The organism is Prauserella muralis (assembly GCF_003202285.1).
Classification (GTDB): Bacteria; Actinomycetota; Actinomycetes; order Mycobacteriales; family Pseudonocardiaceae; genus Prauserella_B; species Prauserella_B muralis.
Window position 1 is genome coordinate 56,491 of record NZ_MASW01000004.1, and the last position, 81,204, is coordinate 137,694.

74 protein-coding genes and 1 pseudogene (1 of these 75 only partly in view) are annotated in these 81,204 nt (G+C 69.1%); 25 read left to right on the top strand and 50 right to left on the bottom strand.

Going from position 1 to position 81,204, the window contains the following annotated elements; all coding sequences use genetic code 11:
- From BAY60_RS20270 to BAY60_RS20295, 6 genes are all read left to right on the top strand, one after another.
- Positions 1 to 375 carry the 3' portion of an SRPBCC family protein gene (locus BAY60_RS20270; protein ID WP_112282632.1) on the top strand. It extends 252 nt beyond the left edge of the window, so the window shows 375 of its 627 coding nt (coding positions 253-627); the start codon falls outside the window, past its left edge; it ends in the stop codon at positions 373 to 375.
- A 20-nt stretch (positions 376 to 395) separates the two neighbouring features.
- Entirely contained in the window at positions 396 to 1,280 is an 885-nt protein-coding gene (locus BAY60_RS20275; RefSeq protein WP_112282633.1) for an alpha/beta fold hydrolase, read from the top strand.
- Positions 1,277 to 1,966 carry an enoyl-CoA hydratase/isomerase family protein gene (locus BAY60_RS37995; RefSeq protein WP_170160486.1) on the top strand — a complete coding sequence of 230 codons (690 nt, stop codon included), beginning with the start codon at positions 1,277 to 1,279 and terminating at the stop codon, positions 1,964 to 1,966. The genes BAY60_RS20275 and BAY60_RS37995 overlap by 4 nt, the downstream gene beginning before the upstream one ends.
- Entirely contained in the window at positions 1,942 to 4,665 is a 2,724-nt protein-coding gene (locus BAY60_RS38000; RefSeq protein ID WP_245992712.1) for an amidase family protein, read from the top strand. Before BAY60_RS37995 ends, BAY60_RS38000 begins: the two co-directional genes overlap by 25 nt.
- Positions 4,662 to 5,828: an acyl-CoA dehydrogenase family protein gene (locus tag BAY60_RS20290; protein WP_112282635.1), complete on the top strand. Its 1,167-nt coding sequence runs from the start codon at positions 4,662 to 4,664 to the stop codon at positions 5,826 to 5,828. Before BAY60_RS38000 ends, BAY60_RS20290 begins: the two co-directional genes overlap by 4 nt.
- 108 nt (positions 5,829 to 5,936) lie before the next feature.
- Entirely contained in the window at positions 5,937 to 6,839 is a 903-nt protein-coding gene (locus BAY60_RS20295; protein ID WP_112282636.1) for a bile acid:sodium symporter family protein, read from the top strand.
- Positions 6,840 to 6,852: 13 nt separating this feature from the next.
- On the opposite strand, the gene BAY60_RS20300 is transcribed toward BAY60_RS20295, so the two are convergent.
- From BAY60_RS20300 to BAY60_RS20345, 10 genes are read right to left on the bottom strand one after another with little or no spacing between them, the layout of a single operon-like run.
- On the bottom strand, positions 6,853 to 8,349 hold the full coding sequence (locus tag BAY60_RS20300; RefSeq protein ID WP_112282709.1) for an NAD-dependent succinate-semialdehyde dehydrogenase: 1,497 nt from the start codon (positions 8,347 to 8,349) through the stop codon (positions 6,853 to 6,855).
- Positions 8,350 to 8,378: 29 nt separating this feature from the next.
- Entirely contained in the window at positions 8,379 to 9,554 is a 1,176-nt protein-coding gene (locus BAY60_RS20305; protein WP_112282637.1) for an iron-containing alcohol dehydrogenase family protein, read from the bottom strand.
- A gap of 1 nt (position 9,555) precedes the next feature.
- The gene (locus BAY60_RS20310) at positions 9,556 to 10,458 is read right to left on the bottom strand and encodes an NAD(P)-dependent oxidoreductase (protein ID WP_112282638.1); all 903 of its coding nucleotides are present in this window, start codon (positions 10,456 to 10,458) and stop codon (positions 9,556 to 9,558) included.
- A gap of 40 nt (positions 10,459 to 10,498) precedes the next feature.
- Positions 10,499 to 12,013, bottom strand: coding sequence for an aldehyde dehydrogenase (locus BAY60_RS20315; RefSeq protein ID WP_112282639.1), 1,515 nt, complete (start codon positions 12,011 to 12,013; stop codon positions 10,499 to 10,501).
- Complete coding sequence (locus BAY60_RS20320) at positions 11,998 to 13,107, bottom strand: mandelate racemase/muconate lactonizing enzyme family protein (protein ID WP_112282640.1); 1,110 nt, start codon at positions 13,105 to 13,107, stop codon at positions 11,998 to 12,000. Before BAY60_RS20320 ends, BAY60_RS20315 begins: the two co-directional genes overlap by 16 nt.
- A 2-nt stretch (positions 13,108 to 13,109) precedes the next feature.
- Positions 13,110 to 13,625, bottom strand: coding sequence for a formaldehyde-activating enzyme (gene fae, locus BAY60_RS20325; protein WP_211330404.1), 516 nt, complete (start codon positions 13,623 to 13,625; stop codon positions 13,110 to 13,112).
- Positions 13,622 to 14,554 carry a glycine betaine ABC transporter substrate-binding protein gene (locus tag BAY60_RS20330; RefSeq protein WP_112282642.1) on the bottom strand — a complete coding sequence of 311 codons (933 nt, stop codon included), beginning with the start codon at positions 14,552 to 14,554 and terminating at the stop codon, positions 13,622 to 13,624. The genes fae and BAY60_RS20330 overlap by 4 nt, the downstream gene beginning before the upstream one ends.
- Before the next feature lie 45 nt (positions 14,555 to 14,599).
- On the bottom strand, positions 14,600 to 15,379 hold the full coding sequence (locus BAY60_RS20335) for an ABC transporter permease (protein ID WP_112282643.1): 780 nt from the start codon (positions 15,377 to 15,379) through the stop codon (positions 14,600 to 14,602).
- Positions 15,369 to 16,430: an ABC transporter ATP-binding protein gene (locus tag BAY60_RS20340; protein WP_281272746.1), complete on the bottom strand. Its 1,062-nt coding sequence runs from the start codon at positions 16,428 to 16,430 to the stop codon at positions 15,369 to 15,371. The genes BAY60_RS20335 and BAY60_RS20340 overlap by 11 nt, the downstream gene beginning before the upstream one ends.
- Entirely contained in the window at positions 16,423 to 17,070 is a 648-nt protein-coding gene (locus BAY60_RS20345) for an ABC transporter permease (protein WP_245992713.1), read from the bottom strand. Before BAY60_RS20345 ends, BAY60_RS20340 begins: the two co-directional genes overlap by 8 nt.
- Before the next feature lie 108 nt (positions 17,071 to 17,178).
- Between BAY60_RS20345 and BAY60_RS20350 the strand changes: the two genes are divergently transcribed.
- A complete protein-coding gene (locus tag BAY60_RS20350; protein WP_112282711.1) occupies positions 17,179 to 17,955 on the top strand; it encodes an IclR family transcriptional regulator in 777 nt (258 codons plus the stop codon).
- Between the two features lie 37 nt (positions 17,956 to 17,992).
- On the opposite strand, the gene BAY60_RS20355 is transcribed toward BAY60_RS20350, so the two are convergent.
- Complete coding sequence (locus BAY60_RS20355; RefSeq protein ID WP_112282645.1) at positions 17,993 to 18,559, bottom strand: dihydrofolate reductase family protein; 567 nt, start codon at positions 18,557 to 18,559, stop codon at positions 17,993 to 17,995.
- 176 nt (positions 18,560 to 18,735) lie between these two features.
- Here BAY60_RS20355 and BAY60_RS20360 point away from each other — a divergent pair, with 176 nt between their 5' ends.
- A complete protein-coding gene (locus BAY60_RS20360) occupies positions 18,736 to 19,596 on the top strand; it encodes a LysR family transcriptional regulator (protein ID WP_112282646.1) in 861 nt (286 codons plus the stop codon).
- 52 nt (positions 19,597 to 19,648) lie between these two features.
- On the opposite strand, the gene BAY60_RS20365 is transcribed toward BAY60_RS20360, so the two are convergent.
- The gene (locus tag BAY60_RS20365) at positions 19,649 to 21,247 is read right to left on the bottom strand and encodes an MFS transporter (RefSeq protein WP_112282647.1); all 1,599 of its coding nucleotides are present in this window, start codon (positions 21,245 to 21,247) and stop codon (positions 19,649 to 19,651) included.
- Positions 21,248 to 21,645: 398 nt separating this feature from the next.
- On the opposite strand from BAY60_RS20365, the gene BAY60_RS20370 reads away from it, so the two are divergent.
- Positions 21,646 to 22,512 (top strand): class I SAM-dependent methyltransferase, encoded by an 867-nt coding sequence (locus BAY60_RS20370; protein WP_112282648.1) that lies wholly within the window; start codon positions 21,646 to 21,648, stop codon positions 22,510 to 22,512.
- Positions 22,513 to 22,637: 125 nt separating this feature from the next.
- On the opposite strand, the gene BAY60_RS20375 is transcribed toward BAY60_RS20370, so the two are convergent.
- From BAY60_RS20375 to BAY60_RS20390, 4 genes are read right to left on the bottom strand one after another with little or no spacing between them, the layout of a single operon-like run.
- Positions 22,638 to 23,435 (bottom strand): enoyl-CoA hydratase/isomerase family protein, encoded by a 798-nt coding sequence (locus BAY60_RS20375; protein WP_112282649.1) that lies wholly within the window; start codon positions 23,433 to 23,435, stop codon positions 22,638 to 22,640.
- Positions 23,435 to 24,694, bottom strand: a complete 1,260-nt coding sequence (locus tag BAY60_RS20380) for a CaiB/BaiF CoA transferase family protein (RefSeq protein ID WP_112282650.1) — start codon at positions 24,692 to 24,694, stop codon at positions 23,435 to 23,437. The genes BAY60_RS20375 and BAY60_RS20380 overlap by 1 nt, the downstream gene beginning before the upstream one ends.
- Positions 24,695 to 24,721: 27 nt before the next feature.
- Positions 24,722 to 26,875: a hydantoinase B/oxoprolinase family protein gene (locus BAY60_RS20385; protein ID WP_112282651.1), complete on the bottom strand. Its 2,154-nt coding sequence runs from the start codon at positions 26,873 to 26,875 to the stop codon at positions 24,722 to 24,724.
- Positions 26,876 to 26,904: 29 nt separating this feature from the next.
- Positions 26,905 to 28,962 carry a hydantoinase/oxoprolinase family protein gene (locus tag BAY60_RS20390; protein WP_112282652.1) on the bottom strand — a complete coding sequence of 686 codons (2,058 nt, stop codon included), beginning with the start codon at positions 28,960 to 28,962 and terminating at the stop codon, positions 26,905 to 26,907.
- 140 nt (positions 28,963 to 29,102) lie between these two features.
- Between BAY60_RS20390 and BAY60_RS20395 the strand changes: the two genes are divergently transcribed.
- Together BAY60_RS20395 and BAY60_RS20400 are read left to right on the top strand one after the other, a co-directional pair.
- Positions 29,103 to 30,935, top strand: coding sequence for a helix-turn-helix domain-containing protein (locus tag BAY60_RS20395; RefSeq protein ID WP_112282653.1), 1,833 nt, complete (start codon positions 29,103 to 29,105; stop codon positions 30,933 to 30,935).
- Between the two features lie 98 nt (positions 30,936 to 31,033).
- On the top strand, positions 31,034 to 32,308 hold the full coding sequence (locus BAY60_RS20400) for a hydroxymethylglutaryl-CoA reductase, degradative (protein WP_112282654.1): 1,275 nt from the start codon (positions 31,034 to 31,036) through the stop codon (positions 32,306 to 32,308).
- 94 nt (positions 32,309 to 32,402) lie between these two features.
- Here BAY60_RS20400 and BAY60_RS20405 read toward each other — a convergent pair whose 3' ends face one another.
- The gene (locus BAY60_RS20405; RefSeq protein WP_112282655.1) at positions 32,403 to 33,596 is read right to left on the bottom strand and encodes a metallophosphoesterase family protein; all 1,194 of its coding nucleotides are present in this window, start codon (positions 33,594 to 33,596) and stop codon (positions 32,403 to 32,405) included.
- A gap of 210 nt (positions 33,597 to 33,806) precedes the next feature.
- The gene (locus BAY60_RS20410) at positions 33,807 to 34,157 is read right to left on the bottom strand and encodes a MarR family winged helix-turn-helix transcriptional regulator (RefSeq protein ID WP_245992714.1); all 351 of its coding nucleotides are present in this window, start codon (positions 34,155 to 34,157) and stop codon (positions 33,807 to 33,809) included.
- A 152-nt stretch (positions 34,158 to 34,309) separates the two neighbouring features.
- Between BAY60_RS20410 and BAY60_RS20415 the strand changes: the two genes are divergently transcribed.
- Complete coding sequence (locus tag BAY60_RS20415) at positions 34,310 to 34,840, top strand: hypothetical protein (RefSeq protein WP_112282657.1); 531 nt, start codon at positions 34,310 to 34,312, stop codon at positions 34,838 to 34,840.
- A gap of 961 nt (positions 34,841 to 35,801) precedes the next feature.
- Complete coding sequence (locus BAY60_RS37245; RefSeq protein WP_170160484.1) at positions 35,802 to 36,107, top strand: hypothetical protein; 306 nt, start codon at positions 35,802 to 35,804, stop codon at positions 36,105 to 36,107.
- Between the two features lie 410 nt (positions 36,108 to 36,517).
- On the opposite strand, the gene BAY60_RS20430 is transcribed toward BAY60_RS37245, so the two are convergent.
- The 7 genes from BAY60_RS20430 to BAY60_RS20460 form a co-directional block, all read right to left on the bottom strand.
- A complete protein-coding gene (locus BAY60_RS20430) occupies positions 36,518 to 37,375 on the bottom strand; it encodes an SDR family oxidoreductase (RefSeq protein WP_112282660.1) in 858 nt (285 codons plus the stop codon).
- A gap of 16 nt (positions 37,376 to 37,391) precedes the next feature.
- Positions 37,392 to 38,804 (bottom strand): amidohydrolase family protein, encoded by a 1,413-nt coding sequence (locus tag BAY60_RS20435; protein ID WP_112282661.1) that lies wholly within the window; start codon positions 38,802 to 38,804, stop codon positions 37,392 to 37,394.
- Positions 38,805 to 40,745 carry an acetoacetate--CoA ligase gene (locus BAY60_RS20440; protein ID WP_112282662.1) on the bottom strand — a complete coding sequence of 647 codons (1,941 nt, stop codon included), beginning with the start codon at positions 40,743 to 40,745 and terminating at the stop codon, positions 38,805 to 38,807.
- Between the two features lie 122 nt (positions 40,746 to 40,867).
- The gene (locus tag BAY60_RS20445; RefSeq protein ID WP_112282663.1) at positions 40,868 to 42,115 is read right to left on the bottom strand and encodes a PucR family transcriptional regulator; all 1,248 of its coding nucleotides are present in this window, start codon (positions 42,113 to 42,115) and stop codon (positions 40,868 to 40,870) included.
- 10 nt (positions 42,116 to 42,125) lie between these two features.
- Positions 42,126 to 42,926 carry a carboxymuconolactone decarboxylase family protein gene (locus BAY60_RS20450; RefSeq protein WP_112282664.1) on the bottom strand — a complete coding sequence of 267 codons (801 nt, stop codon included), beginning with the start codon at positions 42,924 to 42,926 and terminating at the stop codon, positions 42,126 to 42,128.
- Positions 42,923 to 44,023, bottom strand: coding sequence for an LLM class flavin-dependent oxidoreductase (locus tag BAY60_RS20455; protein ID WP_112282712.1), 1,101 nt, complete (start codon positions 44,021 to 44,023; stop codon positions 42,923 to 42,925). Before BAY60_RS20455 ends, BAY60_RS20450 begins: the two co-directional genes overlap by 4 nt.
- Before the next feature lie 109 nt (positions 44,024 to 44,132).
- Positions 44,133 to 45,773, bottom strand: coding sequence for an amidohydrolase family protein (locus BAY60_RS20460; protein WP_245992715.1), 1,641 nt, complete (start codon positions 45,771 to 45,773; stop codon positions 44,133 to 44,135).
- Between BAY60_RS20460 and BAY60_RS20465 the strand changes: the two genes are divergently transcribed.
- Positions 45,741 to 46,676 carry a TRAP transporter substrate-binding protein gene (locus BAY60_RS20465; protein ID WP_170160490.1) on the top strand — a complete coding sequence of 312 codons (936 nt, stop codon included), beginning with the start codon at positions 45,741 to 45,743 and terminating at the stop codon, positions 46,674 to 46,676. The two genes, BAY60_RS20460 and BAY60_RS20465, sit on opposite strands and share 33 nt — an antisense overlap.
- A 9-nt stretch (positions 46,677 to 46,685) precedes the next feature.
- Here BAY60_RS20465 and BAY60_RS20470 read toward each other — a convergent pair whose 3' ends face one another.
- The 5 genes from BAY60_RS20470 to BAY60_RS20490 are packed head-to-tail and all read right to left on the bottom strand — an operon-like array spanning position 46,686 to position 51,043.
- A complete protein-coding gene (locus BAY60_RS20470; protein ID WP_112282667.1) occupies positions 46,686 to 47,462 on the bottom strand; it encodes an alpha/beta fold hydrolase in 777 nt (258 codons plus the stop codon).
- Between the two features lie 39 nt (positions 47,463 to 47,501).
- Entirely contained in the window at positions 47,502 to 48,308 is an 807-nt protein-coding gene (locus BAY60_RS20475; protein WP_112282668.1) for an ABC transporter permease, read from the bottom strand.
- Between the two features lie 11 nt (positions 48,309 to 48,319).
- Positions 48,320 to 49,312 carry an ABC transporter substrate-binding protein gene (locus BAY60_RS20480; RefSeq protein ID WP_112282669.1) on the bottom strand — a complete coding sequence of 331 codons (993 nt, stop codon included), beginning with the start codon at positions 49,310 to 49,312 and terminating at the stop codon, positions 48,320 to 48,322.
- Between the two features lie 46 nt (positions 49,313 to 49,358).
- Positions 49,359 to 50,144 (bottom strand): ABC transporter ATP-binding protein, encoded by a 786-nt coding sequence (locus tag BAY60_RS20485; RefSeq protein ID WP_112282670.1) that lies wholly within the window; start codon positions 50,142 to 50,144, stop codon positions 49,359 to 49,361.
- Entirely contained in the window at positions 50,144 to 51,043 is a 900-nt protein-coding gene (locus tag BAY60_RS20490; RefSeq protein WP_146771056.1) for an ABC transporter permease, read from the bottom strand. Before BAY60_RS20490 ends, BAY60_RS20485 begins: the two co-directional genes overlap by 1 nt.
- A 263-nt stretch (positions 51,044 to 51,306) precedes the next feature.
- Between BAY60_RS20490 and BAY60_RS20495 the strand changes: the two genes are divergently transcribed.
- Positions 51,307 to 51,864, top strand: a complete 558-nt coding sequence (locus BAY60_RS20495; protein ID WP_170160491.1) for a flavin reductase family protein — start codon at positions 51,307 to 51,309, stop codon at positions 51,862 to 51,864.
- Positions 51,865 to 52,201: 337 nt separating this feature from the next.
- Here the strand turns inward: BAY60_RS20495 and istB are convergent.
- From istB to BAY60_RS20520, 5 genes and pseudogenes are all read right to left on the bottom strand, one after another.
- Positions 52,202 to 52,959 (bottom strand): annotated as a pseudogene (gene istB, locus BAY60_RS38625) (IS21-like element helper ATPase IstB).
- A 17-nt stretch (positions 52,960 to 52,976) separates the two neighbouring features.
- Positions 52,977 to 53,486 carry a hypothetical protein gene (locus BAY60_RS20505; RefSeq protein ID WP_211330405.1) on the bottom strand — a complete coding sequence of 170 codons (510 nt, stop codon included), beginning with the start codon at positions 53,484 to 53,486 and terminating at the stop codon, positions 52,977 to 52,979.
- Positions 53,487 to 53,944: 458 nt separating this feature from the next.
- Positions 53,945 to 54,160 carry a hypothetical protein gene (locus tag BAY60_RS20510; protein ID WP_112282673.1) on the bottom strand — a complete coding sequence of 72 codons (216 nt, stop codon included), beginning with the start codon at positions 54,158 to 54,160 and terminating at the stop codon, positions 53,945 to 53,947.
- 117 nt (positions 54,161 to 54,277) lie between these two features.
- Complete coding sequence (locus tag BAY60_RS20515) at positions 54,278 to 54,802, bottom strand: carboxymuconolactone decarboxylase family protein (RefSeq protein ID WP_146771057.1); 525 nt, start codon at positions 54,800 to 54,802, stop codon at positions 54,278 to 54,280.
- On the bottom strand, positions 54,799 to 55,263 hold the full coding sequence (locus BAY60_RS20520) for a carboxymuconolactone decarboxylase family protein (RefSeq protein ID WP_112282675.1): 465 nt from the start codon (positions 55,261 to 55,263) through the stop codon (positions 54,799 to 54,801). The genes BAY60_RS20515 and BAY60_RS20520 overlap by 4 nt, the downstream gene beginning before the upstream one ends.
- Positions 55,264 to 55,409: 146 nt before the next feature.
- On the opposite strand from BAY60_RS20520, the gene BAY60_RS20525 reads away from it, so the two are divergent.
- Complete coding sequence (locus BAY60_RS20525; protein WP_112282676.1) at positions 55,410 to 55,988, top strand: TetR/AcrR family transcriptional regulator; 579 nt, start codon at positions 55,410 to 55,412, stop codon at positions 55,986 to 55,988.
- Between the two features lie 2 nt (positions 55,989 to 55,990).
- On the opposite strand, the gene BAY60_RS20530 is transcribed toward BAY60_RS20525, so the two are convergent.
- Genes BAY60_RS20530 through dctP form a run of 6 tightly spaced genes read right to left on the bottom strand, consistent with a single transcriptional unit; the run spans position 55,991 to position 61,371 of the window.
- The gene (locus BAY60_RS20530; RefSeq protein ID WP_112282677.1) at positions 55,991 to 57,157 is read right to left on the bottom strand and encodes an LLM class flavin-dependent oxidoreductase; all 1,167 of its coding nucleotides are present in this window, start codon (positions 57,155 to 57,157) and stop codon (positions 55,991 to 55,993) included.
- A 13-nt stretch (positions 57,158 to 57,170) separates the two neighbouring features.
- Positions 57,171 to 57,743, bottom strand: coding sequence for an NADPH-dependent FMN reductase (locus tag BAY60_RS20535; protein WP_112282678.1), 573 nt, complete (start codon positions 57,741 to 57,743; stop codon positions 57,171 to 57,173).
- A 5-nt stretch (positions 57,744 to 57,748) separates the two neighbouring features.
- On the bottom strand, positions 57,749 to 58,126 hold the full coding sequence (locus BAY60_RS20540) for an EthD domain-containing protein (RefSeq protein WP_112282679.1): 378 nt from the start codon (positions 58,124 to 58,126) through the stop codon (positions 57,749 to 57,751).
- A gap of 22 nt (positions 58,127 to 58,148) precedes the next feature.
- Complete coding sequence (locus tag BAY60_RS20545) at positions 58,149 to 59,615, bottom strand: TRAP transporter large permease (protein WP_245992717.1); 1,467 nt, start codon at positions 59,613 to 59,615, stop codon at positions 58,149 to 58,151.
- A complete protein-coding gene (locus tag BAY60_RS20550) occupies positions 59,608 to 60,135 on the bottom strand; it encodes a TRAP transporter small permease subunit (protein WP_146771058.1) in 528 nt (175 codons plus the stop codon). Before BAY60_RS20550 ends, BAY60_RS20545 begins: the two co-directional genes overlap by 8 nt.
- 12 nt (positions 60,136 to 60,147) lie before the next feature.
- Positions 60,148 to 61,371, bottom strand: a complete 1,224-nt coding sequence (dctP, locus tag BAY60_RS20555) for a TRAP transporter substrate-binding protein DctP (protein WP_112282682.1) — start codon at positions 61,369 to 61,371, stop codon at positions 60,148 to 60,150.
- 256 nt (positions 61,372 to 61,627) lie between these two features.
- Here dctP and BAY60_RS20560 point away from each other — a divergent pair, with 256 nt between their 5' ends.
- The 7 genes from BAY60_RS20560 (at position 61,628) to BAY60_RS38015 (ending at position 68,757) form a co-directional block, all read left to right on the top strand.
- A complete protein-coding gene (locus tag BAY60_RS20560; RefSeq protein ID WP_112282683.1) occupies positions 61,628 to 62,062 on the top strand; it encodes a Zn-ribbon domain-containing OB-fold protein in 435 nt (144 codons plus the stop codon).
- A 170-nt stretch (positions 62,063 to 62,232) separates the two neighbouring features.
- Positions 62,233 to 63,252: a thiolase family protein gene (locus tag BAY60_RS20565; protein WP_211330406.1), complete on the top strand. Its 1,020-nt coding sequence runs from the start codon at positions 62,233 to 62,235 to the stop codon at positions 63,250 to 63,252.
- A 28-nt stretch (positions 63,253 to 63,280) separates the two neighbouring features.
- Entirely contained in the window at positions 63,281 to 65,860 is a 2,580-nt protein-coding gene (locus tag BAY60_RS20570; protein ID WP_112282685.1) for a CaiB/BaiF CoA transferase family protein, read from the top strand.
- A 23-nt stretch (positions 65,861 to 65,883) separates the two neighbouring features.
- Positions 65,884 to 66,789, top strand: a complete 906-nt coding sequence (locus tag BAY60_RS20575) for an LLM class flavin-dependent oxidoreductase (RefSeq protein ID WP_146771059.1) — start codon at positions 65,884 to 65,886, stop codon at positions 66,787 to 66,789.
- Positions 66,786 to 67,484, top strand: coding sequence for a dioxygenase family protein (locus BAY60_RS20580; protein ID WP_112282687.1), 699 nt, complete (start codon positions 66,786 to 66,788; stop codon positions 67,482 to 67,484). Before BAY60_RS20575 ends, BAY60_RS20580 begins: the two co-directional genes overlap by 4 nt.
- A 2-nt stretch (positions 67,485 to 67,486) precedes the next feature.
- Positions 67,487 to 67,990, top strand: coding sequence for a peptidase associated/transthyretin-like domain-containing protein (locus tag BAY60_RS38010; protein ID WP_112282688.1), 504 nt, complete (start codon positions 67,487 to 67,489; stop codon positions 67,988 to 67,990).
- Positions 67,991 to 68,205: 215 nt separating this feature from the next.
- Positions 68,206 to 68,757 carry a TetR/AcrR family transcriptional regulator gene (locus BAY60_RS38015; RefSeq protein WP_281272750.1) on the top strand — a complete coding sequence of 184 codons (552 nt, stop codon included), beginning with the start codon at positions 68,206 to 68,208 and terminating at the stop codon, positions 68,755 to 68,757.
- On the opposite strand, the gene BAY60_RS20600 is transcribed toward BAY60_RS38015, so the two are convergent.
- From BAY60_RS20600 to BAY60_RS20625, 6 genes are read right to left on the bottom strand one after another with little or no spacing between them, the layout of a single operon-like run.
- Entirely contained in the window at positions 68,717 to 69,733 is a 1,017-nt protein-coding gene (locus BAY60_RS20600; RefSeq protein WP_112282689.1) for an alpha-ketoacid dehydrogenase subunit beta, read from the bottom strand. The two genes, BAY60_RS38015 and BAY60_RS20600, sit on opposite strands and share 41 nt — an antisense overlap.
- The gene (locus BAY60_RS20605) at positions 69,730 to 70,650 is read right to left on the bottom strand and encodes a thiamine pyrophosphate-dependent dehydrogenase E1 component subunit alpha (RefSeq protein WP_112282690.1); all 921 of its coding nucleotides are present in this window, start codon (positions 70,648 to 70,650) and stop codon (positions 69,730 to 69,732) included. The genes BAY60_RS20600 and BAY60_RS20605 overlap by 4 nt, the downstream gene beginning before the upstream one ends.
- Before the next feature lie 32 nt (positions 70,651 to 70,682).
- Positions 70,683 to 71,660 (bottom strand): alpha-ketoacid dehydrogenase subunit beta, encoded by a 978-nt coding sequence (locus tag BAY60_RS20610; RefSeq protein WP_112282691.1) that lies wholly within the window; start codon positions 71,658 to 71,660, stop codon positions 70,683 to 70,685.
- Positions 71,661 to 71,683: 23 nt separating this feature from the next.
- A complete protein-coding gene (locus BAY60_RS20615; protein WP_112282692.1) occupies positions 71,684 to 72,703 on the bottom strand; it encodes a thiamine pyrophosphate-dependent dehydrogenase E1 component subunit alpha in 1,020 nt (339 codons plus the stop codon).
- A complete protein-coding gene (locus tag BAY60_RS20620; RefSeq protein ID WP_211330407.1) occupies positions 72,645 to 73,928 on the bottom strand; it encodes a dihydrolipoamide acetyltransferase family protein in 1,284 nt (427 codons plus the stop codon). The genes BAY60_RS20615 and BAY60_RS20620 overlap by 59 nt, the downstream gene beginning before the upstream one ends.
- A 60-nt stretch (positions 73,929 to 73,988) precedes the next feature.
- A complete protein-coding gene (locus BAY60_RS20625; protein ID WP_112282693.1) occupies positions 73,989 to 74,966 on the bottom strand; it encodes a helix-turn-helix domain-containing protein in 978 nt (325 codons plus the stop codon).
- A 148-nt stretch (positions 74,967 to 75,114) separates the two neighbouring features.
- Between BAY60_RS20625 and BAY60_RS20630 the strand changes: the two genes are divergently transcribed.
- Complete coding sequence (locus tag BAY60_RS20630; protein ID WP_112282694.1) at positions 75,115 to 76,218, top strand: mandelate racemase/muconate lactonizing enzyme family protein; 1,104 nt, start codon at positions 75,115 to 75,117, stop codon at positions 76,216 to 76,218.
- Positions 76,219 to 76,223: 5 nt separating this feature from the next.
- On the opposite strand, the gene BAY60_RS20635 is transcribed toward BAY60_RS20630, so the two are convergent.
- Genes BAY60_RS20635 through BAY60_RS20645 form a run of 3 tightly spaced genes read right to left on the bottom strand, consistent with a single transcriptional unit; the run spans position 76,224 to position 80,235 of the window.
- Positions 76,224 to 77,123 carry a cyclase family protein gene (locus tag BAY60_RS20635; RefSeq protein ID WP_112282695.1) on the bottom strand — a complete coding sequence of 300 codons (900 nt, stop codon included), beginning with the start codon at positions 77,121 to 77,123 and terminating at the stop codon, positions 76,224 to 76,226.
- Positions 77,123 to 78,145: an LLM class flavin-dependent oxidoreductase gene (locus BAY60_RS20640; protein ID WP_112282696.1), complete on the bottom strand. Its 1,023-nt coding sequence runs from the start codon at positions 78,143 to 78,145 to the stop codon at positions 77,123 to 77,125. The genes BAY60_RS20635 and BAY60_RS20640 overlap by 1 nt, the downstream gene beginning before the upstream one ends.
- Positions 78,142 to 80,235 carry an acetate--CoA ligase family protein gene (locus tag BAY60_RS20645; RefSeq protein ID WP_112282697.1) on the bottom strand — a complete coding sequence of 698 codons (2,094 nt, stop codon included), beginning with the start codon at positions 80,233 to 80,235 and terminating at the stop codon, positions 78,142 to 78,144. Before BAY60_RS20645 ends, BAY60_RS20640 begins: the two co-directional genes overlap by 4 nt.
- A gap of 81 nt (positions 80,236 to 80,316) precedes the next feature.
- On the opposite strand from BAY60_RS20645, the gene BAY60_RS20650 reads away from it, so the two are divergent.
- Positions 80,317 to 81,185 (top strand): IS5 family transposase gene (locus tag BAY60_RS20650; RefSeq protein ID WP_425466479.1). Its coding sequence is split into 2 segments (ribosomal slippage): positions 80,317 to 80,667 and positions 80,670 to 81,185, totalling 867 coding nucleotides; the frame shifts between segments, so codons are not numbered across the junction.
- Positions 81,186 to 81,204 lie beyond the last annotated feature (19 nt).

Genomic DNA, 81,204 nt, shown 5'->3' on the forward strand with positions numbered 1-81,204 from the left:
CGCGGCGCCGGAGACGCCGACGCGTTCGTGCGCACCCGGCTCCGCGCGGCCGAGGAGGGCACCCTCGTCGAGATCGACACCGAACTCGACGTCCGCGGCAGGGTCGCGCAGCTCGGCCGCGGCGTGCTCGCCGAGACCGCCGACGACACCGTGCGTGCCTTCGCCGCCAACCTGGAGACACTGCTGGCGCAGGGCTTCCCCGCGGCCGGCGAGCCGGCCGCCGCCGGCGCCGGGTTGCCGGAAGCAGCCGGGGACGAACGCCACCCGTCGCGTGCGGTGCGCGCGCGGTACCTACCCGCCGCGGCGGCCGCACTGGCCGCGGTGGCGGCCTATCTCGGCGCGCGGCGGCTGAACAGCACCCGCCGCCGGCGATGACGCGAGAACAGGAGTGACCCGTGCCGTACGCACTCACCGACGACGAGGTCCGGCTCTACTACGAGGAGGCGGGCACCGGGCCCGCCATCGTGTTCCTCCACGAGTTCGCGGGCGACCACCGCTCGTGGGAGCCGCAACTGCGGCACTTCTCCCGCACCCACCGCTGTCTCGTGTACGCGGCGCGCGGCTTCCCGCCGTCGGACGTCCCGGCGCGGCCCGAGTCCTACAGCCAGGAGCGGGCGGTCGCCGACGTCCTCGCGGTTCTCGACGCCGCGCAGGTGGAGCAGGCGATCCTGGTGGGCAACTCGATGGGCGGCTTCGGTGCCCTGCACTGCGCGCTGCGGCATCCGGAGCGGGTGCGCGGCGCGGTCGTCGCCGGGTGCGGCTACGGCGCGCACCCGGACACCGAGCACACCTTCCGCGCCGAGTCCGAGACGATCGCGGCCGCCTTCGAACAGGAGGGCTCGGCCGGGATGGCGCGCTGGTACGGGGTCGGGCCCGCGAGGGTGCAGTACGAGGCGAAGGACCCGCGCGGCCATGCCGAGCACGTCCGCATCCTCGCCGAGCACGACCCGGTGGGCGCCGCGCTGACGATGCGCGGGGTGCAGAAGCAGCGGCCCTCGCTGTACGCCCTGCGCGACGAGCTGGCCCGGTGCGCGCCGCCGGTCCTGCTGATCGCAGGCGACGAGGACGACGGCGTGCTCGAGACCAACCTGATGCTCAAGCGCACCATCCCCCGGTGCGGCCTGGCCGTGCTCCCCCGGTCCGGGCACGTCACCAACCTCGAGGAGCCGGAGCTGTTCAACCGGCTGGTCGAGCGGTTCTGCACCGCCGTCGACCACGGCACCTGGCGCGAGCGCGACCCGCGGGCCTGCGGCGCCTCGACGACGGGCGCCCGGCCGTGACCGGCAGCGCACCGCTGACGGCCGAGCGCACGCGGCACGGCCTGCTGTGCCTGCGGCTGGACCGGCCGCACCGCCGCAACGCCGTCGACGAGGCCACCGTGACGGCACTGCTCGACGCTCTCGAGAAGGACCCCTCCGCCGCCGTGCTGCTGGGCAGCACGGACCCCACGATCTTCTGCGCCGGTGCCGACCTCGGCATCTCCGACACCGAGCGCGCCCGGTGCAGCGACCTGCTCTACGAGACCTACACCCGCCTGACGACCAGGCCAGGGCTGACGATCGCGGTGGTCGAGGGACCGGCCGTGGGCGGCGGGGCTCAGCTCGCCGCCGCCGCGGACCTGCGGGTGGCCGGTCCGGGCTGCCGGTTCCGCTGGGTCGGTCCCGGGCACGGCCTCGCCGTCGGCGCCTGGGTGCTGCCCAGCCTCGTGGGCCGGGGCCTCGCGCTCGAACTGACGCTGGGAGGGCGCTGGGTCGACGCGCCGGAGGCGTTGCGGATCGGCCTCGTCAACGCCGTGCACGCCGAGCCATGGGCCGCGGCGGAAGAACTGGCCGCGACGGTCACCGCGGCGGACGCCGACGCCGTCGCCCGGGTCAAGTCGGTCACCGCCAGGGGCGGGCTGCTCGACCGGCTCACCGCCGAGCGCAACGGGAACCGGGAGGGGTGGTCGGGATCGATACCCCGGTGAGCCACGCGGGTGCCGCGTGGAGCGAAGCGGCGTGGCGCACGCACGTTCCCGGCGCCGATCGGTCCTTCGTGGACGGTCTCGGCGACTCCACGCTGCCGCTGCTGGCGCAGGCGAGCGCGCGGCGTTTCCCCGGCCGGGTCGCGGTCTCCGTGGACGGGGACGCGGTGACCCACGGCGAGCTCGACGCCGACGCGGCGGCCATCGGGGGCTGGCTGGCCGAGCGGATCGAGCCTGGGGACCGGGTGCTGCTGCGTGGCCCGTCCTCGACCGGCTTCGTGCGGTGCTATCTCGGGATCCTGCGCGCGGGAGGCGTGGTGGTCCCGGCCAATCCGGCGGCCACCGGTGCGGAACTGGCGCAGCTGGCCGGCGACTCGGCGGCGGCGCTGGCCCTGTTCGCCGATCCGGGGGCCGCGCCGCCGGGAGTGCCGGTGCACGCGGTGCACGACGTGCCCCGGGGAGGGCCCCTGCCGGTGGCGCCGCGCGACCCGGACGACGTGGCGCTGCTCGCCTACACCTCCGGCACCACCGGAAAGCCCAAGGGCGTGCCGCTGACCCACCGGCAGCTGCTGACCTCGATCCGCGCCGCGATGGCGGCGTGGCGGTGGTCGGCCGACGACACGCTGGTGCACGCGCTGCCCCTGTTCCACCAGCACGGCCTCGGCGGCGTCCACGCCAGCCTGATCGCGGGATCGACCGCCCGGCTGCGCTCGCGCTTCTCCCCCGACGCGATCGTCGAGGCCGCCCACGGGGCGACGGTCCTGTTCGCGGTGCCGACGATGTACGAGAGGCTGCTCGGCGCACCCGGTGCCGCCGAGGTGCTGGGCGCGCTGCGGCTGTGCGTGTGCGGCTCGGCGCCGTTGAGCGAGCAGCTGGCGAACCGGCTCGCGACCGGCCTCGGCCGGCTGCCCCTCGTCCGGTACGGCACGACCGAGTCGGGGCTGGACGTGTCGCATCCCTACGGCTCCGCCCGCGCCGACACCGTCGGCGTGCCGCTGCCCGGGGTGTCGCTGCGCCTGGTGAACGACGAGATCCAGCTGCGCGGCCCTCAGGTGTTCGCCGGGTACTGGAACGACCCCGCCGCGACGGCGGAGGCGTTCACCGAGGACGGCTGGTTCCGCACCGGCGACCTCGGGCGCATCGACGAGGACTCGGGGCACCTGGTGATCCGGGGCCGTAGCAAGGAGCTCATCATCACCGGCGGGATGAACGTCTACCCCCGCGAGGTCGAGGCCGCGCTGGAACGCCACCCCGCCGTCGTGGAGGCCGCCGTCGCGGGCCTGCCACACGAGCACTGGGGCGAGCAGGTGACGGCGTGGGTGGTGCTGCGCGACACCGTGCCCGCCGAGGAGCTCATCGACCACACGCGCGCGTTGCTCACGCCGTACAAGTGCCCCAAGGCCGTCCTGGTGGTGCCGGAGCTTCCCCGCAACCAGATGGGCAAGATCGCCCGCTCCGCACTCGACACGCCCGCCGGTCACGCGCTGCGCCGCGCGGAACGGATCGCCGGGCTGGGCGCCTTCACCGAGCTCTGCCCCGGTGCGCGGGCGCTGGCGGGCACCCCGGTGGCCGTCAAGGACGTCGTCGATGTCGCCGGTCAGACCGTGCGCAACGGGACCCCCGGGTTCGCCCACCGCAGGCCCACCCGGGATGCCGAGGTGTGGTCGCGGCTGCGCGACGCGGGACATGTCCTCATCGGACGGACGCGGCTGCCGGAGCTCGCGTGGTCCGTGGTCACGCCCGGCTGCCGCAACCCGTGGGACCCCGCGCGCGACACGGGCGGCTCCAGCGGCGGCTCCGCGGTCGCGGTGGCCACGGGTGTGGTGCCGCTGGCGGTGGGCACCGACACCGGAGGCTCGATCCGCATTCCCGCCGCGCTGTGCGGCGTCGCGGGACTCCGCCCGACACTGGGCTCCGTGCCGACGCGCGGGGTCACACCGCTCGCGCCGTCGATGGACACGGTCGGGCCGATCGCCCGCACCGCCGCGGACTGCCTGCGTGCGCACGAGCTGCTCGGCGGCGCCGTCCGGCCCGCGCCGGAGGAGGTCGCCGGGCTGACGGTGGGCCTGCCGTCCGCGTTGTGGTCGGGCCGGGCCGACCCGGAGGTGGCGCGGCTGCTCGACGCGGCCTGCGCTGCGCTGCGCGCGGCGGGCACGCGGATCGTGGAGGTCGACCTGCCGCTGGCCTGCCGGCACGCGCGGCGTGCGGGCTACACCATCATGCTCGCCGAGTCGGCCCGGCAGTGGTGGGCGCGGTACCAGGCAGGCGAGGGCGGGCTGGGTCCGGCCGTGGCGCAACGCCTGCGCGCGGGCAGCCAGGTGTCCGCGGAGGACTACGCCGAAGCCCACGCCACGGCAGGCGCGATCCGTGACGAGCTGGACGCGGCCTTCGGCGAGATCAGCGCGCTGCTGACACCGACCGTTGCGGTGACCGCCGCACCGCTGGAGGCCGGCACCGTGCGGCTCGGCGACAGGGAGGACGACCGCGAGGCGGCCTACTACCGGCTCACGGCGACCGCATCGGTCACCGGGCATCCGGCCCTGACCGTCCCCGCGGGACTGAGCGCGGAGGGCCTGCCGGTCGGCGCGCAGCTCATCGGCCCCCGGCACGAGGAGGCGCTGCTGTGCCTGCTGGGCACGGTCATCGAAGGCGGGCCCGAGGCGGTCGCGCTCGCCCGGCAACGGGAAGGGCTCGCGGCATGACGCCACCACACCCGAGGGACCTGCTCGGCATCCGGGAGCTGCTCGACGACGAGGAACGCCAGATCGCCGACACGGTCCGCGCGTTCGTCGCCAACGAGGTCGGCGACGCCGCGGGCCGCTGGTTCGAGGAGGCGACGTTCCCCGAGCGGCTCGTGCGGCCGCTCGGCGAGCTCGGACTGCTCGGAATGCACCTGACCGGCTACGGCTGCGCCGGCACGAGCGCCGTGGCGTACGGGCTGGCCTGCCTGGAGCTGGAGGCCGCCGACAGCGGGCTGCGCAGCTTCGTGTCCGTGCAGGGCTCGCTGGCGATGTTCCCGATCTGGAAGTACGGCTCGCCCGAGCAGAAGCAGCGCTGGTTGCCGCCGATGGCCCGCGGTGAGGCCGTCGGCTGCTTCGGGCTGACCGAGCCCGACCACGGCTCCGACCCCGGCGGAATGCGCACCACCGCGCGCCGGGACGGCCCGGACTGGGTGCTCAACGGCACCAAGGCGTGGATCACCAACGGCACCATCGCCGACGTGGCGGTGGTGTGGGCCCGCACCGACGACGGCGTCCGCGGGTTCCTGGTCCCCGCGGGCACGCCGGGATTCACCGCGCGGACGATCGGGCACAAGCTGTCCCTGCGCATGTCGGCCACGGCGGAACTGGTGCTGGAGGACGTCCGGCTTCCGGACACCGCGGTCCTGCCCGGCGTCACCGGCCTGCGCGGCCCCCTGTCGTGCCTGACCGAGGCGCGCTACGGCATCCTGTGGGGCGCGCTCGGCGCCGCGCGGGCCTGCTACGAGTCGGCGCTGGCCTACGCGCGCGACCGCGTGCAGTTCGGCAGGCCCATCGGCGGCTTCCAGCTGACCCAGCGGAAGCTGGTCGGCATGGCGCTGGAGCTCAACAAGGGCCTGCTGCTCGCCCTGCACCTCGGCCGCCGCAAGGACGAGGGCTCGCTGCCCCCGGAGCTGGTCAGCTTCGGCAAGCTGAGCAACGTGCGGGCGGCGATCGACATCGCCCGCACGGCGCGCACCATCCTGGGCGCCAACGGGATCAGTCTCGAGTATCCGGTCATCCGGCACGCAGCCAACCTGGAGTCGGTGCTCACCTACGAGGGCACCGAGGAGATGCACACGCTGGTGCTCGGGCAGCTGCTCACCGGGCAGGCCGCCTTCCGCTGACGGCACCGCAAGGGGCTACCCGGCAGGGCGGCCGTGCGTGAGAATCATCGTCGACGGGGCCGGTTCGCACCGGTGCGAGAGTGGCCGACGTGACCGAAGGAGCTCATCGTGGAGCAGAACGCGCTGGTCGAGGTCGGCCTGCCGGTCGCCTTGTTCCTCATCATGATCGGCATCGGGCTGACGCTCACCTCGAGGGACTTCGCCAGGGAGGCCAGGGACCCGCGCGGGATCATCGTCGGGACGCTCGGCCAGATCGTGCTGATGCCCGCGGTGGCGTTCCTGATCGCGTACCTGCTGTCGCTTCCGGCCGCGATCGCCGTCGGCCTCGTCATCATCGCCGCGTGCCCCGGCGGAACGACCTCGAACGTCATCGCCTACCTGGCGCGGGGCAACGTCGCGCTGTCCATCGTGCTGACCGTGCTGGCCAGCCTGATCACGATCGTGACCCTGCCGATCGCCGCCAACCTCGCGCTCCGGTGGCGACCCGCCGCGTCCGGCGCCTCGATCGAGGTGCCCGTGCTGCGCACCATCGCCCTGCTCGTCGCGATCGTGCTGGTCCCGGTGGCGATCGGCATGGCGATCCGCGCCCGGTGGCCCCGGCGTGCCGCCGCGCTCGAACGGGCGGTGTCGCTCTTCGGCGGGGTGGTGCTGGCCGTCCTCATCGTGGCGATCGCCGTCTCGCTCGGCGCCGACATCTGGACCTACCTCCGGCAGGCGGGCCTGGCCGCCATCCTGCTCAACCTCGGCGGGCTCGCCGTCGGCTACGGGATCGTGCGGCTGGCCCGCCTTTCCTTCGAGAGCCGTCTCACGGGTGCGATCGAGCTGGGGATCAAGAACGCCACCCTCGGCATCCTCATCGCCGTCAACGTGATCGGATCCGAGGCGCTGGCGGTGCCCTCGGCCGTCTACGGCGTGCTCATGTACGTCTCCGCCATCGGCGTGGTGGTCTACGGCCGCCGCCGGAGCCTGCGGGCGGCCACCGCGGGCAGGGCGGTTCCCGAGTCGCCGTAGGCGCCCGACCCGGTCAGCCCGCCACCGCGAGGTACTTGACCTCGAGATACTCCTCGATGCCCTCGTCGCCGCCTTCCCTGCCGAGTCCGGAGTGCTTGACGCCGCCGAACGGGCCGGCAGGGTTGCTGACCAGTCCCTGGTTGATGCCGACCATGCCCGTCTCGAGCTGCTCCCCGACGCGCAGGGCGCGGGCGAGGTCCCGGGTGAACACGTAGCCGACGAGGCCGTACCGGGTGTCGTTCGCCGCCGCGACCACCTCCTGCTCCTCGCGGAAGGTGCTCACCGCCGCGACCGGCCCGAAGATCTCCTCCCGGGTGAGCCGCGCCGTGCCGGGCACCTCGGTCAGCACCGCCGGGGCGTAGAAGAACCCGACGTCACCGCGGGGGCCGCCGCCGTGCAGCACGGCACCGTGCGCCACCGCATCGTCCACCAGTGCGCCGACCTTGTTCCGCTGCCGGGCGTCGATCAGCGGGCCGACGTCCGTTCCCGGTTCGGTGCCCCGGCCCACCCGCAGGGCCGTCATCCCGGCGGTCAGCCGCTCGGCGTACTCCCCGGCCACCGACTCGTGCACGAACACCCGGTTCGCGGCCACACAGGACTGCCCCATGTTGCGCATCTTGGCGAGCAGGGTGCCCTCGATCGCGGCGTCGAGGTCGGCGTCGTCGAACACGATCAGCGGTGCGTTGCCACCCAGCTCCATCGAGGTGCGCAGCACGTTGTCCGCCGCCTGCCGCAGCAGCAGCGCGCCCACGTCGGTCGAGCCGGTGAACGACAGCTTCCGCAGCCGCGGGTCGGCCAGCAGCGGCGCCACCACGGCCGCCGGATCGGTGGTGCTCACCACGTTGAGCACCCCCGGCGGCAGCCCCGCCTCGGCGAGCACGTCGGCCAGCACGAAGCTCGCCAGCGGGGTCAGCTCGGCGGGCTTGAGCACCATGGTGCACCCCGCCGCGACCGCGGCCCCGACCTTGCGGGTGCCCATCGCGAGCGGGAAGTTCCACGGCGTGATGAGCAGGCTCGGCCCCACCGGCTGCCGGTGGGTGATGAGCCGCTGCCCGCCGCCGGGTGCGGCCCGGTAACCGCCGCCCACGTGGGCGGCCTGCTCGGAGAACCACCGCAGGAACTCCGCCGCGTAGGCGACCTCGGCGCGGGACTCCGGCAACGGCTTGCCCATCTCCAGGGTGATCAGCAGCGCCAGGTCGTCGGTGCGGGCGACGAGTGCGTCGAAGGCCCGGCGCAGGATCTCGGCACGTTCCCTCGCCGCCGTCGCCGCCCACCCGTCCTGGGCGGCGACGGCGGCCTCGAGCGCGGCCGCCGCGTCGCCCGGCCCGCCGTCGGCCACCGCGGCGGTCAGCGGCAGTTCCGTCGCGGGGTCGGTCACCTCGAACGTCCGGCCGGACGCCGGGGCGCGCCACTCGCCCGCGACGAACACGCCGGCAGGCACGCTGGCCAGCACCCGGCGTTCCGCCTCGGCGCCGGGCTCGGACGTCGTGGTCTTCTCGATGGTCGGCATGGTCGTGTCCCTGGGTGTGCGGGCGGCGGTCACAGCGCGGCGGTGAGGATGGTCTCGACGTCGCGCCCGCTGAACTCCTTCGGATGGTTCACGCTCACGATGTCGTCGAGGGCGCCGCGGGCGATGCCGGGGATCATGCCCGCGTCGACACCGAGCTCGCGCAGCGGCAGCCGCGCCCCGACGTCCTCGGCGAGGTCGCGCACCGCGCCGATGGCGACGGCCGCGTCCTGGTCGGGGTTGCCCGAGCCCGGCAGCCCCATCGCCTGCGCCACCAGCGCGTAGGGTGCCGCGGCCACGTCGGCGGACCACTGCATGACCCGGTCGAGCACGGAGGTGAGCGCGAGGCCGTGCACGGCGCCGGTGTGGTTGGTGACGCTGTGCGCGATGCCGTGCACCAGGCCGAGTCCGCTCAGGGTGAGCGCGAGCCCGGCCAGGTGCGCTCCCATGATGAGCCTCGACCTGGCCTCCAGGTCCGTGCCGTCGTCGACCGCGGTGGCCAGGCTGGAGCCGACCAGGCGGATGGCCTGCGTGGCGTAGGCCGCCGACACGGGGTTGGCGCCCTTGGCCGCCAGCGACTCGATGCCGTGCACCAGGGCGTCCATCCCGGTCGCCGCGGTGGCGCGCGGAGGCAGCCCGACGGTCAGCTCCGGATCCAGCAGCGCGAACCGGGGCCGCACGCTGGCATGTCCGATGTAGACCTTGCAGCGGCGGGCCGGGTCCTCGAGGACGCCGAACCCGTTGGTCTCCGCGCCGGTTCCCGCCGTGGTGGGCACGGCGATGACCGGCAGCCCGGGCCACGGCGGCTCGGCGGTGTAGTCGAAGTCCCTGGCGACACCCGTGTTCGCGGCCACGATGGCGATACCCTTGGCGGCGTCCAGCGCCGAACCGCCGCCCACCGCGACCACGGCGGCCGCGCCGAACCGGCGGGCCTCGGCCGCTCCCTCGTCCACGGTCCGCGTGGTCGGGTTGGGCTCGACGCCCTCGTAGCAGGCGGTCTCGATCCCGGCACGGTCCAGGATCGCCAGCACCTTGCCGAGGATGCCGGTGGCGCGCATGCCCTGGTCGGTGACGACGAAGGCGCGCCGGTGCCCGACGCGGTCGACCGCGTCCGGCAGGTGCTCCACCACCGAGGCCCCGAAGTCGATGTGGGCGTGGGGCTCGATCCGCAACGCGGTCCCCGCCGGCGTGTCGAACGACTCGTTCATGTCACCCTCCCACCGCGGCCCGCAGGTTCACGCCCGCCAGGTCCTCGTAGAGGCGTACCGGGATCATCTCTCCGGCCAGGTCGCCGTAGGTCGTCTTGGCGCGCCGGTAGATCTGCTCCACCAGCGCGGACAGCTCGACCGGGACACCGGCCTCGCGCGAGACGTCCACGGCCAGCCCGAGATCCTTGCAGGCCAGCGCCATCGCGAAGGACTCGTCGTAGTCGCCACGTTCGATGATGCCGACGAGATCGTGCTCCACGACGTTGGAGTTGGCCGGGCTCGCGACGAGGGAGCGCCGCAGCACGCCGAGGTCGACGCCGACCTTGACCCCCAGGGTGAGCACCTCGGCGGCGGCGACGAGGTGCGCGAACCACAGCAGGTTGACCATCAGCTTGACGGTGTAGCCGGCGCCGTGCCCGCCGACAAGGAAGATCCGCTCGGGATCGCCGAGGATCCGCAGCAGCGGCAGGCACCGCTCGAACACCGCGGCGTCGCCGCCCGCGAAGATCTGCAGCGTGCCGTCGGCCGCGCCCCGTGCCATGCCGCTCACCGGGGCGTCCATGCGGTGCGCGCCGCGTGCCGCGATGCGCTCACCGGGTGCGTGTGCCGCCGCCGGGGTCGACGTCGACATGTCCAGCCACACGGCGCCCGCGGGCAGCGCGTCGGCCGCCCCTGCTCCGAGCAGGACGTCGGCCACCTGGCGCGGCCCGGGCAGCATCGTGATGAGCACGTCGGCCCGCGCCGCCGCCTCCGCCGGTGTCGCGGCCCACGTCGCGCCCAGCGCGACGTGGCGTTCGGCCGCGTGTCCGTCCCGGTCGTGCACCACGAGCGGGATGCCCGCGCGGAGGATGTTGAGCGCCATGGGACCACCCATGTGCCCGAGTCCGATGAATCCTACGTTCACGACTGACCTCATTCGTCGCACGAGTAATGCCGGTGGTGGATCAGGACAGGTCGATCCAGGTGGTCTTCAGGGCGGTGTACTCGTCGATGGCGTGCAGCGACTTGTCCCGCCCCGATCCTGATGCCTTCACTCCGCCGAACGGGGCGAAGACGTCGGTGGCGTCGAAGGTGTTGACCCACACCGTGCCTGCGCGCAGCTCCCGTGCGACGCGGTGGGCGACGGTCAGCTCACTCGTCCACACCGAGGCCGCGAGGCCGTAGGCGGTCTGGTTGGCCAGTGCCAGCCCTTCCTCGATGCCGGCGAACTCCGCCACCGCCAGCACGGGGCCGAAGATCTCCTCCTGCACGGCACGGCTGCCGTGCGGCACCCGGTCGAGCACGGCGGGCCGCAGGAAGTACCCGCCGCTTCCGGGATCGAGCCGGTCGCCCCCGGTCACCTCGGCGCCGTCACGCCTCGCGATGTCCACGTAGGACAGCACGCGGTCGAGCTGGGCCTGGTCGACGATCGGCCCCATCGTGGTCGCGGGATCGAGTGGGTCGCCGACGGTGAAGCCGTGGATGACATCGACGACCCTGCCCAGCAGGTCCTCCTTGATCGCGCGGTCGGCGAGCAGCCGGGATCCCGCGTTGCAGGTCTGCCCCGCGTTGTAGCAGATGCCCCAGGCGATCGCCTCCGCCGCCGCGTCCAGGTTCGCGCTGTCGGCCAGCACGAGCTGCGGTGACTTGCCCCCGGCCTCCAGCTGCACCTGCTTGCCGTTGGACTCGCCCGCGTAGCGGAGGAACAGCTTGCCGACCTGGCCGGAGCCGGTGAAGGCGATCTTGTCGACGTCGCCGTGCCTGCCCAGCGCCTGGCCTGCCTCCTGCCCCGTCCCGGGCACGACGTTGAACACCCCGTCGGGCAGCCCGGCCTCGACGGCGAGCCTGGCCAGCAGCAGCGCCGACAGCGACGACTGCTCGGCGGGCTTGAGCACGACGCTGTTGCCCGCCGCCAGCGCGGGAGCGATCTTCCACGAGGCGATGATCAGCGGGTAGTTCCACGGCACCACGGCACCGACCACGCCCAGCGGCTCGCGGGTGACGGTGACCAGCGCGCCCGGCCCGCTCGGTGCCACCTCGTCGTAGTGCTTGTCCAGCGCCTCGGCGTACCACTGGATGCAGAACGCGGCCGAGGCGACGTCGACGCGGACGGACTCGGTGATCGGCTTGCCGACGTCGAGCGTCTCCAGCAGGGCCAGCTCCTCGGTGTGCTCGCGGATACGCCCTGCCCACCGCAGCAGCACCTCCTTGCGCTCGCGCGGCGAGAGTCCCCGCCACCTGCCGTCCTCGAAGGCTCGGCGAGCGGCCCGCACGGCGGCGTCGACGTCCTGCTCGCCACCGCGCGCGACGAGGGCGACGACGCTGCCGTCGCGGGGGGTGCGCGACTCGAACGTGGCGCCGGATGCCGCGTCCCGGTAGCCGCCGTCGACGAACATCCTGCCCTCCGGCGTGACGTTCTCGGCCGCCCGCAGCCAGTCGTCGTGGCGTCGCCGCAGCAGCGCGGTCAGGTCAGCGCCCATCGTCCGATGGCCTCCTCGTCCAGCTCGATGCCGAGGCCCGGCGCGTCGGGAACGGCCACACAGCCGTCGGCGTCGATCCACAGTGGTCTGGTGAGCATGAAGTCGCGGCGGCCGGGGGTCCATCCCGGCGGGTCGTAGGGGAACTCGAAGTAGGGCCCGCCCCCGACGCCCGCGGCGACCTGCAGGTTGGCGAGCACGCCGATACCGTTGGTCCAGCTGTGCGGTGTGAACTGGCGGTTGCGGTGCAGGGCCAGCTCCGCCGCGGTCCGGCTGCGGTGCATCCCGGTCGAGAGCACGCAGTCCATCTGGTAGATGTCGAGCAGGTCATGGTCCAGATGCGACAACACGTCGTCGAAGGACGGCAGCATCTCCCCGCCCGCGATCCGTACTCCTGCCGACCGCCGCAGCTCGCGGAGGCCGCGCGTGTCGGAGTACGGCAGCGGTTCCTCGACCCAGAACACGCCGAGCTCCTCGAGCCTGCGCACGGTGCGCGTGACGGTTTTGAGGTCGAGCGCCGGCTCGACGTCACCGGCCATCCGCCACGACTGGTTCAGATCGACCATGATCGTGAAGTCGTCGCCGAGCGCCTCGCGGACGGCGCGGACGCCGCTGATGCCGCCCTCGATGTCACCGCGGTCGATGCGGATCTTCATCGCGCGGAAGCCCTGTTCCCGCGCGAGCAACGCCGACTCGGCGCGGGCCTGCGGCGGCTTCAGCTCCGCGGTCGACACGTAGGCGGGGAGCCGGTCGGCGACGTTGCCGAACAGCGCGGCGACGCTGGTGCCGGTGACCTGCCCGATGATGTCCCACAGGGCGGCCTCGAGTGGCCAGAACCGGCCCGCGTGGAAGTTGATCGTCTCGATGGTCCTGATGTGGCGCATGATCCGCAGCGGGTCAGTTCCGACGAACAGGTCCTCGAACGCCTCGAAACCGGCCATGGTGTCCCCCGATCCGACACCGACGATCCCCTGGTCGGTCTCCACCCGCACGAGGGTGGCGTCGAAGTGCGTGCGCGGCACGGGGTCCCAGGCCGCATGGAACGGCGGGTCGAGGTCGAGACGGAGCCGGTCCAGCCGAATGTTGGTGATCTTCATCCTCAGTCCGCCGAGTAGAAGGGGTTGCGGGGGGCGTCGCGAGCGTGGAGCACGTCGTCGAGGGCAGGTTCGGCCCGCGCCCCCGCACGCAGCGCGGTGCGCACCGCCTCGCGGTTGTTGCGGTAGATCTGGTCGGGGTCCGAGGCGGCCGGGTTCACCCAGACCGCCGTGATCAGTGCCAGGTCGTCGACCTCGCCGGCCGGGATCACGCCGTCGGCCACGGCGTCGGCGACACCCGCCGCCACCCCGGCCTGCGCCGGTCCCCAGTGCAGGTGGCCGTGCTCGTCGCCGGTGATGGTGGCCTTGTTGACGAACAGCGTCGCCGGTTTGACCGGCAGCCCGGGCCGGATGATCGCGACGAACGGCTGGTGTCCCGCGCTCGGACCGGCCAGCGCGGTGGACCACGCCGTGCCGACCGCGCCGTTGCGGGGCCCGAGCACGGTGTTGATGTGTGCCGCGTTGGCGCCGTCGCCGACGAAGCTCTCGCCGATCTGCACTCCGGTCACAGCTGAAGTCACAGCAGTCCCTCCTCCTGCAGCCAGCGCTGCGCCACGTCCTCGGCGTCGAGGCCTTCGACGTCGACCTGGGCGTTGAGCTGCTGCATCGTCGTGGTGTCGAGCCGCTCCGCCAGCGGCCCGAGGATGTCGGCGATCTCCGGATGCTGTTGCAGCGTCTGCTGTTTCAGCGTCGGAGCGCCCTGGTAGACGGGGAAGAATCGCTTGTCGTCATCGAGGACGGTGAGGCCGAGGTTCGCGATCCGGCCGTCGGTGGCGAACACCTCCCCGAAGTTGCAGGCGTCGCCCTTGCCGGTCTCGGCGTAGATGACGCCGGTGTCGAGCGTCTTGATCTGCTGGCGGGGGACGTCGATGCCGTAGGTCCGCAGCAGGCCGCTCAGCCCGTCGTCGCGGGCGGCGAACTCGCTCTCGACGCAGATGGTGACGGCCTGCGGCTGCGACCGCGCCAGCTCGGCGACGTCCGACAGGGTCTTCAGGCCGTGCTGCTCGGCGAAGCCGGTCCTGACCGCGAGCGCGTAGGTGTTGTTGAAGCCGGCGGGTTCGAGCCAGGCGATGCCGTTCTCGGCCGCGTCGTTCCGCTTCACCGCCTCGTACTGCTCGGCGGGGTCACTGATCGGCGTGGTGTTGCCGAGGTAGGTGATCCAGCCCGTGCCGGTGTACTCCCAGTAGAGGTCGACCTCGCCGGATTCGAGTGCCTTGCGGGTGTTGACCGACCCGGTGATGCGTTTCGGCTCCGCGTCGGCGCCGCGGGCCTCGAGCAGCTGCGCCGTCATCGCGGCGAGGATGTCCTGCTCGCTGAAGTCCTTGGCGCCGACGACGAAGGACGTCCCGGCGAGCGGGCCTTCCCCGCCGGAGGCGTCACCGCCGCATCCGGCGAGGCCGATCGCGGCGGCGCCCGCGACGGCGAGGGTCAGTACTGTGCGCATGGACATGGCGCTCTCCCGATACAGGTGAGGGATTCGACGGGCGGGTGCGGATCAGAGCCCGCGGGGACGGACGGAGTGTTCGAGGACGCCGGCGAGCCAGTCGAGGGCGAAGGCGACCACGGTGGTGAGCACGGCACCGGTGAGCAGGATCGGCGTCCGGGTGGTCTTGATCCCGGCCACGATGATGTCGCCGAGGCCGCCGGCGTTGACGAACGTCGCCACGGTGGCGACGCCGACGGACAGCACGATCGTGGTCCGCAGCCCGGCGAGCATCACCGGGACCGCGAGCGGCAGTTCGATCTTGCGCAGCACCTGTCCCGGGGTGAGGCCCATGCCGAACGCCGCCTCGACCAGGCTCCGGTCGACCTGCTGGATGCCGATGATCGTGTTGCGCAGCACCGGCAGGATCGCGGTGACCACCAGTGCCGCGATCGCCACGGTCTGCCCGATCGAGAACAGCATCGCCATGATCACGAGCACACCGAGTGCGGGCGCCGCCTGGCCCATGTTGGCCGCGGCGAGGGCCACCGGGGTGATCCAGCGTGCTCGCGGGCGGGTGAGCAGGATCCCCAGCGGCATCGCGATCGCCACGATGAGCAGGGACGCGATGGCGGTGAGCTTGAGATGCCGCAGGGTGGCGTCGCCGATCGCGCCCGCGTCGAGCACGCGTGCCTCGATGCTGTCCAGCTCCTGGCCGCTGACCCAGAGATACAGGGCGAGCAGGACGACGGCCAGTGCGGCGGGCGTGACCAGGTGCCGGGCCAGCTGCCCGCGCGACCAGCGGCGGCCCGGCCTGGCCGCGGAGGACGTCCCGAGGGTGTCAGCCGACATCGCGACCCCCCGGCTGCCCCGCTCGTGCCCACAGCTCGCAGATCCGGGTGAAGTCGAGGCTGCCGAGTACGGCCCCGTCCCGGTCGGTGACGTGGATGCGGTCCCTGCCGTTGCGCAACATCGCGTCGATGGCATCCCGGACGGTGTCCTCACCGGACACCGAAAGGCCACCGGAATCGTCACCCGGCGGGGCCAGCGCGATGTGCCGCAGCGCGTCGTCCACTGTGGTCAGCCCGGAGCGGCGGATGGCCGCCGCCGACCCGACGAACCCGGCGACGTACTCGTCGGCGGGTGCGGACAGGATCCGCTCCGGCGTGTCGAACTGGGCGATGACCGAGCGCTCCCGCAGCACGGCGATCCGGTCACCGAGCCGCAGCGCCTCGTCGAAGTCGTGGGTGACGAACACGATCGTCTTCCGCAGCTCCCGCTGCAGCTTGTGGAACTCGGTCTGCAGGTGTTCGCGCGTGATGGGGTCGGTGGCGCCGAACGGCTCGTCCATGAGCATCACCGGAGGGTCGGCGGCGAGCGCCCTGGCGACGCCGACGCGCTGCTGCTGGCCTCCGGACAGCTGCCGCGGGTAGCGGCCGCGGTAGGCGGACGGGTCGAGGCCGACGAGCTCCAGGAGCTCGTCGACGCGAGCGGCGATGGTGACCGCCTTCCAGCCGAGCAGCCTCGGCACCAGCCCGATGTTCTCCGCGATCGTCAGGTGCGGGAACAGGCCGATCTGCTGGATGACGTAACCAATGCGCCGTCGCAGCTCGGCAGGGTCGAGCCGCAGCACGTCCTCGCCGTTGATCAGGACGTGGCCGCTGGTGGGCTCGATGAGGCGGTTGATCATCTTCATGGTCGTGGTCTTGCCGCAGCCGGACGGCCCGAGCAGCATCACCAGCTCGCCCGCGGCGATGTCCATGGAGACGTCGTCGACCGCGGGTTCGGACTGTCCTGGATACCGCTTGGTGAGCGCGACCAGCTCAATGCGCGCGCCACCCTCGGCGGGTGCGGACCGGCGGCCTGCGGGACGGGACACGACGGTGGAACTGGACTCAGACACGGAGGCCCCTTGAGGTCGTGAGTCGGCGGATGACGATGAAGGCGGCATCGAAGACCAGCGCGAGGGCGACGACGCCGAGCGTGCCCGCGATGGCCTGGTTGAGGGCGTTGGCCGCCCCCAGCCGCGCCAGCCCGGCGAAGATCTCGTGGCCGAAGCCGGGTCCGGCGACGTAGGCCGCGATGGTGGCGATCGCGAACAGCAGCTGCGCCGACACCCTGATCCCGGTGATGATCACGGGCCAGGCCATCGGCAGCTGGACGCGCCACATCGCCCCCGTGCGGGACAGCCCCATGCCGTCCGCGGCCTCGAGAATCGCCGGGTCGACCGCGCGCAGCCCGGCGACGGTGTTGCGCACGATCGGCAGCAGGGAGTAGAGCACCAGCGCCGTCACCGACGGCACCCAGCCGAGCCCGAGCACCGGGATCAGCAGGGCGAGCAGGGCCAGCGAGGGAATCGTGAGCAGGCCCCCGGAGGCGGCCAGTGCGACGCCCGACCAGCGCGGGCTCTGCCAGGTCAGCATGCCGACGCTCACTCCGATGAGGACGGCCAGAGCCAGCGCGACCACGACGACCGCGAGATGCTCGGCGGCCATGGTCAGCAGGTCGTCCCAGTTGAACTCGAGGTACTCGGCGAACGACACCCGCCCACCTCCTTTGGTGTGACGTCGGTGTTCAGAAGGTAGAACCGCGGTGTCATATGGACAATGATGGTTGCTCTGACGGCAACTGATGCGAACGGAGGGATGGCCATGGCCGCCCGGGTGAACGCCGCGGGACTGCGCCGCGACCTGGAGATTCTCGACGTCCTCGCCCACGAGGCCGGGCCCCGCGGCGAGCCGCTCGGCGTCACGAGGGTCGCCGAGCTCGTCGGCAGGGAGAAGTCGCAGATCTCGCGTGCCCTGTCCTCCCTCGCCGAGGAGGGGCTGGTGGAACGTGACGACCGCTCGTCGGGCTACCGGCTGGGCTGGCGCCTCTACGCGCTCGCCGCCCGCACCTTCGAGTCGCGGCTGGTCGCGATCGCGACTCCGTACCTGCGCGCGGTCGTGACGCGGGTGCAGGAGACGACCGTGCTCTGCGTCCTGCGCGGCGACGACGTGCTCACCATCGCGAGCGAGACGCCGCCGCACGCGTTCCGGGGCGTGGGCTGGGAAGGCGTCTCCGTGCCCGCCGCGGCGACCTCCGCCGGGCGTGTGCTCGTGTCCGACTGGGACGCCGACACGATCCGGTCCTTTTTCACCGAACGCAAGCTGGCGGCCGCGGGCGAGCATCCCGCCATCCGCACCCCGGACCAGTTACTGGCCGAGCTGGAGCGGATCCGCGCCCGCGGCTACGCCACGGTGGACGAGGAGTTCGAACACGGTGTCGTCGGGTGTTCGGCTCCCGTGCGCGACTTCAACGGCCGCATCGTGGCGGCCGTGAACATCACCGCACCGAAGACCCGGCTCGGCGAGCGGCTGGACGCGGCGGGCCGCTTCGTCGCCAACGCCGCCCAGCAGCTCACCAGGCGACTCGTGGAGTCGCGGTAGGTCGAGCCCACGGCGCCGGCGACGCGCAGGGTTTCGCCTAGTTCCTGATGCCGTAGCGCAGCAGTGTCAGGCCGTTGTCGAACAGGGTGGCCTCGACGGGCGTCAGGTCGTGCCGGTCCGCGAACACGCGCGTTCCCCTCCCCCGCGACACCGGGCAGACCAGCAGCCGGACCTCGTCGACGAGGCCTGCGCCCAGCAGCGAGTGCATGAGCGTCAGGCTCCCCCACAGCCAGATGTCCTTGCCGTCCTGCTCCTTCAGCTGCCGGACGGTCGCGGCCGGGTCGGAGGTCACGGTTGCGGCGGGAAAGTCGCCCCACGGGGCGTCGTCCAGGGTCGACGAGGCGACGAACTTGGTGAGGTTGTTGAGCTTCTCGCCGTACTCGCCCTGGTCGTCGGCGTGCGGCCAGTAGTCCTTGGTCTGCGCGTAGGTGTTCGCGCCGAGAATCATCGTGTCCACCGAGTCGATGAACCCCATCAGGCTCGTCTTGAACGCGGGGTTGGTCTTCTCGGAAAACGGCTCCACCGACACGAAGCTGAGCCCGCCGTCCTCCTCCGCGGCGATGTTGTCGGCGGTGACCCACTGCTGGACCACGAGCTTGCGCATGGCTGTCCTCCCGGTACGTGTGACGGTGCGGCCACGGTGGCCGCCTCTGCCCTGAGACGGAGCCACCACGACGGTCTCGACATCGCGGCCCACCTGTCTTCCCGGAAGTCCTCGCCGCGGGGATCACATGACGTCTGAAGCCGCCCGATCCAGACTCGCATCAGTACTCTTTATGCATGCTGACTCTGACCCAGCTCACCGTGCTGGCCGCTGTCGCCCGGCACGGTTCGGTGACCGAGGCGGCGAAGGAACTGCACTACACCCAGCCTGCGGTCAGCCACCACCTCGCGCGGCTCGAAGCGGCCACCGGCGCGAAGCTGATCCAGCGGGTCGGCCGCGGCATCCGGCTCACCCCCGAAGGCGAGCTGCTGGCCGCCCGTGCCGCCGAGATCGTCGGCCGGGTGGACGCCGCGGCGACCGAGCTGGCCGCCCGGGTCGGGTTGCGGGCCGGGCGGGTCCGGATGGCCGGGTTCCAGTCGATCCTGAGCACCATCGTGCCCACGGCCGCCGCCACGCTGGCCAGGGCCCACCCCGGGATCGAGCTGGGACTCGTCGACGTCCATCCGGTCGAGGCGCTGCGGATGCTGCGCGCGGGCCAGGTCGACGTCGCGTTGGTCTTCCGCTACGCCGACACGCCGCGCGACGAGGACGGGTTCCGGCTCGTCCATCTGCTCGACGACCCGCTGTACCTGGTGACCTACGAGCCCGGGCGCACCATCGCCGACCACCGTGACGACACCTGGATCGGCGGGTGCGCACGGTGCCAGGAGGAACTGACCAGCGTGTGCCGGGCCGCCGGTTTCACCCCGCGCATCTCCTTGGTCAGCGACGACATGGTCGTCATGCAGGCCCTGGTCGCCGCCCGCATGGGCGTCACCACCCTGCCCGGGCTCGCCCTCCGCGCGCATCGGACGCCCGGGATCCACACCACCGAACTGCCCGACAACCCTCGCCACATCTACGCGGTCACCTACGGCGACCCGCCCGACCCACCGGCCACCACCGCACTCCTCCACGCCATCCAGGCCAGCATCTGACAACACCAGCGCCTGGCGATCCCGGCGTTCACCGGCCGGTGGTTCCCCGTGGTCATCCGGCGGGAATCGACTCGGCCGTTTCCGCCTCGTCCGCTGCCCTGGGGGTGGCGTTGTCCGGGCCGCGCAGGGCGATGTAGACCAGCAGCGCGCCGGTGACGACGACGCCTGCCCACATGGCCTGCTGCCAGCCATCCACAAAGGACTGCTGGGCGGCCTGGACGATCTGTGGCGCGTGCGGGCCGGCGCCGGCCGCGACCTCGACGGCGTTGGCGACGCCTTCGCGGGCGGTGTCCGCCGCCTGTGGGGGGACGCCGTCGAGCCGGCCGTCCATCGCGCCGCGGTAGCCTGCGGCCACCAGTGCGCCCAGCATGGCGACGCCCAGCGCGGTACCGAACTCGCGGGTGATGTCGTTGAGCGCGGAGGCAACGCCCTGCTTTCCACGCGGCAACGAACGGGTGATCGCCTCGGTGGACGGCGTCATGGACAGGCCCATGCCGATGCCCATGGCCACCATGCCCGGCAGGATGGCCACGTAGCCGCCGTCGACGGAAACGAACAGCGCCATCAGCAGCAGGCCCACACCGGCAAGGGTGACGCCCGCGGCCATGGTCGACCGGGAGCCAACGCGGGCGGCGAGGTGGGGGGCCAGGCCGGACGCCAGCATCATCATCAGCGCCATCGGCATCATGGCCGCCGTCGACAGCAGTCCCGACCAGCCGAGCACCGCCTGGAAGAACGGGAACAGGACCACGGCGATGCCCGCCTGGACGCCGAACACCACCAGCAGTGTGATCGAGCCGCCAGCCAGGCCGCGCTCGCGGAACAGGCGCACGTCCAGCAGTGAGGCATCGCGGCGGTACCGCTCCCAGACGACGAAACCGAGGGCGGCGGCGAGGCCGACACCGAGAGCGATCAGCGTCACGAGGGCGGTCCAGCCGCGTTCGGGGCCCTCCTGCAGCACGAAGATGAGGCTGACGACGGCGATGGTGGACAGCAGCGCGCCGATGGTGTCGAAGGAATGTGCCGAGCGCTCACGGGAGTTGGGCACCGACCTCAGTGCCATGCTCAACGCCACGATGATCAGGGCCACCGGCAGCGCGAACAGCCAGCGCCAGTCCGCGACGTCGACCAGCAGCGCGGACAGGAACATGCCGAGGACGCCGCCCCCTCCGGCGACGCCGGTCCACACGCCGATCGCCTTGCCACGCTTCTCGTCGGGGAAGGTGGAGGTGATGACGGCGAGGGTGATCGGCATGATCATCGCGGCGCCGACACCACCGGCCGCACGTGCCGCGATCATGACCTCGGCGGCCGGGGCCAGGGCCGCCACGACGTTGGCGATGCCGAACAGGCCGAGTCCGGCGATCAGCATCGGCTTGCGGCCGAGCCGGTCGCCGACCGCGCCGAGCGGGAGCAGCAGCGCGGCCAGGGCCAAGGGGTAGACGTTGATGATCCACAGAACCGTGTCGTAGGACGCGCCGAACTCGACCGCCAGGTGGGTCTGGGCGACGTTGAGCCCGGTCACCGACGCGATGACGGCCATCAGCGCGATCGAGACGGCGATCAGGATGGTCCGCAGCTGACGCGCGTCCGGTGCGCCGTCCCCGCTCCCGGCCGCGGCGGCCCCCTGTGCGGGCTGGTTCGTTGTCATGGGTTCCTCTCCGTAAGGCAGTGTGGAGGTCGGCACGGGCATCCCCCCTCGTGCCGTTTCCGTCGGGTGCGGCCCGATTCGATCCGGGCAGCTGACGTCGACGTTAGGCCGGGCTTGCACAGAGGGCATATGACGTTGCTTAAGACGCAAGAAGAGAGTTCGCTGGACGGCCTCGTACGCAAACGCCTCCGCGCTCCACGGATGGCGCGCGCCCCCACAACCAGTCCTCACTGGGCCGCATCGGGAACGGTCGGCGCCGCCTGGCGGTGACCCAGCCTTCGACCGCGACGCCCGGCGCGGACACCGGCCCTTGCGCGCCCGGCAGCACGCGCGACACAAGCCTTGCCTATAACGCAAGACTGTGTGCTTACGGCGCATACCGCGGTTAAGGTGGCGGCATGGCGCACACATCCGGCCCTCACCAGGGCCACCCCGAGCACGGCCACCAGCACGACGCCGGCAGCGGACAGGCGGAGGTCCTCGACCTGGACGCCGACGTCCTCGCCGAGCACATCGCCGCCATCACCGAGTGGCTGCCCCTGAACAGCGAACCCCGGCAGATCGTGGACCTGGCCTCCGGCACGGGAGCGGGCACCTTCGCGCTGCTCGACCACTTCCCCGAGGCGCACGTCACGGCCGTGGACGCCGTGCCAGGACACCTGCAACGCCTGCGGGACAAGGCGTGCGCGCGCGGTGTGGGCGAGCACGTGCACACCGTGCTGGCCGACCTCGACGACGCCACGTGGCCCGATCTCGGAACGCCCGACCTGGTGTGGGCCTCGGCCGCGATGCACCACATGGCCGACCCAGGCCGCGCCCTGCGCACCGTCCGCGACCTGCTCGCGCCCGACGGCCTGTTCGCCGTCATCGAACTCGCCGGCCTGCCCCGCTTCCTGCCCCCCGGCGCTCCCGCAGGCCGGCCCGGCCTGGAAGACCGTCTCCACGCGGCGGCCGACCGCCTCCACGCCGCGCACGTGCCCCACCGCGGCGCCGACTGGGGGCCCATGCTGAACGCCGCCGGATTCACCGTGGCAGGCAAACTCACCGTCGCCGTCGACCTCGACGGGTCCCGCAACCCGGCGATCAGCCACTACGCCCTCACCGTGTTGCGGCGCATCCGCGCCGTCGCCGCCGCGGAACTCGCCAAGGACGACCTCGCCGCCCTCGACGAACTGCTCGACACCACCAGCCCGCACAGCATCCCGCGCCGGAAGGACCTCGTGCTGCGCACCGAACGCACCGTGTGGGCCGCGCGCCGCGACTGATGCGCCGGTAGCGGGGAAAGGGTGCACTGTCAAAAGTCCGGCACAGGACGGGATTCGCCCCAGCGGCAGGACCCTCCTCCCGCGCACTGTAGCTCGGACTGCTCATGTCGGGCCGGGACGACCGTTCAGCGTGAGGGCGGCTTGATGTTGTCGCGGGAGGGGAAGGCCGCCGGACGCCGTTCGGCGAAGGCACGGAGGCCTTCGCGGGCGTCGGGAGACGCGAAGGCCTTCTGCCCGTACAGGGCCTCACTGTGGAACGCCTGGTCTTGCGGGAGGTCGCCAAGCCGCAGGACCGCTTCCTTGATGGTCGCGAGGGCCGTGCCGCTCTTGCCCACCAGCCGATGCGCGCGCCGCAACGCCGTGTCGAGCAACTCGCCGGCCGGAACCACCTCATTCAGCAACCCGTACCGCAGCGCCTGCGCTGCGGGTATCCGGTCGCCCTCGAGCATCAGCTCCATCGCCCAGACGTACGGGATCTGCCGCGTCAGCCGCGTGAGCGTGCCACCGGCCGGCACGACCCCGACACCGCTCTCGGGAAAGCCGAACGAAGCGGTGTCAGCCGCGATCCGGATGTCAGTGGACAGCATGATCTCGAAGCCACCGCCCAGGCAGAGGCCGTTGACCGCGGCGATCACCGGCTTGAACAAGGTGGTGTGCTTCTGGTGCGCACCGTCCCACTCCGAGATGTCGAACCGGCCGTCGGCCAGGGCCGGGATCGACTCCGTGAGGTCGGCACCGACACAGAAGGCGCTGTCGCCTCGGCCGGTGAGGATCGCGACAGCGAGCGATTCGTCGTCGCGCACCTCGGTGAAGGCCGCAGCGAGTTCCTCGTACATCGCGAGCGTGAGCGCGTTGAGCTTGTCCGGCCGGTCGAATCTGATGATCGCCACCGCGCCGTCGCGCTCGAAACTGATCCCGCCCATCAGATCACGCCCTTCTCGCGCAGCTCGGCGATGCGCAGATCGTCGACGTCGGCGAGCGCCCGCAGAACGGTGTCCGCGTGCTCCCCGACCTTCGGTGCGAGCCCGCGCGGCTGGGTCGGCGTAACGCCCAGCTTGATCGGCGAGCCGACCATCCGCAGCTCCCCGAACTCGGGGTAGTCGACGCCGACCACCATGTCCCGCGCGGCGATCTGCGGGTCCTCGACCACCTCCCCGATGTCCTTGATCGCGCTCAACGGTACGGCGTCACCGACGATCTCCTCCAGCTCCGTCTTCGTCCTGTCCTCGAACCAGGTGTGCAGCAATGGCCGCACCCGCCGTTCGTACACCTCGGGAACGAACCGTTTGGCCATCGTGTCGATCTCGGGGTCCTCGGCGAGTTCGGGTTGTCCGAACAGGTGGCAGGACAGCCGCCAGAACTTGTCGGTGTACCCGCCGAAGAACACGAATCCGTCCTTGCACGGGTAGAGCTCGTAGGGCTTGACGAAGGGATGCTCGTTGCCCAGCGGTCCCGGCACTGTGCCGTCCACGGTGTATGTCACCACGGCGTTCTCGGTCAGACTGAGTACCGAGTCCTGCTGCGACACATCGACCATTTGTCCCTGCCCCGATCTCTCCGCGTGCCGGAGCGCGGCGAGCGTTCCGATGACGGCGTAGAGGGTCGCGGACAGGTCGCCGATGATGGTGCCCACCCGCGCCGGCGGCCGATCGGGGAATCCGTTCATCGACCACAGTCCGCCTGTGGCCTGGGCGCTGTTGTCGTAGGCAGGCCGCCGCCGGTACGGCCCTGTCTGCCCATAACCCGAGATCGCCGTGTAGACGAGGCGGGGATTCTCCGTGCGCAGCACATTGTAACCGACGCCGAGCTTGTCCATCGTTCCCGGCCGGAAGTTCTCGACGAGGACATCGGCGCGCCGCACAAGCTTCTTGAGCAGGTCCTTTCCATCCTGAGTGGACAGATCGATCGTGAGCCCGAACTTGTTGCGGTTGTACTGGGCGAAGAACGCGCTCAGTTCCTCGCCGGTGCCGGCCTGCAGCTTCGGCGGGAAAGCCCTGGCGTAGTCTGGTTCCTTCGGGTTCTCGATCTTGATCACGGTCGCACCGAGATCGGCCAGCAGCATCGAACAGAACGGACCAGCCACGACCCGCGTGATGTCGAGGACCACGATGCCGCGCAGCGCACCCCGGGACAGTCCACCGGGAAGCATCCCCGCGATCCCACCGTCGTCGTTGATCGTCATGCTTGCCTCTCATCCCTCGATGACATGTCAGCTGGTCGCCACATCCACCCGGACACGTGCCTCCAGCAGGGTTCCGCAGGAAGGACTGTAGAACTCGTCGATCAGCACGCGGCGGCCCTCGGTGCGCGGGCGGGCGCGGACACCGTGCTCGGCCAGCCGCCCGGCGGCGACATGCGTGACCTTCCGCGCCTCGTCACGCCAGTCGTCGCCGTCGCCGAGGCGGGCGCCACTGGCGGGCACGTACCAGCCCTCGGCGTCGCGGCGCGGCGCCGACGATCCGGCCGGGGACGTCGGCGGAACCTGTCGGGCGGGAGTGTCACCGCCGAGCCGTTCCCGGCGCAGCGCGGCACGGGTTCGCCGTGTGGTGGCCTCGTCGACGGTTCCGTCGGTGACAATCACGCCGTAGGTGCGCTGGGCGGTCTCCGCGGTGACGTAGCCGTCGCGGACATCGGCGGCGACGAGCTGTGGGTCGCGCAGCAACGGATCACCGTAACCGCCGCCACCGGCGATCCACTGCACCAGCACGTCCCCGGCGCGGATCGTGACCGACTGCTGGTTGATCGCCAGGAGCTCCTGTTCGGCCGCGCTCACCGTGTCGCGAGTGGGAACCTGGCCGTCGGCCAGGAGCCGGGCGACGTCCGTCCGGCGCCAGACCTCGTGGCCACTGCCGCCGCCCGGCAGACCGCCACCGAACCCGTCGGCGACCACCTGGGCGTTGGGCGCGAACACCGTCTGCGTGACCTCCTGGGCACCGTGCAGCGTCCACGCGAAGCGCAACCCGAGCCCGCCACGGTGGGCACCGTGCCCGGCACTTTCGGTGCTGAGCTGTTTCCACAGGTACAGCACCGGATACAGCATCTCGTTCATCTCGACGTCCGGCAGCATGTTGTTCACCTGCGTCATCATCCCGGCGCAGTCGAGCCCGTCGTGGTCCGGCTGCGCGCCCGCGCCCATGCCACCACCGTCCATGTTGAACAGCACGAAGTAGTCGCCGTCGTCGGTAGTGCCGGCCGAGATGCCGCCGGTCCACGAATCGCCCCACACACCCTGGGTGCGGTCGCGCACCGTGTCGTCATCGCTACGACGGCAGGCCTCGTTCATCAGCTTGGTGACGACGCGGCTGACGCGTGCGCCGGTGGTGAGGTGGCCGTTGCTGATCGGCGCCGGTGGCCGGGGGTTCACGATCGATCCGGGCTCGGCGATGATGTCGAACGCGGTCATCACGCCCTCGTTGAACGGGACATCCCAGGCGAGGATCGGAACGATCGCGGTCGCGACACTGCCGACCAATGCGCCGTAGCTGCAGTTGACGAACCCGTCGGTCTGCTCGCTGGAGCCGGTGAAGTCGAAGGTGATCTGGTCGTCGCGTTTGGTCATGGTGCACGCGACGCGGTAGAGCTCGTCAACGTGTCCGTTGTGCTCGGTCCACTCATCAGCGTGGTAGATGCCGTCTGGGATGCGCGAGATGCGGTCCCGTACGACCTGCTCGGCCAGCTGGAAGGACAGCTTCGTGTACTCGCGGAACCGCTCGAGCCCGAACTCCTCGATGCTGCCCAGCAGCCGCCGGATGCCGGTGTTGTTGCTCGCGACGAGACTCCGCACGTCGTTCCAGAAGAGCGCGGGGACACGCACGTTGTTGAGCAGGATCCGGCGCACCCACTCCACGGGCTCGCCCCGGTCGAAGATCTTGACCCCTGGCGGCAACCGGAGCGCCTCGGCATAGCAGTCGTGGGCACCGGGCGCGAACCCGCCCGGGGTCATCCCGCCGACGTCGATCAGGTGCGCCTGGGACTGCGCCCAGCCGATCAGCTCGTCACCGTGGAAGATTGGCGAGATCACGTTGGTGTCCGGCGGGTGGCTCGCGCCGGCGGTGTGCGGGTCGTTGCAGATGAACGCGTCCCCAGGAGCCAGCGTTTCGCCCTCGATGGCCTGCACCAGGTTCTGCACGGCGACGCTGCCGGAACCGATGTGGAACTGGACGTAATCGGAGTAGGCGTAGATGCGCCCGGCCGGGTCGAACAGCGCGGTGTTGAAGTCACCGGCCTCGGTGATCACCGGCGAGCCGGACGAGCGGATCATCGCGATGCCCATCTCCTCCACGATGGAGTCCAGGCGCATGCGGATCACTTCGAGGGTGACCGGGTCGAAGCCATCGGGCAGGGCGATCGGAGTGCTGGTCATGGTCGTCTCCTTCGACGAGTCGGGCGGGGTCAGCGGTCGGCGAGACGCAGCAGGAAGTCGCCGCCGCCGGTGAGCTCGACGGTGGCGCCGCCCGGCACGTACACCGTGGTGTCGGGCTCCTCCAACAGGCATGGGCCGTTCGCGCGGCCGAGCGCCCCGAACCCGCGGTGGACGTCGGCTTCCACACGCTCGCCCGTGAGCGGCTCGATCACTTCCCGGCGGGACAGCTCGTGCCGCTCCTCGCCAATGTCCGCGACCTGGTCGACGGTCTGCACGTCACTGCGACCGACGGCCCGCACGCGCGAGTTGACAAGCAGGATCTCCGCCTCGGTCCAGGCGGTGCCGGTACCGAACTCCTCCTCGTAGTCGGCGATGAACTGCGCGCGCAGCGCGTCCTTGTCCGCCTCCCCGAAGGTGCCCGCAGGCAGGCGTGTGGTCACCTCGAAAATCTGGCCCACGAACTTCATGTCCGCCTCGCGGTACAGCTCGCGCCTGCCCTCGGGTATCCCCTCGGCCTCGAACCACGCCTGGGCACGTTCCTCGAGCGCGGCGAACTCCTTGTCCAGCGTGGCGGCAGGCTGGTCCATCGTCCACGGACTCGTCTGCACCGCGGAGAACACCGAATCGGCGTGCATGAGACCATGCGCCGAGAACACCGCCGCGTTACGCGGGATCACGACCTCACGCACCCCGGCTTCGGCGGCGATACTCGCCGCGAACAGCCCGCACGCGCCACCGAAACCGACGAGGGTGAACTCGCGCGGGTCGTGACCGCGGTTGACGGTGATCTTGCGCAGAGCGTTGGACATCTGCGACGTGGCCAGCCGGTACACGCCTTCGGCGGCCGCCTCCTCGGTGATGCCCAGTGGCTCGGCCACGTGTTTGCGCAGCGCCTCCCGCGCCTGGCCCTCGTACAGCGGGACCGCGCCGCCGAGGTAGTAGTCGGGGTTGATCAGTCCGAGCACCAGCACGGCGTCGGTCACCGCGGGCCGGGTTCCGCCCTTGCCGTAGCACGCAGGCCCCGGCGTCGAACCGGCGCTGTGTGGGCCGACGCGCAGCAGGTTCCGGCCATCCACCCAGGCCAGGCTTCCGCCGCCCGCACCGATGGTCTCGATGTCCACGGCCGTCAGGCTCGTGGGCAGGCCGCCGATCTCGGCACGCGGCAACAGCCGGAACTCGTCGTCGATGATCGCCGCCGCGTCGAGGCTCGTGCCGCCCATGTCCGCGGTCAGCACTCGGCGGCGGCCGAGGTGCCTGCCCAGCAGACGCGCTCCGGTGACACCGCCCACCGGGCCGGAGTTGAACATCGAGATCGGCGCCTTGCCGGTTTCCTCCACCGACAGGAACCCACCGTGGACCTGCATGATCTGCACGCGAGCCCGCAGCCCTCTCCTCCGCAGTTCGTCGGCGAGGTGGTCGAAGTGCGACGCGACGATCGGCTTCACCGCGGCGTCCAGCGCGGTGGTGACCATGCGTTCGTATTCCCGGTAGACCGGGGTGAGCTCGCTGGACAGCGTGTACGGGACGTCCGGGTGGTGTTTGTCGAGGTAGTCGCCGATTGCCTGCTCGTGGGCGGCGTTGCGGAAGGACCACAGCAGGCAGACCGCGATCGTCTCGGCGCCCATCGCCAGCACTGCGTCCACGGAGGTGGCGATCGCGTCGCCGGTGAGCGGGACGAGCACGGTGCCGTGGGCATCGACCCGTTCCGGGACCTCGATGATCCGGCGGCGCTCCACGATGTCAGGTGGTGCCGTCATCTGGTGCGGGTCGCGCTCGTCGGTCCGCGCCGACCGGGCGATGCGCAGCGTGTCGCGGAAACCCTGGGTGGTCAGCAGCCCGACGGCGGCATACTTCTGCTCGTCAACGGCGTTGGTGACGATGGTGTTGCCCAGGACGAACCGGTCGACCGCGGAGAAGAACTCGGCTTCGGTCAGCCCCGCGCGGTCCTGCAGAACCCCCAGGGCGCCGAGGATCCCGGTGGTCACGTCCTTGGTCGAGAACGCCTTGCCCCGGATCGCGCGCCCGTCGACGATCGCCACGGCGTCGGTGAACGTGCCACCCACGTCAATTCCCACGTGAAGCGTCATGCTCGCTGTCTCCTTTGACTGCGTCGGTGCGGATCGTGGTGTGGACGCTACGAGCGCGCGGGTCCCCAGAGTATGTATCGTCCGCCCAGAATGCACGGTCCCGTCCTGGACCATCGGCATAGGAAGGCGAGGTGGTCGTCATGGCCGACACCATCCCGGTCGAGGTCGTCATCGGCCTGATGCAGGCGGCGTCGGCGGCGGAGGACGTCGATGTCAGCGGCCTGCTCGCGGACGTGGACCTGCCCGAGGAAGACACCACACGGATCGCCTACGAGGTGCGGCGGCTGCGCGCGACCTCGGACCGCTGGCGCCGCCGGGGCCAGGAGCTGGCGGCGCTGTTCTCGTCCGCGCGCGAACTCGCCCAGCTCCGTGACGTCGATGAGCTGCTCGGCCGCCTCGTGGAGCGAGCGCACGATCTGGTGGGCACCGACGTCACCTACCTGTCGGAGTTCGACGCGGAAAGCCGGGAGCTGCGGGTGCGCACCACCTTGGGGACCATCGCGCCGTCGTTCCTCGGCCTCCGGGTGCCGCCTGGGATAGGCCTGGCCAGCCAGGTCGTCGAAGGACGCCGTCCGTATTGGACGTCCAAGTACGCGGCGATGACCCAGGCGCCGCACGATTCGGCGATCGACGCCGTTGTCGCTGCGGAGGGCCTCGTATCGTTGCTCGGCGTCCCGCTGCTCGCCGGCGACGAGGTCATCGGTGTACTGTTCGCCGCGAACCGCGTCGAGCATGCCTTCGCCCCCGAGGAGATCTCGCTGCTGTCGGCATTCGCCGACCACGCCGCGATCGTCCTGCAGACTGCCCGCCTGCTAGCCCGCACCCAGGACCTGGCCGACGAGGCGCAGCGCGCCTACGCCGAGCTCACGCGGCACGTCGAGGCGATGGAACGGGCCAGCGAGGTGCACAGCGATCTCACCAGTCTGGTACTCGAAGGCGGTGAAGCGCCGGACGTCGCGACCGCGCTGGGCCGGGCGCTGCGCTGCCGTGTCACGCTCCTCGAGCCTGGACAGCTCGACGGGCCGGTCGCCGAAGCGGTCGATCAGAGCCGCCGCAGTGGACGGTGCGCGCCCGCGGGCTACGGCAGCTGCGCGGTCGCCGTTGTCGCCGGGCCGACGCTTCTGGGCGCTCTGCTCCTGGAGGAAGGCGAGGTCGAGTTCGGCCCGGTGGAGCGGCGCACGGCCGAACGCGCCGCCCAGATCACCGCGTTGCTCAACCTCAAGGAGGACGCCCTGGTCGAAGCCGAGCAGCGGGTGCGCGGCGACCTGCTGGCCGACATGCTCGCCGACGACCCGGACCGTCGCCACGACATCGCCGCCCGCGCCCGCGCCCGCGGTATCCGGCTTGACGAGTTCCGGTCGGCGGTCGTCGTCGCGGTGCCGGCCGAACTGCGCCGCGAGGCCGTGCGCGCGCTGCGGCGGACCGGTGGCCTGGTCGGTGAGCACACCGACCGAGTCGTGGCACTCACCGCCGACCCCGATCCGGCCGTGGCGAGCACGGTCATCCACTCCACGGTGAGCCGCTCGGTCCGCGCACCGATCCTGGCCGTCGGCGCGGGCTTCGCCGACGGCGACGACCTCCGCGCCCAGGTCGACGGGGCCTCGGCCTGCCTGCGCGTCCTGCCGTCGCTCGGGTTGAGCGACGCCGCGGTCACCGCCGACGAGTACCTGCCCTACACCGCCCTGTTCGGACCGGGGGAAACCCGCGTGACCGCCTACCTGCAGCGAGTGATCGGCCCTGTGCTGAAGTGGGACGCCGAGCACGCGGGCAAGCTCCTGCCCACACTGGCCGCCTACCTCGGCAACCGCATGAGCCCGGTCGCCACAGCCCGTGCCCTGCATCTGCACAAGAACACCGTGCTCCAGCGGCTGGAACGCGCGAGTGAGCTGCTCGGTGAGGATTGGCAGGAGCCCGACCGGCTGTTCCGGATCACCGTGGCCGTCCGACTCGCCGAGGTGACCAGAAGTCCATAGTGGCCCCAGCAGAATTGGATGATCGGTCCGTTCCGGGCCGGTGGCACGCGAACTAGCGTCCTCCCCGTATCGCGCCACAGCGAGGTGGGAGGAGCGCCATGCCGCGCACGAGTCGTATCCAGGGTCTGCGGGACCTCACCGTCGAGGCCCGGCGCAAGTCGGTCGCCGAGGCCGCCGGCGTCGACCCCGAGTCGATCGCTGCTTTCGACCCCGCTCATGGGCTGGGCCTCGGGCACGCCGACCATATGATCGAGAACGTGGCCGGGATCCTCGGCGTCCCGCTGGGTATCGCGACGAACTTCGTGGTCAACAGGGCCGAGGTCCTGGTGCCGATGGCAACCGAGGAAGCCTCCGTGGTGGCCGCGGCAAGCAACGCCGCCAAGATCGCGCGCGTGCACGGCGGATTCACCACGTCCTCGACCGCGCCGGTCATGCAGGCGCAGGTCCAGATCGTGGGTGTCGCGGACCCCGAGGCCGGGCGCGTCCGGCTGCTGGAGGCCCGGGAGGAGCTGATCGCGCTCGCGAACGCCCAGGACGAGAGGCTCGTCGAGTTCGGCGGCGGGGTCCGCGACATCGCCGTCCGGCTCGTGTCGTCGCGCGTCGGTACCTACGTGGTAGCGCACCTGCAGGTGGACGTGCGTGACGCGATGGGCGCCAATGCGGTCAACACCATGGCCGAGGCCGTTGCCGGGCGTGCGGCCGACATCGCGGGCGGGCGGCCCCTGCTGCGGATCCTCACCAACAAGGCCGATCTCCGGCTTTGCCGCGCCCGGGCCGTGTTCGACGCGGCGACGCTCGGCGGCGCCGAGGTCGTCGACGACATCATCCACGCCGCCGCCCTCGCCGAAGCCGACCCGTACCGTGCCGCCACCCACAACAAGGGCATCATGAACGGCGTCAGCGCCGTGGTGCTCGCCACCGGCAACGACACCCGCGCGGTCGAAGCCGGCGCCCACTCCCACGCGATCTCGGAGTCCGGGCGCTACACCTCGCTGTCGCGCTTCGAACGGGACTCCGACGGCAACGTGGTCGCCACCCTGGAGTTGCCCATGCCCGTCGGTCTCGTCGGCGGTGCCACGAAAGTGCACCCGGCCGCGCAGGCCGCGCTCACCCTGCTCGGCGTCCGTACTGCCGCCGAACTGGCGGAGATCATCACCGCGGTCGGCCTGGCGCAGAACTTCGCCGCGGTGCGGGCGCTGGCGACCGAGGGCATCCAGCGTGGCCACATGGCGTTGCATGCGCGCAACATCGCCACGACCGTCGGCGCCACCGCCGAGGAGGTGCCTGCCGTTGTCGCCCGGATCATCGCCGACAAGAAGGTCCACGCCGACCACGCCGAGCGAGTCCTCGCCGACCTTCGCGCCGGACGATGAGGGCCACGACAGCGAACGGCTCGCTGGCCTTCGGGAGGAGGTCGCGCCGCCACCCGGGCCGCCGGAACGGCCTCCAGCGGCCCGGAACGTCCGATCAGGACCGCAGCGGCACCGGATCGATGCTCTGGTCGTTCGCCGTCAGGTCGATCCCGTAGTCCTTGGCGAAGACCATGTAGGTGCTCTCCAGCACGTCCTCGGTGTGCTCGTTCAGGGTGTACACACGGGCCCCGCGCAGCCGGTTGCGCTCGGCACCGGACAGTCCGTAGGTGCCGAAGCCGGTGTTGCCGGCGTAACCGAGGAGCACGCCGTAGTAGTTGCCGTGGTAGGTGTTGACGTGGTCGTGCCCGCAGAAGACGCCCTTGACGTCACCGCGGGCGAGGATCGCGTTGAACATGCCACTGTTGAACGGCCCGGGGCACTCCTCCTCGTTGCGCTCACCGACGATGCCATGCCGGGCCACGGCGCGCGCGTGGTCGGCGTCGGTGCGGCCGTCGACGCTGCCGAACCACATGAAGCGGTACTCCCACAACGGAATGTGGATGAACATCAGCCCCGGCACCGTGCGGCCGACCTGCCGCTCGATCTCCACGGACCGCTGGAAGTACCAGGCCACCTGGTCCATCCGCAGCCAGTCCCAGGTGGGGTAGCCCGCGAAGTCCTGCCCGGCGATGGTGTCGGGCGCGTAGCGGCCGCTGTCGAGCAGCCACAGGTTGAACACCGGCTTGGTGCCCCGTGAACCGTGGATGAACAGGTTCATGTTGCCGGTGCCGGTGACGCCGCGCGGGCCCCGCTCGTTGACGTTGTAGGCGTAGGAACGGTAGAACTCCAGCATCGCGGGCTCGTCGAGACCGCCCTTCGCGGTGGAGTCCTCGTCGTGGTTGCCGTAGGTGATGGCCCACGGGATCCTTCGGTCCTCCATCGGCCGCACGACGTTGTTCATCGCCTGCCGCATCTCCAGCTCGCTGTCGCAGCCGCCGGTGATGTTGTCGCCGTTGAGGATGACCAGGCCAGGCCGCTGGTCGTCCAGCACGGCGTCCATCAGCTCCAGGGTGCGGCGGTCGATGCGCTCGTCGTCCTGGGTGTCGTTGAACTGCACGATCTTGTACGTGCCGTCGGCCCGGAAACGCAGCTTCCGGCTGGCCGGCGCGGGCGCCGCCGACGCGGCAGGAGTCGCGGCGCCGAGCGCCACGGTCGCGGCGCCCAGGCCGCCCAGCGCCATGAACTGGCGTCTGCCGACGCCGGCTTCGATCGATTCGGGGGTCGCGGAAAGGTCGGGCTGTTCGTTCATCGTCGTCCTTGGGTGTCGGTTCTCGGGCACGCGGACGTTATCGGCGGATCGCGACCGCACGGTGCGGCATGGCTAGCTCCATGCGGCGAAACCGTGAACATCTGGGCAACTTACGCCCGGTGCTCTGACCGTGCCGGTCTGCACCGAGCACCGAATACCCACTGCGGCCGTCGTCGCTCGGCGACCGCATCCGAGACGGACTGGGGCGTTTCAACGGCTGCTGTCGCTCAACAGCAATCGCTCGACGATGGCCTTGAGTGCTGACGCGTCGTCGGGCCCGAGCCGGTCCAGCAGGTGGCGACGGGTCGAGGCGTTCAGGGCTGGCACCGACGCCTCGATCGTGCGGCGACCCTCCGGTCGCAGCGCGACTTCAACGCCGTTCGCCACCTTGTCGCGCGCCACGTAGCCACGTTTCTCCATCCTGGTCAGTTGGTGCGAGAGCCGGGTCCGATCCCAGCCCAGGACGGCGGCGAGGGCGTTCTGCCGGAGGACGCCGCCCGATTCGTACAGACACACCAGGACGCTCAGCTCGGACTCCGAGAGGCCGGACGCTGTGGTCATGTCGGCGACGACCGCGGCGCGAACCGTCTCGTGCGCGCGCTTCCACAGCAGCCACAGCTCAGTGGCCTCCCCCGGGCCTACTGTTGACATATCAACATCACCCCTTCTAGTATTCGACCTTACAAGGCGACCCGCACGTAAGGACTTCTGCGATGCTCGATGCCCGACGGCACTACCTCAGCCTGCGCGCTGTGGCGCTTCTTCCACTCGTGCTGTTCTTCCCAGCTGTCATCGCCTTCTTCGTGAATCCAGACGTGGCGTGGGGGGAATACCTGGGCGTCTTCTTCCACCTTTCCATCCTCTTCCTCATTTCGCGCCTGGATGCGCCATCGTGGGCCAAGGCCGCCGGCTACGGCTGGGTGACTCTGGACGTGCTCGCCGGCATCCTGATGATCAACGACATCCCGTACGACACGGCCTGGGCAGTCCGGCTCGGCGGGCATGTGCTCGCCGGCGTGTGGATCGTGTCGAGTTCGCTGGTCAGTAAGGCCTGGCCGGTCACCGTCGTCGGCACGATCACGGGGCTCTGGCTCGCCTCGTATTCCTTTGTGGGGAACGTACTTCCTGAGTCGTTCCTCAGTCCGGCCGGCATCTGCATCCTGGTCTGGTTTGCCCTCGTGGCCATCTTTCACCGATCGGTGGAGGAGCGATCGGCGGCGCCGACGAGCCCAGCATCCGTGTAACGGACCTCGCGCCTGCCCCGGTCGGCGCGGTACGCCCGGAATCGCGGCGGCCGTGCCGGCCGTGACTGGCACCCGGAACCACCTGGCGGATCTCACGCCAGCGCCAGTCCGGCGCCGACGAAGCGCGACTGCGATCGCACCCGCAGAATCCTCCGTGCCACGCCTCTGCGAGTACTGTCCCGCCGCGGGAAAGCGCCGGTTCCGCCCGCGCGACCCCCGGTAGAACGACTCGTAACAGTACAGAAAGTCCTCACACTGTCAGACGGACGAAATCATCCGCATGGAGGTATCGATATGGCGGCAGGTCCTGCAAATCTGACTTCATGAGAGCTGCTACCAAGAGAAAGATTGGGCAGCTGTGGGGGTACCTACTTCTGGGGGTCGTAGGCTACGGCTGGTTCGGTGCTGACTTCTCACCACTTTGGATGCGGTCTTGTCCACACTCGTTCTGATCTACACGCTCTTTCAAGCACCCATGTGGTGCTGCGCGGTTACACGGAACGAAGAGCCATGCAGAAACAATGCTTATGGAATATTACTCGGATGCCATCTTCGTCAACATAAGTGGCAAAAGCTCAAAATGTCCATGCAGTTCAGCATGTGGGGTAAACTTGCTGGTCGCGTTCTATCCAACATTGGCGGGGTAGCTGCGTCGATTTCAGCGATCGCAGCCAGCGCATCAGCCGCGATCGCCCTGGCATCCCTGGCTCTGAACTAAGTATCCGGGCGTGAAGCCAGCGCTCACGCCCCCGAACGCGACCAGATCGGGTGGTGCTGGCGAACAAGGCCTACTCCGCGCGGGCCCACCGTGCTTCCCTGCGTGGCCGTCGGATACTGGCGACCATCCCGGTCAGGAGTGACCAGAAGGCGCACCGAACATCGCCGGGCGGCACACGCGGCAGGCCGTCCACCGGTGCACTTCCTGCACTGTCCACACGGGACCATGGGGGCGAAGACGACCATGTCGCCGACCTTGGTGCAGCTGTGGCGACCCCGTGGCACCGCCTCGTTCAACCGCGGCACCACACCGGTCGACCTCCCGGGCCGCGTCACGGTCTTTCGACCCGGCCGGGACCGTCGTCGCCCGCTGGGGCGCGTCGACCACAATGCGCGGCCGGGGACTTTCGTCGCTCCGCACGCGATCGCCGTGGACTCCGTGGGCGACGTCTATGTCGCGGAGGTGACCGGCACCTTCGGCGTCCAGGCCGGCCGGGTCCCCGCGAGCCTCGGCGACCACCAACTCCAGAAGTTCGTCCGAACCACCTGAGGCGGGAACATCATGCGACGCAACGACGGACATATCAGGACATCCCACGGCGGCGGTACGGATTGCGGGATCGGTTCCCGCGTCGGGCACGAGGGGATCGCGTGGGCGAAGCTGCGTGCACTCGGCGAGGGCGCGGCGATCGCGAGCGAGAGGTTGTGGCCCTGAGCAGCTGGCCGACGCCGTTCCGGCCGCGGAGATCCGCGCGATCTCGATACGAGCGAGGACAGGTTGAGCGCGCACCCGCAACCGGCGAAGTGCCAAGTCCGCCAGGAACCTTCATGAGTGCGGGTCAGGCCGTCGCTGGCGTCGTCATCGTACGTCGCGCACCAGGACTACGACACCGTTGGCGAGCGAGATCCACTCCGCCCGTGGACGGTGAGCGGTCTTGGCGGCCGGCGTGCGGCATGAGGTCAGCCGAGCCGGAACCGGGCTACCGCGCCACCCTTGGGCTCGACCCACATGTCGAGCACGAGATCCGCTTCGGATCCGCCGTTGAGGTAGCGACTGAAGTCGGTGACACCGGCTTCGGAGAGGATGTCGTCGTCGATGACGAGGTTGCCCGTGTAGGTGCGGCTGTCCCGCACCAGGATCGCGTGTGCGGCGTCTGCCATGATGGCCGCTGTGCGCGATCGGCGTGCCAGATCGCCGCCAATGACGTTGCGAACGGCAGCGGTGTCGATGGCGGTCCGGGGCCACAGCGAATTTGCCGCGATGCCGTCGTTGCGCAACTCCTCGCTCAGGCCGATGGTCAGAAGGCTCATCCCGTACTTGGCTATGGTGTAGGCGGTGTGCGTGGAGAACCATTTGCGGTCGAGCGAGATGGGCGGCGACAGGGTCAAGATGTGCGGGTTCTCCGACGCCCGAAGGTAGGGGATGCTCCGCTGAGACAGGTGGAAGGCGCCCCGCGTATTGATGTCACTCATCAGGTCGTACTTCTTCATGGAGATGTACCCGGTCGACGACAGGTCGATCGCGCTGGCGTTGTTGACAACCACGTCGATACCACCGAATGTGTCCGCGACCTCACGCACGGCGGCCTCCACGAACGCGTCGTCCCGGATGTCGCCCACGAGGGGGAGCGCACGGCCGCCGGCTTCCTCGATCGCCGCCGCGGCTGTGTGGATCGTGCCAGGTAGTGCGGGATGGGGCTCCGACGTCTTCGCCAGGAGTGCGACATTCGCGCCGTCCCGAGCAGCGCGTACCGCGATGGCCTCGCCTATGCCGCGGCTCCCTCCGGAGATCACGAGAGTCCTGCCTACCAGTGTCATCTGGCGCTCCTTGTCGTCAGAAGTTCCATGTTGGACTCGCCTCGTCACCACGGCGGACCCGATGCTGATCGAGGATGCGCGACCCGAGCTCGCCGAGTTCTCCGGCCAGGCCGGCCAGCCCGGCGTGCGCGATGGCGTGGTCTCGTTTGAGGATGCGTCCGCGCACGAGGACATGGCGTACGTCTCCGGCGTGTGCGAACAGTACGACCGCTGCGACGGGGTCCCGGACCCCCGAGAGGTGGACTCCGCGGCGATCGACCAGCGTGACGTCGGCGTCCTTGCCGGGGCTCAGACTGCCGATCCGGCGCTCCAAGCCGAGGAATCGCGCAGCCGCGGTCGTCGCAGCGCCGAGCGCGCTGAGAGCGGGGACGAGGGGTGGCTCATCGCGTTGCAGATCGTAGGCACGGCTGGCAGCCCGGCCCCGGGCGAGCATCAGCATCGTCCGCATCGCGGAGAGCAGGGAGGGGGCGACGTACGTGGCGACGTCCGTCGACAGCGCGAGCGTCAGACCGGGCTGGACGAGGTCGCGTCCGAACACGGGGAGTCCGTACCCGCTGAGCATCTCCACCTCCGGCGCGACGCTCAACCCCGCACCGTGGTCAGCGATCAGCGCCAGCTCGTCCTCGGTCAGATGGTTGCCATGCACGAACCCCATATCCGGGCCCAGAAGTCCAGACCGGACCAGTCCGGCGATCGTCCGGTGGTCCTCGTGAGACCACCGTGAGACTTCGCCTCCGCCGCCCGTCGCCGCCCCGATCCCGTCATAGATCAGGCGGACACCGAGTTCGCGCGCTACCGCGACGTCGTCCTCCATCACCCCCTGTGCGACGCAGTGCCGCGGGCGTGCCCCCATCGCCAGCGTGACGAGCGCGTCGTCGCCGTGCAGGATGTCTCGGAGCCAGCGGATCTCCCGTGGATGCCTCCGCTCGCTCGCGGCGTACCAGTTCTTGCTGTCGCCGTTCGGCGGCGTGTGAGCGAGGACCGCCCGGATCTCGGAGTCCTGGTGGCCTTGCACCGACGCCTCGAGATGATCGCGCGTCCTCCCGATGTGCGCCAGATCGGCGACAGTGGTGATCCCAGCCTCCAGCGCTACCAGATCGCCGACCAGCGTGGCGAGGCGTACGGCTTCGGGCGTGACGTGCTCGGCGAGCCCAGACTTCGTCAGCTGCCGATAGTCGCGGACCGTCATATCGGCCGTCAGGCCGCGGAAGAGTTCCAGCCAGGCATGGCGATGCGTGTCGATCAGTCCTGGGATGGCGATCAGCCCGTCACCGTCGAGGACGTCGGTCACGCCCTCCGGCATCGGTGACGGCGACTCGGCGACGTCCAGAATCCGGCCGTTATCGCCGATGAGAATGTCGCACCGGTCGACGATACCGAGCGACGGGTCCATCGTGACGGCCTGGACGCCGCCGATGAGCACTGACATCTAGCTGTCTGAAGCGCTGGTGACGCCGGTGAGCTGGTCGATGAACCATTCCAGGGCCGACGGATCGTCGACCGCGCTGAGCTCCAGGCTGGCCGCCGCATCATGGCCCTGGGCGATCCGCTTGAGAGGAACCTCCAGCTTCTTGCCCGTCCTGGTGCGCGGAATCGCCGGCGCCCACAGGATCTCGTCGGGCACGTGCCGGGGTGAGGCGTAGTCGCGGATCACGGCACGGATGCGTTCCCGCAACCGGTCGTCCATGCTGGTCTCTGGTGCCGGCACGACGTAGAGGGGCATCCAGTAGCCACCGCCGGGCAACTCGATCCCGAGCACCAGGGAGTCGGCGATCTCGGGCAGGCGCTCGACGGCCTGGTAGAGGTCCGCACTACCCATGCGGACTCCGTTGCGGTTGAGCGTCGAGTCCGATCGCCCGTGGACGATCACGCTGCCCCGGGACGTGCAGGTCACCCAGTCACCGTGGGTCCACACCCCCGGACGCCGGTCGTAGTAGGCGGCGCGGTATCGCTGCCCATTCGGGTCGTTCCAGAGTCCGATCGGCATGGTCGGCATCGGCTGGGTGATCACCAGATCGCCCACCGCGTCGACAACCGGACGATCGTTGTCGTCCCACGCCTCGAGTGCGACGCCCAGTGCCGGCGCCGAGATCTCCCCCGGCGTCACCGGAAGGCCCGGTGCCCACCCCGCCAGTGCCGTGACGACATCGGTGCCGCCCGTGCTGGAGACCAGCGGCATGTCTCCGAGCGCCGTGGCTGCCCATCGGGAGGTGGCCGCAGGCAGCGTGGATCCGGTGGAGCCGACGACCCGCAGCCGGCGCAGGTCGTAGTCCGTTCCCGGGCGGTGGCCTGCCCGCTCCGTCGCCATGAGGTAGGCGGGGCTCGTGCCGAGTACCGTCACGTCCAGCTCGGCCGCGGTGCTCCAGACGGTGTCCGCGGTGGGCCAGGCAGGGCTGCCCGAGTAGCACACGATGGTCGACCCGACGAGCAGGGCCGCCACCTGGATGTTCCACACCATCCAGGTCGGGCTGGTGTACCACCAGAAGACGTCGTCCGGTCCCAGGTCGTAGTGAAGCGCCATCGTCTTGAGGTGCTCCAGGGTCACGCCGCCATGGGAGTGGACGATGCCCTTGGGAAGCCCGGTCGTGCCGGACGAGAACAGCACCCAGAGCGGGTGGGAGAACGAGAGCGGGTCAGGCTCCCACGGTGCGTCGTGCTCGACACACGATGCCCAGGTCCGCGCGTCAACCCCGGCAACGGGGCCGGTGAGTACCACAGTGCACAGCTGGGGCAGGGCGTCGACCAGGGCACGTACGTCATCGCCGCAATCACGGTAGCGGCCACCGAACTGGTATCCCGGGCCGGTGATGAGCACGGCCGGATCGAGCTGCGCGAGCCGGTCGATGGCGGCGGGTCCGGGGTAGTCTTGCCCGACGACCGACCATGTCGCCCCGACGCTCGCCGCCGCGAGGAATGCCACCACCGCCTCTGGGCCGTTCGGCAGGTACGCCACGACTCGGTCGGCCGCGCCGACCCCGGCGTCCCGGAGAGTCGTGGCGAAGGCACCGACCTGACGGGCGAGTTCTGCCCGGGTCACCCGGGTTGGTGGCCCGTCCTCGGTCAGAGCGATCAGCGCGAGCGAGTCCGGTCGTGACTCGGCGGCGATACCCGTCTTGGCCGCGGCGGCATAGCTCAGTGTCTCTCCGGCGTACCACGTCCTCACCGGCATCCTGGTCGACTGCACCGCGGGCGCGCCGTGCCGGCCGAGGCCGGTCAGCGAGTCCCAGACGGCGTTCCAGAAGGCACCCGGCTCGTCGATGGACCAGCGCCACAGACGCCAGTAGTCCGACAGGTCGGTCCCGTGCCTTCCGTCGACGAACCGGGCGAACTCGGCGATGCGGGATCCGGTGGGATGAACCGAGGTCTTCATGCGCGGCGGCACCCGTCTGTTTCCGTGACGTCTGACGCTGCGATTATTCGGCGGTGAACACCCGTTGGGGATGGCGTAATCCGTGAAATGAGCTCGACCATGGTGGTTCGAGCCGACTGGTCTCAACCCGAAGTGTCCAGAAGCCGCTTGATCCTCAGCGCCACCTGAAGCTCGATCCGCCGGGTTGCCAGCGTGCCTCCAAGGATCTCCTCGATGCGGGCCAGCCGATTGCGGACCGTGTGCTCGTGCACGTTGATCATCTCGGCTGTCGCCACGTGGCTTCCGGCGCTGAAGGAAGCAAGGAGGGTCTCCCGGAGCCGGCGCGCGGCCGGCGTGTCCTCGGCCAGCTCACCCAGTTCCTTGGCGACGAACTTCTCAGCCGTCTCGAGGTCATCGACCAGCATCGACTCGAGGCTGACCTCCGAGTAGCGCAGAACCGCTGGGGGTTTCTGCCAGACTCGGCGCACGGCTTGGGCACGGGTCGCGTCGCGATAGGAGCTGCGGAACCCCTCGGTGCCCGCTCCCGGGTCACCGAGCGAGACAGTGACGCCGCAGCGCATGAGCTGCTCCACCAGCTCCGCGACCTGCGCCGGCCTCCACTGCTTCGGACGGCCGAACCACACCCCGACCGTCGCCGCGTCGAGCCTCGCCACCAGGGTGCTGACCGAGGGCAGCGCACCACGCACCCGTTGCGCGACCTGCGCCGCGACGGCGTTGGCCACTCCGGGGAACAGGCCGCACACGTGGTTGATCGACAGGTCGTACTGGAGGGTCATGAAGCTGTCCGCCGGGTGCACCGAGTCGTTGCCGGCGATGAGGTCGCGCACCAGGCCGAGGCGGAGCTGTTCACCGGTGCGGCGCAGCGACTGCTCATGGTCGGTGAAGCTCGTCGAGACGAGCCCCATGGCGAAGTCCTGGTACGTGAAGATGCGATCGGTCATGATGCGCATCGCCTCGGCCAGGTCATGGTCGGCCACGTCGGACGATTCTGCCGTGGCTGTCAGCCGTTCGCTCCAGTCACGCCAGAGGGTGAGCGTGCCCAGGCGGTACGAGCTCTGGAGAACACCGTGCGAGATGCCCAACTGCGCCTGGGTGCGAGCGAACTCGCGAGGGTCCTGCAGGTCGAGCAGACCGAGGTCGACGTCGCCGAGGACGTAGCCGTGGAGACGTCTCACGTTCTCCGAGACGCTCGACCGCAGCTGGTCTACGAAGCCCGCCTCGCCCTCGCGTTCGGCATAGATACGCGCTGACTCTGCGTCCACGATCAGCTCGATCGTGTCCGCGATGTTCCAGGAAGCGATCTCGGACCTCGCCCATTCCGGGAGATGTCCCGGCCACCCCAGCGGGCCGCCTGTGTGCCCCAGGGTCATCCTCCTCGTCTCAGCGGCTCCGTAGCGCCTCGATCGCTACGACCATGGTGGCGGATCCTGTCATGGGAAGCACAGCCGAAACCGCCTCGAGGATCTGCCGCTCGTCGGCGCCGGCGTCGAGGGCGAGGCGCATGTGCTGGCGGGCAAGTTCGGCTAGGCCCCTGGCACACAAGGCGGCGATCGCGATGAGCTGGCGGGCCGTCGACGGGAGCACACGCTCCTCGTCGGACCAGAAGAGGCAGTGGGCTACGAAGGTTTCGAACCTCCTCGCCAGTTCCGCGTCGAGCTCGGCGACCTTCGACCAGGTGCCCAGCAGTGCTGTCCCGTCAGCACGATGGTCGCGGCCGAGATCGGGAAGGCCCATCTCCGCGAATGGGACCAGGTCGCGCGGGCGGCCACCCTCAGGCATCTCCCCTGCGGGGTACGAGGAGTCGTTGGCGGTCTCGATCGCCCGGCAGACTCCGCCGATCGTCGACCATCCCTCCACCGGCGCGACGGCTTCGGCAGCTTCGATGATCACGCAGTCGGTGACACCCATGCGATAGAGGCGCCGCACGTGGTTCGGAGCGAAGTTGTGGTCGCGTCGAGCGACGAGCTGCGCGGTGGCGATGAGCTCGCGGAACTGCGGGGACAGCACCTGGTCATCGGCCGTCTGCCCGGCGTAGTGATGGACGTAGCCAGCACACTGGTGCATGAACTGGAGTGTGCGGGGACGCTCGAACGCGAGCAACTCGAACTCCCGGAAGATGTCTCCACGTTCGGACACCAGTTGGTCAATCAGCGCGGCCCCGGACCGCGGCTCCTCCTTCACGCGACCCGCTCCTTCGCCAGCCAGTCGTTCACCAGGGGCATCACCTGCTCGGCCATCAGCGTCATCGACGTGCGCCCCAACTCGGCGTCGACCCAGTCCAGGCCAGCGTACACAATCTCCCCGAAATCACCCGTCGTCTCGATGAGCTGGATGATCTGCTCGGCGACGTGCTGCGGCGAGCCGCAGATGACCAGACTGTCCAGGATCGACTCAAGCGTGACCTCCTCGTCGGGCTGGCTACGGCTGTGCTTGAACAACTCGAGACGACCGCCGTAGGTCATCTTCCGCAGCATCTGATCGTAGTAGAAGCGGTACGGGCTGCGAGCATCCTCGAGCGCGTAGCGGCGCGCGGTCCGGTCGTCGGCGGCGACGAAGATCGTGCGCGCCACCCGCCAGTCCGCCGTGTCGGCACGCTCCCCAGCCCCCGTCAGGTAGTTGTCCCAGTGGCCGCGGAGCCACTGCGGAAGGAGGAAGTTGGCCGACAACGGATGGAAGTCCCGCTGTCCCATGGCGATGACTCCCTTGGAGAAGGGAGCGACCACCGTGCCGACGATCTCCGGACGCGGCTGCTGCAGGGGCCCGCGGACGGCGCCGAGACCGAGGCCGGCGTGGTATGTGCGCGTGGTTCTCGCCGTGAAGAAGCCGTTGCTGGATTCGATGTCGTATGGCGCCTTGTCCTGCCAGATCCGGAGGATCGTGTCGATCGCGTCGGCGAACATTACGTTGCGGTCCTCGTCGAGGATGCCGAGGATCTCGGCATCGGAGGGCAGCGCCCCGGGGCTGACGCCGAGGATGAACCGCCCGCCGCTCAGGTGGTCCATCATGGCGGCGTTCGCAGCCACCAGTGCTGGGTGCATGTGGGACAGGTTGGTGGTGCCCGTCGCGAGCCTGATCTGCTGGGTGCTGTGAATGAGCGAAGCTTGGAAGATCATGCTGTTTGTGATGTTCTCCAGGCGATCAGTCAGGTGCTCGCCGATGAAGGCGTCGTGAAAGCCCAGGCGGTCGGCCAGGATTACCGCGTCGCGGTCGTCGGCAAGCGTCTCTGCCCAGGGTCGGGTATCTGGATGCATGGGCATCGCGAAGTAACCAAGTCGCATCGGGAACTCCATTGTCGTCAGGCGGCAAGGTCAGTAGATCCGAACGACTCCCGCGTGACCCTGACGTCGGTCGTCCAATTTCGCCTGCGAATTGCCGCAATCCGTGACGTCAGCGAGCAGCGGCGGAGCGCCTCGCGTCCTCGCTGGTGTAGCCGGTGGTCGGCGGGTTCCAGCTGCCGTCGGTGGCGGGGCGCTGACCGGTGCTCTGGGCGATGCGGTCCAAAATGCGCTCGCGCGAGTCGACCAGTCGCGCCACGAGCCCCGCGATGTCCACGCCGACCGGCCGGCCGGCCCGCTTGACCACGCGACCGGCGACGAGGACGTCGCGAACGAGCCCGGGATGTCCCGACCCCACGATGGCGCCGACCGGATGGTTCGCCGGGGCCATCGACAGATCGGAGATGTCCAGGACGATCAAGTCGGCCTGGGCGCCGACCCGGATCATCCCCAGGTCCTCGAAGCCGCAGGCGCGTGCGCCTCGGTAGGTGGCGAACTCGAACACGTCCGCGGCGCGAAGCGCGAGCCCTCGGCGGTCCGGTGCTCGGTCGTCGGCCGCGCTCGCCACACCGCGCTCGGCGACGAGTGTAGAGTGCAACGCTCGGAACATGTCGCCACCGACGGCGGCGCAGTCGTCGATCGACAGACTGGGCCGCACACCGGCAGCCAGCAGCCTGCCCGTGGCGGGCCAGCCGAATCCCATGTGGATCTCGGCGTCGGCACTGACCGAGGCGGACGCGCCCCGGTCCGCGATCATCCGGAGTTCATCATCGGCCAGTGTGTTGCCGTGGATCACGGTCGTCCGCTCGTCCAGCAGCCCGGCCTTCTCGAGCTGGCCGACGGGCCGGTTCCTGCCCCAGCCCGCCGAGCCACCGTGGACGCTGACGGGGATGTCCAGAGACCGAGCCGTGCGAACGTCGTCAGCGGTCGTCGCGAGGGAGCTGTACTGCGGCCCACGCAGGCCGAGCGCCGGCGTGAGGAGGTCGGAGCCGGCGGCCCGGACCGCGGCGGTGACCCGTGCGATCTCCTCGCCGATCGGCTCGTCGCTGTTCAACCCCCAGCCGCCGGCGTAGGCGAGCACTGAACGGCCGGGCACATCCAGCAGGCCGCTAAGGACGGCGTCGGCATGCTCCGGAGACGACACGCCGTGGGCCCAGTCCACCATGGTCGTCACACCGCTGAGGAGCGCCTCGGCCCTGCCCGCGACGACGGCCAGAGCCATATCCTCGGGCGTCATGTGCGGCTTCACCAGTCCGTGGATCGCGTTCGCGTACTGTGCGAGTGTCCAGTCCGAGGCGACAGATCGGAACGCCGCCTGCCAGTTGTGTCGATGGGTGTCGACGAACCCCGGGATGACCAGTGTCCCGTCGGCGGCGAGCAGCTCGACGTCGGGCGCCGCGATCTCGGGCTCGATCCGCGCGATGCGACCGTCAACCACGAGCAGATCCGCGACCACCGCCTCGTAGTGTGGTCGCTCTCCCCCGCCAGGTCCGAGGAGCACCTGTCCTCCGCGGATCAGGATTGAGCTGGTCATAGCGATCTCCCGCCTCACTGCGGTAGCCGGCTCGATCAGCGGCGCGATGAGGTAACCGTAGCCGGGCTCGGAGCCGCCGTCGATGTGGTATCGGGGCAGGAGGGCGCACGAGAACTCACGGGTTCGGACATGTTCACGACCCTCCTCTGCGGCGACGCTGGCTGGACCCGGTTCGAAGGAGCACCTATGACCGAGCCAGTACCACTGCGGTGCGTCCATGACATGCCGTCCGATTCGACGTTCAACCAGCACATCATGGTGCTCTGGGACGATGTTGCCCAGCTCACGCGAGGTGCGCTCGCAGTCAGTGTGGTGCCGTGGGGCGCGACGGGTAACTCCGGCACGATGCTCGAGAAGGCGCTGCGCGGGGATGTGCACTTCTATCCGGTTTCGGGGATGCCGCTCGCCAGTGTGTGTCCGCAGGTCGCGTTCGAAGGCATCCCGTACGCGTTCGACTCGGACGAGCACGCGATCGAGGTGTTCTCGGGCGTGCTGGGAGAACGGGTGCGGGCCAGCGTCTCGGAGATCGGGCTGCACGTGATCCCGGGTCTGTGGCCCCAGGGCCACAACCAGATTCCGGCGGTACGGGCGTCCCCGTTCGAGACGGCGGCGCAGATGCGCGGGTTTCGGATCCGCACTGCCAATTCTCCGTTCCTGGTGGACCTCTACGTCGCACTGGGCATGGACCCGCGACGGGTGCATCTCCAGGGAGTCCGCGCTGCCTTGGAAGAGGGGGCGGTGCAAGGCGTCGAGATGCCTCCACACGGGATCGAGCAGCTCGGCATCGCCGGTCTCCATCACTCGATGACCGTGCTTGACATCCGGTGGGCGACCTTCTGGATGACCGCGCACGGACCGACCTGGCACGCTCTGGACCCTCGCCTTCGCGACGTCGTCACCGATGCCTGCATGCGACACGCCAACGCCTACGCCGCCGACATCAGGAGGGAGAACCAGTGCGCGCTGCGAAGCTTCGAGCGGGTCGGCGTGGTCGGCGCGCTGGAGCACGCTGCCGTGCAGGACGTGCTGTCGCGAGCCGGGTTCTACCAGCGTTGGCGCGAGCGCCTCGGCGTCGACCGCTGGGCCCTGCTCGAGAGCGAGATCGGCCGAAGGCTCCGTTAGCCGACGCCGTCACAGCTCCATGCTCAGGCCACGCACGATCCTCGCCAGGTCGCCGGGCTGATCGATGCTCACGAAGTGGCCGGCGTCGGCCACGAGCTCGACTCTGCCGCGTCCGTCGAGGCACGCCTCGACGGCGGATGCGTTCGCCGCCGTCGGACCGCTGTTGCCGAAGACGGCGACCACAGGCGTCTCGATCGCCCGGACGGCCTCCGCCACGTCGTATCGACCGATGGCCCGCATCACGCCCATCATGGACCGACTGCCGGCCTTGTTGCGGTCGATGTTCCACCGAGCGAAGAGAGCGTCGGTGCTCGGGTGAACGAGGCGCCCGTCGACCGCGTCCCGGCTCATAGTGGGCACGGCGAACAGCCTCTCGACCGTCTCCCAGTTCGCCGCGAACCAGGCAGGTCCAGCGAACTGGAACTCGATGAGGCACAGACCCGCCACCAGGTCCGGCCGGTGGCGCGCCAGCGACATGGCGATGAACGCGCCGACCGACGTACCGACGACAAGTGCGGGCTCCACCTCGAGCTCGGTCAACAGCTCGGCGGCCGTGTCGGCATAATCGTCGATGGACAGATCCCAGGGGATTGGGTCCGAGTCCCCTTGACCCGGCATGTCCCAGGCGATCACCTCGTGGTCGGCTTCGAGCCGTTCGATGACCGCTGCCGACTCATGCCACGACAGGCCATTGCTGTGAAGCATCAGGAGCGGCCGCCCACCGCCGCTCAGCCGGACGTGAACCGTCCCGCCGCTCAGCCGGATGAATCGATGGCCGGTCTTCATAGTTTCCTCTCTGACGCGTGCAGGCCGGGACGGGGAAGGTCAGTCACGCTGGCTGGGATGCCACCGTGTGACACGTCGCTCGAGCACTCCGAAGACCTGGGAGACGGCGATGCCGAGAACGGCCGCGACGACGATGGTCGCCCACATCTCCGCTCCCTGACCCGACGTCTGATGGAAGAAGATCAGCTGGCCGACGCCAGCCGCGCCGGCGAGAAGCTCGACGCCGATGCAGACCAGCAGCGCCATGACCGCGGCGATACGCAGGCCGGTGCCGATGTAGGGCATCGCGGCGGGGACTGTGACGAAGCGAAGCACTTGGCGCCGGTTCATGTGCATCGAACGTGCCGCGTCCTTCGCCAGCGGTTCGACGTCGTGGACGCCGGACATGGTCTGCAGCAGGACCGGCCAGGTGCAGACCCAGACGACGAGTACGATCTTCAGGTCCGCGGTGACGCCCAGGATCAGTACCGCCAACGGAATCAACGCGATCGGCGGGACGGACCGCAGGAAATCAAAGGTGCCCTTGGTCGCCCCGTAGGCAAGGTCGGAGCTTCCGACCAGCGCGCCAAGTGCGACGCCCGCGACGGCGGACAGTGCGAGACCGACGAACCACGCTCTGACGGTGTCCCAGACCGCGAGTGCCAGCTCGCCGGTCGGTACCTCGGCCACCAGGGCCCTCAGTACCTCAACTGGCGACGGAATCGTGCCGGCACCGCCGACGTCGGCGGAGGCAAGCAGGTGAACGAAGCCCAGTAGGGCGGCCACAACGGCCGCCCTGCCGAGCCACACACCGCGGGCCGATGGTCCGCGCCGACGAGGTACGATGCGATCGACCAGAGTGGACATGGGAGGCTCCGTCACGCCTGCGGGTCCAGGACCCACTGGTCCGCTCGTGGAAGACTCGTGGCGAGACCGTTCTCGGTGAGCAGGTCACCCAGTTCGGCGAACTTGGCCACGGGAATTTCGTCGGTGAACTGGCCGACGTTCCGAACGTTGGCCGCGACGGCTGGGTCGATCTTGCCGTACTTCTCGAGCGCCGTACGAACCAGACCGGGATCCTTGGCCGCAGCGACGGCCGCCCTGCCGATCGCCCGCTGGAATGCCGCGAGCTCCTTCGGGTGTTCGTCTGCCCACGAGGCGGACGTCCAGTAGGCGAATTCTGGTGCGCCGGGCAGGATGTTGCCGATCGACAGCAACTCACGGAGCTTCAGCTCCCGGGCCTGCTGAAGGAACGGCTCGAGGCCCTGGCCGGCGTCGACCTTGCCCTCGTCGATTGCCTTGGGGATGTTCTGGACCGGCAGTTGGACGAAATCGACCTGGTCGGGATCTCCGCCGTCCTCCTCGACGGCGAGCCGGACCAGCGCCTCCTGGGCGCCGCCGATCGTGTTGAAGGCCACGGTACGGCCCTCCAGATCCTTGGCGCTGGTGATGGCCGGGTCCTTGTAGATCAGCATGTTCGAGGACTTCTCGAGGTCCTCGGTGAGCACGCTGCCTGCGTTGGCCAGGAGTTTCAACGGCGCGCCCGTGGCGATCGCCGGGATGACGTCGGCCGCGCTGGACGCTCCGATGTCGAGCTTGCCGCTGGTGACAAGCGGTAGCTGCACGGTCGCGCCCCCGTTGTTGATGACCAGCTCGACGGGAAGGCCCTCGTCCTCGAAGTAGCCGAGTTCCTGTGCGACCCAGGGCAGCGTGAAGTTGGCGAACGGCCCGACGTCGATTGACGTCTCACGGAGGCCGTCGGTGGATGCCGCTTGCGAGGATTCACCGCCACATGCCGCCAGCAACGCGAGGCCCATCGCGGAGACGACCGCGGCGGCTGTCGAGCGCCGCGACCGGAAACGTTCGATCATGATTCTCACTTCTTTCCTGTACGCGGACCGGGGGGAGGGCTCGTGGTCAGTAACGGCGAATCTCACGCAGGACTTCGCTGCGAAGCTCGCCGAAGCGATGGCCGGCGCGCGTCGAGAGCTGGTCGCGCGGCTGACCAAGGTCGACGTCGACCGAGCGGGCGATCGTCGCTGGCGCTCCCGAGAGCACGAGCACCCGGTCTCCCAGGTAAACGGCCTCATCGATGTCGTGTGTCACGAGCACCGCGGCGACACCGGTCTCAGCGCGGATGCGCAGCGTGAGGTCCTCGAGTTCGAACCGTGTCTGGGCGTCGACCGAGGCGAACGGCTCATCCATGAGCAGCACGCGCGGGTTGTCCACCAACGCCCGGGCGATGGCGACCCGCTGCTGCATGCCGCCGGACAGTTGCCAGGGGTACATGTCGCTGGTGCCCTCAAGGCCGACCTCGCCGAGGACCTGTTCGGCCCGGCGCGTCCGCTCGCTCCTGCCGACGCCGGCTGCCCGGAGGGGGAGCGCCACGTTCGCTCCTACACGCATCCAGGGCAGCAGCGACCGGCTGTAGTCCTGGAAGACAACAGACATGTGGCGCGGCGTCCCACCGAGGGCCGAACCGTGGGTCCGGACTGACCCAGTCGTGGCGATCTGGAGTCCGCCAAGGCACCGCAGGAGAGTGGTCTTGCCGATGCCGGACGGCCCCACCAGGCACACGATCTCTGCCGGCCGCACCTCGAAGGAGATGTCCGCGAGAACAGTCTTCGTCGGATAGGTCATCCGGAGGGAATCGACGGCGAGGACCGCCGTCGCCTCGGCGGGGTATGACGCGTCGGCAGCCATCAGCGCTTCCCCTTCTGTGCCTCGTAGTGCCATGCGAGCAGCCAACGGCGCTCGATCAGCCGCAGGACGCCGCTGACCGCGTAGCCGAGGACGCCCGCCGCCAGCGCGCCCGCGAAGGACGCGGCGATGTCGAAACTGCGCTGCGCCCGCGTCAGGTACAGGCCGATGCCTTGAGACGCTGAGAACATCTCGATCGCCACCATTGCCGTAATCGCGATACCGGTGGCCGTGTTGACCCCCGCCATGATCCGAGGAGCTGCCGCCGGGAGCCTGATCAGCCGGAACTCGAGCCATCGCGACATGCGCAGAGCACGGCGGGTGTCCCTGAAACCGGGTTCGAGACCGGCCACGCCATCGATGGTCGACAGCAGAATCGGCCAGACGGCCGACCACGCGATGAGGAGCACCTCGCTCAGCCGCCCGATACCGAAGATGGCGATGAAGGGCGGGATCAACGCGATGACTGGGGTGGACCGGAAGAGGTCCAGGATCGGCCCGAAGACCGCACGGCCGCCCCTGGTGAGGCCGAGGGGGTAGCCCACGCCGACACCAACCAGCACAGCCAGTCCGAATCCTTGGGCCAGCGCCGAGAGGCTCGGCATGAGGTTTGTCGTGACAGCCCCGCCGGCGAACCCGTCCCGCAGGTCGGCAAGGATCGCCGGCAACGGCGGGAAGTACAGCGCCGTACTGCCCCTAGACGTGAGGTACCAGGCCAGGAGAAGCCCGGCCGGTAGGACGAGCGGCACGATCAGGTGAAGCGCTCGGCGTGTGGTCCGGGTGACGATCACCGGCGCCGTTGTTCCTGAGGCGCCGGGCCGGGCGGAATCGCCGTCCGGCCGTGCTGGCGCAGGCGAGGCGTCGGCAAGGCCGCGCGGATCAGCCAGGGGTACGTGCCGCACTGCAGACCTCCTGTGTTCGGCGTCACCAGAACATCGGGATGCAATGCAAACACGAGCACCCGGGACGTCGGCTGCTGTTGGCCGTCAGATGTACAGGACGCTGTTCACGGATCCAGACAATTGGCCGCGCGCGGCCGCAACCGCGGACGCAACCCACACGTGATCCGAGTCCTGGCCGAACGAAGTTCTACGCGAACGTCATGGAGGTGGCCGCCGGGACATTCGAGAGTGGAGTCAAGCCAGTCACAGGAAGGAGTCGTCCCATGCCTGACATCACCCGGGACCACGTGGCGCACGCCGTGGCCGCAGCCGGCATCGACCAGGCGGCTTTTCGCGACGCGCTCTCCACATTCGCCAGTGGCGTCACCGTGCTGACGACGGTCGACGCCAGTGGGCAGAAGTACGGCATCACCGCCAGCTCGTTCACCTCCCTGTCGATTGACCCTCCGCTCGTGCTGATCTGTGTCGCCCGGTCCGCCTACAGCTACGCGGCCTTCGAGGAGTCGAGGCACTTCGGTATCTCGGTATTGCACGACGGCCAGGCCGACCTCGCCACGCGGTACGCCGTTCAGGGCGGGGCGAAGTTTCTGGACGACGAGTACGCGATCGATGGGAGGACAGGAGTGCCACTGATCCGCGCAGCGCTGACGACCTTGCTGTGTTCCACGCACGAGGTCATGCCCGGCGGGGACCACGGAATCCTCATCGGTGCGGTAGAAGACGTCGCCACCCACGCCGGCCTTCCACTCGTCAACTACGCCCGAGAGCTCACGACCGTCCAGGTTGGAGGCGGGTCCCGGACACACGCGTTCGGACGGTAGGGCGACCGTGACGAAGGGCGACGTGCTGCCTTCCGCCCGGGGCCGACGGATCCAGGCGCCTCGTCGGCGGTATACTGAACCCCCTCACACAGGACACTCAACCGCGCCACGGCACTGTCATGCGTCAAGAGTTGGCAGGGTCAATCTTGGTTTGGCTGGGCTCGGTACGTGTATGTTCAGCCTCCGGTTGGTGAGATTTTCACCGTTCGGGGTATCTGCAACAGCGCAGGTCACAGTGGTGGGGGCGGGCTCGTCTCCTCCCCACCGGTACGTCCTGGCGGGGTTCGCGCCGACGATGTTGGTCTCATTCGACACCGCTTCCAAGCCGAGTGCTCGCTCAGCCCGTCCGCTGTTTGGTGGCTTGGGCCAGACGGTAGGAGTCGGTGCCGGTCTCGAGGATGGTGCCGCCGAAAGTGAGCCGGTCGACGATGGCGGCGCAGAGCCGGGGATCGGTGAAGGTCTTGGTCCAGCCGCCGAAGGATTCGTTGGACGCGATCGCGACCGACGCCTTCTCCTCGCGCTCGGTGAGGACCTGGAAGAGGAGTTCGGCGCCTCGTCGGTCGAGTTGCATGTAGCCGAATTCGTCGATGCACAGAAGGTCCACGCGGCCGTAGCGGGCGATGGTCTTCGCGAGCGTCATCTCGTCGGCGGCCTCCACGAGCTCGTTGGCAAGCTGGGTCGCGAGTGTGTACTTGACCCGGTAGCCGCCCATGGCAGCCTCGGTGCCCAGCGCGATCAGCAGATGCGACTTGCCTGTGCCGGAGTCCCCGATCAGGCATAGCGGTTGACCCTTTTGCACCCATTCGCACTTGGCGAGCGTGTGCACAACGGCGGGATCGATGTGGGGTTGGCTTCGAAGTCAAAGGTCCGCAGGGACTTCTCGCGCGGGAACTTCGCCGCCTTGATCCGCCGCTCGGAACGGCGGCGGGCGCGATCGTCGCATTCGGCGAGCAGCAGTTCGGCGAGGAACCCGCGGTAGGACATCTGCTCGCGCCCGGCGCGGTCGGCGTACTCGGTGAACGAGTTCCGGATGGTCGGCATCCTCAGCATCCGGCATGCCTGGTCAATGGCGGCGTCGGCTGCCTCCTCGGTCATCCCTCGGCGTTTGGTGGTCACGGTGCGGCTCCTTCGTTCGGGGTGTCACGGCGGCTGGGCAGCAGCTGGTCGTACTTGTCCACGGTCGGTAGCGCCCGATCGTCGGCGGGCAGTTGGACACGCAGGCGGTGCTCGGTCAGCGAGCAGACCGCTGGTGCCTCCGGCGGTGCGTTGGTGCCGGTGTCGGGCTCGACGACCTGGTCGTCAGACACGTCGTCGTGTTTGCGCGCTTCGAGTGCGACGGCGTCGGCGGTGAGCGCGCCGGCCGATAGGGCGGTGGCAAGCCCGGCGACGACGCTTTCGTGCCGGAGGTGCCGTTGGAGCATCAGGACCTCGATCAGAGCGCGGGTGCCTTCGGCATCGCCGTGCGCCTTGCACACGGCGGCCCACCAGGCGTCGTGCACGCGTGTGAACCGTCCCACCGCACGGGCTTGCTCCAACGCTGTGGCTCCGCGCAATGCGCCCGGTTTGCGCAGGAGGACTTCCAGGTAATGGTCGAGGTCGACCCGGGTGCCGCCCTTGGTCATCAGCCGCTCGTGGCGGGCGATCTCGGTCTTGCCGTCGTAGACGACCAGGTCGCTTCCTGATGGTGCTCTCCGAGCGTCTGTCAAGCTCGATCGGACAGGCCCTGTTACAGGCCGCCATCGCAGCTCCCGGGAACACGGATCTCGATGAGGCAGTTCGGGCTGGCCGAGAAGATCGTCGACGTCGTCCTGCCCGGCATCCACGCCACCACGCCGTAAAGCTCCGATCACCTTGGCCCGGGCGCCACGGTTGTGTGGCCGTATGAGCAGGAATCCTATCCCGGCTCCGCCGGGCTGCTGTGCTGAACGAGTTCAACATGAACGACGTTCTGCCGCCCCGCGAGCCACCGGCACTTTATCTCCGCGCGAACGGGTTTCCGGCGGTGCGATCCCCTGTGGTTCGAAGCCGAACGAGCTCGCGAACTGCTTTGGCGCAAGCAGCATCTCGACGGAGAGGTTGTCTACCAGGCGCAGATAGAATCCGCCGGAAATCTCCGGCATTTCGGCGTCGAACGGATCCCGAGCCGCTCGGACGCTTCGCGCGCACGCAGGAGTTCGTCGCGGTCGCGGTCGCGGTACCCCATGGCGACGTTCATGAAGCCCTGACCGCTCAAGAGCGCGCCCGGGTCCGGAGCCTTCGGCTCGGGGGTGTCGTACTCCATCACCTCGAGGAGCACGTCGCCGGCTTGGAACCGATCCGCAGTCGCCCGACGACCGGGATGCGACTTGCCGAAGGCGGTGCGAAGATGGTCGCGCCGCTGCGCCCGTACCCCCGAATGCCGGGTAGCCTGACGCTACCCGGCCTGCTGGAATGCCCGAATCGCGGCCGTGCCGATGATCCGGTGCCCGTCCCTGTCGTAGGTGACCGGGGTGCCCTCCTCCTGAGGAATGTCCACGCGCAGTGATACGAGCGCCTTCTGACAGCTCCACTTCATGATGCTGAACAGCAGCTGGCTGATCTGGTCGTCGTCGAAATGCCGCCGCACGTCAGCGCGAAGATCCTCCCCCACCGCGCCCGGCATCATGATCACGGCATCGGCGAGCCGCAGCGCCGCCTTCCAGGCGTCCGGCAGGTCGCTGCTCTCGTAGCGGTCGATCTTCGCCGCCATCGGATCGTCCAGCTCGGCGTCCAGCACGCGCACCGACGCGCAGAGCCGGCAGTCGTGGTAACGAGCACAGCGCAGTCGTACGATCTCGACGATCCGCGGATCAACGGCGCCGCGGAGCTGCCTGCGCACCGTTGCCCGCGAGAACTCGTCGAACGTCCGCATCACTGGGCTCGCGCCCATCAGGTCGGGAGACACGCGGGGAGCCGTCATGCCACTTCCTCCATGGTGAGTAGGGCGCTAGCCACCATCTTGAGGCGCATCTCCACCTCGATGACATAGACCGCGCCGACGAAGGCACACACCTGCTCGGGGTTCAGGTGCGCGAGGAGATCGTTGATGTGCTCATCGGTGACCGCCGATACCGACATCGTGAACTGTTCCGCGAACGCCAGATGCGCCCGGTCAGCCGCATCGAACCAGGTGGAGTCCGGCCACCGGTCGAGCTGCGCGACCTTGTCCTCGGAGAGCCCGGCGGCAACCGCCGCCGGTGTGCGCGTGCGTGCCGCTGTGGGGTGCCCGAGCAGGGCGGCGAGTCGCAGGCGGCACAACTCGAGCCGGACCGGATCGGTCGACGTCCACGCGACCTCCCGCATCTCGTCGAGCTCACGAGCACTCTCCGGCTGCAGGTCTCGCAACCGCGCGTCAATAGTTGACCAAGTGTCCAGGGCCATGTTGTTTCCTATACTCGATAGGGGCAATCTAGCGGTGTCATCAAACACGGTCAAGCCGCGATCGCTGTGGCCATGACGGCAAACCGTCGCAGGAAGGGCTCATCATTTCCACGACAGCAGAGCCGCGCCGCCGACGCACCAGGTCCATGGGCGGCCGGCCAACTCACAAAGGCGTCTCGATCGACCGCATCGTCGATGCGGCAGTCCAGGTCCTCGCCGACCATGGTTATGAAGGGCTTACGACGGCGGAGGTCGCCCGGCGCCTCGACATCTCGCAGCCCACGCTCTACAGCCATGTCCGCAACCTCGACCAGCTCCGGTCGTTGATCGCGGTGCGCGGGATGCGGGAGCTGAGCCACCGGGTGAGGGTCGCGGTGCAGGGCAGGGAAGGCGACGACGCGATGCGTGCGATGGCCTACGCGTACCGTGGATTCGTACGCAACTACCCGGCCCTGTACATGATCCAGCAACGCGCACCGTCCACTCAGGAGTACTGGGACGCCGCACCGAAAGCGGCTCAGGCGGTTCAGGACGTGCTCCGCGGCTACGGGATCGACGACGAGCAGCTCCCGCACGTGCACCTGGTGTTCCGGACGTCGATCCACGGCTTCGTCGACCAGGAGATCAACAATGCGATCCCCGACGTCCAGAACATCGACGCCAGCTTCGATCTGTTCCTGCGGTTCCTCACCGACGGGATCAAGATGCTCGCCGCGGACACGTAGCGTCAGAACTTTCGCAACCCCGCCTCAACCAGCAGTGGCCTGATCGTTTCGTCGTAGCGCGCAATGCCATCGTCGTAGTCGGGGAACGAAACGGCCATGCCGGCCATCCCACCGTCGGCCATTGTCTTGATTCCCTCGAACACCTGCTCGGCGGTACCGACGAGCGGGAAGCCCCAGTTCCCGGCCGCGGTGCGTATCACCATCTGTTCGCGGGCCACCACGTCCACGCTACGCATCTTTCCCATCGACATCTCGATAAAGGTCTCGGTCGAATGGCGGTCGAGCTTCTCCTCGACGAGATACGTGAACTTCTTCCGTGCGTCAGCCTCGGTATCCCCGCACACGATATAGGCATGCCCGCAGAACTTCAGATCCGCGCCACCCGCCGATGCCGCCGTGGCCTTGGCCCGAGCCAGCATGTCCGGGAACTCCTCGAGGCTCGGATAGATCCCGAAATTCACGTCCGCGTACCGCGCGGCGAACGCCAACCCCGCGGGGCTGGACCCGGCGCTCATGATCACCGGTCGGCGCCGCTGCACGGGCTTCGGCTCCGAGACGACCTCCGTCCCACTGAGGAAACGGCCGTGGAAGTCGAACGGCTCCTCGGACTCGAATGTCTTCAGGAGGAAGTCCATCCATTCCGCGGCATACTCGTAGCGCTTGTCGTGCTCGATCTCCGGCAGGCCGAACATCGCGAACTCGCTCTGATTCCACCCGGCCACCACGTTCAACGCAAGCCTGCCCGACGAGATGTGATCGACCGTGGCGGCCATCTTCGCGACCATGACCGGATGGAAAAGCGGGATGTGCACCGTCGAGAAGAACTGAATTCGTTCGGTGACCGATGCGAGTCCAGCGGCGAACGTGATCGCGTCCCACATACGATCATACTGCGCGTGCGAACGAGCCCAGTTCTTCCAGTGCGCGATGGACAGGATCGCGTCGATTCCGGCCTTTTCCGCAGCTTTCGCGATGCGCACGGTCTCGTCCCAGGTGATCCGTAACGTGCCTTCGCCGTGAGTCAGGGTGGTGCCGCGAGCGGTGTTCAACGACAAGAGCACGAGCTTGAACATGTTCACGTCGTCGAGAATTGGCGTTTCGGAAGGCCGGACGACCGGGTCGACGATCTCGTGCGGGGCGGGCTCAAGCGTTTCGTTCGCTGATGTCATGGGGAATGCTCCTTCAGGCTTCGACTGCTCTGGTCTGCATCTCGGCGAAGCGCACTACTTGCTCCGCCAGCGCGACGAACTGCGGCTCGTTGCGCGCAATACCCTCCGCACCGTTCACGGCCACGCCGAGCGGCGTGGGCCAGCCGCGCAACGCATGCACAACCACACGCAGGCTGTGCAGGGTGGACACCGCGGCTTGCCATCCGTGTGCCACACCGATGCACCCGACGGCGCGGCCATCCAGGTACACACGCGCGTCACCGCGCAGGTCTTCCACGTAGTCGAGGGCGTTCTTGATCATTCCGGAAACGGCGCCGTGGTATCCGGGCGAAGCGATGATGATGCCGTCCGCGCTGCGAACCGAGGCGAGCAGGGCATGGGCTTGTTCCGTCCGCGCGCTCAGGTCCGGCTGGTACAGCGGTAGCAGCAACTCGGGCCCCGTCATCAGCTCGACGGTCGCGCCACGTGCCTCCGCGGCGGCAGCCGCCGTGCGTAACGCGATCTCCGAGCTGGACCCAGGCCTGGTCGATCCGCCGAACGCCAGTATCCGGACCGGTGTCGCGCTACGTCTGGCGTCACTGGGCATGGGAGTCAGCTCTCACCGAACGGAACCCGGGGGCTGGCGTCCGGTACCCACGTCAGTCGCTCCGGCCGGAAGACATCAAAGTGGCTGATGAAACCGGCGCTGTCCGCTGCAGCCTCCGACCAGGCCTGCGACTGCATGCCCTGCTCCTTCGCCTGCTCGGAGGCGAACTTCAGGACCACGACGGCGTCCGGAGACGGTGCCGCTGTGATCGGCCACTCGGCGGCGACGTCCTTGTTCAGGAAAGCCTCGTACCAGACCACTCCGGGCACTCGCCGCACGAGCGGTGCGTGTACATCGATGTAGTGTTTCCGGAACTCGGCGGGAGATGTCCCTGCCCACCGGTAGATGTTGAAGGCCAGGTACACGTCGCCCTCGTCGGCCATTGATCGTTCCTTCCTCTTCGGACTACTCGGCTTGGGACAGGTTCGGGAGCCACTCGACGAGTTCCGGCGCCGCGATCAGGGCCAGCACGACGAGCAGCGCCACGCCAAGGAACGGCATGGCATTGCGGAAGACGTCCTGCAGTTTGACCTCGTGTCCGAGGCTGATCTCCCGGTCCATCACAAGGCGATGAACGATGAACGTGAGCACGCCGATCGGCGGGGTGACCAGCCCGATCTCGGCCAGCAGGATGGAGAAGACGCCGTACCAGATCAGATCGACGCCGAACACCTCCAGAGCCGGCGCGACCACCGGGAAGGTGAGCAGGATGACCGAGGTGGGCTCGAGGAACATCCCGAGCAGCAGCAAGATCGCCACCAGCACCAGCAGGAAGGTGACGCGGCTCAGGTCGAGATCGACCAGCCACTGCGAGATCGACGTGGCGATGCCGCTCAGCGCCAATGCCCTGGTGAGCAGGTGAACGCCGATCAGAACGAGAAAGATGGTCGCCGTCTTGACGACGGCGTCGGCCACGGTGTCCCGTACGAACCTCGCCGCGGCACTGCGCCCTTCAGCATGCCGCAGCACCGCACCGAGGCCGATCACGAGCGCGACGAGTGCCCCCACGGCCGCCGCCTCGGTCGCGGTGAACACACCGGTGAACATGCCTCCGACCACCGTCACGACGACCAGCGCGGTCGGAACGACACCCTTCACCGACCTCAGACGGCTCGACCACGTGACGCCGGCCCGAGGCACGCGTGGCGCCAGTTCCGGGTTCATCGCCGAGCGAATCACGATCAGCAGTCCGTAACCCAGAGCCAGCACCAGGCCCGGCAGTAGCGCGGCCATCAGTTGCGGCCCCACCGGAGTCTGTGCCACGCCGGCGTAGATCACCAGCATGATGCTCGGCGGGATCAGCTGGCCGAGTGTGCCCGCCATCAGCACGGATGCGGTGGCGAAGCCCGGACTGTAGCGCGCTCGGATCATCTCTGGAACGGCGACACGTCCCAGCGCGTGCGCGATCCCGATCGAGCTGCCGCTCGCCGCGGCGAGCCCGGCGCCCGCAAAGGTGGTGGACACCGCCAGGCCTCCGGGCACGCCGCCGACCCACTGCTTCGCGGCGTCGAACGCTCCGCCTGCGATGCCTCCCCTGCTCATGGCGGACCCCATCAGCACGAACAGCGGGATGACCGACAGCTGCCAGGTCGCCGTCGTGCCGAAAACGGTGTGCGACAACGTTCCGGCGACGGCCGTCCAACCGGACAGCGCCCAGATTCCCACGGTCGCCGCGACCATCATGCAGATCGCGACCGGGACGCCGATCAGCATGAGCAGGACGACCAACGCGATGATCAGGGCCCCGGTGATCTCCCCCGGCGGCGGCGCCAGCACGAGGATCGACAGGATGGCGACGACCCCGAGCGCACCGACTCCGGCGGCGACCAACGGGAACCGACCACGGGACGACGTGCTGCGGTGTTCAGTCATCGTGGCCACGGCTACCCACCCCTGCCTTGTCGACGGTCGAGTCGCCGCGCGTCATCCGGTGAATGGTGGCGATGATCTGTAGGAGGTAGACGGCGAGCCCGAACGCCGCGGCGAACTTGATCGGCCAAAGGGGCGCCGCCATCGTGCCTGCGACCGTCTCACCGATCTCGATGGATGCCCGCGCACTCTCGTAGGCGAAGTACGTCACACCGGCGATCATGAGCCCACTGATCACGAGTGCGCCGACATCGGCGGCCTTCTTGGCGCGCGGCGGCAGCACGCCGGTCAGGACCGTGATTCGGATGTGGTCGTCAGCGGATTGCGCCGCGCCGGCGGCCAGGAATACGATCAGTGGCATCCACCACGAGCTGACTGTCTCCAGGGTGCCGGGAAGCGGCTCGTTCAGTATCGCCCGCCCCGTGACATCGGCGGTCACCTGGACGGCCATGACCAGGCAGGCCAAGCTCCCCACGGCGAGCATGAACTTGGTGATCTTGTTCGCGGCACGCAGCACGGTCACCACTCGCCTCGATCAGCTTGCGGAAGGATCGAACAGTTCGGACTTCGCCTTCCCGAAGAAGGGCCCGAGCTTCAGGTCGCCAGCCGACTGGTAGGCCTTGAGTATCCGCTCTGGCGTTCGAGTGGAGTCCGATCCGAACTCGTACCCGAGCTCGACGACGATCTTCTTCCACCGATCGAGCGAGCCGGCGAACTGCTCGTACAGGGGTTGGTTACTCGGTTCCCGCCGGAAATCAGCGATCGCCCGCTCCTGATGATCGGCCAGTATCGCGTCGAGCGAGCGCGTATCGTGGAAAAGGACGTCGTGTTCGCCCGTTGCCCTGTCCGCGAACCTCTTGTGGTCCTTGATGAACGTATCGAGGAATGTGGACCACAAGGTGTGCGTCGCGCCTTCGATCACGTCCTGCGCATCCCGTGGCAGACTGTTCCACCGGTCCAGGTTCATGACGATCGGGTTGGACATCAAGGTGGTGAAGACCGTCGGATAGTAGTGCTTGGCCACCTCGGACAAGCCGAGCGCATAGTATCCGGTGGGCACCAGGATCGCGCAGTCGACGACGCCCCGCTGGAGCCCTTCGTACAGCTCAACCGCCGGTAGGCTCACCGGCACCATGCCGAGCGCCTTGGCCTCGTCCTCCCAGATCTTTCCCGGAGCCCGCACCCGCAGCCCACGCGCGTCAGCGGCCGAGTCGATTTCCTTGGTGCACATCATGTCGTAGGACGTGCCGATGTACTGCGCGGTCAGGAACTTCAGGTTGTTCTTCTCGTATTCCAGGGCAAGATCGCCATAGTTCGTGTACGTCTCCTGCTGCGCCGCCGCGGCCTGCAGTATTCCGGCAGGAAACGAATTCTCAGGCAATGAGCCCAGGACCGTGAGCCGATCCGTCAGCGGCAGTTCCTGCGGATGAACGGAGGCGGTCAGATAGCCGATGTCGACCAGACCGGTCGAGACGGCGTCCAGCATTTCATCCGCAGGGACCAGGGACGAACTCTCGTGGATGTCGAAAGTGATCTTTCCGCCGGTCTTGTCCCTCACCTCGTCCGCGAACACCTTCGACATTCCGCGATCCGGACCGAAATTGGCAACGACGAGGTTCATTGCATCCAAATCGTCAATGGACCCCGACGCTCCCGCACCAGCGCCGGCCGAGCATCCCGCCAGTGCACAGACCGCGAAGACACTCAGCGCCCTGACCAGCATTCCCGCCGAAGGCCGTACTTTTCTGCTTTCGAGCATCGTCGCTCCTCAAACGTTGTCGGCCTCTCGGCCAGCAACCATGTGCTCACCGGTCAGCTGCTGCCTATTGGCAATAGGTACCTTATAGGCCTCCGGCGATCCGATGTCAAGACACAGGTGCGCTCTGCTCTAGACGTCCCTCCGCCGTCAACTTCGGCTCGACCAGGTCACCGACCCCCTCTTGACTTCATCCGGTACCGGCCACTACCTTCCTATTGACTATAGGTTGGGTCTCTTCTGGGCAGGGTAGGAGCCAATGACGACGCCGATCCCCGTATGGGAGCGTTACCCCGCAGCGCCGATAGACCAGGACAACGTCGCGCTCTACAAAGGCTGGCTACGCCACGAACTGACGCTCCCTCGTTGCGGCAACTGCGGGAAATGGCATGCCCCCAGCTATCCGTTGTGCCCGTTCTGTTGGTCGTTCGACCTCATCCCGACGCCGCTGTCCGGCCGGGGCACGGTGCATCTGTCGATCTTGCTGCATCAGGGTCCGTCCGCGAAGGGCGTGAGCTATCCCTACCCGGTCGTCACCGTCGAACTAGCCGAGCAGGCAGGGCTGAGGTTCACCAGCACGGCCGTGGAAGGCTGCGGACGCCTGGCCATCGGTACCCCGGTCGAACTCGCCTGGCTCGACCGGGACGGCGCCCCGTTTCCCGCTTTTCGCCCACGAGACGGAGCAACCCAGTGACCGGCAACCGTATCCAGGACCGCATCGCCATCGCGGGAGTCGGTTCGACAGGCTACACCCGCGACGGCAACCGTACCGCGCGATCACTGGCTGCCGAAGCCGCGGTGTCGGCCATCCGCGACGCCGGGCTCGACCGTGCGGACATCGGCGGCGTCATCTCGTCGGCTGGGGTGGGCAGCTGGACGATCGTGCCGCCCGGCGCCACCGAGATGGTCGCGATGCTCCGGCTACCGAACGTGACCTACTTCGGCGACGGAAACCCGGTGATCGTCAGCCCGCTGCTCGATGCCATGCACGCCATCTACTCGGGCACGTGCGACACCGTTCTGCTGTATCACTACAACTACCGGACGCCGTTCAGTTCCCGACGCGCCGCCGACGACCCCTTCCGCCGGCACATCCGCGGCTACGACAACCTCCCCCCAGAGAATGCCCGCAATGCGGCAGCGTACGCCGCATGGGCGAGCAGGTATCTGCACGAGAACTCCATCGACCGCGAACACCTGGGCCGCGTCGCCGTGAACAGCAGGACGAACGCCAGATCCAACCCGCTCGCCGCGATGCGCTCACCCTTGACGCTGGACGAGTACCTGGCCGCCAGGCTTGTGCGCGAACCACTGGGGATGCTGGACATGGACCTCCCGGTCGACGGAGCGGAAGCGTTCATCCTGACCACCAGCGAACACGCGCGGGACCTTCCCCACACACCGGTACTTGTCCACACCGCCGCCGAGGGCCTGGTCGACACGGCCAGCGATGAGGAACAACTCGCCTCGCTCGCCCATCACGGCCAGGACATCGTCGTCCGGCAGCTGCGAGCCCGCAGCCAGCGATCGCTGAACGACGTCGACGTCGCCTACGTCTACGACGGCTTCACCTTCATCACCTTGTCCTGGTTCGAGAAGCTCGGCTGGTGCGCCCCCGGTGAAGCCGGCCCGTTCCTCGATCACGCATGGCATGACGAGCAGCAGAGGCTGCTCGTCGACGGCCGGGTTCCTGTGAACCCACAAGGCGGGATGCTGTCCGAGGGAGGCACCCAGGGTGCCGGCTTCGTGCGTGACGCCGTCCACCAACTCCGCGGCACGGCGGGTGACCGCCAGATCGATGACCCCCGTACGGCGCTGCTCGCCATCGGTGGCTTCTTCTACAACTCGCAAGGCGCCGTCCTCATCCGGGACGACAACCGGTGAGTCCATTGCCAAGGAAGGGATCGACGCCATGAGTTCTCCCACTGACGACACCTCGTCGTTCCTGGGTGGCCTTCGTGTCCTGGAGCTCGCCGACGAGCTCGGCGAGTACTGCGGGAAGCTCCTGGCCGGCTTGGGCGCCGACGTGGTCAAGGCCGAACCACCCGCCGGCGAAGTCACCCGTGGCTACGGCCCGTTTCAGAACGACATCCCGCACGTCGACCGCAGCCTGTATTTCTGGCACTACAACTTCGGCAAGCGCAGCGTGGTGATCGATCTCGACACCGACGACGGCCGTGACCACTTCGCCGCGCTGGCCAAGGTCGCCGACGTCGTCATCGACACCCGCCGCCGTGACCATCTCGCCGACCGCGGCCTCGACTACCCACACCTGGCCGAGACGAACCCCGGCCTGATCTACGCGCGGATCAGCCCATTCGGCGACGACGGTCCGTGGGCGGATTACCACGGCAGCGATCTGGTACACCTCGCGCTGGGCGGGGTGATGATGAACTGCGGCTATGACCCCGACCCGCACGGCGTCTACGACACCCCGCCGATCGCCCCGCAGATGTGGCAGTCCTACCAGATCGCTGGCGAGATGGCCGTGATGTCAATCCTCGGCGCGCTCTCCTACCGTCTGCGCTCAGGCCGGGGCCAGCGGCTCGACGTCAGCGTCCATCAGGCCGTCAGCACGAACACCGAGACGGATATGCCGGACTGGGTCTTCCTCCGCCAGGAGCACAGGCGCCTCACCGGCAGGCACTCCATGCCCGCCTCCACCGTCCCGTCGTTGTCCATCACGAAGGACGGCCGGTACATCATGCCCTACCGGTCCTATCTCAGCAGCTTCGGCGCGAGCTGGGAAGGCGAGCTACGCCTGCTCCGCAAGTACGGGATGCAGTCCGACCTGGAGGAGCCGCGTTACGCGGACGCGAACTACCGAGTACAACCACAGGTGATGGACCATATCGCGCAGGTGACCGACAAACTGGTCGGCAGGCTGCTGTTCGACCGCGACATCTGGCGCGATGCACAGGCAGAGGGGCTGCCCTGGGCACCCATCCGGCGGCCGGAGGAGAACGTCGACGACGATCACTGGCGGGCCAGGGACACGTTCTACGATGTGCATCACCCGGAGCTCGGTGAGACGTACACCTACATCGGCGCCCGGTGGTACTGCCCGGAAGTACCCTGGAGACAAGGACCTCGGCCGCCGCTGCTGGGCGAACACACCAGCCAGGTGCTGGACGAGTGGACGCCGCGCACACCACTCCGGCCCACGCGTGTGCCGCGGCGCGACTCGGCGGCGGTCAGCAGCCGAGGCACACCCTTCGCGTTGGCGGGTGTGCGGGTCGTGGATCTGAGCTGGATGCTGGCGAGTGCGGGTGCTGGCCGGTTCCTCGCCGCCATGGGCGCGGAAGTGATCAAGGTCGAGCACGAGTCACGCTGGGACAGCATGCGATTCGGATTCGGCCTGTGCCCGCCTGGTGGGCGGGCACAGCGTGAGCGGGCGCACGAGCCGATCCCGACGCCGGAGGTCACCGACCCGAACCAATGCGGCAACTTCATGGAGGTCAACGCGGGCAAGCTGAGCCTGGCCCTGAACCTGAAGCACCCGCGCGGGCGGGAGATCCTGGAGGACTTGATTCGACAGGCGGACATGGTCACCGAGGGATTCTCGCCGGGGACGATGGAGCGCATGGGGCTGGGTTACGACCGCCTCCGCGAGATCAACCCGTCGCTCATCTACGTGCAACAGTCGGGATTCGGCCAGCACGGCACCTACGGCCAGGCACGCGCCTACGGCCCCACCGCCCAGGGCTTCTCCGGTATCACCGACATGTCCGGGCTGCCCGCGCCCTTCCCTCCGGCGGGCATCGGCTACTCCTACCTGGACTGGTTCGGCGCGTACAACATGGCCAATGCCATGCTCGCTGCCCTGTACCGCCAGGCCGTCACCGGTCAGGGTTGCCACATCGACGCTTCCCAGGGGGAGATCGGTATCTACCTCACCGGCACCGCGATCCTCGACCACGCGGTGAACGGCCGATCCTGGACCCGCTACGCCAACCGATCCCCATACAAGCCGGCGGCCCCGTGCGGGGCATACCGCACCCGTGGCGAGGACCGGTGGATCGCGATCACCGCGTTCACCGACGAGCAGTGGGCCGCGCTGGTGGCCGAACTCGGTCAACCCGCGTGGGCTTCGTGGCCGGAGTTCGCCACGCTGGCGTCGAGGTTGGCGCATCAGGACAAGCTGGATCAGCTCGTCGAGGAGGAGACCCGCTGCCGCGACGGCTTTGAACTGATGACAGCGCTGCAAGCTCGATCCGTTCCGGCCGGCGTGTGCCAGACCGCGCGGGACCGCTACGAGTCCGATCCCCAGCTGAGCAGCGACGGGTGGATGGTCGAGCTGGAACAGACCGACATCGGACGATGGCCGGTCAAGGAGGTCCCCGTGCGGATGAGCGAGACGCCCACCTACATCGGCGGACCGTACGATCGGTCCGGGCCCAGCTACGGAGAGGACACCGACTATGTGCTGCACACGATCCTGGGCCTGACCCGTGCACAGACGGATCAGCTTCGGGAAAGCGGCGCGCTGTGACCACCGCGGCGGTCCGGTTCGGCATGGCGGCCACCGACGTCGACACCATCGTCGACACGGCTCGCGACATCGAACGGCTCGGCTACGACTACCTGGCTGTCGGTGAGCATCTGTTCTTCCACGTACCGACCCCCAACGCGATGACGGCATTGGCGGCGGCCGCCGCCGTGACCCAGCGCGTGGAGCTGCTGTCCGCGGTCGTCCAGCTCCCGCTGTACCCGGCTCCCCTGTTGGCCAAGATGTCTGCCGTCATCGATACCATCTCGGGCGGCCGGTTCAACCTCGGCGTCGGCGTCGGCGGCGAGGAGCCACGGGAGTTCGAAGCGTGCGGAGTCGACGTGTCCTCCCGGGGGCGCCGCTCGGACGAGGCGCTCGAAGTGATGACTCGGCTGTGGACAGAGGAGGCCGTGTCGTATCGTGGTGACCACACCGTGCTCCGCGAGGTCACCCTCGACCCCGCGCCAAGCCGTAAGCCGCATCCCCCGATCTGGGTGTCCGGACGCAAGCGCGCGGCACTACGCCGAGCAGCACGTTTCGGCCAATGGTGGATGCCCTACATGTACACGCCGGAGATGTTCGCGAGCGGCGTCAACGAGTTGGCCGAGCTCGCCAACAACGCGGGGCGCGACGCGAAGTGCGTCCGGCCTGGGCTGTTCACCTTCATCAGCTGCCACGGCGACCGGGAATACGCCGTCAATCAGGCGGTGCGGCTGCTCAGCGACCAGTACCACCAGGACTTCAGCCACCTCGTGGAGAAGTACGTCGTGACCGGCACGCCCGACGATTGCATCGGCAAGCTCACCCAATACACCGAGGCCGGCGCCGAGGCGATCATCCTCGTACCGCTCGGTGATGCCACGGCCGTAGCGGAGATGCGGGAACGACTCGCCATCGACGTCCTTCCGGCCTTCCCTCGGGAGTTTCCATGAGTCCTAGCGAGTTCGTCGACATCGACATTCCCTACCTGCACTCCGAGTACCAGTCGACCGTGCTGCGAGCTCCCCAGAAACGACTGGTCGACCTGCCCCGGGACTGGTTCCACCATTCCCCGGGCCCGGTGTTCGGCCGCGTGCCGGTGCGACCCGGGGACAACGATCTGACAACGCAACACACGGGCAGGCCGCTCGGTCAGTTCATCGTCCTGTCTGGCCGCGTGCTGGACAGTGACGGCCGCGGTGTCCCCGACGCGCTCATCGAGGTCTGGCAGGCCAACGGCGCGGGCCGGTACGTGGACGCGGCAGACCCGGGGCTGATGCCGCTCGACCCGAACTTCACCGGAGCCGGCCGCACCCTCACCGACGCGAGCGGGCACTACACCTTCCGCACGATCAAACCCGCCGCCTATCCGGGCCGCTTTCGCGGGCTGTTTCGGCCCGCGCACATCCACGTGTCGGTGTTCGGCCCCGACCTGAGCAGCCGGATCATCACCCAATGCTACTTCGAGGGAGATCCGCTGCTGCGCGTCGATCCGATTGCGCGCTCCGTTCCCGACCAGCGAGGTCTGGATCGGTTGACGGCCAAGCTGAACTGGGGCAAGACCGAACTCGGCGACGTCGACGCCGCGCTCGCCTACGACTGGGACATCGTCCTGCGCGGACGCGACATGACCCCCCGGGAGCGGTGAGCATGTCCGGTGTCTGCAGCCCGTCGCAAACGATCGGCCCGCTGTACGGGTACGCGCTCATGTTCGACGGCAGCAATCAGACGATAGAGCCGGATGCGGCGGGTGCGGTCCGGATCATAGGGTCGGTCGTGGATGGCAGCGGTGCCGCCATTGCCCACCCGGACGCGATGGTTGAGATCTGGCAGGCCGAGCAATGGGCGCGGGCCAGGGCCGACGAATCCGGGGAGTTCGAGTTCATCGTCCGGAAACCGGCCGTCACCCGATTGCCGGACGGGCGGAAGCAAGCGCCCCACTTCACGGTGGCGGTGTTCGCCAGCGGCCTGCTCAAGCAGGTCGTGACACGGTTGTACTTTCCCGACGAGCAAGCCGCCAACGCCGACGATCCGGTGCTCGGGTACGTACCGCGGGGCGATCGCGAACGGCTCATCGCACAGGCCGTTCCGGGCGGCCTCAGGTTCGACATCCACCTCCAGGGGGCACAGGAGAGCGTCTTCTTCGCATTCTGAGCCACCCAGGTGGTCAGCGCCGCCGCGGAGCCGTCGATCGCCTCGACCATGGCGGCGACCGGCACGGTAAGGTTGCCAGATCTGGCCGTGCACCGACCAGACTGGCAGAGGCGACACGAAGGGGGTGCCCCATTCCCGCCAGAGCACGTTCCCGTGGCCGAGGTACCAAGTCCGTCGGCGGCCGGCCGGGCCACAAGGGCATCTCGATCGAGCGGATCGTCGACGTCGCTATCCAGATCCTGGAGGACCGGGGTTACGAAGGGCTGACGACGGCCGAAGTGGCACGGCGGCTGAGCATTTCCCAGCCCACCCTGTACAGCCATGTCGCCAACTTGAACGAGATCCGGTCGCTGGCGGCCATCCGCGGAATGGGCGAGCTGAGCGATCGGGTCAGGAAAGCGGTCCACGGACGGGAAGGCGACGACGCGTTCCGTGCGATGGCCTACGCATACCGGGGCTTCGTTCAGGACCACCCTTCCCTGTACATGTTGCAGCAGCGCGCGCCATCCACTCCGGAGTTCTGGGAGGCCGCTGACCAGGCCGCGCGCGCCGTCCGGGATGTGCTGCGAAGTTACGGCCTGCGCGAGGAGCAGGTTCCGCATGTCCATTTGGTGTTCCGGACGTCGGTGCATGGGTTCGTCGACCAGGAGATCAACAACGCCATCCCGGACGTACCGGACCCGGACACCAGTTTCGACCTGTTCCTGCGCTTCCTCACCGATGGCATCAAGCAGTTGGTCGCGGAAGCCGGCAGCCCTCGCGGTTGAGCTCGCGGCCGAGCGTGCGGAGCACGGCGTCGCGGATCTGTGGCGCCCGCGGGAGATAGGCGTCCTCCGCCACGGGACTGACCGCGATGGGCTCGAACGGTGCGGCAACGCGTTCAATCGGGGCGTCGAGGTGGTCGAAGGCCGCGCGACCGGTGGCGGCGGCGATCTCGGCGCCGATCCCGCCATCGCGGACAGCTTCGTGGGCGATCACGAGCCGGCCGGTGCGCCGGACCGAGGCGACGATGGTGTCCAGGTCCAGCGGCACCAGCGTCCTCGGGTCGATCACCGTCACCTCGATGCCGTCCGCGGCCAGCGCGTCCGCGGCGTGCAGCGCCTCAGGTACCAGCCCAGAGAGCGCAACGACGGTGACGTCGCGTCCCGTGCGGAGCACGGCGGCCTGCCCGAGCGGTACGGGCTCGACCGTGTCGGGGACTTCTTCCGACCGGAAGTAGAGCGTCTTGTTCTCCACCATCACCACGGGATTCGGATCCGCGATGGCGCTGGCCAGTAGGCCTGCCGCGTCCACCGCTCGGCTCGGCATCACGACCTTCAGCCCAGGTACGTGGCACAGCCAGCTCTCCAGACTCTGTGAATGCTGTGCGCCTGCCCGCTGACCGGCGCCGCCTTGGGTGCGCAGCACGAGCGGCACCGACAGCTGCCCGCCGGACATGAAGTGCGCCTTGGCCGCCATGTTCGCGAGCTGATCGAGCGCGAGCGTGAGGAAATCGATGTACATGATCTCCAGCACGGGCCGAAGCCCCGACTGGGCGGCGCCGATCGCGATACCGCAGATCGCGGCCTCACTGATCGGGGTGTCGCGCACCCGGTCCTTGCCGAACTCGTCGACCAGCCCACGGGTGATGGTGAACGGACCACCGGCGGAGACGTCCTCGCCAAGGACGAACACCCGCTCGTCGTCCCGCATGGCTGTGGCCAGCGCGGTCCCGATCGCCCTGGCATAGGTCGTGCGTGTCATGCGGCGTACACCACCGACGATGCCAGTTCGGGGGTCGGCGGCGGACTCTGCCGCGCCCACGCCACTGCCTCGTCGACCGTGCTCGCCGCATCGTCCGAGGCCGTCTTTGCCTCGTCCTCACCGAACCACCCCCGAGCCAGCGCGGCGCTCTGCAGCCGGGCAATCGGGTCGCGCCGCTGCCACTCCTCCGACGACAGGGCCTCCCGGTAGCGATCCGGATCGCCCTCATAGTGGCCACGCAGCCGGTGGGTCAACGCCTCCAGCAGTGCCGGACCGCCTCCGTCTCGGGCCCGACGCAACATCTCGCCGAACTGGGCCCAGATCGCCTCCGCGTCATTCCCGTCGACCGTGGCTGCCGGAATCGCCCAGGGCGCCACCAAATCGCTCACCCGCTCCACCGTGGTATGTGCCGACCGTGGGGTGAACTCGGCGAATCCGTTGTTCTCGCACACCAGAATCACGGGCAACCGCCAGAGCACGGCGATGTTCACCGACTCCGCGAAGATCCCTGATTGCGCGGCGCCATCACCGAAGAACACCACTGCGACGGCGTCCTCGCCCCGCATCCGGGCCGCCAGAGCGCTGCCGAGTGCCAGCGGCAACGAACCGCCGACGACGCCGGTCGCGCCGAACATGCCATGCTCGGTGTCGACCAGATGCATCGAGCCGCCCAGCCCCTGGCACAGCCCACCGGCACGGCCCATCAACTCCGCCATGGTCTCGGGCAGCGCCGCGCCCTTGGCGATGACATGCCCGTGCGGCCGGTGCCCACTGTAGACGACATCGGTGTCGCGCAGCTGCCCGCACACGGCGGCCGCAACCGCCTCGCCGCCGATGCTCAGGTGTATCAGCCCCGGCACTTCGTCGGCCCGTTTGAGCTGGGCGAGGCGTTCCTCGAACGCGCGGATGCGCCACATGGTGATCAGTGTCTGGCGTGCTTGCTCAGGAGTCACATCGCACCGGCCTTCACCCCGGCCACCTGACGCACGGCGGCGGCGATCTTGCCCTCGTCGGGCAGCACGTACTCCTCCATCGGCTGCGAATAGGCCAGCGTCGTGTCCAGCGCGGTGACCTGCACCACGGGTGCGCGCAGCGACGACAGCCCGTGCTCGGCGACCTCACCGGCGATCACGGCCGACACCGAAGCGTGCCTGGTCGCCTGATCCACCAGGACCAACCGGCCGGTGCGCGCTACCGACGCCAGGATGGTCTCGACGTCCAGCGGCGCGATGGTGCGGGGGTCGATGACTTCGACGTCAATGCCCTCATCGGACAGGCGTTCAGCCGCGGCGAGTGCCCGGTGCACGGTCCAGCCGGTGGCCACGACGGTGACGTCCGATCCCGGGCGTTTGATGTCGGCCACCCCGAACGGGACCAGATACTCGCCTTCCGGGACGGGGCCTCGTTCCAGCAGGAGCAGGAAGTGGTGCAGGTACAGGACCGGGTTGTCGTCCCGAACCGCCGTCGCCATGAGGCCCTTGGCGTCGGCGGGCGTCGACGGAAGGGCCACCTTGAGGCCCGGAACGCCCATGACCATCCCGTAGGGCGCGCTGGTGTGCTGACCCGCCCACCCGGCGGCGAAGCCGTAGCCTGCTTTGATCACGATCGGCGCCCGCAGTTGTCCGCCGGTCATGTAGTGGACGCGATTGGCCTCGTTGACCACTTGGCCCATCGCCACGAGCAGGAACTCGGCCATGGTGGCGTCGACCACCGGCCGCTTTCCAGCCAGCGCAGCGCCGGTGGCCATGCCGATCTCGGCGGTTTCGGAGATCGGCGTGACCCGCACCCGTGCGGAGCCGAACTCCTTGAAGGACTCGTAGTGTTCCTCGCCGACGGTCTGCCCTATCAGCAGGACATCCTCGTCCCGCGTCATCTCCAGGTGCAGTGCTTCGTTCATCGCGGCCACGTACGGCAGTTCACGGGTCATGATCGGCTCCTTGTTCGACACGCTCAGGCGTAGACGTGGTTCAGCGCCGCGGCCGGCTCGGGCAACGGGCTGTTCAGTGCGAAGTCGACCGCGGCCTGCATCTCGGCCTGGGCCTCGTCGACAATGGCGCCTGCCTGGTCGCCGGTGAGTACTCCGGATTCGATCAGCCGCGCCCGGAACCGCGGGACGGGGTCGCCGCGTTTGGCGGCTTCGTACTCTTCGACAGCGCCGTAGATCGCCACCGCCTCGTGCTCGGGATAGTGCAGCGGCACGCCGGGCGGTGCGATCGAGTTGCCGTGCGCCGAAAGGCGGTAGACGAGACTCTCGATCAAGGTCGGGCCGTCGCCGGCCCGGGCCCGGGCCACCGCGTCCGCCACCGTCTGCTGGACGACGAGCGGGTCGCCACCGTCGATGGTGGTGCCGGGCATGCTGTACGCCTTCGCCTTGGTCGCCAACGGCTCCCCCGCAGCGGCGTTCGCATCCTCCTCCTCGGTACGCACGGTGACGCTGAAGCTGTTGTTCTCCATGATGAACACCACGGGCAGTCGCCACAGAGCCGCGACGTTCAGCGACTCGTGGAACGCACCTTGCTTCGTCGCTCCGTCACCGAAGAAGGTGAGAACGACGTCGCCGCGCCCCCGCAGCTGCGCCGCGTAGGCCGCGCCGGCGCCCTGTGGGATGTTCTGCGCCACGATCGCCGAGGTCCCCAGGAAGCCGCGGGCGATGTCCGCCAGGTGCATCGAGCCGCCGTATCCGCCGCAGATTCCGCCGACGCGGCCGTAGATCTCGGCCATCAACGCCGAGGTGTCGCTGCCCAGCGCTATCGGATAGCCGTGGCAGCGGTAGGTGGCGATGGCCTGGTCGCCGGGCCGCATCGCGGCGATCGAGCCGACGATGGACGCCTCGGCACCGTCGGCGAGATGGGTGTGACCGCGGATGACGCCGGGATGGTCGGTGAACGTGCGCTTGACGCGTTCCTCGAACTCACGGATTCGCACCATCTGGCGATACATCGTGATCTGATGGCCGGTGTCGAGGGTCATGGCTGTCCTCCTGGGGATCGGGTGGGGCGGGCAGTAGCAACTCGATCGGGCGTTCGATCCGTGCGACGATGCCGGCCAGGAACCGGGCTGCCTCCGCGCCGTCGACCACCCGGTGATCGCAGGACAGTGTGAGGGTCATGGTGGGAACGGCGCCCTCGGCACCGGACACGGTGCGGATCGCGCCGACAGCCAGGATCGCGGCTTGCGGGGGCACGATTACCGCTTGGAACTCCCGCACGCCGAACATGCCGAGGTTGGAGACGGTGAACGTCGCACCTGCCAGGTCCTCTGGCGTCGCCGTGCCACGGCGCGCGCGGTCGACGAGTTCCCGGCTCAACGAGGCAAGCGCGGTCGGCGCACGTAGGTCGGCGTCGGAAACGACAGGTACGATCAATCCATCCGTGGTCTCGACGGCGACCCCGATGTTGATCCGTGGATGCAGCACTACCCCGCCGTCGGCGGCCGAGGCGTTCAGTCGAGGAAAATCGCGGAGCGCTCGCGCGGCGGCACCGACCACCAGGTCGGTGACGGTGGGCACGGGGCCGGCGAGCTCCCCCAGTGTCGACCGCAGCCCGGTCAACGCAGCTGCCTGGGCGTCGGCCGTCAGCGAGAACGTCGGGATGGACGCGGCATCCGCGAGCCGACGCGCGGTCGCCTGCTGGATCCGGGTCAGCGGCACCACCTGTCTTGGGGACCCGACGTGGGGCCCTTCTTGCCGTGCCGCTCCGGCGGCCTCGACGTCGGTTCGGACGATACGCCCACCGGGGCCGGTGCCGGACACGGTCGCGAGGTCGACGCCGAGTTCTCGGGCACGTTTGCGCGCCAGCGGCGAGGCGACGTGCCGATGTCGAGGTGGCGGCGGAGCCGGCGCCAGGGCGCTCGCCGTGGACAGCGGTGCGGGCGGCTCAGAGCGCGGCGCGACAGGTGACGCGGCGGCCGGGACGGGTGCGGACGGTTCGCCACCCTCCGGTGCTCCGGCGCCCTGGCCCCCGTTGCCGAGGCGGGCGATGACCTCGCCTACCGCGGCCGAACCGCCCTCGGGCAGCACGATCTCCAGCACTCCCGCCGCATGCGCCGTCAACCCGACGACCGCCTTGTCAGTATCGATCTCGGCGATCTCGTCGCCGACGACGACGTCGGTGCCGGACGCGCACAGCCACCGGACGACCGTGCCCTCGGTCATCGACTCCGAGAGCCGGGGCATGCGTACCTCGGTGACCGCCACGTTCCCCTGCCTTCCGGTTCGCCGTCACTGGCATGGGCAAAGGTAGTTCAGCCGTCGTGGTCAGGCCATCGCTTCCGCGCCGGCTTTCCTGGTGTTGCGCGCACGGAGGTCTCGGGGCGACAGTCCGTACTGTCGTTTGAACGCCTGGGAGAAATGTGTCGCGTCGGAGAACCCCCAACGGAACGCGATCTCGGTGACCGAACCACCGCCGGGATCGGTGAGGTCCTCGTGGGAGCGGGCCAGCCGGTAGCGGCGGATCAGCGCGGCCACCGTCTCACCACTGTCCTGGAACGCCGCATGTAATGTGCGCGGTGATACGGCCACCGCTCGCGCGACGGCGCCGGGGGTCAAACCAGGATTCGTCAGGTTCGCTCGGATGCACCGCCGCGCTCTGGCCCGGAGTGCCTCACGGCGAGCCGCTCGCGCATCGGGCAGCGTGGGCTCGAGAACGGACCGCAGTAGCTCCAGGGCGACCTGACCCGCGGTGGTCCGCATGCGTTCATCCATGGTGGGCAGCTCGGCGACCACCGCGTCGACGTACCGGACGATCAGACCGGCCCCGGGCAAGCGGTCCAAGCTCGGCAGCCCGTCCAGGTCGGCAAGGCGCGGGCAGGTGGCGAGTAAGCGCTCGCGCGGAAACACGAGCGTTGTTTTCGCCAGCGGCTCCGGGACGTCGAGGTGCACCGGTTGATGTCCGTCCCACAGCTTCACGGAACCGGCGGAGTGGACGACGGTTGCGGCGTGCGCATGACGGACCCGTTCGATGCCGCTGCGCAGGATCTGCACCCCGACGCGCTCGGAGCCCGCCTCCCCGGCCAGGTCGCCGCCGCGTCGCCCGGCGAACGGCGTGCACTGGCAGTCCACCAGGTCCATACCCCCCAGCCGGGTCCGGGCCACGGTCCCCGCGAACGGGCTGCCGGCGGGCAGCCCGATGTCGAACGTGACGTGGGTGGCCGCCAGCGCGCGCTGCCATTCGTCGGCGGCCCGGCGCCCCGGCGACCGCCGTACGATCCACTGATCTTGCTGGTCGGTCTCCATTGGTGGTCTCCTTTCACGACCTGGATCGGTGCTGTTCCCTCGCGATCTGGTGACCGGCGCGAAGCTTCCTGGGAGTGAGCGCACAGGACGGTCCTCGCGGGGTGCGGCGTTCTACTGTGGAGCGCACGACTAGGTGAGGCGGTGGTGAATGCGCATTACTCAACTTGATCTGTGGCTCGTCACCGTGCCCCATCCCGAGCCGGTGACCTGGGCAGGCGTCGTCGAACGCGAGGCGCGGTCTGTGCTGCTGCGGGTGCGCACCGACGAGGACGCGATCGGTCTGGCACAGGCGCGACTGCACGCCGCGTGGACGGGTACCACCCCACGACTGACCGCGCAGACCTTGGACGAGCTCTACGCTCCGCTGCTGCGCGGAGTGGATCCGCTGGCTGCCGAACGAACGCGGGCGGCGATCGATCGTGTCCGCGGCTGGTCTCCGGCCAAAGCACTTCTCGACATCGCCTTGACCGATCTGCGTGCGCGGCATGCGGGTCTTGCGCTGCGGACCTACCTCGGTGGCTGGTCGGACGAGGCCACGGTCGCGGCCGTGGTCACGCGCGGACCGCGGAGACAGCGGCTCGACGAGCTCGCTCGCGCCGTGGCACGGCACGGCTTCACCGCGGTCAAGGTCAAGATCGGTACCCATGTTCGCGAGGACATCGCGGTGGTGCGCGACATCCGGGCTACGTTCGGTTCCGATCTGGACATTCGGGTGGATGCGAACTCGGAGTATACACTCGCCGAAGCCGTGTTCGTCGCCGATGCGCTCGCCGAACTCGGTGTCCTGCATTTCGAGGACCCATGTCCGCTTGAACCTCGGGAGGTACGTCGGGAGATCTTTCGGCAGTCGCGGGTTCCGGTGCTCGCCGACCGCGTCCTGGACTCGGTTGAGTCGGCCCGGCAGGTGATCGCCGATGGCGCGCGGGCACTGTCCATCAAGGCGCAACGCCTGGGGCTGCGAACGGCCGACCGGATTCGTCAGCTCTGTGAGGAGCACGCTGTCCCGGCGGTCGCGGGCCTCAGCGGAGAGTCCGCCATCGGTGCGCTCGCCGGCCTGCAGTTCCACGCCGCATTCCGGCACTTCGGTTCGATTCCCGCAGAGGAGAGCCGGTTCGCTTCGATGGCCCATGACGTCGTGACCGGGATTCCGGAGATCCACGGAGGGAAGGTCGTGTTGCCCGCGGCCGCGGGCCTTGGCGTCGACCTCGACGCCGAAGCGCTCGACCGATTCGGCGTTCGCTACCCGCTTTGAGCCCCTCACAGGACGGCCACCGCGTTCGCTGGTGAGCCCACCCCGCCGGGCAGGTTCAACGGCACGGACACGAACAGGAACTCGAAGCGGCCGAGTTCCCGGCACAGCCCCAGTAGTCGTTCGAAGGTGAACAACTCGCCCATCGGCATGCCGAGTAACGGCAGCAGGCGCCGATGCAGCGATCCGTCGTCCGGACGGCCTGGCGCAGTCTCGACCGCCGGGTTGTCCGCGGTGACCGCACTGACGCGCCAGTCCCAGAGCAGTTCGGCGACCGCGCTCGACCCGGCGAGGCCGGGCCATCGTCCCTGGCCGCGGACATGAGCACGTGCGGCGGGACCGCCGCGTTGGTACTCGGCCAACCACCCAGTCCGCACGCACAGTACGTCGCCCGGCAGGATCTCGGTTCCGGCCTGCGCGGCCGCGCGGATCAGCCTCTCGGCGCCGATCGTCTCGCCGCGTTCGGAGACGTCGAGCAGGACGCCGCGGCCGATGATCCCGGCCTGCGCCCAGTGGCCGATTCCCAGCCGGTCGTCATCGCCGAAGTCTCCCTGGTGGCCGGTGAAGAACCCGAACTCGCGGGCGCGGACGTGCCGGAAACCGTCCCACTGGGTGGAGCACTGGGGGAAGAAACCGTCGAGGCGGTCGTCCAGGCTATTGCGCGTGGGCGAGGTGATGGTGTGCTGGTACCGGTCTCTCCCGAACAGCGGTGGATCGGGCTGGTCGAGCGGCAGCGACAGGTTCACGACACGGTGCTCGGTCACCGTAGCAAAGCCCCGCCGGCGTGCCTCAGGAGTGAGCTGGCGCAGGCAGCCGAGATTGTCGCCGGCGGGAAAGACATTCCAGGCGTGCCGGTAGTCCCCTGCCTCGTCGATCAGTGGCAGCTCCCGGTACTTCGGCACGTCCATCAGTGCCTCCCGGCCGCGGCCACGTCGGCGATCATCCGGACACAGTCATCGGCGGCGAGCTGTCCCGGAAGGCGCAGGATGGGCCGGTCCACTCCCCCGCGCCGGAACGCGCCCGCCTGGCGGAGAACCTCGGCCGGGCTACCGTGGAGAGTTGTGTCGCCGAGCATCTCGTCGGTCACCGCGGCGCGGGCCCGGTCCCTCTCACCGGCGTCCCACAACTGGCAGATCCGTTCGGTCTCGGCACCGAAACCGTAGCCGTCGAACAGGCGGCGGTAGGCGGTACCGTTGGCGGCGACGTACCATGCCAGCGTCGCGCGAAGGGGGGCGACGTCTACGGGGTCGCCGCCGACCAGCCCGTAGATGTAGCCGGCGACAGCGGGGCGGCGACGGCCGGCGGCCTCGGCGGCGAGGTCCAGCGCCTGGAGATGGCCGCCGCGTCCGGACCGCGATGGCCAGATCGGCAGCCATCCATCCGCGTGAGCCGCCGTGACGTCCAGGGTGCGCCGACTGTGGCCGGCGACGTACAGCCGCAGCCGGGAGCGGTCCGCGGCGATGCCGAGTGGGTATCCGGCCAGCGAGAACACCTCTCCGTCGGCGGGAAGCTTGCCGGTGGTGAACGCGGTGTCGATGGCACGGACAGTCTCGCCCAGCCGCGTGACCGCGCGCTGGAACGGCACCCCGAGGTAGCGCTCCACCAGCGCTCGCCCACTGGTCCCCAGTCCCAGGTTCAGCGTGCGTGGGCCCATGAGCTCGAGGAGGCTCGCCGCGGCCTGAGCCAGCGTCGCCGGGGCACGGCTGAAGACGTTGACGATCCCGGTGCCCAGCGCTATCCGGCGCGTCGTGAGGGCAAGTTCGGTCAGGATGGAGAAGGCGTCCCGACCGATGCTCTCGGTCACCCAGAACGCGCCCATGCCGGCCTCCTCGGCGGCGCGCGCGATCTGGACGATCTCGCCGCGCTCGCGTTCCCGGCCACCGACAGCGATGTCGAGGTCGGCGACCGTGGTCCCCGCCGCGCGGGTCATCGCCCACCATCCGATCGCAGCAACAGGGCGTCGGCGATGTGCGTGTTCCCGCTGGAGTCGACGATCACGGGGTTGAGCTCCACGGTCTCGAACGCTGCCAGCTCACCGTCGACCACGTCGCGCGCCAGCGCTTCGCACAAGGAGTGCACGGCCGTCTCGGCGCCGTCCGGTAGCGTCTCGAGCACGGCCCGCAGCCCGGACCGGTCGAGCAAGGACGCCCACGATCCAGGGTGCCAGGGCAGCGCCACGCTGGCGCCCGTTCGCACCGCCTCGACAAGCGTGCCGCCGACCGCGAGGGTGAGGAAACCGACGCCCATACTCCACCTGGTGGCAGCCATCAATTCGAAGCCGGCCACCTGTTGTTCGATGAGGAGTCCCTCGAAACGGTCGGCGAACCCGTGGGCGCGGGCGCTGTTCTCGACATCCTCAGCCGCGCACCTGACCGCGGCACTGTCCGGTATCCCGAGCTTGACCAGACCGAGTCGCGCCTTGTGGGCCACCTCGCGGACCACACCCTTGACGACGTACGGTCCGTCGCCGGGCAGCTCGGCCGTCGCCAGGTCACCGCTGCTGGCGACCCGGACGCCGCGAACCACGGGAAACCCGCGAGCGGCCAGCATGGCCTTGGCCGTCGACTCGCTCATCCACTCGGTGTCGTCCGCGCGCGTGCCCGAGCGTTCCTGTCGAACGGGCTCGGCCCGGACATGTCGAGCCCTCCGCTGGAGGATGCCGAGGGCTTCCGTGGCCCGGCGCAGGCTCCGCACGAGCCCGAGCCGCGGCGCGGCCGCCACCGTGCGGCTCACCCAGTCGGTCACCGCCTGATCCCCGATCGGCGTGAGCACCACATGCCGTCCAGTGCGCTCCGATGCCTCGGCCAGCGACGAGATCAGGTCGCGGTGCATGCCGCGGTGGCCCTCCTCATCGGGGAACGTGATCGGCAGAACGCAGAGCCCACCTCCGACGTGCTCGTCGCGTAACAGTGCTTCGTACAGTCGTCGGCGTGCGGGACCGTCCAGCCCGCGCGATGCGGTGAGGTCCATCGGGTTGCCGATGTGTCCGGACGCGGAGACCACATCGCCGAGCAGTGTCGCCGATGCTGCGCTGAGCTGGGGCAGCGTCAGACCGGCGTCGGCGGCGAGGTCGGCTGTCAGGGTGGCTGCACCGCCGGAGGACGTGATCACCAATGGCCCCTGAGCCAACCCGCGGTCCTGCAGATGGCAGGCCGTCACCAGCGTTTCCACGTCCGGCACGCGGGCGACGCCGGTGTCGGCGCACACCGCGTCGAGAAGGTCATGATCCCCGGCGATGGACGCGGTGTGCGACAGCGCGATGTCCCGGGCGAGACGGCTGCGGCCGGCCGCCAGCAGCACGATCAGCGTGCCGTTGCCAGCGGCCCGCAAGGCGATGTCGCGGAATCGCGCGAGGTCACCGATTCCTTCCGCATAACAGGCAACCGTTCGAGTCCCGCTGTCGTCGACCGTCCACTCCAGCCAGTCGAGCAGATTCGTCACAGTGCCGTTGCCCACGGACACGACCGTGTTCACCCCGACCCCCTCGGCGACGAAGCCGTCGAGGATCCCGGAAATGAGGGCCCCGCTGTGGCTGATGATCGACACATGTCCGGGCTGGACACCAGCCGGTATGGGCTCACAGATGGGCACCAGCCCGCTAGCGAAGCATGCGACGCCGATTCCGTTGGGTCCGACCAGCTCGACGTCGAGACGGGCACACAACTCGGCCAGTTCCGCGGTGCGGGCTGCCCCGACGTCGTCGGCTCGTTCGACGTAGCCGTCGGCGATCAGCACCACCTTGCGGCAACCGCGACCGGCGAGCTGTTCGATGGCATCCGGGACCCGTGCCGGGGACACACCGAGGATGGCAAGGTCAGGATCGATCGGCACGCTCGCCACGTCCGGATAGACCTTCTGCCCCAGCAACGTGCCGCCGTCGCGGTGCACCGGCAGGACCTCTCCCTCGAAGCCGTACCCGGTCAGGTTCCTGATCGCCATGGTCGCGTAGAAGCTGCGTTCAGACGCGCCGACAACGGCGACCGCTCGAGAGTTGCGAAAAAAATCAGCAGAGGGCTTCATCAGACCGCCTTCGACTATCCAAACGTGGGCTAGGGCGTGTCCTGTAAATGATCTAGCTGCGGATGGGGTTTGATCTTGTCCGTGGTTGGTCGGGGTGAGTTGACGGATCGGGCCTGGGCGCGGATTGAGCCGCTGCTGCCGGCGGTGTCGGGGCCGGGGCGGCGGTGGCGGGATCACCGGCAGGTGATCAATGCGATTCTGTGGAAGCTTCGGACCGGCGCGCCCTGGCGTGATCTGCCCGAACGGTATGGGCCGTGGAAGACCGCCCATGAGCGGCTGCGGTTGTGGACCAAGGACGGTACCTGGCAGCGGATTCTGGACGAGGTGATCGTCAAAGACGACGCTGTCGGGGACGTGGAGTGGGTCATCAGTGTCGATTCCTCGGTGGTCCGGGCTCACCAGCATGCTGCGGGAGCCCGGAAAAAGGGGGCTGCACGTCCTCCGTCGAGGCGATCGCGGTCGACGGTGAAGGACTCGGACGTTCCCGCGGCGGATTGAGCACCAAGATCCACCTCGTGGTCGAGGGACGCGGGCTGCCCATGCGGGTTGTGCTCACCCCGGGGCAGGCTGGTGACAATCCACAATTGGTGCCGCTGCTGGACGGGATCCGGGTCGCTCGCACCGGGCCTGGTCGCCCGCGCCGCCGTCCCGAGGTGGTGATCGCGGACAAGGCCTATTCGCACCCCTCGACCCGCCGCGCCCTGCGGCAACGCCGGATCCGGTTCGTCAGCCCCGAACGCGACGACCAAATCGCCCGCCGCGCCGCGCACGGCTCACGGGGCGGACGCCCGCCCGCCTTCGACGCCGAGTTGTACAAGCAGCGCAACGTCGTCGAACGCTGCTTCAACCGGCTCAAACAGTTCCGCGACCTAGCCACCCGCTACGCCAAACGCGCCGCCTACTACCAGGCAGAACTCACCATCGCCGCCATCATCCTCTGGCTACGATGAATTACAGGACACGACCTAG

What these genes read in the sequence shown, in the direction of transcription:
- BAY60_RS20290 (WP_112282635.1), top strand. Translation starts at nt 4,662, where the DNA reads ATGACGCCACCACACCCGAGGGACCTGCTCGGCATCCGGGAGCTGCTC.
- BAY60_RS20300 (WP_112282709.1), bottom strand. Translation starts at nt 8,349, where the DNA reads ATGCCGACCATCGAGAAGACCACGACGTCCGAGCCCGGCGCCGAGGCG.
- BAY60_RS20305 (WP_112282637.1), bottom strand. Translation starts at nt 9,554, where the DNA reads ATGAACGAGTCGTTCGACACGCCGGCGGGGACCGCGTTGCGGATCGAG.
- BAY60_RS20315 (WP_112282639.1), bottom strand. Translation starts at nt 12,013, where the DNA reads ATGGGCGCTGACCTGACCGCGCTGCTGCGGCGACGCCACGACGACTGG.
- BAY60_RS20320 (WP_112282640.1), bottom strand. Translation starts at nt 13,107, where the DNA reads ATGAAGATCACCAACATTCGGCTGGACCGGCTCCGTCTCGACCTCGAC.
- BAY60_RS20330 (WP_112282642.1), bottom strand. Translation starts at nt 14,554, where the DNA reads ATGTCCATGCGCACAGTACTGACCCTCGCCGTCGCGGGCGCCGCCGCG.
- BAY60_RS20335 (WP_112282643.1), bottom strand. Translation starts at nt 15,379, where the DNA reads ATGTCGGCTGACACCCTCGGGACGTCCTCCGCGGCCAGGCCGGGCCGC.
- BAY60_RS20350 (WP_112282711.1), top strand. Translation starts at nt 17,179, where the DNA reads ATGGCCGCCCGGGTGAACGCCGCGGGACTGCGCCGCGACCTGGAGATT.
- BAY60_RS20355 (WP_112282645.1), bottom strand. Translation starts at nt 18,559, where the DNA reads ATGCGCAAGCTCGTGGTCCAGCAGTGGGTCACCGCCGACAACATCGCC.
- BAY60_RS20360 (WP_112282646.1), top strand. Translation starts at nt 18,736, where the DNA reads ATGCTGACTCTGACCCAGCTCACCGTGCTGGCCGCTGTCGCCCGGCAC.
- BAY60_RS20365 (WP_112282647.1), bottom strand. Translation starts at nt 21,247, where the DNA reads ATGACAACGAACCAGCCCGCACAGGGGGCCGCCGCGGCCGGGAGCGGG.
- BAY60_RS20370 (WP_112282648.1), top strand. Translation starts at nt 21,646, where the DNA reads ATGGCGCACACATCCGGCCCTCACCAGGGCCACCCCGAGCACGGCCAC.
- BAY60_RS20375 (WP_112282649.1), bottom strand. Translation starts at nt 23,435, where the DNA reads ATGGGCGGGATCAGTTTCGAGCGCGACGGCGCGGTGGCGATCATCAGA.
- BAY60_RS20380 (WP_112282650.1), bottom strand. Translation starts at nt 24,694, where the DNA reads ATGACGATCAACGACGACGGTGGGATCGCGGGGATGCTTCCCGGTGGA.
- BAY60_RS20385 (WP_112282651.1), bottom strand. Translation starts at nt 26,875, where the DNA reads ATGACCAGCACTCCGATCGCCCTGCCCGATGGCTTCGACCCGGTCACC.
- BAY60_RS20390 (WP_112282652.1), bottom strand. Translation starts at nt 28,962, where the DNA reads ATGACGCTTCACGTGGGAATTGACGTGGGTGGCACGTTCACCGACGCC.
- BAY60_RS20395 (WP_112282653.1), top strand. Translation starts at nt 29,103, where the DNA reads ATGGCCGACACCATCCCGGTCGAGGTCGTCATCGGCCTGATGCAGGCG.
- BAY60_RS20400 (WP_112282654.1), top strand. Translation starts at nt 31,034, where the DNA reads ATGCCGCGCACGAGTCGTATCCAGGGTCTGCGGGACCTCACCGTCGAG.
- BAY60_RS20405 (WP_112282655.1), bottom strand. Translation starts at nt 33,596, where the DNA reads ATGAACGAACAGCCCGACCTTTCCGCGACCCCCGAATCGATCGAAGCC.
- BAY60_RS20410 (WP_245992714.1), bottom strand. Translation starts at nt 34,157, where the DNA reads ATGACCACAGCGTCCGGCCTCTCGGAGTCCGAGCTGAGCGTCCTGGTG.
- BAY60_RS20415 (WP_112282657.1), top strand. Translation starts at nt 34,310, where the DNA reads ATGCTCGATGCCCGACGGCACTACCTCAGCCTGCGCGCTGTGGCGCTT.
- BAY60_RS37245 (WP_170160484.1), top strand. Translation starts at nt 35,802, where the DNA reads ATGTCGCCGACCTTGGTGCAGCTGTGGCGACCCCGTGGCACCGCCTCG.
- BAY60_RS20430 (WP_112282660.1), bottom strand. Translation starts at nt 37,375, where the DNA reads ATGACACTGGTAGGCAGGACTCTCGTGATCTCCGGAGGGAGCCGCGGC.
- BAY60_RS20435 (WP_112282661.1), bottom strand. Translation starts at nt 38,804, where the DNA reads ATGTCAGTGCTCATCGGCGGCGTCCAGGCCGTCACGATGGACCCGTCG.
- BAY60_RS20440 (WP_112282662.1), bottom strand. Translation starts at nt 40,745, where the DNA reads ATGAAGACCTCGGTTCATCCCACCGGATCCCGCATCGCCGAGTTCGCC.
- BAY60_RS20445 (WP_112282663.1), bottom strand. Translation starts at nt 42,115, where the DNA reads ATGACCCTGGGGCACACAGGCGGCCCGCTGGGGTGGCCGGGACATCTC.
- BAY60_RS20455 (WP_112282712.1), bottom strand. Translation starts at nt 44,023, where the DNA reads ATGCGACTTGGTTACTTCGCGATGCCCATGCATCCAGATACCCGACCC.
- BAY60_RS20465 (WP_170160490.1), top strand. Translation starts at nt 45,741, where the DNA reads ATGACCGAGCCAGTACCACTGCGGTGCGTCCATGACATGCCGTCCGAT.
- BAY60_RS20460 (WP_245992715.1), bottom strand. Translation starts at nt 45,773, where the DNA reads ATGGACGCACCGCAGTGGTACTGGCTCGGTCATAGGTGCTCCTTCGAA.
- BAY60_RS20470 (WP_112282667.1), bottom strand. Translation starts at nt 47,462, where the DNA reads ATGAAGACCGGCCATCGATTCATCCGGCTGAGCGGCGGGACGGTTCAC.
- BAY60_RS20475 (WP_112282668.1), bottom strand. Translation starts at nt 48,308, where the DNA reads ATGTCCACTCTGGTCGATCGCATCGTACCTCGTCGGCGCGGACCATCG.
- BAY60_RS20480 (WP_112282669.1), bottom strand. Translation starts at nt 49,312, where the DNA reads ATGATCGAACGTTTCCGGTCGCGGCGCTCGACAGCCGCCGCGGTCGTC.
- BAY60_RS20485 (WP_112282670.1), bottom strand. Translation starts at nt 50,144, where the DNA reads ATGGCTGCCGACGCGTCATACCCCGCCGAGGCGACGGCGGTCCTCGCC.
- BAY60_RS20495 (WP_170160491.1), top strand. Translation starts at nt 51,307, where the DNA reads ATGCCTGACATCACCCGGGACCACGTGGCGCACGCCGTGGCCGCAGCC.
- BAY60_RS20505 (WP_211330405.1), bottom strand. Translation starts at nt 53,486, where the DNA reads ATGACCAAGGGCGGCACCCGGGTCGACCTCGACCATTACCTGGAAGTC.
- BAY60_RS20515 (WP_146771057.1), bottom strand. Translation starts at nt 54,802, where the DNA reads ATGACGGCTCCCCGCGTGTCTCCCGACCTGATGGGCGCGAGCCCAGTG.
- BAY60_RS20520 (WP_112282675.1), bottom strand. Translation starts at nt 55,263, where the DNA reads ATGGCCCTGGACACTTGGTCAACTATTGACGCGCGGTTGCGAGACCTG.
- BAY60_RS20525 (WP_112282676.1), top strand. Translation starts at nt 55,410, where the DNA reads ATGGGCGGCCGGCCAACTCACAAAGGCGTCTCGATCGACCGCATCGTC.
- BAY60_RS20530 (WP_112282677.1), bottom strand. Translation starts at nt 57,157, where the DNA reads ATGACATCAGCGAACGAAACGCTTGAGCCCGCCCCGCACGAGATCGTC.
- BAY60_RS20535 (WP_112282678.1), bottom strand. Translation starts at nt 57,743, where the DNA reads ATGCCCAGTGACGCCAGACGTAGCGCGACACCGGTCCGGATACTGGCG.
- BAY60_RS20540 (WP_112282679.1), bottom strand. Translation starts at nt 58,126, where the DNA reads ATGGCCGACGAGGGCGACGTGTACCTGGCCTTCAACATCTACCGGTGG.
- BAY60_RS20545 (WP_245992717.1), bottom strand. Translation starts at nt 59,615, where the DNA reads ATGACTGAACACCGCAGCACGTCGTCCCGTGGTCGGTTCCCGTTGGTC.
- dctP (WP_112282682.1), bottom strand. Translation starts at nt 61,371, where the DNA reads ATGCTCGAAAGCAGAAAAGTACGGCCTTCGGCGGGAATGCTGGTCAGG.
- BAY60_RS20560 (WP_112282683.1), top strand. Translation starts at nt 61,628, where the DNA reads ATGACGACGCCGATCCCCGTATGGGAGCGTTACCCCGCAGCGCCGATA.
- BAY60_RS20570 (WP_112282685.1), top strand. Translation starts at nt 63,281, where the DNA reads ATGAGTTCTCCCACTGACGACACCTCGTCGTTCCTGGGTGGCCTTCGT.
- BAY60_RS20575 (WP_146771059.1), top strand. Translation starts at nt 65,884, where the DNA reads ATGGCGGCCACCGACGTCGACACCATCGTCGACACGGCTCGCGACATC.
- BAY60_RS20580 (WP_112282687.1), top strand. Translation starts at nt 66,786, where the DNA reads ATGAGTCCTAGCGAGTTCGTCGACATCGACATTCCCTACCTGCACTCC.
- BAY60_RS38010 (WP_112282688.1), top strand. Translation starts at nt 67,487, where the DNA reads ATGTCCGGTGTCTGCAGCCCGTCGCAAACGATCGGCCCGCTGTACGGG.
- BAY60_RS20600 (WP_112282689.1), bottom strand. Translation starts at nt 69,733, where the DNA reads ATGACACGCACGACCTATGCCAGGGCGATCGGGACCGCGCTGGCCACA.
- BAY60_RS20605 (WP_112282690.1), bottom strand. Translation starts at nt 70,650, where the DNA reads ATGTGGCGCATCCGCGCGTTCGAGGAACGCCTCGCCCAGCTCAAACGG.
- BAY60_RS20610 (WP_112282691.1), bottom strand. Translation starts at nt 71,660, where the DNA reads ATGACCCGTGAACTGCCGTACGTGGCCGCGATGAACGAAGCACTGCAC.
- BAY60_RS20615 (WP_112282692.1), bottom strand. Translation starts at nt 72,703, where the DNA reads ATGACCCTCGACACCGGCCATCAGATCACGATGTATCGCCAGATGGTG.
- BAY60_RS20625 (WP_112282693.1), bottom strand. Translation starts at nt 74,966, where the DNA reads ATGGAGACCGACCAGCAAGATCAGTGGATCGTACGGCGGTCGCCGGGG.
- BAY60_RS20630 (WP_112282694.1), top strand. Translation starts at nt 75,115, where the DNA reads ATGCGCATTACTCAACTTGATCTGTGGCTCGTCACCGTGCCCCATCCC.
- BAY60_RS20635 (WP_112282695.1), bottom strand. Translation starts at nt 77,123, where the DNA reads ATGGACGTGCCGAAGTACCGGGAGCTGCCACTGATCGACGAGGCAGGG.
- BAY60_RS20640 (WP_112282696.1), bottom strand. Translation starts at nt 78,145, where the DNA reads ATGACCCGCGCGGCGGGGACCACGGTCGCCGACCTCGACATCGCTGTC.
- BAY60_RS20645 (WP_112282697.1), bottom strand. Translation starts at nt 80,235, where the DNA reads ATGAAGCCCTCTGCTGATTTTTTTCGCAACTCTCGAGCGGTCGCCGTT.